The 115,343-nt window shown below is 65.4% G+C and carries 97 protein-coding genes, 2 tRNA genes and 1 pseudogene (1 of these 100 running past the window's edge); 51 read left to right on the top strand and 49 right to left on the bottom strand.

What is annotated here, in order from left to right; genetic code table 11:
- Together NA5_RS02950 and NA5_RS02945 are read right to left on the bottom strand one after the other, a co-directional pair.
- Nucleotides 1–362 carry the 5' end (the start) of a DNA-3-methyladenine glycosylase family protein gene (locus NA5_RS02950; protein ID WP_174555192.1) on the bottom strand. Its footprint begins 529 nt before the window's first position, so 362 of the gene's 891 nt are visible here — the first part of the coding sequence; the start codon lies at nucleotides 360–362; the stop codon falls past the left edge of the window.
- Nucleotides 363–732: 370 nt separating this feature from the next.
- Nucleotides 733–3,498 (bottom strand): FAD-binding and (Fe-S)-binding domain-containing protein, encoded by a 2,766-nt coding sequence (locus tag NA5_RS02945; protein ID WP_062981747.1) that lies wholly within the window; start codon nucleotides 3,496–3,498, stop codon nucleotides 733–735.
- 267 nt (nucleotides 3,499–3,765) lie between these two features.
- Between NA5_RS02945 and NA5_RS02940 the strand changes: the two genes are divergently transcribed.
- On the top strand, nucleotides 3,766–5,646 hold the full coding sequence (locus tag NA5_RS02940) for an ABC transporter ATP-binding protein (protein ID WP_062981604.1): 1,881 nt from the start codon (nucleotides 3,766–3,768) through the stop codon (nucleotides 5,644–5,646).
- Between the two features lie 49 nt (nucleotides 5,647–5,695).
- Here the strand turns inward: NA5_RS02940 and NA5_RS02935 are convergent, their stop codons facing one another.
- Both NA5_RS02935 and NA5_RS02930 read right to left on the bottom strand, forming a co-directional pair.
- On the bottom strand, nucleotides 5,696–6,691 hold the full coding sequence (locus NA5_RS02935; RefSeq protein WP_174555189.1) for an oxidoreductase: 996 nt from the start codon (nucleotides 6,689–6,691) through the stop codon (nucleotides 5,696–5,698).
- 57 nt (nucleotides 6,692–6,748) lie between these two features.
- The gene (locus NA5_RS02930) at nucleotides 6,749–7,819 is read right to left on the bottom strand and encodes a DNA polymerase IV (RefSeq protein WP_062981600.1); all 1,071 of its coding nucleotides are present in this window, start codon (nucleotides 7,817–7,819) and stop codon (nucleotides 6,749–6,751) included.
- 94 nt (nucleotides 7,820–7,913) lie between these two features.
- On the opposite strand from NA5_RS02930, the gene NA5_RS02925 reads away from it, so the two are divergent.
- Entirely contained in the window at nucleotides 7,914–8,474 is a 561-nt protein-coding gene (locus NA5_RS02925; RefSeq protein WP_062981598.1) for a TetR/AcrR family transcriptional regulator, read from the top strand.
- A 12-nt stretch (nucleotides 8,475–8,486) separates the two neighbouring features.
- The gene (locus NA5_RS02920; protein ID WP_062981596.1) at nucleotides 8,487–8,930 is read left to right on the top strand and encodes a PaaI family thioesterase; all 444 of its coding nucleotides are present in this window, start codon (nucleotides 8,487–8,489) and stop codon (nucleotides 8,928–8,930) included.
- A gap of 33 nt (nucleotides 8,931–8,963) precedes the next feature.
- Here NA5_RS02920 and NA5_RS02915 read toward each other — a convergent pair whose 3' ends face one another.
- Together NA5_RS02915 and lon are read right to left on the bottom strand one after the other, a co-directional pair.
- Nucleotides 8,964–10,577, bottom strand: coding sequence for an FAD-dependent monooxygenase (locus NA5_RS02915; RefSeq protein ID WP_062981594.1), 1,614 nt, complete (start codon nucleotides 10,575–10,577; stop codon nucleotides 8,964–8,966).
- A gap of 107 nt (nucleotides 10,578–10,684) precedes the next feature.
- On the bottom strand, nucleotides 10,685–13,087 hold the full coding sequence (lon, locus tag NA5_RS02910; RefSeq protein WP_281201689.1) for an endopeptidase La: 2,403 nt from the start codon (nucleotides 13,085–13,087) through the stop codon (nucleotides 10,685–10,687).
- Between the two features lie 274 nt (nucleotides 13,088–13,361).
- Between lon and NA5_RS02905 the strand changes: the two genes are divergently transcribed.
- The 6 genes from NA5_RS02905 to NA5_RS02880 all read left to right on the top strand — a co-directional run bounded on the left by NA5_RS02905 (nucleotide 13,362) and on the right by NA5_RS02880 (nucleotide 19,085).
- On the top strand, nucleotides 13,362–14,717 hold the full coding sequence (locus NA5_RS02905; RefSeq protein ID WP_062981592.1) for a DUF445 domain-containing protein: 1,356 nt from the start codon (nucleotides 13,362–13,364) through the stop codon (nucleotides 14,715–14,717).
- A 130-nt stretch (nucleotides 14,718–14,847) separates the two neighbouring features.
- Nucleotides 14,848–15,633 (top strand): TIGR03084 family metal-binding protein, encoded by a 786-nt coding sequence (locus tag NA5_RS02900; RefSeq protein ID WP_062981590.1) that lies wholly within the window; start codon nucleotides 14,848–14,850, stop codon nucleotides 15,631–15,633.
- Nucleotides 15,634–15,967: 334 nt separating this feature from the next.
- Nucleotides 15,968–16,678 carry a hypothetical protein gene (locus tag NA5_RS02895; protein WP_157110200.1) on the top strand — a complete coding sequence of 237 codons (711 nt, stop codon included), beginning with the start codon at nucleotides 15,968–15,970 and terminating at the stop codon, nucleotides 16,676–16,678.
- A 19-nt stretch (nucleotides 16,679–16,697) separates the two neighbouring features.
- On the top strand, nucleotides 16,698–17,888 hold the full coding sequence (gene lhgD, locus NA5_RS02890) for an L-2-hydroxyglutarate dehydrogenase (protein WP_062981586.1): 1,191 nt from the start codon (nucleotides 16,698–16,700) through the stop codon (nucleotides 17,886–17,888).
- Nucleotides 17,889–18,025: 137 nt separating this feature from the next.
- Nucleotides 18,026–18,496, top strand: coding sequence for an SRPBCC family protein (locus NA5_RS02885; protein ID WP_062981584.1), 471 nt, complete (start codon nucleotides 18,026–18,028; stop codon nucleotides 18,494–18,496).
- A 10-nt stretch (nucleotides 18,497–18,506) separates the two neighbouring features.
- The gene (locus NA5_RS02880) at nucleotides 18,507–19,085 is read left to right on the top strand and encodes a ribonuclease H family protein (protein WP_062981582.1); all 579 of its coding nucleotides are present in this window, start codon (nucleotides 18,507–18,509) and stop codon (nucleotides 19,083–19,085) included.
- Nucleotides 19,086–19,186: 101 nt separating this feature from the next.
- Here NA5_RS02880 and NA5_RS02875 read toward each other — a convergent pair whose 3' ends face one another.
- The 9 genes from NA5_RS02875 to NA5_RS02835 all read right to left on the bottom strand — a co-directional run bounded on the left by NA5_RS02875 (nucleotide 19,187) and on the right by NA5_RS02835 (nucleotide 28,707).
- Nucleotides 19,187–19,912, bottom strand: a complete 726-nt coding sequence (locus NA5_RS02875) for an Rv1363c family protein (protein ID WP_157110199.1) — start codon at nucleotides 19,910–19,912, stop codon at nucleotides 19,187–19,189.
- A 183-nt stretch (nucleotides 19,913–20,095) separates the two neighbouring features.
- Nucleotides 20,096–21,274, bottom strand: a complete 1,179-nt coding sequence (locus tag NA5_RS02870; RefSeq protein WP_062981578.1) for an MlaD family protein — start codon at nucleotides 21,272–21,274, stop codon at nucleotides 20,096–20,098.
- On the bottom strand, nucleotides 21,271–22,377 hold the full coding sequence (locus NA5_RS02865; RefSeq protein ID WP_062981576.1) for an MCE family protein: 1,107 nt from the start codon (nucleotides 22,375–22,377) through the stop codon (nucleotides 21,271–21,273). The genes NA5_RS02870 and NA5_RS02865 overlap by 4 nt, the downstream gene beginning before the upstream one ends.
- A complete protein-coding gene (locus NA5_RS02860) occupies nucleotides 22,374–23,480 on the bottom strand; it encodes an MlaD family protein (protein WP_062981575.1) in 1,107 nt (368 codons plus the stop codon). The genes NA5_RS02865 and NA5_RS02860 overlap by 4 nt, the downstream gene beginning before the upstream one ends.
- Entirely contained in the window at nucleotides 23,477–24,475 is a 999-nt protein-coding gene (locus tag NA5_RS02855; RefSeq protein ID WP_245672069.1) for an MCE family protein, read from the bottom strand. The genes NA5_RS02860 and NA5_RS02855 overlap by 4 nt, the downstream gene beginning before the upstream one ends.
- A complete protein-coding gene (locus tag NA5_RS02850) occupies nucleotides 24,472–25,515 on the bottom strand; it encodes an MCE family protein (RefSeq protein WP_062981571.1) in 1,044 nt (347 codons plus the stop codon). The genes NA5_RS02855 and NA5_RS02850 overlap by 4 nt, the downstream gene beginning before the upstream one ends.
- Nucleotides 25,512–27,014, bottom strand: a complete 1,503-nt coding sequence (locus NA5_RS02845) for an MCE family protein (RefSeq protein ID WP_062981570.1) — start codon at nucleotides 27,012–27,014, stop codon at nucleotides 25,512–25,514. Before NA5_RS02845 ends, NA5_RS02850 begins: the two co-directional genes overlap by 4 nt.
- Before the next feature lie 6 nt (nucleotides 27,015–27,020).
- Complete coding sequence (locus tag NA5_RS02840; RefSeq protein WP_062981567.1) at nucleotides 27,021–27,884, bottom strand: ABC transporter permease; 864 nt, start codon at nucleotides 27,882–27,884, stop codon at nucleotides 27,021–27,023.
- A gap of 4 nt (nucleotides 27,885–27,888) precedes the next feature.
- Nucleotides 27,889–28,707 (bottom strand): MlaE family ABC transporter permease, encoded by an 819-nt coding sequence (locus NA5_RS02835; protein ID WP_174555188.1) that lies wholly within the window; start codon nucleotides 28,705–28,707, stop codon nucleotides 27,889–27,891.
- Nucleotides 28,708–29,265: 558 nt separating this feature from the next.
- Here NA5_RS02835 and NA5_RS02830 point away from each other — a divergent pair.
- Complete coding sequence (locus NA5_RS02830; protein WP_062981563.1) at nucleotides 29,266–29,940, top strand: chymotrypsin family serine protease; 675 nt, start codon at nucleotides 29,266–29,268, stop codon at nucleotides 29,938–29,940.
- A gap of 42 nt (nucleotides 29,941–29,982) precedes the next feature.
- On the opposite strand, the gene NA5_RS02825 is transcribed toward NA5_RS02830, so the two are convergent.
- Both NA5_RS02825 and lppU read right to left on the bottom strand, forming a co-directional pair.
- Nucleotides 29,983–31,503, bottom strand: coding sequence for an MFS transporter (locus tag NA5_RS02825; RefSeq protein WP_062981561.1), 1,521 nt, complete (start codon nucleotides 31,501–31,503; stop codon nucleotides 29,983–29,985).
- Nucleotides 31,504–31,542: 39 nt separating this feature from the next.
- Nucleotides 31,543–32,211 (bottom strand): LppU family putative lipoprotein, encoded by a 669-nt coding sequence (lppU, locus tag NA5_RS02820; protein ID WP_062981559.1) that lies wholly within the window; start codon nucleotides 32,209–32,211, stop codon nucleotides 31,543–31,545.
- A gap of 259 nt (nucleotides 32,212–32,470) precedes the next feature.
- Here lppU and NA5_RS02815 point away from each other — a divergent pair, with 259 nt between their 5' ends.
- The 8 genes from NA5_RS02815 (at nucleotide 32,471) to NA5_RS02780 (ending at nucleotide 41,707) form a co-directional block, all read left to right on the top strand.
- The gene (locus tag NA5_RS02815; RefSeq protein WP_062981557.1) at nucleotides 32,471–33,025 is read left to right on the top strand and encodes a DUF6764 family protein; all 555 of its coding nucleotides are present in this window, start codon (nucleotides 32,471–32,473) and stop codon (nucleotides 33,023–33,025) included.
- Between the two features lie 194 nt (nucleotides 33,026–33,219).
- Nucleotides 33,220–34,443: a serine hydrolase domain-containing protein gene (locus tag NA5_RS02810; RefSeq protein WP_062981555.1), complete on the top strand. Its 1,224-nt coding sequence runs from the start codon at nucleotides 33,220–33,222 to the stop codon at nucleotides 34,441–34,443.
- A 16-nt stretch (nucleotides 34,444–34,459) separates the two neighbouring features.
- A complete protein-coding gene (locus NA5_RS02805) occupies nucleotides 34,460–35,851 on the top strand; it encodes a cytochrome P450 (protein ID WP_084483843.1) in 1,392 nt (463 codons plus the stop codon).
- Nucleotides 35,852–36,238: 387 nt separating this feature from the next.
- Entirely contained in the window at nucleotides 36,239–37,138 is a 900-nt protein-coding gene (locus NA5_RS02800; protein ID WP_062981553.1) for a L,D-transpeptidase, read from the top strand.
- A 255-nt stretch (nucleotides 37,139–37,393) separates the two neighbouring features.
- Nucleotides 37,394–38,323, top strand: a complete 930-nt coding sequence (locus NA5_RS02795) for a carbohydrate ABC transporter permease (protein ID WP_157110197.1) — start codon at nucleotides 37,394–37,396, stop codon at nucleotides 38,321–38,323.
- 39 nt (nucleotides 38,324–38,362) lie between these two features.
- A complete protein-coding gene (locus NA5_RS02790; RefSeq protein ID WP_157110196.1) occupies nucleotides 38,363–39,259 on the top strand; it encodes a carbohydrate ABC transporter permease in 897 nt (298 codons plus the stop codon).
- A 13-nt stretch (nucleotides 39,260–39,272) separates the two neighbouring features.
- Complete coding sequence (locus NA5_RS02785; RefSeq protein WP_084483842.1) at nucleotides 39,273–40,601, top strand: ABC transporter substrate-binding protein; 1,329 nt, start codon at nucleotides 39,273–39,275, stop codon at nucleotides 40,599–40,601.
- 26 nt (nucleotides 40,602–40,627) lie between these two features.
- Nucleotides 40,628–41,707, top strand: a complete 1,080-nt coding sequence (locus tag NA5_RS02780; protein WP_062981549.1) for an ABC transporter ATP-binding protein — start codon at nucleotides 40,628–40,630, stop codon at nucleotides 41,705–41,707.
- 30 nt (nucleotides 41,708–41,737) lie between these two features.
- Here NA5_RS02780 and NA5_RS02775 read toward each other — a convergent pair whose 3' ends face one another.
- From NA5_RS02775 to NA5_RS02765, 3 genes are all read right to left on the bottom strand, one after another.
- Nucleotides 41,738–43,756, bottom strand: a complete 2,019-nt coding sequence (locus tag NA5_RS02775; RefSeq protein WP_174555187.1) for a M13 family metallopeptidase — start codon at nucleotides 43,754–43,756, stop codon at nucleotides 41,738–41,740.
- A gap of 80 nt (nucleotides 43,757–43,836) precedes the next feature.
- A complete protein-coding gene (locus tag NA5_RS02770; RefSeq protein WP_062981547.1) occupies nucleotides 43,837–44,214 on the bottom strand; it encodes a DUF397 domain-containing protein in 378 nt (125 codons plus the stop codon).
- A 10-nt stretch (nucleotides 44,215–44,224) separates the two neighbouring features.
- Nucleotides 44,225–45,076: a Scr1 family TA system antitoxin-like transcriptional regulator gene (locus NA5_RS02765; protein ID WP_062981545.1), complete on the bottom strand. Its 852-nt coding sequence runs from the start codon at nucleotides 45,074–45,076 to the stop codon at nucleotides 44,225–44,227.
- 132 nt (nucleotides 45,077–45,208) lie between these two features.
- On the opposite strand from NA5_RS02765, the gene NA5_RS02760 reads away from it, so the two are divergent.
- Entirely contained in the window at nucleotides 45,209–45,760 is a 552-nt protein-coding gene (locus NA5_RS02760; protein WP_062981543.1) for a hypothetical protein, read from the top strand.
- Here NA5_RS02760 and NA5_RS02755 read toward each other — a convergent pair.
- Both NA5_RS02755 and NA5_RS02750 read right to left on the bottom strand, forming a co-directional pair.
- Nucleotides 45,738–46,217: a DUF4190 domain-containing protein gene (locus NA5_RS02755; RefSeq protein ID WP_062981541.1), complete on the bottom strand. Its 480-nt coding sequence runs from the start codon at nucleotides 46,215–46,217 to the stop codon at nucleotides 45,738–45,740. The two genes, NA5_RS02760 and NA5_RS02755, sit on opposite strands and share 23 nt — an antisense overlap.
- Before the next feature lie 76 nt (nucleotides 46,218–46,293).
- The gene (locus tag NA5_RS02750) at nucleotides 46,294–47,076 is read right to left on the bottom strand and encodes a pirin family protein (protein WP_062981539.1); all 783 of its coding nucleotides are present in this window, start codon (nucleotides 47,074–47,076) and stop codon (nucleotides 46,294–46,296) included.
- 296 nt (nucleotides 47,077–47,372) lie between these two features.
- On the opposite strand from NA5_RS02750, the gene NA5_RS02745 reads away from it, so the two are divergent.
- The gene (locus tag NA5_RS02745; RefSeq protein ID WP_062981735.1) at nucleotides 47,373–47,834 is read left to right on the top strand and encodes an NUDIX hydrolase; all 462 of its coding nucleotides are present in this window, start codon (nucleotides 47,373–47,375) and stop codon (nucleotides 47,832–47,834) included.
- Between the two features lie 230 nt (nucleotides 47,835–48,064).
- Complete coding sequence (locus NA5_RS02740; protein ID WP_371856365.1) at nucleotides 48,065–49,417, top strand: MFS transporter; 1,353 nt, start codon at nucleotides 48,065–48,067, stop codon at nucleotides 49,415–49,417.
- Here NA5_RS02740 and NA5_RS02735 read toward each other — a convergent pair.
- Nucleotides 49,407–49,937, bottom strand: a complete 531-nt coding sequence (locus tag NA5_RS02735; RefSeq protein WP_157110195.1) for a hypothetical protein — start codon at nucleotides 49,935–49,937, stop codon at nucleotides 49,407–49,409. The two genes, NA5_RS02740 and NA5_RS02735, sit on opposite strands and share 11 nt — an antisense overlap.
- Before the next feature lie 77 nt (nucleotides 49,938–50,014).
- Between NA5_RS02735 and NA5_RS02730 the strand changes: the two genes are divergently transcribed.
- From NA5_RS02730 to NA5_RS02720, 3 genes are all read left to right on the top strand, one after another.
- Complete coding sequence (locus NA5_RS02730) at nucleotides 50,015–51,610, top strand: DUF4185 domain-containing protein (protein ID WP_062981535.1); 1,596 nt, start codon at nucleotides 50,015–50,017, stop codon at nucleotides 51,608–51,610.
- A gap of 85 nt (nucleotides 51,611–51,695) precedes the next feature.
- On the top strand, nucleotides 51,696–55,280 hold the full coding sequence (locus NA5_RS02725; protein WP_062981533.1) for a hydantoinase B/oxoprolinase family protein: 3,585 nt from the start codon (nucleotides 51,696–51,698) through the stop codon (nucleotides 55,278–55,280).
- A gap of 77 nt (nucleotides 55,281–55,357) precedes the next feature.
- The gene (locus tag NA5_RS02720) at nucleotides 55,358–56,278 is read left to right on the top strand and encodes an NAD-dependent epimerase/dehydratase family protein (protein ID WP_062981531.1); all 921 of its coding nucleotides are present in this window, start codon (nucleotides 55,358–55,360) and stop codon (nucleotides 56,276–56,278) included.
- Between the two features lie 18 nt (nucleotides 56,279–56,296).
- Here the strand turns inward: NA5_RS02720 and NA5_RS02715 are convergent, their stop codons facing one another.
- The 4 genes from NA5_RS02715 to NA5_RS40105 form a co-directional block, all read right to left on the bottom strand.
- Nucleotides 56,297–57,436 (bottom strand): sulfate/molybdate ABC transporter ATP-binding protein, encoded by a 1,140-nt coding sequence (locus tag NA5_RS02715; RefSeq protein ID WP_084483841.1) that lies wholly within the window; start codon nucleotides 57,434–57,436, stop codon nucleotides 56,297–56,299.
- Nucleotides 57,437–57,584: 148 nt separating this feature from the next.
- Nucleotides 57,585–58,430: an ABC transporter permease gene (locus NA5_RS02710; protein WP_245672057.1), complete on the bottom strand. Its 846-nt coding sequence runs from the start codon at nucleotides 58,428–58,430 to the stop codon at nucleotides 57,585–57,587.
- Nucleotides 58,431–58,443: 13 nt separating this feature from the next.
- On the bottom strand, nucleotides 58,444–59,199 hold the full coding sequence (modA, locus tag NA5_RS02705; protein WP_245672068.1) for a molybdate ABC transporter substrate-binding protein: 756 nt from the start codon (nucleotides 59,197–59,199) through the stop codon (nucleotides 58,444–58,446).
- 2 nt (nucleotides 59,200–59,201) lie between these two features.
- The gene (locus tag NA5_RS40105) at nucleotides 59,202–59,636 is read right to left on the bottom strand and encodes a TOBE domain-containing protein (protein ID WP_062981529.1); all 435 of its coding nucleotides are present in this window, start codon (nucleotides 59,634–59,636) and stop codon (nucleotides 59,202–59,204) included.
- Between the two features lie 136 nt (nucleotides 59,637–59,772).
- Here NA5_RS40105 and NA5_RS02695 point away from each other — a divergent pair, with 136 nt between their 5' ends.
- Nucleotides 59,773–60,588 carry a hypothetical protein gene (locus NA5_RS02695; RefSeq protein ID WP_062981527.1) on the top strand — a complete coding sequence of 272 codons (816 nt, stop codon included), beginning with the start codon at nucleotides 59,773–59,775 and terminating at the stop codon, nucleotides 60,586–60,588.
- 18 nt (nucleotides 60,589–60,606) lie between these two features.
- Here NA5_RS02695 and NA5_RS02690 read toward each other — a convergent pair whose 3' ends face one another.
- Complete coding sequence (locus NA5_RS02690; RefSeq protein ID WP_174555186.1) at nucleotides 60,607–62,037, bottom strand: CCA tRNA nucleotidyltransferase; 1,431 nt, start codon at nucleotides 62,035–62,037, stop codon at nucleotides 60,607–60,609.
- 341 nt (nucleotides 62,038–62,378) lie between these two features.
- Here NA5_RS02690 and NA5_RS02685 point away from each other — a divergent pair, with 341 nt between their 5' ends.
- The 5 genes from NA5_RS02685 to NA5_RS02665 all read left to right on the top strand — a co-directional run bounded on the left by NA5_RS02685 (nucleotide 62,379) and on the right by NA5_RS02665 (nucleotide 72,099).
- Complete coding sequence (locus NA5_RS02685; protein WP_062981726.1) at nucleotides 62,379–62,915, top strand: NUDIX hydrolase; 537 nt, start codon at nucleotides 62,379–62,381, stop codon at nucleotides 62,913–62,915.
- Nucleotides 62,912–65,590 (top strand): DUF6049 family protein, encoded by a 2,679-nt coding sequence (locus NA5_RS02680; RefSeq protein WP_084483838.1) that lies wholly within the window; start codon nucleotides 62,912–62,914, stop codon nucleotides 65,588–65,590. Before NA5_RS02685 ends, NA5_RS02680 begins: the two co-directional genes overlap by 4 nt.
- A gap of 775 nt (nucleotides 65,591–66,365) precedes the next feature.
- Nucleotides 66,366–70,199: a murein biosynthesis integral membrane protein MurJ gene (locus NA5_RS02675; RefSeq protein ID WP_084483837.1), complete on the top strand. Its 3,834-nt coding sequence runs from the start codon at nucleotides 66,366–66,368 to the stop codon at nucleotides 70,197–70,199.
- A 439-nt stretch (nucleotides 70,200–70,638) separates the two neighbouring features.
- Entirely contained in the window at nucleotides 70,639–71,172 is a 534-nt protein-coding gene (sigM, locus tag NA5_RS02670; protein WP_062981724.1) for an RNA polymerase sigma factor SigM, read from the top strand.
- A gap of 96 nt (nucleotides 71,173–71,268) precedes the next feature.
- Nucleotides 71,269–72,099 carry an RsmA family anti-sigma factor gene (locus tag NA5_RS02665; protein WP_062981521.1) on the top strand — a complete coding sequence of 277 codons (831 nt, stop codon included), beginning with the start codon at nucleotides 71,269–71,271 and terminating at the stop codon, nucleotides 72,097–72,099.
- Nucleotides 72,100–72,112: 13 nt separating this feature from the next.
- On the opposite strand, the gene NA5_RS40100 is transcribed toward NA5_RS02665, so the two are convergent.
- On the bottom strand, nucleotides 72,113–72,250 hold the full coding sequence (locus tag NA5_RS40100) for a hypothetical protein (RefSeq protein WP_157110193.1): 138 nt from the start codon (nucleotides 72,248–72,250) through the stop codon (nucleotides 72,113–72,115).
- A 30-nt stretch (nucleotides 72,251–72,280) separates the two neighbouring features.
- Here NA5_RS40100 and trxB point away from each other — a divergent pair, with 30 nt between their 5' ends.
- The 3 genes from trxB to NA5_RS02650 all read left to right on the top strand — a co-directional run bounded on the left by trxB (nucleotide 72,281) and on the right by NA5_RS02650 (nucleotide 75,072).
- Entirely contained in the window at nucleotides 72,281–73,267 is a 987-nt protein-coding gene (gene trxB / locus NA5_RS02660; protein WP_062981519.1) for a thioredoxin-disulfide reductase, read from the top strand.
- 108 nt (nucleotides 73,268–73,375) lie between these two features.
- A complete protein-coding gene (gene trxA, locus NA5_RS02655; protein WP_062981517.1) occupies nucleotides 73,376–73,702 on the top strand; it encodes a thioredoxin in 327 nt (108 codons plus the stop codon).
- Nucleotides 73,703–73,875: 173 nt separating this feature from the next.
- Nucleotides 73,876–75,072: an N-acetylmuramoyl-L-alanine amidase gene (locus tag NA5_RS02650; RefSeq protein ID WP_062981514.1), complete on the top strand. Its 1,197-nt coding sequence runs from the start codon at nucleotides 73,876–73,878 to the stop codon at nucleotides 75,070–75,072.
- 111 nt (nucleotides 75,073–75,183) lie between these two features.
- Here NA5_RS02650 and NA5_RS02645 read toward each other — a convergent pair whose 3' ends face one another.
- The 9 genes from NA5_RS02645 to rpmH all read right to left on the bottom strand — a co-directional run bounded on the left by NA5_RS02645 (nucleotide 75,184) and on the right by rpmH (nucleotide 82,316).
- Entirely contained in the window at nucleotides 75,184–75,915 is a 732-nt protein-coding gene (locus NA5_RS02645) for a hypothetical protein (protein ID WP_062981513.1), read from the bottom strand.
- A gap of 215 nt (nucleotides 75,916–76,130) precedes the next feature.
- Nucleotides 76,131–77,159, bottom strand: a complete 1,029-nt coding sequence (locus NA5_RS02640) for a ParB/RepB/Spo0J family partition protein (protein WP_062981511.1) — start codon at nucleotides 77,157–77,159, stop codon at nucleotides 76,131–76,133.
- Nucleotides 77,160–77,184: 25 nt separating this feature from the next.
- Nucleotides 77,185–78,138, bottom strand: coding sequence for a ParA family protein (locus tag NA5_RS02635; protein ID WP_371856367.1), 954 nt, complete (start codon nucleotides 78,136–78,138; stop codon nucleotides 77,185–77,187).
- A gap of 615 nt (nucleotides 78,139–78,753) precedes the next feature.
- Nucleotides 78,754–79,488 carry a 16S rRNA (guanine(527)-N(7))-methyltransferase RsmG gene (gene rsmG / locus NA5_RS02630; RefSeq protein WP_062981507.1) on the bottom strand — a complete coding sequence of 245 codons (735 nt, stop codon included), beginning with the start codon at nucleotides 79,486–79,488 and terminating at the stop codon, nucleotides 78,754–78,756.
- Between the two features lie 117 nt (nucleotides 79,489–79,605).
- Entirely contained in the window at nucleotides 79,606–80,124 is a 519-nt protein-coding gene (locus NA5_RS02625; protein ID WP_062981722.1) for a Jag family protein, read from the bottom strand.
- Nucleotides 80,125–80,270: 146 nt separating this feature from the next.
- Nucleotides 80,271–81,365, bottom strand: coding sequence for a membrane protein insertase YidC (yidC, locus tag NA5_RS02620; protein WP_062981505.1), 1,095 nt, complete (start codon nucleotides 81,363–81,365; stop codon nucleotides 80,271–80,273).
- A 4-nt stretch (nucleotides 81,366–81,369) separates the two neighbouring features.
- On the bottom strand, nucleotides 81,370–81,723 hold the full coding sequence (gene yidD, locus NA5_RS39015; protein WP_084483836.1) for a membrane protein insertion efficiency factor YidD: 354 nt from the start codon (nucleotides 81,721–81,723) through the stop codon (nucleotides 81,370–81,372).
- Nucleotides 81,720–82,151: a ribonuclease P protein component gene (rnpA, locus tag NA5_RS02615; protein WP_062981503.1), complete on the bottom strand. Its 432-nt coding sequence runs from the start codon at nucleotides 82,149–82,151 to the stop codon at nucleotides 81,720–81,722. Before rnpA ends, yidD begins: the two co-directional genes overlap by 4 nt.
- A 21-nt stretch (nucleotides 82,152–82,172) precedes the next feature.
- Nucleotides 82,173–82,316, bottom strand: a complete 144-nt coding sequence (gene rpmH / locus NA5_RS39010) for a 50S ribosomal protein L34 (RefSeq protein ID WP_084483849.1) — start codon at nucleotides 82,314–82,316, stop codon at nucleotides 82,173–82,175.
- A gap of 621 nt (nucleotides 82,317–82,937) precedes the next feature.
- Here rpmH and dnaA point away from each other — a divergent pair.
- From dnaA to NA5_RS02570, 10 genes are all read left to right on the top strand, one after another.
- Nucleotides 82,938–84,914: a chromosomal replication initiator protein DnaA gene (gene dnaA / locus NA5_RS02610; RefSeq protein WP_062981502.1), complete on the top strand. Its 1,977-nt coding sequence runs from the start codon at nucleotides 82,938–82,940 to the stop codon at nucleotides 84,912–84,914.
- Nucleotides 84,915–85,755: 841 nt separating this feature from the next.
- On the top strand, nucleotides 85,756–86,931 hold the full coding sequence (dnaN, locus tag NA5_RS02605; protein WP_062981501.1) for a DNA polymerase III subunit beta: 1,176 nt from the start codon (nucleotides 85,756–85,758) through the stop codon (nucleotides 86,929–86,931).
- A 136-nt stretch (nucleotides 86,932–87,067) separates the two neighbouring features.
- A complete protein-coding gene (gene recF, locus NA5_RS02600; RefSeq protein WP_062981500.1) occupies nucleotides 87,068–88,249 on the top strand; it encodes a DNA replication/repair protein RecF in 1,182 nt (393 codons plus the stop codon).
- A 231-nt stretch (nucleotides 88,250–88,480) separates the two neighbouring features.
- Nucleotides 88,481–89,041, top strand: coding sequence for a DUF721 family protein (locus NA5_RS02595; RefSeq protein WP_062981499.1), 561 nt, complete (start codon nucleotides 88,481–88,483; stop codon nucleotides 89,039–89,041).
- A 409-nt stretch (nucleotides 89,042–89,450) separates the two neighbouring features.
- On the top strand, nucleotides 89,451–91,499 hold the full coding sequence (gene gyrB, locus NA5_RS02590; protein ID WP_062981498.1) for a DNA topoisomerase (ATP-hydrolyzing) subunit B: 2,049 nt from the start codon (nucleotides 89,451–89,453) through the stop codon (nucleotides 91,497–91,499).
- A 47-nt stretch (nucleotides 91,500–91,546) separates the two neighbouring features.
- Nucleotides 91,547–94,069 carry a DNA gyrase subunit A gene (gene gyrA / locus NA5_RS02585; protein WP_062981497.1) on the top strand — a complete coding sequence of 841 codons (2,523 nt, stop codon included), beginning with the start codon at nucleotides 91,547–91,549 and terminating at the stop codon, nucleotides 94,067–94,069.
- A 198-nt stretch (nucleotides 94,070–94,267) separates the two neighbouring features.
- On the top strand, nucleotides 94,268–95,218 hold the full coding sequence (locus tag NA5_RS02580; RefSeq protein ID WP_245672066.1) for a DUF3566 domain-containing protein: 951 nt from the start codon (nucleotides 94,268–94,270) through the stop codon (nucleotides 95,216–95,218).
- A 135-nt stretch (nucleotides 95,219–95,353) separates the two neighbouring features.
- A tRNA-Ile gene (locus NA5_RS02575) sits at nucleotides 95,354–95,427 on the top strand.
- A 29-nt stretch (nucleotides 95,428–95,456) separates the two neighbouring features.
- A complete protein-coding gene (locus tag NA5_RS41730; protein WP_218007666.1) occupies nucleotides 95,457–95,564 on the top strand; it encodes a DLW-39 family protein in 108 nt (35 codons plus the stop codon).
- Between the two features lie 24 nt (nucleotides 95,565–95,588).
- Nucleotides 95,589–95,661, top strand: a tRNA-Ala gene (locus NA5_RS02570).
- An 858-nt stretch (nucleotides 95,662–96,519) separates the two neighbouring features.
- Here the strand turns inward: NA5_RS02570 and NA5_RS02560 are convergent.
- The 3 genes from NA5_RS02560 to NA5_RS02550 form a co-directional block, all read right to left on the bottom strand.
- Nucleotides 96,520–97,809, bottom strand: coding sequence for a cytochrome P450 family protein (locus NA5_RS02560; protein ID WP_169811253.1), 1,290 nt, complete (start codon nucleotides 97,807–97,809; stop codon nucleotides 96,520–96,522).
- Between the two features lie 276 nt (nucleotides 97,810–98,085).
- Nucleotides 98,086–99,141, bottom strand: coding sequence for a DUF1444 domain-containing protein (locus NA5_RS02555; RefSeq protein ID WP_062981491.1), 1,056 nt, complete (start codon nucleotides 99,139–99,141; stop codon nucleotides 98,086–98,088).
- Between the two features lie 39 nt (nucleotides 99,142–99,180).
- On the bottom strand, nucleotides 99,181–99,891 hold the full coding sequence (locus NA5_RS02550; protein ID WP_062981489.1) for a YoaK family protein: 711 nt from the start codon (nucleotides 99,889–99,891) through the stop codon (nucleotides 99,181–99,183).
- A gap of 155 nt (nucleotides 99,892–100,046) precedes the next feature.
- Here NA5_RS02550 and NA5_RS02545 point away from each other — a divergent pair, with 155 nt between their 5' ends.
- The 3 genes from NA5_RS02545 to NA5_RS02535 all read left to right on the top strand — a co-directional run bounded on the left by NA5_RS02545 (nucleotide 100,047) and on the right by NA5_RS02535 (nucleotide 103,547).
- A complete protein-coding gene (locus NA5_RS02545) occupies nucleotides 100,047–100,976 on the top strand; it encodes an acyl-CoA dehydrogenase family protein (RefSeq protein WP_062981487.1) in 930 nt (309 codons plus the stop codon).
- Between the two features lie 715 nt (nucleotides 100,977–101,691).
- Entirely contained in the window at nucleotides 101,692–102,696 is a 1,005-nt protein-coding gene (locus tag NA5_RS02540) for an ATP-binding cassette domain-containing protein (protein WP_062981485.1), read from the top strand.
- Between the two features lie 32 nt (nucleotides 102,697–102,728).
- Nucleotides 102,729–103,547, top strand: a complete 819-nt coding sequence (locus NA5_RS02535; RefSeq protein ID WP_062981720.1) for an ABC transporter permease — start codon at nucleotides 102,729–102,731, stop codon at nucleotides 103,545–103,547.
- Nucleotides 103,548–103,569: 22 nt separating this feature from the next.
- Here NA5_RS02535 and NA5_RS39005 read toward each other — a convergent pair whose 3' ends face one another.
- Nucleotides 103,570–103,782: a hypothetical protein gene (locus tag NA5_RS39005; RefSeq protein WP_084483835.1), complete on the bottom strand. Its 213-nt coding sequence runs from the start codon at nucleotides 103,780–103,782 to the stop codon at nucleotides 103,570–103,572.
- A gap of 105 nt (nucleotides 103,783–103,887) precedes the next feature.
- On the opposite strand from NA5_RS39005, the gene NA5_RS02525 reads away from it, so the two are divergent.
- Both NA5_RS02525 and NA5_RS02520 read left to right on the top strand, forming a co-directional pair.
- Complete coding sequence (locus NA5_RS02525) at nucleotides 103,888–104,415, top strand: peptidylprolyl isomerase (protein ID WP_062981718.1); 528 nt, start codon at nucleotides 103,888–103,890, stop codon at nucleotides 104,413–104,415.
- A 4-nt stretch (nucleotides 104,416–104,419) separates the two neighbouring features.
- A complete protein-coding gene (locus NA5_RS02520) occupies nucleotides 104,420–105,289 on the top strand; it encodes a rhomboid family intramembrane serine protease (RefSeq protein ID WP_062981480.1) in 870 nt (289 codons plus the stop codon).
- Nucleotides 105,290–105,331: 42 nt separating this feature from the next.
- Here the strand turns inward: NA5_RS02520 and NA5_RS02515 are convergent, their stop codons facing one another.
- A complete protein-coding gene (locus NA5_RS02515; RefSeq protein WP_062981716.1) occupies nucleotides 105,332–105,733 on the bottom strand; it encodes a PH domain-containing protein in 402 nt (133 codons plus the stop codon).
- Nucleotides 105,734–105,888: 155 nt separating this feature from the next.
- On the bottom strand, nucleotides 105,889–106,152 hold the full coding sequence (crgA, locus tag NA5_RS02510; protein WP_040697865.1) for a cell division protein CrgA: 264 nt from the start codon (nucleotides 106,150–106,152) through the stop codon (nucleotides 105,889–105,891).
- A gap of 204 nt (nucleotides 106,153–106,356) precedes the next feature.
- On the opposite strand from crgA, the gene NA5_RS02505 reads away from it, so the two are divergent.
- Genes NA5_RS02505 through NA5_RS02495 form a run of 3 tightly spaced genes read left to right on the top strand, consistent with a single transcriptional unit; the run spans nucleotide 106,357 to nucleotide 108,172 of the window.
- Nucleotides 106,357–107,001 carry an aminodeoxychorismate/anthranilate synthase component II gene (locus tag NA5_RS02505; protein ID WP_062981479.1) on the top strand — a complete coding sequence of 215 codons (645 nt, stop codon included), beginning with the start codon at nucleotides 106,357–106,359 and terminating at the stop codon, nucleotides 106,999–107,001.
- Nucleotides 106,998–107,687: a RibD family protein gene (locus NA5_RS02500; protein WP_062981477.1), complete on the top strand. Its 690-nt coding sequence runs from the start codon at nucleotides 106,998–107,000 to the stop codon at nucleotides 107,685–107,687. The genes NA5_RS02505 and NA5_RS02500 overlap by 4 nt, the downstream gene beginning before the upstream one ends.
- A gap of 26 nt (nucleotides 107,688–107,713) precedes the next feature.
- Complete coding sequence (locus NA5_RS02495) at nucleotides 107,714–108,172, top strand: deaminase (RefSeq protein ID WP_062981476.1); 459 nt, start codon at nucleotides 107,714–107,716, stop codon at nucleotides 108,170–108,172.
- A 117-nt stretch (nucleotides 108,173–108,289) separates the two neighbouring features.
- On the opposite strand, the gene pknB is transcribed toward NA5_RS02495, so the two are convergent.
- The 5 genes and pseudogenes from pknB to NA5_RS41145 form a co-directional block, all read right to left on the bottom strand.
- Complete coding sequence (gene pknB / locus NA5_RS02490; protein WP_062981475.1) at nucleotides 108,290–110,194, bottom strand: Stk1 family PASTA domain-containing Ser/Thr kinase; 1,905 nt, start codon at nucleotides 110,192–110,194, stop codon at nucleotides 108,290–108,292.
- Nucleotides 110,191–111,696, bottom strand: coding sequence for a protein kinase domain-containing protein (locus tag NA5_RS02485; protein ID WP_062981474.1), 1,506 nt, complete (start codon nucleotides 111,694–111,696; stop codon nucleotides 110,191–110,193). Before NA5_RS02485 ends, pknB begins: the two co-directional genes overlap by 4 nt.
- A 37-nt stretch (nucleotides 111,697–111,733) precedes the next feature.
- The gene (locus NA5_RS02480; protein ID WP_062981473.1) at nucleotides 111,734–113,200 is read right to left on the bottom strand and encodes a peptidoglycan D,D-transpeptidase FtsI family protein; all 1,467 of its coding nucleotides are present in this window, start codon (nucleotides 113,198–113,200) and stop codon (nucleotides 111,734–111,736) included.
- Entirely contained in the window at nucleotides 113,197–114,672 is a 1,476-nt protein-coding gene (locus NA5_RS02475; protein ID WP_062981472.1) for an FtsW/RodA/SpoVE family cell cycle protein, read from the bottom strand. The genes NA5_RS02480 and NA5_RS02475 overlap by 4 nt, the downstream gene beginning before the upstream one ends.
- Nucleotides 114,672–115,343: pseudogene (locus tag NA5_RS41145) on the bottom strand (serine/threonine protein phosphatase); the annotation flags it as partial. The gene NA5_RS02475 and the pseudogene NA5_RS41145, both read right to left, overlap by 1 nt.

Genomic DNA, 115,343 nt, shown 5'->3' with positions numbered 1-115,343 from the left:
TTCTGTTCCAGCACGGCGGGCACCAAGGCCTCGAAGACCAGGCCGGTGCGCAGCATGCGCAATCCGGGAAAGCGGCGGTGCGCGTCGACGATCTTCGGATGTTCGGGGGCGAAGTCGGAGATGTCCTCATCCAGGCACAGCATGTGGTCGAGTCCGTCGAGGAATTCGGCCGCGCCCGGACCCCAGGCGCGGGCGTCGACGGTGTGGCGATCGGCCTCGGTCAGGCGGTAGGTGACCGGGCCGGTCGGCATCCGGGAGGCATGCCAGTGCGCGCCGTCGTGGGTGACCAGGTGACACGGGTCGCCGCGGCCGCGGGACAAAGGCGCGAGGGTGGGCGCGAGATCGATCGGCCGTTCAGCCATGACCGTCCTGGTCAGGCCTGCCCGGCTCAGGTCCGGCGCGGCCGTCTGATTGCGCACCGACTCATTGTGCCCCGCTGGGTGGGCGGCTGGCGCGCGGGCCTCGAATGTTGCCCGGCTCACAAATATTTCGGTCCGAATGTTGGCCTTACCATAGGGATTCGACATAATCGCAGATCCCCGCGATTTTGTAACGCGACGAATAACTGTGGCGATATTGATGCGTTCGGCAAACAGCTGGCAGTCGCCATATCGGAGGTAGAAAATGATCACCAACGCGCTCAACTGGTTGCTCAATGCCTGGGGTGCGGTTTCCGCGGGCAGCTCGGGTTACCAGATTCCGCCCGGCACGCTGCCGTTCGGCAGCTGAGTCTCACTCGCCGAGCAGGAATTGCGCGAGGTGTAGCCCTCGACGGCCGCTCAGCTGCATGGCCTGGGTTCGACACGAGAACCCGTCGGCTATCAAGATCGAACCGTCGTCGGCATTTCGCAGTGCCGGTAGCAAGCCATTCTCGGCGACGGCGACCGAAATGTCGTAATGGCCGGATTGCATTCCGAAGTTTCCGGCCAGACCGCAGCAGCCGGTGATCTCGGTCACATTTATCTGCAGGCTGGCTAATAGCTGGCGATCCTCTTCGTAGCCGAGTACGGCATGGTGATGGCAATGCGGTTGGACGACCACCGACTTTCCCGCTCGTGCCGGCGGCCGCCAGTTCGGCTGTTCGGCAAGGAATTCGGCGAGGGTGCGCACGGCCGCGGCGGTTGCGGCCGCACGCGGATCGTCCGATAGCAGTTCCGGCAGGTCCGCGCGCAGCACCGCGGTGCAGGACGGCTCGAGGCCGACGATGATGCCGCCCCCGCGCACATGCTCATCCAGTTCGGTCAGTGTCGCGCGCAGCCGCGCCCGAGCGCCGTCGAGTTGTCCGGTGCTGATCCAGGTGAGGCCGCAGCACACGCGGCGTCGCGGTATGCGGACTCGGTAGCCGAGGGATTCCATCAGTTGCACTGCGGCCTGGGCTATTTCGGGGTCGAAGGCATCGGTGAAGGTGTCGAGCCACAGCAGCACCTCGGGTGCCGCGCCCGCATCCTCCCGGTCATGCCAGATCCTGCGGAAACTGCTGTCGGCGAGCCGCGGTACCGCACGGCGCGGATCGATTCCGCCCGCACGCAAGGCGATTCGGCGCAACCACCCGATTTCGGCCAGCGCATTCACCGCTCGCGGCATGCGACCGGCGATACCGAGCCAGCGCGGCAGCCAACCCAGCGCGTAGTGATCGATGGGACGCGGGCGATGCCGATAGCGGCGATACAGCGCCTCGGATTTATAGGTCGCGATATCGACCCCGGCCGGGCAGTCGGAGCGACATGCCCGGCAGGACAGGCACAGGTCGAGTGATTCGGCGACCGCCGCGGCGGACCAGGGGAGTGCGCCGCGCACCACCTCCTGCAGCACTCGCGCGCGGCCTCGGGTGCTGTCCTTCTCGTCAGCGGTGGCCAGATACGACGGGCACATGAAACCACCGGCCGCGCGGGTGTCCGCGCGGCATTTGCCGATGCCGACGCAACGATGCACGGCGGTGGCGATATCGCCGTTGTCGTGCGGAAATGCGAAGCCAGACGGACCCGTGGCAGGTCGCAATCCGACCAGTCGCAGATCGGCATCGATGGGGGACGGAGCGACCAGGACGCCTGGGTTCAATACATCGTCCGGATCGAAAAGCGCCTTGTATCCGGCGAATACGTCGAGTGCGTCCTGGGAGTACATGATCGAGAGCAATTCCGAACGGGCCCGGCCGTCGCCGTGCTCGCCGGAGAGCGAGCCGCCATAGCGGACCACCAGTTCGGACGCGTCCTGGATGAAGCGCCGAAAGCGTTGCGGCGCATCAGCAATCGGCAGATCGAGACGGACGTGGATGCAGCCGTCGCCGACGTGACCGTAGAGCAGTCCGTCCACGCCGTGGTCCTTTGTCAACGTCGCGAAATCGCGCAGATACGCACCGAGATGCTCCGGCGGGACGGCCGCGTCTTCCCAGCCCGGCCAGGCCGGATGACCCGCCGGAGTGCGACCGGCCAGCCCGGCGCCCTCCGCCCTGATTCGCCAAAGTGCCGCGGCGACACCGGGATCGGTGACTATCCGCGAGTCCAGCGCAGCGACGGTTCGGCAGAGCTTCTCGGCCGTGGCATACGCCTCGGCGGGAGTATCACCGGCGGACTCGACGAACAGCCAGCCGCTACCGCGCGGCAGTTCCGGCACACCGCTGGTGGCCCCGCGGTGCACGCGCACGATATCGACAAGTCGCGCATCGATGCCCTCTACCGCAATGGGGTGGCAGGCCATCACCGCCGCGACATCGTCCGCGGCCGTGGCGATATCGGGATAGCCGAGCACGGTGAGGACGGTGGCCTTCGGCAACGGGACCAGATCCACCGTTGCTTCGAGCAGCAACCCGCAGGTCCCCTCGGTGCCGACGAACGACTTCGCGACCGCCGAACCATGTTCCGGCAGTAGATGTTCCAGTCCGTAGCCGGAGGCCTGTCGATCGAATCGGCCGAGTTCGGTGCGGATCACCGCGAGACTCGCCCTGGTGAATTCGGGCAGGCCGGGAATTGCGGACGGGTCGGCCGCGAGCGTCCGCTCGGCTGCCGTCCCATCGAGAATACGCAGCTCACGCACATTATCCGAGGTGCGCCCCCAGGCCACCGCATGCGGTCCGCACGCATTGTTGCCGATCATCCCGCCCAGCGTGCACCGATTCTGCGTCGACGGATCGGGGCCGAACCGCAGCCCGTGCACGGCGGCGCTGCGCTGCAATTCCGCGAGGACGACACCAGGCTGAACGCGTACGATGCGCCGTTCCGGATCCAACTCACCGATGCCATTCATATACCGGCTGAAGTCCAGCACGATCCCGGGACCGACAGCATTTCCCGCCACCGATGTCCCAGCACCCCGCGCGGTGACCGACAGCCCATTACTCCTCGCGAATTCGAGCGTGCGTGCCACATCCTCGGCCCCGCGCGGAAAGACAACCGCGGCCGGGCGCACCCGATAATTCGACGCATCGGAGGAGTATTCGGCACGCCTACGCGCGGACGCGTCGACCTCACCCGCGATCCTGCGACGCAACGCATCGGACATCCGGTCCTCGCTCACCCCACCAGCCTATGCACGCACATACCGGACCACCCGAACCGCATCCGGACCCTTTGTCTGGATCCGTACTCCGCTCCGAATCGGCACTCGTGTTCGGATCCGCACACCCTTGTCGGATCCGCACCCTGTGGCGGGCGCGGTGGTTTCGCTGTGCGCGGAATTCGGGCGGAATGGGCTTGCGCTCAACCTTTGTTGAGGTCTTAGTGTCGGTGGCCAGGTGTTCGATGGGTGGGAGCGAGAGGGAGCAGCACGGTGAGTATCGAATCGGTGGCCTGGAGCCAGATGTATCGGCGGGCGAACGCCCCGCAGGAGACGCGGCCGTTCCGGCTCGCGACGGCGCGGCGCATTCTGCGGTTCGCGCGGCCGCATCGCCGCCGGATCGGTGCGTTCTTGCTGTTCAGCGTGGTGTCCGCACTGCTCGCGGTGGCGACGCCGGTGCTGGCGGGTCGGGTGGTCAACGACATCGTCGGTGGTGCGGCGCCGCGCGTCGTGGTCACGCTCGCCGTCCTGATCGGCGGCCTCGCGGTGGTCGATGCCGCACTCGGGGTGATCATTCGCTGGCTGTCCTCGCGGATCGGTGAGGGGCTGATCCTGGATCTGCGCACGGCCGTGTTCGATCATGTGCAGAAGATGCCGGTCGCGTTTTTCACCCGCACTCGCACCGGGGCGCTGGTCAGCCGCCTGAACAGCGATGTGATCGGGGCGCAGCGCGCGTTCAGCGACACGCTCTCCGGTGTTGTCACGAATCTGGTCACCCTCGCGCTCACCCTCGCCGTCATGGTCCGGATCTCCTGGCAGATCACGCTGCTCGCGCTGGTGCTGCTGCCGGTTTTCGTGGTTCCGGCGCGGCGGATGGGCAACCGGCTGGCCGGATTGCAAAGGGAAGCCGCAGGCCTCAATGCGGCGATGAGCACCCAGATGACCGAACGCTTCTCCGCACCCGGCGCGACACTGGTGAAGCTGTTCGGGCGGCCGCAACAGGAGTCGGACGAGTTCGCGCTGCGGGCGCGGCGGGTGCGCGATATCGGAGTGCGCACGGCGATGCTGCAGACGGTTTTCGTCACCTCGCTGACCCTGGTTTCGGCGCTGGCACTGGCCCTGGTCTATGGACTCGGCGGGTGGTATGCGCTGCGTGGCCAATTGGATGCCGGTGCGGTGGTGTCGCTTTCGCTGCTGCTGACCCGTCTTTACACGCCACTCACCGCACTGGCCAGCGCTCGGATGGAAATCATGTCCGCGCTGGTGAGCTTCGAGCGGGTCTTCGAGGTGCTGGATCTGAAACCGCTGATCGAGGACGCACCGGATGCCGTCACGGTGCCCGCAGGTCCGGTCGCGGTGGAATTGGACAATGTCACCTTCGGCTACCCGTCGGCCGACAAGGTGTCGCTCGCCTCGCTCGAGGATGTTGCGACGCTGGATACCCGCGGCGGGGTGGAGGTGCTGCACAATGTGTCACTGCGGGCCGAGCCCGGTCAGCTCGTCGCGCTGGTAGGTTCCTCGGGGGCCGGGAAATCCACTGTGGCCCAGCTCGTTTCCCGGCTCTACGATGTCGACGGCGGGGCGGTGCGGCTCAACGGTACCGATGTGCGCGGCCTGACCACGACCTCCATTCGGGACACCGTCGGCCTGGTCACCCAGGACGGCCACCTGTTCCACGACACCATCCGCGCCAATCTGCTGCTGGCCCGACCGGAGGCGACCGAGGCCGAGCTGTGGGATGCGCTGCAGCGGGCCCGGTTGGGTGAGCTGGTCACGTCACTGCAGGACGGCCTGGACACCGTGGTCGGCGAACGCGGCTACCGCCTCTCCGGCGGTGAACGCCAGCGACTGACCATTGCCCGGCTGCTGCTCAAACAACCACGCGTGGTGATCTTGGACGAGGCGACCGCCTCGCTGGACTCGACCTCGGAAGCCGCTGTCCAAGAAGCACTTTCCGAGGCGCTGGACGGCCGAACCGCACTCGTCATCGCGCATCGACTCTCCACCATCCGGGCCGCCGACCAGATACTGGTGCTCGAGGACGGCCGAATCGTGGAGCGCGGCACGCACCCACAATTGCTCGCCGCTGACGGACGCTATGCGGAGCTTTACCGCACACAGTTCGCGGACGAGCCGGTCGAAGTCGCGGCCTGAGCCCGAAACCCATCGAAGCCCGGCTCGATCCGGGCTTCGATGGCTACCGTCAGAATTCCCCGGCGACGCCGAATACGGTGCGACCGGAGTGGCTGCCGTGCTGGATGGCGTGCAGGACCCGCTCGGCCTCGGTGATCGGAGCGAAATTCTCGATGGTCGAAAGATGTTGGGGCCGTAGATCATCGGCGAGCCGAGCCCACAGCGCGCGCCGCTTGTCGATCGGGACGTACGCGGAATCGATGCCGAGCAGCGATACGCCGCGCAGGATGAACGGCATGACGGTGGTCGGCAGATCCGAGCCACCGGTGAGGCCGCTGACCGCCACCGCACCGCCGTACCCGATCGCGCTGAGGATATAGGCGAGAGATTTGCCGCCCACGCTGTCCACCGCACCGGCCCAGGCGGCCTTGGACAGTGGACGCAGTTTCGCATCCGGATCCTCCGGCAACCGGCCGATCACCTCGTTCGCGCCGAGTTCGGCCAGCCGGTCACCGGCATCGGTCTTTCCGGTGGAGGCGATCACCTCGAAGCCGAGACCCGACAGGATATCGATGGCCACGCTGCCGACACCACCCGTCGCGCCGGTGACCAGCACCGCGCCGGTCTCCGGGGTGAGTTCGTGATCCAGCAGCCCCTGCACACTGAGTGCGGCGGTGAAACCGGCGGTGCCGAGCGCGGCCGCGTCACGGGTGCTGAGACCGTCGAGCTTGACCACCCAGTCGGCGGGCACCCTCGCGTACTCGGCGAAGCCGCCGTGATGTGAGACGCCGATGTCGTAACCGTGCGCCACCACCTGGTCACCGGGCACGAAATCGTCGACCTCGGAGGTGACGACCTCACCGGTGATATCGATACCGGGGATGATCGGATAATTGCGGACCACGCCACCGCCCGCGGTGATCGCCAGCCCGTCCTTGTAGTTCGCGCTCGAGTAGTGCACCTTGATCGTGACCTCGCCAGGCCCGAGGAAGTCCTCGTCGACCTGCCGCCGCGTGAGCACGATCCCGCTGTCCGATTCTTGTGCCACCATCGCCCAGAACTCCATGCCGACGAGCATACGAGCGTCGACCGGCGCCGGGGTGGATCTTCGCATCGGCCCCGGTTATTGCGGGACGAGTTCGAGGCGGACGCCGAGCAACCGAACCGGGCGATCGAGTTCGAATCGGTCGATGATGCGCAGGGCGGTTTCCACGATTGCCGCGATATCGGTGGTCGGCTCGGGGAGTTTCTCCTGTTTGCTGCGGGTGTAGAAGGTGTTACTGCGGACGGTCACCGAGACGCGCAGCGGAATCCGACCCGCGGCCGCCATCTCCTCACCCACCTCGGTGGCCAGTCGCGCCACCTGTGCGCGGATCTCCCCTGCATCGGTCAGGTCGTGCGGGAAAGTCTCGGATTTACTGCGGCCCACCGGAATTCGCGGTTCGGTGCTGACATCGGTATCGCCCCTACCGTGGCCGAGCACCCAGAGATACGGGCCGGTATTCGGACCGAATTCGGCGGCGAGGCGCTGACGATCGGCGGCCATCAGGTCGGCGACGGTTTCGATGCCGAGTTCGGCCATCCGTGCGGCGATCCGATTCCCGATGCCCCACAGCGCGTTTGTCGGACGGTGCGCCATCACCTCGACCCAGTTCGCGGCGGTGAGCCGGAAGATGCCCGCCGCCGCGCCATCGGTATCGGCGGGTGCGGCCGAGGACTTGCCAGCGGATTTGGCGAAGCCGGTCGCCAGCTTGGCCGTGAGCTTGTTGTCACCGATGCCGATGGCGCATGTGAGCTCCAATTGTGCGATTGCGCTGCGGATTTCGCGTGCGAGCTGCTCCGGATCGTCGGTGTCCGCGGCGAGGAAGGCCTCGTCCCACCCCCACACCTCGACGCGGCCCGGGAACGTCCGCAGCAGCGCCATGACCTCGTCGGACGCCTCCTCATAGGTGGCCATATCCAACGGCAGGAAGATTCCGTCGGGACATTTGCGCTTGGCCGAGCGCAACGGCATACCGGCGCGCACTCCGAATGCCCTGGCCGGATACGACGCGCAGGTCACTACCTTGCGCGGTTCCTCGGGATCGCCATTGCCGCCGACGATGACCGGCAGGTCGCGCAACTCTGGATGGCGGCGGAATTCCACCGCCGCCTGGAACTGGTCGAGATCGACGTGCAGCAGCCACCTGGGCATATATAGGTCTTACCGCATGACCATGACAAACAGCGGAAATCGGCCATATCGGCCCGACATTGCGCCGCCCACGAAACAGAACTAAATTCTGGTCATGAAGATTCGAGATCGGTTGCTGCTGGCGGCCGAGCGACAGTTCGCGGAACGGGGGACGCTGGAGACCACGCTGACCCAGATCCGCGATGCGGCCGGAGCCAGTGTCGGCGCGCTCTACCACCACTTTCCGGATAAGGCGGAGCTGTATCGCGAGGTGTGGACGCATGCGCTCGCCGATTATCAGCAGCACTTCTGGGTGGTCGTCGGCGAAAGTACCGATGCGCGCGCGGGCGTCACCGCCGGTGTCATCGAACATCTGCGGTGGGTTACCGAGAATCAGTACCGCGCCAAGGTTCTCACCTCGGCTCGGCCGCACGGTGTCCGCGATAGCGACAGCAATCGTGAATTCCTGCGCAATGTGCTGCGCTGGTGGCGCACCCACGCTCGCTACGGCGCGGTGCGCGATCTCGATTTCGACCTCGTCTACGCACTGTGGCTCGGCCCGGCGCAGGAGTACTCGCGACACTGGCTCGGCGGTGAAATACGCACCGCCCCAATCGATGTCGCGCGCGAACTTGCCGATGCCGCCTGGCAGGCGCTTGGCACCACCGACAACTGAACGGAGCCATCCATGCCGATGATCGCCCTCGACCTGGACCTCGCGAAGCAGGTGCTCGCCGCACAGCCGTTCGCGCAGTTGGTCGGTACCGAAATCACCGCATTCGGCGACGGTGCGGCGACTCTCGTCATTCCCATCCGTCCCGAACTTGGCCAGCAATTCGGCTTCGTGCACGGCGGGGTGGTGTCCTATGCGGCCGATAACGCCCTCACCTTCGCCGCCGGAACGGTGCTCGGCGCCAATGTGTTGACCGGTGGTTTCACCATCACCTACCTGCGGCCCGCCGCCGGTAGCCGACTGCGGGCCGAGGCCACCGTCACCGGGTCGACGCGCCGCCAGGCCGTCGTCTCCTGTGAGATCTATGCCGAGAGCGCGAATTCGGAGCCGGTGCTGTGCGCGGTCGCCCAGGGCAACGCGCGTTCCGTCGAGCGGGAACTGGGTTCCGACGGCAACTGAGGTCGTTTGCACAGCCTGCGGGGGTGTACTGAATCAAGCAGTAGCCTTGGTGTCAAGCACCGACCAGCCCGTCAGCGACCGCAAAGTTTCGGTCAGCGACCCCGGATATAGCCCCTCGTCGGAGCGCGCTGCCACATGCCCGTCCGGGCGCACCAGCAGCGCACCACCCTCCGGCAGACCTGTGCAGACACCCCACTCGGCGGTCAACCCGTGTACGGCGATCTCGATACCGGTCGAGCGCTGTGCATCCGCCGCGGCGTCGCGCCAGGCAGCCGAATTCCCGGCGATCAGTATCGCGTAACCGGGCCCGCAGAGATCCAAGGTCGATGTGGTGTGCGCGGCGTCGAGCCACAGGTGCGGTGCTCGCGTGCCGACCTGTCCGGCCAACCGATCGACATGCGGCTCAACCCATTCGACGCAATGTGCGGGTTTGCGCAATACCGCACTCGACGAGTACCGGAAGCGCGACATGACCGCCCCGACATCCAGCCGCCGCGCCAAAATATCGGCGTTATCAGGAGTTTCGATGCCGTAGCGGGTTTCGAAGTCATCACCCAGATTGGCCTGTTCGGCGGCGATGATCGCACGTGACCACCGTTCGGCCTGATAGGAATCGAGCAATGCGGGTCCGCCGGTACCCGACAGCACGGCGGCCAGTTTCCAGACCAGGTTATGGGCGTCGGCGACACCGGTATTGCCGCCGAACCCACCCCATGGCGCGTGCCGGTGGGCGGCGTCACCGACGAGGAAGATCCGATCCCGCCGATACTCGTCGGCCACGAAACTACCGGTGTCCCAAGCGCTTCGAGCCAGCACCTCGACATCGATATCGGATACGCCGATCGCGGCTCTGATCAACTCGACACAGCGCTCGTCCGGATAGTCCGCGGCCGTCTCACGGGTCGGATCGTATTCGAGCTGGAAGGACCATTCGTCGGTGTTGTTCTTGGACAAGACGAGTGCGCGCACGGTGTCATTGCCGATCTCGCACTGGCTGAAGGTGCGCCCGCCCAGCACACCGGTGAGATCCGTCCGCGCGAAGACATTGATGTAGTGGCGCGTCGGCGGCACCTCCCAGCCCGCGATATCCAAGGCCCGACGAATCGGGCTGGCCGCACCATCGGCGGCGATGAGGTACTCGGCCCGGATGACCGAACTGCGGCCCGATTCGTCACGCATCCTCGCCGTGACACCCGACTCGTCGGCTTCGAAATCAATGAGTTCGACCCCGAATCGGAGATCGCCGCCGCGTTCGCGCGCCTGCTCCGCGAGTACCGGCTCGAGCAGAACCTGGGGCAGGAAGCAGAACTGCGATGGGCTGGGATCGGCCGCCGCCATTGCCGCCCGCAGGTGGCTCAGGTCAAGCGCCTGGGCCGTGATCAGGCTGGTACCCCGCCTCGCGCCACCGAAGCTGCCCGCCCGCAATGCGGTCCTCGCGGTCTGCTCGACCCGTTCCTCGACACCGACCTGGCGGAACAGCTCGACGGTTCTGGTATGGACACCGCGAGACTTGGGCAAAGCCGATACCTTGGTCCGCTTTTCGACGAGAACATAAGGGACATCGTGATATTCGAGGAATAGCGCGGCCGATAATCCGACCAGTCCGCCGCCGACAACGAGAACGGGAATCCGCTGCGTAGAAGTCATGCCACGATCGTGTGCGCATGGGCTTGCATCACCCTTGCGTCACGGTCACGGCGACCATGCATATGAAACGGGCCGTACCCGCAGGTACGGCCCGTTCGAGTCGGACGTCAGGCGCTCGCCGCGAAGGCGGGAGCCGCCAGTGCGCGTTCGGCGACCGGCTCGATGGCGTAGGCCAGGATGTCGGCCACATCGGCGACCGGACGCACATCCAGGGCGGCAAGCACCTCGGCGGGCACGTCGTCCAGATCCGGCTCATTGCGGGCCGGGATGAACACCGTCTTCAGACCCGCGCGCTGCGCGGCCATCAGCTTCTGCTTCACCCCGCCGATCGGCAGCACCCGGCCGTTCAGCGTGACCTCACCGGTCATGCCGACATCCGCGCGCACCTGCCGACCGAGCGCTAGCGACACCAGCGCGGTGACCATGGTGACACCGGCCGACGGTCCATCCTTCGGCACCGCACCCGCCGGAAAGTGGATGTGGATATTGCGATCCAGCACCGACGGTTCGATCCCGATCTCGGCCAGGTGCGAGCGCACGTAGGTGAGGGCGATCTGCGCCGACTCCTTCATGACATCACCCAGCTGACCGGTCAGGGTGAGCGCACGCTCGCCCTCGGCGCCATTGGCCTCGATGTAGAGGACATCGCCGCCGAGACCGGTGACCGCCAAACCCGTTGCCACACCGGGAACGGCGGTACGTTCCACCGAATCCGGGGTGAAGCGAGGGCGACCCAGGTAGTCCTTCAGGTTGTCCAGATCGATGGTCAACGACTCCGGCGAGTCGTAGCGCAGTTCGGCGTCGTAACCCAGCGACACCACATTGTCGGCCGAACTATTGCCGTCCTCGGAGAGCCGAGTCGCGGCCTTGCGCAATGCCTTCGCGATCAACCGCTCCATCTGCCGCACACCGGCTTCCCGGGTGTAGTTGGCCGCGACCTCACGCAATGCCGCTTCGGTGATCGAAACCTCTTCGGCAGTAAGCGCATTGCGCTCCAGCTGCCGCGGCACCAGGAAGTCACGGGCGATGGCCACCTTGTCGTCCTCGGTGTAACCGTCGACGGTGATCATTTCCATGCGGTCCAGCAGCGGGCCGGGAATGGTCTCCATGACATTCGCGGTCGCGATGAACAGCACGTCGGACAGATCGAGATCCAGATCCAGGTAGTGATCCCGGAACGTGTGGTTCTGGGCCGGATCCAGCACCTCGAGCAGCGCCGCGGCCGGATCACCACGGAAGTCCGAGCCGACCTTATCGATCTCGTCCAGCAGCACAACGGGATTCATCGATCCCGCCTCCTTGATGGCGCGCACGATCCGGCCCGGCAGCGCACCGACGTAGGTGCGCCGGTGACCACGGATCTCCGCCTCGTCGCGCACACCGCCGAGTGCGACCCTGACGAACTTGCGGCCCATGGCCCGCGCCACCGACTCACCCAGCGAGGTCTTGCCGACGCCGGGCGGACCGACCAGCGCGAGCACGGCGCCCGAACCTCGTCCGCCGACGACCTCGAGTCCGCGCGCGGCCCGGCGCGAGCGCACGGCCAGGTACTCGACCATGCGATCCTTCACCTCGTCCAGGCCGTGGTGATCTGCGTCCAGCACCGCGCGGGCGGCCGAAACATCGGTGCTATCAGTGGTTTTCACTGTCCATGGCAAGTCGAGGACGGTATCCAGCCAGGTCCGGATCCAGCCGGATTCCGGGCTCTGATCGCTGGCCCGCTCCAGGCGACCGACCTCGCGCAACGCCTCCGCGCGCACGTCATCGGGCAGATCGGCCTGCTCGACCCGGGTGCGGTAGTCGTCGGCGCCGTCGGGCTCGTCTTCGCCGAGCTCCTTGCGAATGGCATTGAGCTGTTGGCGCAGCAGGAATTCGCGTTGGCTCTTCTCCATGCCCTCGCGGACATCTTCGCTGATCTTCTCGGTGATCTCCGCCTCGGCGATATGCGCCTTGGTCCACTCGATCAGCTTGGTCAAACGCTGTGCGGTATCCGGGGTTTCGAGCAGTTCACGCTTCTCGTCGGCGGTCAGGTACGGCGCGTAGCCCGCGGTATCGGCGATCGTCGACGGATCGGTCAGCTGATTGACCGCGTCGATGATCTGCCAGGCCTCGCGGCGCTGCAGCACCGAAACGACCAGCTTCTTGTATTCGGCGGCAAGCTCTTTGGTGCGACCGTCGGCGGCGGGGGTTTCCACCGGCTCGGCCTCGACCCACAGCGCGGCGCCCGGCCCGGTGACCCCGTGACCGATCTTGGCGCGCCGTTCGGCCTTGAGCACCGCGGCGGGTGCGCCACCGCGCATCCGGCCCACCTGTTCGATGGTGGCGACGACGCCGTAGGAGGCGTAGCCCTCGGTCAATCGGGGCGCGAGCAGTACCGCGTCGGTATTCGCGGCGCGCGCGGCGTCGATGGCGGCCTGCGCCGATTCGTCCAGTTCGATGGGCACGACCATGCCCGGCAGCACGATCGGATCGGTCAGGAACAGCACCGGCAGGTTCTGTGGTGTAGTCACGTGTTCGACCCTTCCAAAAGTTGAGCGATGCCCAGTCAACCCCGGGCGTTCCACGTTTGTTCCACACCACTGCCCACGTTCGCTCACAGCGATCGGCGATGTTTGCGGCACCAGCGGAGCCCGAACGCGTCACGCTGACGGAAGCACCGGGCCGAGGTGGTCGCCGCGCGGTGCAAGACCTCGGCTCAGTCCCGCATTGACACCCCATCGGAGCCAATGAGAATGTTGGCAGCTAGATATCTCACTACCTGGGCGGCTTTAGGGGGATCCCACGATGACAACACTCACGTCCGGAGTGTTCATCGATTGGGAAGAGCTGACCGGTCTGTCCAAGTTCTCTGTCGATCTGATCACCTTTCCGATCTTCAGCGCGCTCGCCGGGTGGCTCACCAACTGGACCGGTGTGCTGATGCTGTTCTGGCCGGTGGTCTTTCGCGGAATCCGGATTCCTGGCCTGCAGGTGTTGTATCCGTATTTTCCGCGGCGGGTCCAGGTGCTGCCGACATTCTCCGGTGACGGCCGCCGCCTCGGATTCCAGGGATTCATTCCGGCGCGGGCGGAGAAGATGGCCAGCATTTGTGTCGACAAGGCGCTGATGCGCATCGGCAGTCCGCGTGATTTCATCCACGAGCTGGATCTGGAGAGTATTGCCGATTACCTCGCGATACTCGCGAGCAAGCAGGTCAAACCAATTGTCGACGAGGTGATGTATCGGGAGAATCCGGACCTGTGGCGGGGCGTCCCGAGGGCGATGAAGCAGGTCATCTATCAGCGGGTGGACCGCGAGTTGCCCGCATTGACCAAGCGCGCCTTCGAATCGCTCGGCGCCAATGTCGACCAGCTCATCGATATCAAATCCTTCGTCATTCGATATCTGCGGGAAAACCCGTACATCCTCGAGGATCTGACGACCACCATCGCCGCCCCCGAATTGCGTTTCATGGTGCGAATCGGCCTGCTCGGTGCGCCGTTCGGTCTGCTGCTCGCACTGTATGTGCATGTGCACCACACCATTCCGGTGTTCGGCTGGGTGCCGGGTTGGGTGATCGTGCTGCTGGCCTCGGCGGCGATCGGCGTGATCGTTAATGTCATCGCGGTCAAAATGGTCTTCGAACCGGGTGATCCGCAGCCGCGCTACAAGTATTTGTGGAAGCAGGCGCTGCTGGCCAAGCGGCAGCCGCAGGCGGCGACCGATCTCGCGCATATCCTCGCCTACCAGGTGCTGACCCTGCCGAACCTGTCCAGGGAACTGCTCGACGGCCCGAACGGCGATAAGACCAGGCAGCTGATCGAGCGATTGGTCTCCGATGAGATCCATCGCCAACTCGGCCCGACCACCTCGCTCGTGCGCGTCGCGTTCGGCCGACGCCAATTCGACAATCTCAAGGTCGGCGCCGCGGGCGCGGCGGTCGGGCTGGCCCCGAGTCTGGTCGAGGACGAGGCGTTCACTCTCGAACAGGCCAAGAAGATCGATGAGTTCGCCGCACGCAAGCTCCAGGACCTCACGCCGGGGGAGTTCATGGAGATGTTCTATGCCTCGGTCGAACAGGATGCCTGGCTGCTGTACCTGCACGGCGCCCTGCTCGGCTTGCTGGTCGGCGCCGCGCACCTGACGATTTTCGGCTGGTAACGGTCCCGATTCCGGTCGACGGCGAGTCGACGCCAAATACAAGCACGCATGCTTGCATTTTTTTGAGCCCGCTGGGATGCTGAACTGCGGCGGCGTACGAGGCAGTGCGCCTGGACGGGACAGGGATCTGATGGCCGACCTCGATGCGCTCCTGCGCGATTTCGCCGACGACTGCGCGGAACTGGAACAGATCGTCGCGCCGCTGGCGGACTGGTCGACGCCGACACCGGCGCCCGGCTGGAGTATCGCCCATCAGATCGGCCATCTGGCCTGGACCGACGAGGTCGCCGCGCTGGCCGCCACCGATCCGGACGGTTTCGCGGAGCTGGTCGAGGAGGCTGGCCCGAGGGCGTTCACCTTCGTAGACGAGGCCGCCGAGGAGGCGGCCACCGCACCGGCGGCCGAACTGCTCGATCGATGGCGCCGCGGCCGTGTCGCGCTGATCGAGGCCCTGCGTGCGGTGCCGTCCGGCACCAAACTGCCGTGGTTCGGACCGCCGATGAGCCCGGCATCGATGGTCAGCGCGCGCATGATGGAGACCTTCGCACACGGCCAGGACATCGCCGACGCACTCGGGCTGTCCAGGACACCGACCGCCCGGCTGCGCACGGTCGCCCATATCGGCGTGCGGACCAGGAATTTCGCCTACACCGTGCGCGGCAAGACCGTGCCCACCGACGAATTCCGGGTCGAACTCACGGCACCGGACGGCGACCTGTGGTCCTGGGGTCCCGAGGACGCCGCGCAGAATGTGACCGGCCCGGCACTGGACTTCTGCCTGCTGGTGACGCAGCGTCGGCACCGTGACGATCTGGCGTTGGAAGCAGTGGGTGCGGACGCCGCCGAATGGCTCACCATCGCACAGGCTTTCGCGGGACCGACGGGAGACGGGCGGTCGGCGGGCCAGTTCGCCTGACCCGCCGAATCCGAACCATCGGGTCCGACCGGAATGCAGGTGCGGGCGAGCGCCACACTTGGGTGCGCCGTTCGTGTCGGCCGGACGCCGTTGGCCGGGTGTCTCGATGTGGCAGTCGAGAATGACGCTCGCCAGCTAAGTGTATTTACCCGCTCGTCAGCTCGTAGAAACATTGACGACGCCATTCGTATCGAGGTCGCCCCCCGGCTTTTGTGATGCTGATCTCCCCCATGCGGTGCGACCTGCGGCGGCCCCTGTAACCTGGACAAGCGTACGGCTTTCGACGATGCGGGCCGCGGTAAGGGGTTCAGGGGCGGACGGAAAGGAACGCATCGTGGCATCACATAAGCCTGCCCAGATCGCTCGGCATGCCGCCATCGTGCTCGCCGGTGCCGCCAGCCTCAGTCTCACCGTCGCCTCCGGGGCCTACATCGTCCATCAGATGGCCGATACCCAGCGCGCCACCCATGACGTCGCCGCACCACCTCTGGTTCGGCTTCCGGATGTCGATACCGACTACGGTCCGGTGCTCTCCGATGCCATGCTGACCGGCGCGAGTCGCGATCTGCCCGTACTATTCGGCCGCTTCCCCGCGGCGCCCGGTGACGGCGTCGCGAAAACCTCCCAGGTCCATATCGATTCGCCTGCCTCCGCCGGAATCAGCGGCAAGCTGCGCCTCGGCACCGCCTATGTCGGCGCGCAGGTGGCACCCGGCCGCGCGAATTCCGTCGCCTTGACCGTTGATACCAATGCGCTGACGGTACTGACGGATTTCCTGCTCACCGAACCGGTTCGGGATCGGCTCGGTATCCACGCCGACCCGGGCGGTGTCACCCAGTTGCGCACCGAGGTCGATACCCACAACGGTGAAGTGACTTTCACCTTCTCGGATCCGACCCTCGGCGAACACGGCCTGCGACTGAACCGCAATCCCGCGCCCAGCCCCGAACACGCTGCGGGCGTTGATGATTCGCCCGCTGCGACGACGGTCGACGCGACCCCGAATCCGACCGTGACGGCGGCGAACCACACCATAGCGGTTTAGCCCGCCTACGCTGCCTCCCATGTACGACTTCTGTGTCATCGGGGGCGGGATCGTCGGAGTCGCGACGGCACATCGAATTCTGCGACGTCATCCGGGTGCGAACCTGGTGCTCGTCGACAAGGCCAGCGCACTCGCGACCCATCAGACCGGGCACAACAGCGGCGTCATCCACTCCGGCATCTACTACCCGCCGGACAGTCTGAAGGCCCGGCTGTGCCGAAAAGGTGCCGCCTGGACCAAGGAATTCGCCGCGACACACGGCATTCCGTTCGAGGTCTGCGGAAAACTGCTGGTGGCCACCGACGGCGCCGAATATCGGCGGATGATCGCGCTGCACGAACGCTCGGTCAGCAACGGTGTCGATGTCGAACTCGTCGACACCGCCGAATTGACTCGCCGCGAACCTCATGTGACCGGTGTCGGCGCATTGTTCGTGCCCGCCACCGGCATCATCGACTTCACTCGTGTCACCGCCGCACTCGCCGAGGAGGTTCGGGCCGCGGGCGGGGAAATCGTGCTGAATGCCGAGATCACCGGACTCACCGAAACCGCCGACGCGGTCACCGCGACGGGTCCCGCAGGCTCCTGGACCGCGCGCACCCTGGTGGTCAGCGCGGGTCTGCAGGCCGACCGGATGGCTGCCCTCGCCGGTCTGCGAACCGATTTCCGCATCGTGCCGTTCCGCGGCGAGTACTACCAGCTACCGTCCAGCCGATCCGGACTGGTGCGCACGCTGATCTATCCGATTCCCGATCCGAATCTGCCCTTCCTCGGGGTGCATCTGAGCCCGATGATCGACGGCACCCTGACCGTCGGCCCCAATGCGGTGCTCGGTCTGGCCAGGGAGGGCTACCGCAAGGGCAGCTTCGACGCCCGCGACGCCCGTGCGGTGCTTGGTTTTCCCGGCTTCCACCGGGTGGCCCGCGCCCATGTGCGCACCGGACTGCGCGAATTGCGCAACTCCCTGTTCAAACGCGGTTATCTGGCCGAATGCCGAAGGTATTGCCCGGAGCTCACGGTGGCGGATCTACGACCACGCGAAGCGGGCATCCGCGCGCAGGCGGTGCTGTGCGACGGCACCCTGGTGCACGACTTCCTGATCGAGCGCACACCGCGCTCGATTCACGTGCTCAACGCACCGTCACCGGCCGCGACCTCGGCCATGCCGATCGCCGAATACATCGTCGACCAACTCCCGACGCCGAGTTAGCTGGGTCGCGCGGTCCAGCAAACCAAGCGACCACCCGGTCATCGATGTGGTAAGCCCGCCAACCAAATCCCCGGCAACCCCTCGAATAAAGAGGAGAGCTGTAGTACTTTTAGCGGCAGCCAACAGGGAGGGGCCCTATGGGCCACATCAAGTACGCGAGCGACGTCGGAGCCCCGGTCGAGGTGGCCTTCACCTATACCGACAACCATCTGTTCGTACCGGATTGGATGTTCGCCGTCGCCGCGTTCGAGCCGAAAGGCGAGCTCGACCAGGGTCTCGGTGCGGTCTTCACGACACGGATCAGGCTGGGACTGTGGCGGCCGACCGTCGAATGCGAGATCACCGAATACCGGCACAATGTGGTGCTCGGCTACACCTTGCGCGGCCGGTTGTCAGGAACGTTGACGCTGCGCTTCGACCCGCTCGGCTACGGACGCTCGGTGCTGACCTCGGAGGCGGAGTACGCTCCACCGAGTGGGCTCTTCGGTCGGCTGTGCCTGCGTCTGGTGGATTCCGCCGTGCGCTCGGCGCTGCGCCGCACCGAATCCCAGTTGCGAAGGGAGATAGAGCAATTCCACGGTACCGATCTTGTCGGTCGGATTGCGTAGGGTGCCATCCATGATCATCGTGAGCACCGACGGATCCTGCCTCCGCAATCCCGGCGGCGCCATCGGCTGGGCTTGGGTCAATCATCAGGGCGGTTCGCGCAGTGGGGGAGCCGCCACCGGAACCAATCAGGTCGCGGAGTTGCGCGCGCTATTGGAGGCGGTACTCGCCCACCCCGGCGAGGAACCGCTGTTCATCGAGAGCGACTCGCTGTATGCGATCAAATGCGCCTCGGAGTGGATCTTCGGCTGGCGGACCAATGGCTGGCGCACCGCCAGCGGCGGCGCGGTGAAGAACGTCGAACTCATCAAACAGATCGACCGGGCCATCGCCTCCCGGCCGGGACCGGTCCGATTCCGTTGGGTGCGTGGACATGTCGGCAATTACTACAACGAAATGGCCGACACCCTCGCGGGTGAGGCGGCCAGACAGGCTGCTGCCTCCGCGGCCGCCGGTGAGGTCCCGACCGCGGAACTCCCGGAGCTGCAGCCGGTGCTCGAGGACTCCTCCGACAAGACCAAGAAATCCGCCCGGCCGCGGTCAGCGGGGAAGCCGGTCGCGCCAGCACCTCAGGCATTGACGCTGTTCTGAGTCCGCCGGGCGCGACCGGGCGCAAGACCGCCGGAAAGACCTCCGGGCGGGTGGTGCCATTCCCACCCGCCCGGAGGCGCTTTCGCCAGTAGCCGATCCGATCAGTTGCCCATCTGCTTCAGAATGGGCAGGTCGAACTTGTCGACCAGCCACTTGTCACCGACCTTCTTCAGACCGGCGACGACCACGAGCTCAACCTTGCTCGGCGGCTTGTTCGCGGCGGCGATATTCACATTGGTGGTGGTCTGACCGATCACCACAAGCACATTCGCGCTCTCGGTATCGCCGGACTGGAAGCCGCACTGCATGTCGTAGGTGGACGAGGTGGCCTTGGCGTCGATGACGACACCCTTGAGGTCCTGGCCCAGCTTGGCGAACTGATCCTTCCAGTCACCGGTCGACGCGGCATCCACCTTCTTCAGGTACTCGTCGATGGTCTGCGGATCGTAGGTGGAGATCAGCTTGCCGTAATCGCACGCGGCCGCGGTGGCGGCCTCGTGCGCGTCCAACTCATCGCCGCGATTGCTGGCCTGCCGGTAGAACACCACGACGGCGGTGACCGCCGCGACGAGCAGCACACCGGCGACGAACGCCGCGATGATCGGGACCAGTGCGCTCCGATCCTTGGCAGCGGTCTGGACCTGTGCCGCGCCCTTGGCGAGCTTGTCCTGCGCCGACTTCGGGGCAGCCGGGGTCGGCTCCGCGGCTACCGCATCGCCCGTCTTGCCGATCTCGACCGTCTTGTCCTCGGCGGGCGCATTCGGCTTGGCGTCCTCTTTCGGGGCATCCGAGTTCTCGTTCTCGGCGCCGACATCATCAGTGGCCATCGATACAATCCTGCACTTTCCCGGCGCACCCGAGCGCACCGATATTGCCTTGTCGGTCCGCATCGGACGAACCGTTCGCACTCTGCGGGGGAGTATTCCCGGCCCGGGATCGCGGGCCAGGGCCGGGGTAACTCACCATCGAATACGTACCGCTCGCCGTGTCAACTCACCGCAGTGTTCGAATCACCGCAGCGGCGGCGGAGTCATTTCATTCGGATCCGCACCCGGCGGCATTTGCGCGCCATTGTCCGGAACATTCGGTCGCGGCGCATTCGCCGAACCGCGAACCTGCAGTCCGGGCGGCGGATTCTCGCAATAGTTCCACTTGGGCAGCGAGCCGTCCTGGATGACCTCATTGCGGATCGGCACATGCTTGTACTGGCAGATCGGCCGGACCCAGATATCGGCGACAGCGTGGAACTCGTTGTCGTGCGCGGGCACACCAGCGGCGGACAACCCGAGGTTCAGCGACGGGAACAGCGCCTGCAGCGCCGGAATCCGCAGTTGCGCGGCCCTGGTCACCGCCGCGAAGTTCGCCGCGAGACTGGTGATCGGATCGGCCGTCTTGTCCAGTACCGCACCGAGACTGGTCAGCTGTCCCGGCGCCTTCTCCAGCACCGCCTGCAATTCGGCGTTGGCATTGTTGAACTGATCGAACAATTGACCCGAATTGCGGGTCAGCGTCCCCAGATCGGGCTGCGCGTTCGAGGTGGTGTTCGCGATGGTGCGCAGATTGGTGATCAGGTTCTGGGTCTGCGGCAGCAGATTGTCGAATCCGGCCATGGCCAGGCTGATGCCGTTGACCATGCCGCGCAACTGATCCGGGCCACCGCTGAGCGCGGTGTCCAGGTTGGCCAGGATGACACTGAACTTATCCGGATCGACCTGCGCGATCAGCGCGCTGGCGTTGTCGAGCACCGACCAGATCGGGGTCGGAGTCTTGATCTTCTCCACGTCGAATTCGATGACCGAGCCGTCTTTGAGGAACGGCGCCTGCTCGGTATTCGGCCGGAAGTCGATGTACTGCTCACCGGCGCCGGAGAGCGCGCCCACCGAGACCTTGGTGTCGACCGGAATCTTGTACTTCGAGTCGATCTCGGCCTTCGCGGCAATGGACTTTCCGCGATCGACCAACTCGATCGAGGTCACCTTGCCGATGCGATAGCCGCGCAGGGTCACATCGTTGCCCGGCTGCAGACCGCCGGAGCGGTTCAGGTCCACCGTGACGGCATAGGTCGACTTCAGCGGATTCACCCGCATGACGCTCACCAGCAGATAGCTGGCGCCGATGATGAACACCAGCACCAGGCCGATGGTGGACAGCAGCATCTTGCGCTGCATCAGTTTGCCGAGCCAACTCATCGGTGTCCCCCCTGCAGTCGTCCCTGAATGGCCTGCAGGACGGTGATCAGGCTGCCCGCGAAGTCGCTGAGATCGCGTCCGTCGAAGAACTTGCCCTGCGCCGGATCCGACAACAAGCTGAAGTTGTGGATATTGGTGACAGTGGCGTAGACCGCGAGGCTGTTACCGCGGAAGGACGCGTCGAGCGGACCGCGGATCTCGTGCAACGCATCCAATGCGGGACCGAAGTTCTGCTCGGTCTGTGAAAGAGCGTTCATCAGCTTGTGCACATTGTCGAGTAGATCGCTGAGCTGGTCGCTGGAGGTATTCGCATAGTCGCCGAGCGCCGCGCTGGTCACCGAAATCTTCTGCAGCAGATCGCCGATGGCCCGGTTGTTCTCCGCGACAGCGCCGATCATCTGCGGCAGGGTGTCCGCGACCTGTCCCAGCTCCGAACGCCTCGACTCGATGGTGCTGGCCAGCGAGCCGAACTCGGCGAGCACACTATCGATGCGAGCACTGTTGTCGTTCAAACTGCCGACTACGCCGGTCATTTCGTTGATCAGATGCGCTATCTGGTCACCGCGGCCGCCGACGATGGAGTCCAGCTCCGAGCCCAGTTTGGTGAGCGCCGCTACGCCACCGCCGTTGAACAACATGGACACCGAGATCAGCAGCTCCTCGACGGTGGCGCCCGCCGAGGTCTTATCCCGACCGAGGGTGTCGCCATCGTGCAGCATCGGTGTGCCCGGATCCGCCTTGACCTTCGACACCGCGATGAACACATCGCCGAGCGGGGTGGCTTGCCGTAGTTCGGCCGTGCTGCCCACCGGCAGCTCGATGTCCTTGCTGATCTTCAGATCGACAATGGCCTCGAAGTTCTTGGTCTGGATATTCGAGACCACGCCGACATCGGAACCACCGATCTTCACCTTGGCCTGATCCGGCAGGTTCAGCGCGTTCTCGAATTTCGCGTGCAGGGTGTAGGTTTCACCGGCCATGCCCGGTTTGGGCAGCGGCAGGCTCTCCACCGTGAGACCACAGCCGGAGGTGATGGCCATCCCGGATATCGCGGCCAGCGCGATCACCGCGCGGCGAGCTTTCACTGTGAACCGGTCGCTCATTTGGTCATCCCCAGCAGTGCCGCCGTAACACCAAGGTCCGGACCGAGGTCCTCCAGTTTGCCGGTACGGCAACCATCCGAGCGCATCTGAATCCGTTCACAGAACACACTCAGCAGTTCGCCGTTGAGGAAGGTCGGCAGGTTGCCGTGCAGCCGGACATACCCGAGCTGCCGGTTCATCGACCGGTCCAGGTTCTGCATGAGCAGCGGCGCGAGGTCGACGACCTCGGTGAGGCCGCGGGCGTTGGCTCGCAGCTGATCGGTCACCTTGGTCAGCCCCTCGAGCGAAGCGCCCAGCTGCCCCTGGTACTGCACCAAGGTCGAACTGGTATTGGCCAGGAAGTCATTGAGCTGCTGCAGCGTGGCCTCCAGACCGGGGGCCTGCTCGCTGAGCAGACCGGTCATCTGTGTCATCCGATTACTGAAATCGCGCACCGACTGGTCGTTTTCGGCCAGCATGGTGGTCAGCTCGTTCAACTTGACGATGATGCTGGAGACCGCGTCCTTGTTGTCGACGCCGACCTTCAACGCACCGGAGAGCGCGTTGAGGGTGTCGCGCATCTTCTCGCCGTTGCCGTTCAACATCGGATAGAGCACCCGCCCCGACAGCGGGCCGACACCCTCGGTACCCGGTTCCGGCTTGAGCGCCGCGGCGAACTGATCGATGGTCTTGAGCATCGTGTCCAGCTCGACCGGGGTCTTGGTCTTCGCCTTCGGCAGATGCGCGCCATTGGACATGGTCTCGCCCTGGGTGTAAGCGGGGGTGAGTTCGACATGCCGGTCGGTCACGATGGACGGCGAAACGATCGCTGCCATCGCGTCTTTCGGGATCTTGACGTCCTTATCGACCGTCATGTGCACCTCGACCATGGTGCCCTTGGGAATGATCTTGTCGATCTTGCCCACTTGCAGCCCGAGCACCGTGACCGGATTGCCCTCGAAAACACCCGCGATGTTCTCGAAGTCCGCGGTGATGGTCATCGTGTTGCCCAATGCGCTGTCCACCGAACTCGGCACCAGCGAGCAACTGCCGACGGCTAGGGCGGCCGCGCTGATCATCAGTGGTTCGGCCAAACGCCGCAGGTTGATTCGCATCAGTCTCATCCCTGGCACCCCTCGATCAGATGGGCGAAGCACAACCAGTTGTCGGGGAAGAGCCAAGGCAGGCCGACCTCACCGTACGGACCGTTGCCGAACGCGTTGTTGAAGGTGCGCACCGACACCGGCATGATCTGCAGCATCCGGTCGAGGTTGTCCTTGTTCTTCTGCAGGCCCTCCGCCATGATGTTCAGCTGCTCGATGGTCGGGCCGAGCTGGTTGTTATTGGCCGCGCCGATCTCCTGCAGCTGACGGCTCAACGTCGACACATTGTCGAGCAGCTGGCGCAGCAGGCTCTGCCGTTCCATCACCCGGTTGGCGATGGCCTCGCCCTGGGTGATCACCAGCAGCACGCTGTTGCGGTTGTCGCCGAGAATCCTGGTGACCCGGTCGAGATCCTTGAGCAGGCTGTCGACCTCCGCCTTGCGCGAGTCCATCACCTTCGCCAGCGCGCCGATGCTGTCCAGCGCCTGCGCGGTCAGCGCGGGCGAATCGCCCATCTGCTTATTGATCAGATCGAGCGAGGTGGCCAGCTGCTTGGTGTCGAGCGCCTCGAACTTCGGGGTGCCGTACTCGACCACATCGGCCAGATTGTACGGAACCGAGGTGTTGGACAACGGGATTCGGCCGCCCTTCAACCCCGACCCGTCACCGGGATCGAGATCGACGTAGCGCGCACCGAGCAGCGTCGCCATCTTGATCGATGCCCTGGCATCCGGTCCGAGCTTCACATCGTCGTCCACGCTGAGAGTGAGCAGAATGTGCCCGTTCTCCAGCTTCGCACCGGACACATGACCGCTCGGCACACCGGCGACATTGACCTTGTCACCGACCTTGACCCCGGCGGTCTGCACGAACTCGGCCTTGACCGTCTTTTCACCGACGCCGATCAGCTTGTAAGCGCTCGAGCCGATCAGCAGCACGATGATGAGGACACCACCGATGACACCCAGCCAGAAGTAGCGGTTGCTGTTGAACCTGTCCTTGATCTTGGTCATCATGGGCGGCACACCGCCGACTGTCCGTTGCCACCGATCTGTGGGAGCAGACCGCGGGGGAGCAGGATGCCGTACAGCGAGACGTCCAGCTTGCAGAAGTACGCGTTGGCGTAGGCGCCGTCCTGGGTGAACTTGCCGATGGCGGACAGCGCCGCGGGCAGGTCGATCGCGGCCTGATCCAGTTTCGCGCCGTTGGCGATCAGCAGCGTCAGCGCGGCACTCGTCGAATCCTGTGCGGTCACCAGCTTCGGCTGGATCCTGCCGAGCATGTCGACCAGCCCGCTGGTCGCATCCGCGATCTGCACCGTGGACGCCTGCAGCGACTGGCCCTGGTCGTACAGGCCGCCGATCAGTGCCCGGGTCTGGGTAACCAGGGTCTCCAATTCATCACCTCGCTTGGCCAACCCGGACATCACGCCGCTGAGGTTGGTGATCACATCGCTGAGAATCGCGTCCCTGCGCTGGAAATCCGTGGCCAGGGTCGCGGCCTGGGTGATGAACGAGCTCAACGAAACACGGTCACCCTGCAATGCCTGGATGAAGGTCTCCGAGAGCCGGTTCACCTGTTCGGGCTGCAACACCTGGAACAGCGGCTGGAATCCGTTGAGCAGACCCGAGACGTCGAAGGACGGTTCGGTGCGCTCGAGCGGAATGGTGGCCTTGTTCTTCAACGCCGCCGGGCTCGCCGCCTTGCCCGGCGCCAGCGCGATATAACGCTGGCCGATCAAGTTCTGGTAGCGAACCAATGCCTTGGTGTCGTCGTACACCGTCTGGTTGCGCTGCACGATGAACGTCACATCGGCGAGGGACTTCTTGGTCTTGGGATCGCGGGTGAGTTCGATCTTCTCGACCTTGCCGACCCGCACGCCCGCCATTCGAACGTCATCGCCCTCGCGCAGACCGAGCACATCGCTGAAGGTCGCGGTGTAGGTGTTGGTACTACCCTCCACGACCCGCGCCAGCGTATTCCAGACGACGACGGTGACCAGGATCGAGACGATCGCGAACAGGCCGAAGCCGATGAGTGGTTTACGAATGCTCATTTAGCGGTACCGCTTTCGCCGACCTGCAGGGTTCCCCCGCGCATTGCCGAACTGAGCAGCAGGTATTCGGCCGCCGTCGGCCGACGACCGAGCAGGGCCACGATAGCGGCATCTCCTTGATACGAAATCGGACCGGCGGTTACGGGCGCACTCGCCGGCTGGACGGGTACGGCCGGAGCCGCGGGCTGGTCGGCGGAGGGTTGCGCATTCGGCGCGGGCGGCGCCGGATTCGGGAACAACCCCTCCAGCGGCGTACCCGCGAACGGGCTGGTCGGCTTCAGCTCGGCCGATGCCGCCGCGAGCGGATCACCCGGCGAGGTGAGGCCGGGGATCTCCGGGAAGCCCGCGGGCAGTGGCAGTTTCGCCAAACCCTGCGCCGTTTCCAGCGAACGCGGCTTCATCGAGTCCGGCAGGTAGCCGGGATCGGAAACCACGGGTGCGGTGGCACAGCTGGGCCCGGCCAGATTGCCGTAGCGCGGGCAGTCCGCCTGTTCGTAGGGCCGGTACGGGGTGAGCGTCGCACCGGCATTCCAGACCATTTGCCGCTGCGGGCCCCAGTGGAAGGTCGTGCTCAACTTACGCAGCGAGTTGTTCAGCGAGGCGATGGTGTCCGGAATCGAATTCGCATCCGCGGCGAGCGCGCCGAACATATCGCTGGTTCCCGCGGTCACCTGCTTGCCGACATCGCCGTTGCGGGCGAACAGCGAGTTGACCGAATCGACCGTGCCCGCCGTACCGCTGATCAGGGCGATCAGCTGGGACCGGTGATCGGCGATGGTCTGCGCGGTCCTCACCGAACTGCCGAGCACATCGAGCAATTCGGGTGCGGACTCATTGAGCGCATGAGCCGAGGCCGAGAAATCATCGAGCAGCACACCGAGATTCGGGATGGACTCGTCCACCGAGGTGAGCCACTTGTCCAGCCGCTCGATGGTGGAGCCCGGCATCCGGCCGCTGCCGTCCAGCGCCTGGGAGAGCGTGCCGAGTACCCGGCCGAATTGCACCGGGTCGAGCTTGGTGAGCACGGTCCGGACCTTGGTGAGGGTGTCCTGCAGCGCGATGGTGCCCTGGCTGAGGTCCTCTTCGATGGTGGAACCCTCGTGCAGGCCGTTGTCCGCGGGATCCTTGGGGGGGACCAATTCCACCGAGGTGACGGCGAACAGGTTGCTCGGCACCACCCGCGCGGTGACGTTCGACGGAATGCCGCTGGCGAACTCCGGCTTCAGGTCGATCCGTACCTTCTGCCGCTCACCCTTGGCGACGACATCGACATCCTTGACCGCGCCGACCAGCACGCCGCGGAACTTCACGTCGGCCTCGCTCGGCAGCCCGTCACCGGTGTTGGTCACATCGGCGACCACATGCACCTTGGGCACGAAATAGCCTCGGTATCTTGCCATCAGGAAGCCGAGGATCAGCGCGAAGACGATAAGTCCGCATACTCCGGCGACCAACAGTTGTCGCATGGTGGGCCCGCGCCCACTGGGATCGATGATCATCTCGTCCTACCCCGAGATCCGGATGCCGGGATTGACGCCCCAGATCGCCAATGTCATGAACAGGTCCGCGAATACCACGATGATGATGCACATCTTGATGGCCCGACCGGCCGCGACACCCACGCCCTCCGGACCACCCGAGGCGAAAAAGCCGTAGTAGCACTGGATGAACGTGGTGATCGCGACGAACACCATCGCCTTGGCCAGCGAGTAGAGCACGTCTGTCGGTATCAGGAACTGATAGAAGTAGTGCGCGTAGGTACCGCTGGCGGTATTGCCGATCAGCTGCACGGTCAGCGAGCAGGAAATGTAGGCCATGGCCAGGCCGAGGCAGTAGAGCGGAACGATGGCGATCATCGCCGCGAACATCCTGGTGCTGACCAGATACGGCAGCGGCCGGATCGCGATCGACTCGAGTGCGTCGATCTCCTCGGAGATCCGCATCGCGCCGAGTTGCGCGGTGAATCGGCAGCCTGCCTGGGCGGCGAATGCGAGTGCCGCGAGCAGCGGGCCCAACTCCCTGGTGGTCGCGAACGCCGAGATCGCGCCGGTGATCGGGCTCAGGCCGAGCAGATTCAGCGAGGTATAGCCCTGGATGCCGACCGTCATGCCGCCGAACGCGCTGAGGATCAGGATGACACCGATGGTGCCGCCACCGACGACCAGGCTGCCATTGCCCCAGGTGACATCCGAAAGCAGCCGCCAGACTTCCTTCGGATAGTGCCGCAGCGCCAACGGGATCGAGCCCACCGACCGCAGGAAGAAGAACACCTGGTGGCCCAGGCGCGCCACCATATCCACCGGGGCCTGCGCGGACTTCTTTATTTGCCGAAGTGGCCGCAGCAGCGGCGGTACATAGGTTGTAGACACCGGCTCAGACCACCTGTGGGGGGAGGAGAACGTTGTAGATCTGGGTGATGATCAAGTTCACGCCGAACAACATGATGGCGGAACTGACCACCGCGGAGTTCACCGAGTTGGCGACTCCGCCCGGACCGCCGCGGGTATTGAGCCCGGTATCACAGGCGATGATCGCCGCGAGCAACCCGAAGATCAACGATTTCACCAGTGCGACAAGCAGATCGACGGTGACGGCGAACGAGGAGAAGGTGCCGATATAGGAGCCCGGGGTGCCGTTCTGCGCGAAAATATTGAAAATGTAGCCAGTCAAAAATCCGACGAATACGACGAAGCCACAGAGCAATACGCTGACCAGCATTGCCGCACCGAGCCGAGGCGCCACCAGACGACGCAGCGGATCCACACCCATCACCCGCATCGCATCGATCTCTTCGCGGATGGTGCGCGAACCGAGATCGGCGGTAATCGCCGAACCGACGGCGCCCGCGATCATCAGCGAGGTGACCAGCGGCGCACCCTGCTGAATGATGCCGAGACCGTTCGCCGCGCCGATGAACGAGGTCGCACCCACCTGGGTGGCGACCGCGCCGACCTGGATGGAAACGATCACGCCGATCGGGACCGCGACCAGCAGCGTCGGTGCCGCGGCGACACTGGACATGAACGCGCACTGGCGGATGAACTCACGATAGGGAAAGCGGCGTCGGAATATCGCGATGAACAACTCCGCGACCGCCGCGAACCCCATCGTGATCTGCCTACCGAAGGTCTCCAACGAGCGCTTCGGATGGTCTTCCCAGTAGGCCTTCGTCCAATCGACCGCGTCACTCATCCGTGACTGCGCTGGTGGACTCTTGGTCGACTGCACTGGCTAACCCCTCTCGACGCCGGTAACCAAACCCCGACGACTTGTTTGCTTGAGGCACCTTACTACGGAGTAGTGCAGAACACACCATCACCGTGTGATTGCAGTCATAGATTGGAGTCACTGTAGGGAAAACGCTATGAGCAGTGGCCCGACGCTTGGGATCGGTCCCAAAGTTAACGGTGATACTTCTAGAACAAGTTACAGTTATACCGGCCCCATCAGCCACGCATATGACCTGTTCGAATATTTGCGCGGATAATATTCATGCAAAATCGGCGCGCGATTCGAATAGCTTCCGCGACACGTTCAACATAACAACTGAAACGCAATCGATCGCATTGCGACGATTACAGTAATAGACCTTCGCTATCGCGAGAAAATGAGACGCTGCCCCTGAAATGTCGAAAAGTGCGGGCCGCACGTTCGACACGGAAGGCCAGTTGAGGACGCGCCCGGAGCCGATTACTGACACCATGGGTGCGACAGATTGATATCGTGCGGACTTCCGACGTCTGGAGGGACATGTTCAGCAAACTCGCCAAGGTGGCCAACGCTGCCTTCGCCGTAGCTCTTGGCGCGGCACTGGTCGCAACGGGGGCCGGGACCGCGGACGCCGCGCCGGGGCCACCCGTCATCGGCGGTGGGTCGGGAATCATTATCGATAATCAGTTCGAATGCACTGTCACCACGGTCGGTTACGACGGCGAAGGCCGGTTGGTCGGCCTGACCGCGGGACACTGCGGCGACCCGGGCGCTCAGGTGTACGCCGAAATCGATCGCGGCGCGGGCGTGGTCGGCCGGTTCGTCTACTCCAACCATGATCTGGACTACGCCATCATCCAGTTCGATCCGGCCAAGGTCATCCCGGTGAACCGGATCGGCAATGTGACCATCACCGGGCTCGGTGGCCCGGCCCAGTTCCCGATGATCGTTTGCAAGGAAGGCCGTACCACCGGCAACACCTGCGGCCTCGCCTACGGCGATATCTTCGGCACCAATATGGAGACCTGGTCGCAGATGTGTGTGGTCGAGGGCGATTCCGGGGCACCGGTCGTGGTCGGCACCACGCTGGTCGGGATGGTGAACGCCTATCTCGCCATCGCCTGCTTCGGACCCGAGGTCGGCACCAATATGAGCGCGATCATGGGCGATATCAATGCCCGTGGCGGCGTCGGCGCGGGCTTCCACCCGATCTAGCCGAACGAGTCGAATACCGAATGAGCGGGTCGAACGACCCGCTCATTCTGTTTTATGGAGCGGGGCCAGTGCCGGACCCGCCACCCCGCACTGCGGCATGCAGTCGACATTGTCCAGCGTCGCCGCGCGTCGCGGTGCGCGCAGTAGGACCGCGGCGATCAGTGCACCGGCCACCAGCAGCCCGACGCAGATCCACATCGCGACACCGAAGCCGCGGTCGAATTCCATTGGGTCGCTGAGCGATCCGGAGATTCCGGCCAGGCCAGGGAGCGCGGCCACGGCCAGCAGCTGGGCGGTACGGGCGACGGCATTGTTCACTCCGGAGGCGATACCGGCCTCACTGGCGGGCACCGCGCCGAGTACCGCACCGGTGAGCGGGGCGACCAGCACCGAAAGACCGAGACCGAAGACCAGCACGCCAGGCAGTACATCGGTCAGATAGCTGGTGTCGGGTCCGACGCGCAGCAGCAACACCAGGCCGAGCGCGGCGAGCAGCGGACCGAGCGTCATCGGAATGCGGGCACCGTGCGCCTGCGCCCAACGGCCCGCGGGCGCGGAAAGCACCAGCATGATCAATGTGACCGGCACGGTGGCCACCCCGGACATCAGCGGGGTGTACTTCGCCACCAGTTGCAACTGCATCACCAGAAGGAAGAAGACACCGCCGAGCGCGGCGTAGACCGCGAGGGTGACCAGGTTCGCCGCGGTGAAGACCCGGCCGCCGGAAGCGACGGGCCCGGCGGAGGCAGCCCGCGTAGCCGCGGAGGGCCCCGCGCCCGGCGAAAATGTCCCGGCGAACAGCGACGGCGGCACCAGAGGGTGATCGCTGCGCATTTCGATTACCACGAAGACCGTGAGCAGCAGCAGACCGACGACCACCAGCAGCGGCATCGCGTCGATCAGACCGAAGGTCAGCGCGCCGAGGGCCAGCGCGACCACAATCGCACCCGGAACATCCAGTCGCGCCGAGGCATTCGGGTCGTGGCTCTCCGGCACATGTCGCAGCGTGACGAGCACGACGACAACCGCGAGCGGCACATTGATGAAGAAGATGGACTGCCACCCGGCCAACTCGATGAGCCAGCCGCCGAGGAACGGACCGAGTGCGCCCGCGACCCCACCGAAGCCGGACCACAAACCGATCGCCGCACCCTGATCGCGTTGATCGATGGATGAGGAGATCAGGGCCAGGCTGCCCGGAGTGAGCATCGCGCCCGCCACACCCTGCAGGATCCGGGCGACGACGAGCATCTCGATATTCACCGCGGCGCCGCAGAGCACCGAGGCCAGCGCGAAACCGATGACGCCCCAGACGAACACCTTGCGGCGGCCGAGATGATCACCGAGCGAGCCGCCGAGCAGGATGAACGAGGCCAGCGTCAGCGTGTAGCCGTTGAGCGTCCACTGCAGGCCCGCGACATCGGTGTCGAGGGATTCGCCGATGCGCGGCAGCGCGATATTGACGACGGTGGCATCGAGCGAGGCCACCGACGAACCGAGGATGGTGGCTAGCAGGATCCAGCGGCCGGTGGCCGAACTCAGCCGGGGTAACTCAGAACTCACCGACCCAACGTAACCGCCAGTGCGGGTTTTTCGTGGCGGTCAGAGATTCTGGACGCAGACCACGAAGTGCCGAGTCGGGTACTCGAACCCGCTGCTGCTGCCGCAGACGCTCGCATCGTCGGCGCCCTGCTGGATATTGGTGACCTTCACGCCCTGGCTGACGCGTTCGGTGCAATCGATGCGCTTGGGATCCTCGCCGCCGATATCCATGCAGCCACCGACGACCCAGTCGATATCCAGGCAGATCGCACCCTGCTGTGCGCCGTTGAGGGTTTCGAAGTAGGCGGAGTCACGGTCGGCGACGCACTGCGCACTGGTCGCGGCCTTGCCGATGACCTTGTAGTTGGAAGCTCGGCTGCCACAGGAGGCCTTGGCGATGGTGGCGTTATCGGTGGTACCGCCGAGCGTCACGCAGTCGCCGACATTGGCCTGGAAGTCGGTGCTGCCGCCCTTGGTCGCCGAGGTGGTCGCCGTCGGCTTACCCGAGGTCGGGCGCGCGCTGGTCGTGGGTCGTCCCGAAGTCGGTCTGGCCCCCGAGGTTTTCGGTGTGTTGGTGGACGAGACCGCATCGATGGTCCCGTTACCGATAGCGGGTTGGGCGTTGCCGCTGATTTTATTGCCGCAGCCCGCTAGCGAGAGCGCAGCCACCACCGCGACCGCGGCGACGGCCGCCGTCGCGAGACGACCCGAGATCAGTTGACGAGACACTTACAGTCCTCCCGGCTGTAACGCTCCGAACTCATACCCCCGGTCGGAATCCGAAGTGATCTAGCAATGCGTGAAATACCACGCCATGCATACACCACCGGGCGCGGGTGCGTCGAGTCGACAGCGCCCGCATCGCGACGGCACAGCACCGGCCGAAGTGTTGGTTCGATCACTGCCGCCCCGCGGCCCGCCAGCGGAATCAGCTTTCCAGCAACCGATCTGGGTATGGTGGGGATTCCGGTGTGAAAGGAGCTCGTCCGTGAAGCTGATCAGCGCAATCGCCTGCACCACCGTCGCGTTCGGCGCCGTGCTGATCCTGCCCGCGGCGGCCTCGGCAACCGATGTGCATTGCGCCGCAGACGGCGGGACGGATGTCACCGTAATCGAAGGAGGCACCGCATGCCGGGCCGCGGCCGAATCGCACGGCCGGGCGCGGGCGGCCGGATACGACGGCGTCGGCTATGCCCATGCGAGCGTCGGCGCCGCCGCACTCGGCATCGGCGCGGCGGGCGGTGTCGGCGCCAGCGACGGGGTCGGCGGAATTCCGATCGCGCTCGGCTACGGCGCCGATGCCATCGCGCTGACCTCGATCGCCGCTCCGACAACGGATTCCGAGACCGACGAACCGAGCCCGCCCACCCCGCTGTTCGCGGTATCGATCGCCTTGGACGGCTCACGCGCACAGGTCGCGACCGCCGACAGCGCGGTGGTGTGCCTCGGCACCGCGGCCTTCGCGTGGAATTCGGCGACCGGGGCAGCCTGTCTGACCACGCCTTTCGGTCGCTGGCAAACGCAACGAGCCGATCTGGTCTGAATGATGCGCGGCGCTCGACCGTCGATCGGTGCCCGTTCGAATATCTCGGTGGACGTCCGACCAGGCCTTACGGTCGCTGGCAAACCTCGCGATCCGAGTTAGGCTGGGAATTCGGCCCCAGCCAGCCAGCAGGAGGTGTGCCCGTGGTTTCAGCCGTCCCCGCACCCGACCGGTGGCCAACGGCGCCACGGGAGATGCTCGTCGATCCGAGATTCGTCCGGCTGGCCGATCATTTCTTCGGTATGTTCGCCCAGCCGACGCGCGGCGGCGGCGCGCTCGCGATCTATCTCGACGGGCGACCCGTCGTCGATATCTGGGCGGGCTGGGCGGCCAAGGATCGACGCTGGAACGGCGACAATGTGGCGCTCACCTTCTCCACCGGCAAGGGCGTCGCGGCGACCGTTGTGCACCGGCTGGCCGAGCGTGGGCTGATCGAATACGAGGCCCCGGTCGCGACCTACTGGCCGGAATTCGGCGCACACGGCAAGGACGACATAACGGTGCGCGATGTGCTCTCGCACCGCGCCGGACTGCATCGGGTGCGCGGTCTGGTGCCCGGCCGAGAGGGCATCCTCGACTATGACGCGGTGGTCGCGGCGCTGGCCGAGAGTCCGGCCGACCCGCGGCGCATCCGCACCTCGGGCTATCACGCGATCACCTTCGGCTGGCTGGTGGCCGAGATCGTGCAGCGCGCCACTGGTGATCCGTTCACCGATGTGGTGCGGCGCGAGATCGCCGAACCACTCGGCTATGACGAATTCTGGTTCCGGGTACCGGAATCCGAGCGCTACCGGATCGCCAAGATCTTTCCGCATCTGAATCCGCCCGGAATCCGGTGGAATACCGCGTCATCGGTGCTGTCTTGGGTGCGCCCGATCCGCGGACTCGCCGAGGCGGGTATGCCGGAGAGTTTCGACGAACTGGTCCGCGATCCGCGCGTGCACGATGCGGTGATGCCGGGCTGGAACGGTGTCTTCTCCGCGCGTGCACTCGCCAGAATGTATGGGGCCCTTGCGAATGCCGGTCGGGTCGAGGCACTGGATGCCGAACGCGGTGGTCACCGCATCGAGGCGGTGCAGTTCCTGCGACCGGAGACGATCGCGATCATCAACGAGACGCAGCGGGCCGACAGCCGCGACTATGTGCTCGGGGTGCCACTGAAATTCACCCTCGGCTATCACCGACCGGTGGTGATGTCCAAGCAGCAGCCGCGAAATGCCTTCGGCCACTATGGACTCGGTGGCTCGGGCGCCTACGCCGATCCCGAACTGGGCATGTCGATCGCCTTCGTCACCAACCGACTCGGCAATGCGGTGACCGCGCTCGGGGACGCCCGGCTCGCCCGCTTGGCCGCCATCACCAGTAATACAGTGCGCAGGGTGCGCCCGGCGCGGTCGGTCGAACCGGGACCATCGTGAGTTCGTAGCTATAGATATGGAGCATGCGGGCGCACCCGACGAAACAGCGCTGGACACCGCGCCCGCGACGCCGCGCGCACCGAGAATGGTGCTGGCGCACGCGTTGGCGGCGGGCATTGATTTCGAGCGGTACTTCCGTTGGCGTCGTGAACGCGAGGGCGATCCGTTCTACGTGCGGTTTCCCGGTTTCGGCGCGGTGCTGTTCACTGGCACGGCCGACGGCGTCCGCGAACTCTTGCGCGCACCGACCGATCTGCTCGAACCGCCGCGACCGAATCCGATCGAACCGCTGGTCGGCTCCGCCTCGCTCATCCTGGCCGCGGGCGAACGACACCGCCGCGATCGGGCATTGCTCGCACCCGCCTTCCACGGTGCGCGGATCCGCGCCTACGGCGAACTCATCCGCGAGTCCACCATCGCCGAAATATCCGGCCGCACAGGCGAACCCCGGCCCGCCTGGACACCGGGCACGCGCATCGACTCGCGCGCGGCGGCCAGGGCGATCACGCTGCGAGTGATTCTGCAGGCGGCATTCGGGGTGGACAGCCACGAGCGCCGCGCCGAATACACCGCCGCCGTCGCGGAGTTCCTCACCGCCTATTCCGGACCGCTGATGCTGGTGCCCGCATTGCGCCACGGGCTGTTCGGCCGGGCGCCGTGGGACCGGTTCGTGGCCGCGCGCGAGCGGCTCGACGAGCTGATCCGGACCGATATCGCGCGGCGTCGGGCCGTCGGGTCGGTCGGCGCCGACATACTCGGCCTACTGCTCGCCACCGGCTATGACGACGGCACCTCGATCACCGATGACGAGCTGTGCGATCAATTGCGCACCCTGCTCGTCGCCGGACACGAGACCACCGCGACCAGCCTGGTGTGGGCGCTGTTCCATCTGCATCGGGAGCCCGCGACGCTGCGACGCCTGCGCGCCGAACTGGGTGCGGCCGGGCCCGACGCCGCCCCGCTCGAGCTGGCCGGGCTGCCGTACCTGGACGCGGTCTGCCAGGAAACACTGCGACTGCATCCCACGGTGCCGATCGTGCTGCGCAGGATGACCGCACCGTTCACGCTGCGCGGTGTCGAGCTCGCGGCGGGCGACACCATGGGCATCGCGCTGCCGCTGCTGCATTCCGACCCAGCGGTGTGGACCGATCCCGAGCTGTTCCGGCCGGAGCGGTTCATCGAGCGCAAGTACCGACCGCACGAATTCGCACCGTTCGGCGGCGGACATCGGCGGTGTATCGGGGCGTCGCTGGCCGACTATGAACTGCGGATCGTGCTCGCGACCATCCTGGGCCGCCTGCGACTGCGATTGCCGCCGCGGTATGCGCGCGGACGGCCCCCGCTGTCGGTGCCACACAACATCGCGACCGGGCCGCATCGATCGATCCCATTCGATGTCATTTCGTGATTTATCTCACGAAGGAGTTTGGCCGATATCAGGGGCGACCGACTTGACGGCCGTTCGAGGCCATCGAGTCACACCGAGCTGACCGGCCGATTTCACGAATGATCATGGCGCCCAACGGCGTATGTGTTGCTCGCCACACCACATAGTCTGCGCGCATCAATCCGAAACGCCACTGGCTTCGGATGGCACCGGACGGTAGGAAGGACGCCAGGGTCGGGTGCGTCATAAATACCCGTGGGGTTACTTCATGTTCCCCGCGCCGTTTTTCCGTGGGCGTTCGCACGGAATCCACGAAGGGTCTTCGTGGAACCGCCCTGCAGCTCCACACCGATGAGAAATCTCGCAGCGCCACTGGCGCGGGCGAGAGATGGATTGGACGAGAAACCTATGCATGCCGCTTTGCACACCAGGACGTCGACTGCTCCTCGTCGGGGAGCGCTAGCCCGCCGACTCCGGCAGGGCGTTCTATTGTCGGCGGCGATCGCCGCGGTCGGCATCACGGCCGTCGCGCCCGCTCAGGCCGATCCGATACTGCCGGGCACCGGCTCCTCTTCCTCCCCCGCCACCGAGCAGGGCGTGACGGCGAACTTCGCGCCGCCGAATATCAGCCCCGGTGACGGCGAGACGGTCGGCGTCGCGCAGCCGATCATCATCAACTTCAAGGATCCGGTGACCGATCACGCCACCGCCGAGAAGGCCATCAAGATCACCTCGTCGAATCCGGCGCCGGGCCACTTCTACTGGTTCAGCGACAAGCAGGTGCGCTGGCGGCCGGACGAGTTCTGGGCCGCCAACACCGATGTGACCGTGGAGGCGGGCGGCACCCGCACCGCATACCGGATCGGCGATGCCTTCATCGCCACCGCCGACGACGACACCCACACCATCACGATCACTCGCAACGGCGAGGAGATCATGACGATGCCGACCTCGATGGGTAAGACCAAGCACGAGACCCCGAACGGCACATACTTCGTTGGCGAGCAGCTGCGCAAGATGACGATGGATTCATCCACCTACGGTGTGCCGACCACCGATCCCGAGGGCTACAAGGTCGAGGTCGAGTACGCTACCCGGATTTCCAACAGCGGCATCTTCGTGCACGCGGCACCGTGGTCGGTTGCGCAGCAAGGCGTTTCGAACGCCAGCCACGGCTGCCTGAACGTCAGCACCGAGAACGCCAGGTGGTTCTTCGAGAACGCCAAGAAGGGCGACCCGGTCATCGTGCAGAACACCAAGGGCGGCACCCTCAACGCCCGCGACGGCTACGGCGACTGGAACGAATGAGGTAGCCGAACCCGACGTCCAAGCTCAGCTCGGCCCAGGCGCGATCGCCTGGGCCGAGTTCGTTTTGTTCAGCTGATGGTGTTCCGGAATTCCCCGGACGACAGACCAGTTTGCCGGTTAATCTCCCGAGTGGCGCAACGCTACAACTGATTGCGGGAGCAGATGGGTAACTCGTCGGGTACGCCCAGCAAGAAGTTCAGCGTATCGGCGTTCGGCGTTAACCGACCGTTTGCTGGGCGCCGTAGAGTTTCGGTCGTGCGAACCAGGCCGGAACGAGTGCTGCCCCAACCGCGCGGCCGTGGCCTGCGCAATCGGCCGTGGCAGGACTATGCGCTGTTCCTGGTGCTGCTCGGGCCGAATCTGGTGCTGCTGACGCTGTTCGTCTACCGCCCGCTGGCCGACAATATCCGGCTCTCGTTCACCGACTTCAATATCTCCGACAACTTCGTCACCTATATCGGATTCGCGAACTACCGGGAGTGGTGGGGCCGCGACGACTCCTGGCAGATCGTCACCAATACGGTGGTCTTCACCGTGGCCGCGGTGGTCGGCAGCATGCTGCTCGGCTTGGCGCTGGCCCTGCTGCTGGACCGTAAGCTGTTCGGCCGCAATGTGGTTCGATCGGCCATCTTCGCGCCGTTCGTGATCTCCGGCGCGGCCATCGGCGTTGCCTTCCAGTTCATCTTCGATCCCAGCTTCGGGCTGATCCAGGATGTGCTGCACCGCATAGGCGTCGACAAGGTCCCGGATTTCTACCAGGACCCGCACTGGGCGCTGTTCATGGTGACGGTCACCTATATCTGGAAGAACCTCGGCTACACCTTCGTCATCTACCTGGCCGCCCTGCAGGGCACCCGGGCCGATCTCATGGAGGCGGCCGAGATGGACGGCGCGAGCCGCTGGACCACCTTCACCAAAGTGCTACTGCCGCAATTGCGCCCGACCACGTTCTTTCTGTCCATCACGGTGCTGCTGAACTCGCTGCAGGTCTTCGACATCATCAATGTGATGACCCGCGGCGGGCCGCTGGGCACCGGCACCACGACCATGGTCTACCAGGTCTACCAGGAGTCCTTCCGCAATTTCCGGGCCGGTTACGGCGCGACGGTCGCCACCATCATGTTCCTCGTGCTGCTGGTCGTCACGCTGGTCCAGGTGCGCGTCATGGATCGGGGCGAGCAGTGAAACGCGCGCGGCCGCAGCGACGGGCGCGAAGGAGACAGCATGGGTAACCACGTAGCGACCCGCGAAGGCCGCCATGGAAACAGCATAGAGACTCTTTCGTATCGCCGCCGCCAGCGCGCGGTGACGGTGCTCGGCTACGGCGCGATGGTGTGCGTGCTGATCATCATCGGTGTTCCGCTGTTCTGGATCTTCATCACCTCGTTCAAGGCACGCCCGGATATCTACACCCAGCCCGCGGTGTACTGGCCGCACAGCTGGCATCCGGCGAACTACGCCGACGCCACCACCACGCTGCCGTTCTGGACCTTCCTGCGCAATTCGCTGATCATCACCGGGATCGTCGCGCTGGTGAAGTTCGTGCTCGGAGTATTCAGCGCGTACGGCCTGGTGTTCCTGCGATTTCCGGGCAAGACGCTGGTCTTCCTGGTGATCATCGCGGCGCTGATGGTGCCCAACCAGATCACGGTGATCTCCAACTACGCGCTGATCGCCCAGTTGGGCTGGCGAAATACCTTCCAGGGCATCATCATTCCGCTCTGCGGGGTCGCCTTCGGCACCTTCCTGATGCGCAATCACTTCCTCTCGCTGCCCTCGGAGGTGATCGAGGCGGCCCGGATGGACGGCGCCAACTGGTGGCGACTGCTCACCCGGGTGGTGTTGCCGATGTCCGGACCGACGATGGTGGCCTTCGCGGTGGTCACGCTGGTCAACGAGTGGAACGAATACCTCTGGCCGTTCCTGATGGCCGACGACACCAGGGTCGCCACGCTGCCGGTCGGTCTGACCCTGCTGCAGAACACCGAGAATCCGAGCGTGACCAACTGGGGACCGGTGATGGCGGGGACGCTGCTGACCATGCTGCCGATCCTCATCGTCTTCCTGCTGCTACAGCGCCACATGATCAAGGGCCTCACCTCCGGTGCGGTCAAGGGTTGAGAAGGAGAAATCAGTGTCCACTGCACAATTCCCGGCACTGTCGCGGCGCGGATTCATCGGCCTGGCCGGTGCGCTCGCGGCGGGTACCGCACTGACCGCATGTGCGGGCAGCGGTGGCGGCGGCAAGCAGTCCGGCGACGCGAACACCATCACCTTCTGGTCGAATCACCCTGGCACCTCGAAGGAACTCGAGGCCGAGCTGATCAACCGGTTCCAGGCGAAGTATCCGGAGCTGAAGGTCAATCTGGTCGACGCGGGTAAGAACTACGAGGAGGTGTCGCAGAAGTTCAATGCGGCACTATCCGGCGGTGAGCTGCCCGATGTCGTTGTGCTGTCGGATGTCTGGTGGTTCAACTACGCGCTCAACGGCACCATCGAACCGCTCGATTCGCACTTCGCCGACGCCGGAGTGCGGCTCGACGACTATGTCGATTCGCTGGCCGCCGACTACGTCTTCAACGGTAAGCACTACGCACTGCCGTACTCGCGCTCGACGCCGCTGTTCTACTACAACAGGGACGTGTGGTCGAAGGCCGGTCTGCCCGACCGCGGTCCGCAGAGCTGGCAGGAGTTCGACGAATGGGGGCCGAAGATCCAATCCGTGGTCGGCGACGGCAAGCTCGCGCACGGCTGGGGTGATGCCAAGAACTACCTGGCCTGGACCTTCCAGGGCCCGAACTGGACCTTCGGCGGCGCCTACTCCGATCAGTGGACGCTGCGGTTCACCGACCCCAAAACCATTGCGGCGGGCCAATTCCTGCGCGACATGATCCACACCAAGAAGTACGCGGGCATCAAACCGCAGATCGCGGTCGACTTCGGCACCGGTGTCATCGCCTCCACCATCGCCTCCACCGGCGATCTGAAGGGCATCCAGAAGAACGCCGAGGGCAAATTGGAATTCGGCACCGCATTCCTACCCCATCCCAATGGTCCCGGCGTCACCACCGGCGGCGCCGGACTGGCGATTCCGTCGCGGATCTCGGACCAGCGGAAGGTGAACGCGCTGAAATTCATCGAGTTCATCACCAATGCCGCGAATACCGCGTACTTCTCGCAGGGCACCGGATATATGCCGGTGCGCAAGTCGGCGGTCACCGATCCGAGCGAGGTCGACTTCCTGGCGAAGAATCCGAATTCGAAGGTCGCCATCGAGCAGCTCGCCGTGACCAAATCACAGGATTACGCACGGGTATTCGTGCCCGGCGGCGACCAGATCATCGGCACCGGGCTGGAGCAGATCGGTCTGCAGAATTCCGACCCGGCAACGGCTTTCGCCAATGTGGCGAACCAGCTGCAGGCCATTATCGACCGGCAGATCACGCCGAAGCTGCCCAAGTAGTACCGACGAAGAGGGAGATCGACGCCGTGGCGACAGTGCACTTCGACGGGGTGACGCATCTGTATCCCGGTGCGCCGACGCCCGCCGTCGACAATCTGGAACTCGATATCGCCGACGGGGAATTCATCGTCCTCGTCGGCCCATCGGGTTGCGGCAAATCGACCAGTCTGCGGATGCTGGCGGGATTGGAATCCGTTGCGACCGGTCGCATCCTGATCGGCGGTAAGGACGTCACCGGACTGCCGCCGCGCGCTCGCGATGTGGCCATGGTATTCCAGAGCTACGCGCTCTATCCGAATATGACCGTCGCGCAGAATATGGGTTTCGCGTTGCGCAATGCCGGAATGAACAAGGCGGACACCGCGGTTCGGGTCCAAGAGGCGGCGAAGATGCTCGAGCTGGAGCACCTGCTCGACCGCAAACCGGCGAAACTTTCCGGCGGACAACGCCAGCGCGTCGCAATGGGTCGCGCCATCGTGCGCCGACCCCAGGTCTTCTGCATGGACGAACCGCTGTCCAACCTGGATGCGAAATTGCGGGTGAGCACCCGCTCGCAGATCGCCGCGCTGCAGAAGCGGCTCGGCACCACCACCGTCTATGTCACCCACGACCAGGTCGAGGCCATGACCATGGGCGATCGGGTAGCGGTGCTGCGCGAAGGGAAACTCCAGCAGATCGCCAAACCCCGTGAGCTCTACGACGATCCGGTCAATACCTTCGTAGCTGGCTTCATCGGCTCACCGGGTATGAACCTGCTCGATGCCCCGGTTCGCGACGGCGCGGCGGTCCTCGGCGACCTGCGAATCCCCTTGCCCCGCACCGCAACCAGTGATCGGATCGTCGTCGGCATCCGTCCGGAATCCTGGGAAACCACCACCGAGACCGATAACAGCCTCGCCGTGGCCGCCGAACTGCTAGAGGAACTCGGCGCCGAATCCTTCATCTACAGCCACGGCGTCACCGATGAATGGAATAGCCGCTCCGGCAAGGTGGTGGCCCGGGTGGACCGCCGCTTCCAGGTGGCACTCGGCGATCGCCTGCGCCTGCGCCCGAAGCTCGACGAGATCTTCTTCTTCGACGGCGTAACCGAGGAACGCCTGCGCTGACCGCTCGGCGTCCTCGGTCCGGCCGCGGGCTCACCAGATCTTGACGCGCTGCTCGGGTTCCAGATACAGCTCATCACCCGGCTTCACATCGAAGGCCTCGTGGAAGCTGTCGATATTGCGAACCACCGCATTGCAGCGGAACTCCGGCGGCGAGTGCGGGTCGGTGGCCAGGCGGCGGATGGCCTCCTCATTGCGGGCCTTGGCCCGCCAGACCTGTGCCCAGCCGTAGAAGACGCGCTGTAGACCGGTCAGACCGTCGATGACCGGTGGCTCCGCACCTTTGAGCGAAATCCGGTAGGCAGCCAAGGCGATGGACAGCCCGCCGAGATCGCCGATGTTCTCGCCGATGGTGAATTCGCCGTTGACGGTGTGGTCGTCGGACAGCGCCTTGGGCGAGAGTACGTTGTACTGATCGATCAAAGCCTTTGTGCGCTTGCCGAATTCGGCGCGATCGGCATCGGTCCACCAGTCGACCATATTGCCGTCGCCGTCGTATTTGGCGCCCTGATCGTCGAAACCGTGGCCGATCTCGTGGCCGATCACCGCACCGATGCCGCCGTAGTTCGCGGCGTCGTCGGCGTGCATATCGAAGAACGGCGGTTGCAGAATGGCCGCGGGGAAGACTATTTCGTTCATGCCCGGGTTGTAGTAGGCGTTCACCGTCTGCGGTGTCATGAACCATTCGCCGCGATCGACCGGGCCACCGAGCTTGTTCAGATCGCGATCGTGTTCGGCGGCATAGCCGCGACGGTAGTTGCCGACCAGATCGGACGGGACGATGACAATGGCGGAGTAGTCGCGCCACTTGTCCGGATAGCCGATCTTGGGGTTGAACTTCTCCAGTTTGGCCAACGCGGCCGCCCTGGTATCCGGACCCATCCAGTCCAGCTCGGCGATATTGCGGCGGTAGGCCTCCTGCAGATTGGCGACCAGTTCGACCATCCGCGCCTTGGCCTCCGGCGGAAAGTGCTCGGCGACATACAATTTGCCGACCGCCTCACCGAGCAGATCCTGCACCAGCGAAACACCGCGCTTCCAGCGCTCCCGATTCTCCTGCGCCCCGGTGAGGGTGCGGCCGTAGAAGTCGAAATTCTCTTCGACGATCGGATCGGTGAGATAGGCCGCCCGCGAACGCAACAGCCGCCAGATCGCCCACGCCTGCCAGTCGGCGAGCGGCTCGTCCGCCCAGGTCTGGGCGAAGGTGCGCACGTAATCCGGCTGGCGCACAACCACTTCGGCGAACAGTTCGGGTCCGGACTTCGAGATACCCTCGGCGAGCGCGGAAGTCCAGGCGTGCCAATCGAATTCCGGATGCTCGGCAACCAGCGCATCATAGGTGGTGAGGTTGTAGCTCAACTCGGCATCGCGGCGGCGCACCACATCCCAGTGCCCGGCCGCGAGCTTGCGCTCCAATTCGAAGATCCGTTGGCCGACCGTCGTGAGGTCGGCGGGCAGCAGCGCGGCGATCTGCGGTTCGGCGGCGGCCAGTGCGAACATCCGACCGATGTGCTCGACATATCGGTCCCGGATCTCGGCGAATTCGTCCTGCCGGTAATAGGACTCGTCGGGCAGTCCGATCCCGGACTGGGTGGCGTGCACCAGATACCGGTTGGAGTCCTTATCGTCGGTGTCGACGTAGAAGGCGAGCGCGCCGCCGACACCGGTGCGCTGCAGGCGACCCAGTAGCGCGGCCAAGGCACTGCGATCGGCGACCTCGTGGATCTCGGTGAGTTCCCCCGCGATGGGCGCGAGCCCGAGCGAGGCCACCGTCTCGGTGTCCATGAAGCTCGAGTACAGATCGCCGATCTTGCGCGCGTCGCTGCCGTGCTCCGCCGCCGAATCCGCGGCCTGCTGGATGATCGTCTGCACATCCAGCTCCGCCTGGTCGTACAGCGCCCGGAAGGCGCCGTCGACCGCACGATCCGCCGGTATCTCATAGGTATCCAGCCACCCGCCGTTGACATGGGCGAACAGGTCGTCCTGCACGCGTACGGCGTGGTCCAGGTGGGACAGATCGATACCGGAGGGACTGCTCAGATCGGAAGTCACGATGTCCAGTATGCAGAGATGGGGCGAAGGCTGCCGTCGCCGAGGTTGGCCCCGGCCGCGGCACGGCCGGGGTGGCACGGTCAGGCGGGCAGGATGATGCGATCGAATTCGCCGTCGCGCGCGCCGGCGATGAACGCATCCCACTCTTCGGGGGTGTAGTAGAGGGTGATATCGCCGTGGCGCAGGGTGGCGCTGCCATCGGCGCTGGTCTGTGCGATCAGCTCGTTGTGCGATAGGCCGCTGTTGAGAAGGTTGATGAACGAGGTCCAAAGGCTCGCGGTGACGGTGATGACGGGCTCTTCAGCGGGGCGGTTGGCCGGGTTGCGGCGGTATTTGCTGTCACGGATGAGCACCGCGTCACCATCGAACCGGACCTCGACACATTGATTGCCGTTGTTCGATCGACTCGACGTGAACCAGTCAGTGAAAACCGACCGGAAGGTAGCGGTGGTGGCCATGGGCAGGATTTTACACTCGTGCATACCTGCTGATCAGGGCCAATGATGCTGCACGATTCAACGATTGTTCCAGTGCGCGAACGTAAGCGAAGCTCAAATCGCGCACCTGTTCCGGGTCGTCGACCGCGCCGCCGAAGACCGCGCTCTCGGCCCACGCGAAGGTCGGCAGCTGTTCACCGGCGAAGTCGATCAGGTGGAAACTGGACCCGCCGAGCACCGCGCCCGCCCGCGCCGCGAACGGGATGACCCGCACCTCGATATTGTCGAGCTGTTCGATCGTCTTCGCCAGATATTCCAGCTGTCCGCGCAGCACCTCCGGCCCACCGGTCTGCTGCAGCAGTGTGCCCTCGCCGATGACCGCGGTCAGCTCGACCGGCGACTTGCCTCGCAACCGCTCCTGGCGCCGCATTCGAATGGCTACCAGTTGCTCGACCTGAACCGGCCGGATCATCACATCGGCACTGATCAGCGCCCGCGCGTAATCCTCGGATTGCAGCAGACCCGGAAAGACCAAACTGTCGTAGCTGCGAATGCTCTGCGCGCCGTACTCCATGCCGTAGAGCCGCTGCAGTTCCGGACCGATCAGGGCCGACGATTTGGTCCACCAGCCGCGCTGTTTACTCGCCTCGAGCAGCGTCAGCAACTCCCCGCGTTCCTCGGCATCCACCTCTAGCAGTTCGAGCACCGGGCCGATGGTGTTCGTGGTTAGCACCCGTCGCCCCTTCTCGACGTGCGACCAATTGGCGGGGGTGAAGCCGACTCGTTTGGCGAAGGTGGCCGAATCGAAGCCGCGTTGTTCGCGCAATTCGCGCAGGCGCAGCACCAGCTCCCAGCGAGCAACGGTCGGGGAAACAGGCGCCATGGCCCGAGATCGTACGCCGGAAATTTACTCGGCGCGTGACTATTGTCAGGGTACTTGCGCGGGTCTAGTGTCGATTCCAGCGACAAACATTGGTTTTACGTCGATCAACTCAGAGTCGAGGCGAGGTTCCTCATGAGTACGTCGCGAATCGAATCGGGTAGCTACCTGGCAGCCCAGGACTTCGCGGCGGTCCAGGACGCCTTGGCGCGCTGTCGCCGCTATCGCAAGGACAACGGTCTGTACGGTGTCGTCGATCCGGCACTCGGGCGAATTCTGTTGGAAGTCGGCGCGGTCGGCGCGGTGGTCATGCCCGCCGAGCTCGGCAAGCGGGTGCGCGCCCACCTCCTGGCCAGCTACGGGCGAACCGGCCCGATCATCGCGCATCCGCGCTCGCGCCGGTGGTCCTTCCTGACCGGGCCGACCGACAACTCGTACCTGGATATGACGCTCTTCCCGGAGTTGTTCCGGGTCTGCGCCTCGGTGGTGCTGCCGGGCACCCGGATCGTGCTGCCATCGCCGACCGATGAACTCAGCGGTTACCGGATCTGGATCGCGCCACCCGAAGGCGACTACCGCCCCGAACTCGGCGATGTCATCGCCGCCACCCGGACCTGCGCACACAGCGGCGGCCGGTCGGTGGTCGAGGGCATCAAGGGCGTTGTCAACGGCTCGGGCGTGGAGTGATCGTCACGCTGATGCTCTGCTCGATATTCTGCTGCCACTTGTCCCGGCACTCGTTTTGCTTGGTCTGATCGTTGCCCGCCTTCTGCATGCAATCCAGAAAGTCCTTGCCGCCGGAGTCGACGAAGAACCTCCAGCCGACAATGCTGAGAACCACCGCGGCGACCAGCGCGAGCACACCCAGGATCAATCCGGTGACCGCCATGCCGAAGCCGCCCGCGCTACCGGAACGGATCTTGACCAGCGCGATGATGCCGAAGATCAGCGCGAGGAAGCCGAACAGATAGCCGCCGATCAGCGTCCAGCAGCTCAGGAAACCGAGGATGCCGAGCACCAAGGCGGTGATCGCCATGCCCTTGCGCTTGGGGGATTCCTGCCAATAGTTCGGCTGCCCCTGACCCGGTGGCGGTGGGTACTGACCCGGTGGCGGATATTGACCGGGCGGCGGATATTGCGCCATGGGACTTCCTCTCAGCCGGTTCGCCTGCGTTGCGGTCGCCTTCTGATCGCACTCCCTGACATCGATGCCGAGGGCGCTATGTCGAGCCGAGCCGCGCGTGCATCTCCCAGATCAAGATTTCCGCGGGGCCGTGGGCGGTCACCCGCTGCCCGCCCGATCTGGTGAGGCGCACGGCGTCACCCGAGTACAGCGGACCGACGCCCTCCATCTCGACCTCGCCCCTTGCGACGAAAAGATGCAGGTACGGTGCGTCGGGTAGGTCGATCGCCTGCTCGGTTTCCCCGCCGCCCGCCAGCCGCGCCACATGCATCGCCGAATGGCTGCTGCCGATCGCGATCGCGGTTCGATCGCGATAGCGCGGCAGGCCGGAGGCCACGGTCACCAGGCCGCCGTGCGCCAACTCGTCGTCGATCTCCAGCTGCTGATATCCGGGCTCCCGGCCCGGCTCGTCCGGCACCACCCACATCTGCACGAAATGGACCGGCTGGTCGTGTTCGGTGCCATGGTCCAGGCGCCAGGAGTCGTTCTTCTCCGAATGCAGAATTCCGGTGCCCGCGCTCATCCGCTGTGCCAGACCGGGGTAGATGACGCCGCTGTGCCCGAGCGAATCCTGGTGCACCAGCGAGCCGCCGAGCACCCAGGTGACGATCTCCATATCCCGGTGCGGATGGGTTTCGAAGCCCTGACCAGGGGAAACAATATCTTCGTTATTGACGAGCAGCAGTCCGTGATGGGTGTTGTCGGGATCGTAGTGCTCCCCGAAGGAGAACGAGTGCTTCGAATCCAGCCAGGACACGCGCGTTTTCATGCGATCGCCGCCGCGATGGACATCGATGTGTGGTGTCGTGAGTGTGGACATCGTGGTCCTCCTCTCGGGACCGTGCACCGATCACCTTTCAGGGTAGGAGCACTTACGACGCGGTACTCCGAATTCCTAGTAAATTGTCCTGCACTCGGCATTTTACGCGAGCTGATCTTCGCGAGTGACGTGCGAGGGAGTCACTCACGGGTGCGGGTGAATGGCAGGCGAGCGGTACCGACCGGTTAGTCGTATCGGCGGTCGGCGCGACCCGCCACCGAACGACGGGGGTCCGTACGCACGCACGGCGGATTCGTAACTTCATGTGCCACAACGGAATCGGAGGTGACGAACGGATGCGAACCGAGGTGCTCGCACGCATCGAGCGGCAACTCCGCGATGCGGCAGAGCGCGATGGGATCAGCGATTTCGTCGTCGGTGTCGCGGTATTCCGTGATCGCAAACTCCTGGTGGTGCGCCGCGTACCGGACGATTACCGCGGCGGCACGTACGAACTGCCCGGTGGCGGAGTCGAATCCGGGGAAACCCTGGCCGAATGCGTGGTGCGGGAACTGTTCGAGGAGACCGGGCTGCGGGTGCGGGCCATCACCGAATTCCTCGGCGACTTCGACTACGCCACCAGGACCAAGCCCCGAGTGCGCAAGTACAGCTTCCTGGTCGAGGTGGAACCGGGCGAGGTCGCGCTGGCCCCGGGCGAACACGATGCCTACGCCTGGATCGACGCCGCCGCGCTCGCTGACCTGCCGATGGCACCGGATATGCGGGAAACAATCTCCGCGCTGGTCGACTGCGTGTGATCCGTCGTACGACTAGCCAGCACGCGCGCGCACCGGTGCCGAACACCCCTTCATCACCAACCACAACGGAGCGAGTCTTACGAGCGACCGTTCGCGGCCCGTCTCGCGTCCGAGCCGTCGAAGCGCATGCGCCGCAGGCGCGAGTCTCGACGGCTCGGACGCGAGACATCAGGGGGCCGCGAACCCGCCGCGCCGGAGGCGCGGCAAATCCAACGCAGTAGCCTCTGGGCGTGTCTACTGGTCGCCCCGACGGCTCCACTCCCGCGGATGAGCGGCCGGTTTCGCTACCGAGGGCGCTGCGCGAGAGTCCCGGCGTTTTGCGTTTGGCGCTGATCCGCTTTACCGGTCAGTTCGGTGACGGCATGTTCCAGGCGGCGCTGTCCGGCGCCATTCTGTTCAACCCGGAACGGGAGACCGATCCGCTCGCCATCGCGGCCGCGTTCGCGGTGTTGCTGCTGCCTTATTCGCTGATCGGGCCGTATGCCGGTGCGCTGCTGGACCGCTGGGATCGGCGGGCGGTGCTGCTGGTCGCCAATGTGCTGCGGGCGGTGCTGATCGCGGCGGTGAGTGTCGGACTCTTGGCGGGCAGTAGTGCGACGCCGTTGTTGTTGCTCGCGCTGGCGGTGGTCGGGGTCAGCAGATTCGTGCTCTCGGGCGTGTCCGCGGCGCTGCCGAGGGTGCTCGATCAGCACTTGCTGGTGCCCGCGAATTCGGTGCTGGCCACGGTGGCATCCGGATGTGCCGGTGTCGGCGCGGCCGCGGCCGTCGCGATCATCGGGCTGATCGGCACGGGTGATTTCGCGTCGGCGGTCGCGGTGGCGATCAGTGCCGTGTGGTCGGTCTGCGGTGCGGTATTCGCGGCCGGATTCGGGGCCGGGGTGCTCGGTCCGGAGCCGGGGGCCGCGGCGCGCGGCAGTGCGGTGCGCGCGATCGCCACCGGTCTGCGGCACGGTGCGGCCGCGGTCTGGGGAGCGGTTCAGGTCACCACCGCGATGGTCGGCATCGGCACGCATCGGATCGTATTCGGCGCCAATACGCTGATCATGGTGTTGGTGCTGCGGCAGGCGCCCGTCGACGGTGGCGGTGCGAATACCGGGCTGACCCGGTTCGGGCTGGCCATCGGCTGCACCGCGGCGGGGATGTTGCTGGCGGCGGTGGTCGCACCGGTATTGATTCCGCGGCTCGGCCGGTCGCGCACTGTGGTGCTCGGGCTGTTGACCGCGACAGTGGTTCAGCTGGCGTTGGTTACCCCGACCGCGATCGCGACCGCGGGGGCAGCGGCGCATCGGGCGCATCATTTGCTTCTGGTCGCGGCCTTCCTGTTCGGGCTCGCGGGGCAGACCATCAAACTCACCGGCGATGCGACCATGCAGATCGATATCGATGACACCAGACGTGGTCAGGTATTCGCATTGCAGGACACCGTATTCAATATCGCTTTCGTACTGGCGATCGCGCTGTCCGCATTGGTGATCCCGGCGGATGGGCGCTCGATCGCGGTGGTGCTCGTCGGCGCCGGAATCTATTGCGCGGGAATGGCGGCCATCGCGGTGAACAATCGGCGCTCGCCGGTCACTGGTTGAACGGCGCTGTCAGGTCGCCGGATTCATCGCCGGACCAGGTGCGGTGATCGCGCAGCGCGGCCACCTGTTCGATCGGGGAGTGCGGATCCGACCAGCGCAAATCCTGTATCGGCTCTTGGTGATTCGACAAGACCGCGCCCAATTCGTCGGCGGCGAGGTGATCCGGCTCCGGCTCGGTGCGCTCGATCCAGGCGAGCTGTTCACTGTCCGCATCGGCCGGGTTGCCGGTGATCTGGTGATTCCAGGTGCCGTTGCCGGTCGGATCGGTGAAGAAATGGTCGACTACACCGTCGTCGTCCAGATCCAGCCCGGCCACATCGGCGATGCCGGTGCCGTGCGAATCCCACAGCACGTCATCGACCAGGCCGTCGCCGTCGAAATCGAGTGCCACCGCATCGCCGAGGCCCGACCCGGATATATCCACGTCCGTCTGGCTGGTCCAGACGTGGACCGTGCCGTCACCGGTCCCGAATACGTACTCGATATCGCTCATATCTGATTGGACGCGGCTGCGCCCCATCCGGTTCCACCCTGCGCGCGATTCGGTCGGGTAAGTTGATCTCCCATCGACCCGAACCGACAGGAAGTCAACAACGGATGGGATTTCGGCCGACCTGTGCGCCCGTAATCCTCGGTGTGCTACTCGCCGGTGCGCTGACCGTACCGACTCCCGCAGCGCGGGCCGCGCAGCATCCGTGGGCGCCGCCGCCGGTGAACAGTTGCGGCGAGATCGGATTCGACCCGTTGAACCGGGCGCCGGACCCGAACGCACCGCCACCTCCGCCGCTGCCCCCATTGCCCCCGCAGATCGATATCCCGGTACCGGTTCCCGAGATCACGCCGGTTCCGGTCCCTGATCCGCTGCCGGACAACACCCGGATCGATCCCGAGCCGCTGCCCACCGACCCATGCCGCAATCCGTGCCCGGACATTCGGGATACGCCGAAACCGCCGGACCCCGCCGATGACCCGGAGCCGGAGGGTGCGCCCGACACCGGGTCCAGCTCCGGTTCCGGACCCGGTTCGAGCTCGGGATCGAGTTCGGGTTCCGGCTCGATCCGCCTGCCGCGCATAGAGTTCCGTCCGGAGATCGAGCCGATTCCGATTCCGGTGCCCGGCCCCGACGGAGTCGAACCGCAACCCGCGCCGCCGCCGATCGTGCATCCGGCCGAACCCGGACCACTGACCGCCGCCATCGCTGCGCCGCTGGTGGAGTCGGTGGAGTTGGTCGGTCAGGTGACCGGGCACGGTTCGGAGAATCGCACCGATATGCGCTGGCAGGTCGACGGCACCGACCTCGGCATCATGTGGGAGACCAAACCGGGCGAGGTCGCCGTGGCCTTCGGCGACACCTTCGGCGAGGGCTGGGAAAGTGGTGGCGTCGGCGGTCCGGACTGGCGCAGCAATGTGCTCGGCTACAGCACCGACCACGACCTCGCCGACGGCCTCGGCATCGATACCATGGTGCAGGACAGTCGTTGTCACGCCACCGAACTGCTGTCCAGCCGCAAGATCAAGAACTGGGAGACGACCACCATCCCGACCTCCGGGTTCGCGATCGGGCAGCGCCAGTTCATGAGCTATATGTCGGTGAACCACTGGAGCCGCATCCCCGGCCTGTGGTCGACCAATTACGGCGGGCTGGCCTACTCCGACGACAACGGCCGCACCTGGGTCAAGGATCAGCACGCCAGGTGGGACAACTTCTTCGGGGTCGGCCGGTTCCAGGTGACGGCCATGGTGCCGCAGGGCGATTACGTCTATATGTTCGGCACGCCCAACGGCCGGGTCGGCGTCATCGGCCTGGCCAGGGTGCCGAAGACCGAGGTACTGAACAAATCGGCCTACCAGTATTGGGTAGGTGGGACCTGGGCCCCTGCGGCCGAAAATCAGGCCACACCTTTGGTTCTCGGTATGGCAAGCGAGCTGTCGGTGCGCTTCGACAAAGGCACCGAACAGTGGCAGATGGTCTATCTGGATTCGGCGCGCGGTGCGATCGTCATGCGCACCGCGGCGAGTCCGCAGGGCGCCTGGACCGATGGTGTCCAGCTGGTCTCCACCGACGACTATCCGAAGGCCTACGGCGGCTTCATCCATCCGTGGTCGACGAGCGAGGATCTGTACTTCACCATTTCGGCGTGGGATACCTACAACGTCTATCTCATGCACGCGAAACTCGATCCGCCGCACTGATCGCGCTCGGATCCGCGCCGAAGGCGATTCGGTATGGTGCGCATGTGATCGACCAGCGCATACGCACTTCGCACGGGCGGCACCGGTGACGAGCGGGACACCGGGCTGGCAGTTCTGGATCGATCGGGGCGGCACATTCACCGATGTGGTGGCCCGTCGACCCGACGGCACGCTCGTCACGCACAAGCTGCTCTCGGAGAATCCGGCGCGCTATGCCGACTCCGCCGTGGCGGGCATTCGCGAAATCCTCGCCGACGCGGGGGACGCCGCCGATATCGACGCCGTCCGGATGGGCACGACGGTCGCGACCAACGCGCTGCTCGAGCGCAAGGGTGAACGCACCGTGCTGGTCATCACGCGTGGCTTCCGCGACGCACTGCGCATCGCCTATCAGAACCGGCCGCAGATCTTCGCGCGCGAGATCGTATTGCCCGAGTTGCTGTACGAGCACGTGATCGAGGTGGACGAGCGCGTCACGGCCGACGGCACGGTGCTGACGGCACCGAATCTGGATGCGCTCGCCGCCGAACTGAAGCCGTTGTACGACAGCGGTATTCGTGCCGTCGCCGTGGTCTGCATGCATTCGCACCTGTATCCCGAGCATGAACAGGCGATCGGGCGGGTCGTCCGAGATATCGGATTTCCGCAGGTCTCGCTGTCGAGCGAGGTGAGCCCGCTGATGAAGCTGGTGCCGCGCGGGGATACCACGGTGGTGGACGCCTATCTCTCACCGGTGCTGCGCCGCTATGTCCAGCAGGTCGCCGACCAGCTCACCGATGTGCGGCTGATGTTCATGCAGTCCAATGGCGGACTCACCGAGGCCGGGCAGTTCCGCGGCAAGGACGCCATCCTGTCCGGTCCGGCCGGCGGCATCGTCGGTATGGTGCGGATGTCCGAACTCGCCGGATTCGACCGGGTCATCGGTTTCGATATGGGTGGAACCTCTACGGACGTATCGCATTTCGCGGGCGAGTACGAGCGGGTGTTCATCACGCAGATCGCCGGTGTCCGGTTGCGCGCGCCGATGCTCGATATCCATACCGTCGCGGCCGGTGGCGGCTCGATCCTGCATTTCGACGGCAGCCGCTACCGCGTCGGGCCCGATTCCGCGGGCGCGGCACCCGGACCCGCCTGTTATCGCGGCGGCGGGCCGCTGACCGTCACCGATGCCAATGTGATGCTCGGGCGCATCCAATCCGCGCACTTTCCAAGGGTTTTCGGTCCGGACGGCAATCAGCCGCTCGACGATGCGCTGGTGCGCAACCGGTTCGCGGAACTGGCCGCCGAAATCGCGAAGAGCACCGGTGACGATCGCACCCCGGAGCAGGTGGCCGAGGGCTATCTCGACATCGCGGTCGCCAATATCGCCGCCGCCATCAAGCGGATCTCGGTGCAGAAGGGCCACGATGTGACCCGGTACGCGCTGACCACCTTCGGCGGGGCGGGCGGCCAACTCGCCTGTAAAGTCGCCGATTCCCTCGGCATTCGCACCGTTGTGGTGCCGCCCATGGCCGGTGTGCTCTCGGCCCTCGGCATCGGTCTCGCCGATACCACCGCCATGCGCGAGCGTTCGGTGGAGTTGCCGCTGCGCGATGAGTCGATGGACCGTGTCGTCGAGATCGCCGATGATCTGGAGGCCACCGCTCGCGCCGAACTGGTCGGTGAGGACGTACCCGCGCACCGGGTGCGCATCGTGCGCCGCGCCCAGCTGCGCTACGACGGCACCGACACCACGCTCACCGTCGAACTCACCGAACCGGCGAAAATGACAACGGATTTCGTCGAACGCCATCGCGGCACCTACTCCTTCGTACTGGACCGCCCGATCGTGATCGAGGCGCTTTCGGTCGAGGCGACCGGACTCACCGAAGCACCCGATCTCGCCGACCTGGCCGGGCCGCGCGCGGCCACCAGCGAGCCGGAGCCGGTGCAACTGCACACCGGTGGCGCTCGACGCGAGGTATTCCTGTACCGGCGGGCGGAACTGGTGCCGGGGCGGGCGGTGCGCGGACCCGCGATCATTACCGAGGCCAACTCCACCACGGTCGTCGACGACGGCTGGCAGGCCGTGGTGAACAACCTCGGACATCTGATCATGGAACGGGTCGCGGTGGTGGCCGGACCAGAGGCGGATACCGAAGCGGATCCGGTGCTGCTCGAGGTTTTCAACAATCTGTTCATGTCCATTGCCGAGCAGATGGGCGCGCGCCTGGAGTCGACCGCGCAGTCGGTCAATATCAAAGAGCGCCTGGACTTCTCGTGCGCGCTCTTCGATCCCGACGGCAATCTCGTCGCCAACGCACCGCATATTCCTGTGCATCTCGGATCGATGGGTACCAGCGTCAAGGAGGTCATCCGGCGCAGGCAGGACGGGGCGATACGTCCCGGCGACACCTATGCGGTCAACGACCCCTACCACGGCGGCACCCATCTGCCGGATGTCACGGTGATCACGCCGGTATTCGATACCGAAGGCACCGAGATTCTCTTCTATGTCGCCTCTCGCGGTCATCACGCCGAAATCGGCGGTATCGCACCCGGTTCGATGCCTGCCGAGAGCCGCCGCATCGAGGAGGAGGGCGTCATCTTCGACAACTGGCTGCTCGTCGAGGACGGCCGGTTCCGGGAGGAGGAGACGCTGCGGTTGCTCACCGAAGCGCCGTACCCGTCCCGCAATCCGGCCACCAACCTCGCCGATCTGCGTGCCCAGATCGCCGCCAATGCCAAGGGCGTCGAAGAAGTCCGCAAGATGATCGAGCACTTCGGACTCGATGTCGTCGAGGCGTATATGCGGCATGTGCAGGACAATGCGGAGGAGTCGGTGCGGCGCGTCATCGATGCGCTCGACGACGGCGAATACGCCTATGCGACCGATCTCGGGGCGACCATTCGCGTTCGGGTCACCGTCGATCGGGAAAACCGCAGTGCCACCATCGATTTCAGCGGAACGTCGGCGCAGCTCGACGGTAATTTCAACGCGCCGTATGCCGTTGCGAACGCGGCGGTTCTCTATGTCTTCCGCACGCTGGTCGCCGACGATATTCCGCTCAACGACGGCTGCCTGCGCCCGCTGCGGATCATCGTGCCGCCCGGTTCGATGCTTGCGCCGGAACCACCCGCCGCGGTCGTCGCGGGCAATGTCGAGACCTCGCAGGCGATTACCGGCGCGCTGTACGCGGCGCTCGGGGTGCAGGCCGAGGGTTCGGGCACGATGAACAACATCACCTTCGGCAATGATCGCAGCCAGTACTACGAGACGATCGGATCCGGATCCGGCGCGGGCGACGGCTTCGACGGCGCGCCGGTGGTGCAGACCCATATGACCAATTCCCGGCTCACCGATCCGGAGGTGCTGGAATGGCGGCTGCCGGTGCTGCTCGAGGAGTTCTCGGTGCGCACCGGTAGTGGGGGCTCCGGGCGATGGCGCGGCGGTGACGGTGCGGTGCGTCGGCTGCGGTTCACCGAAGCGGTGACGGTCTCGACGCTGTCGAGTCACCGTCGGGTGCCGCCGTACGGCATGGCGGGAGGCGCGCCCGGCGGCCTCGGCCGAAACCGGATCGAGCGTGCCGATGGCACGGTGCATGACCTGCGGGGAGCGGACTCGGCGCACCTCGAACCCGGAGACGTGCTGGTCATCGAGACGCCCGGCGGTGGCGGCTACGGGAACTGATCACGGACCTGGCATGCTCTCCAGAGTGAGGTAGCTCACATTCGACTGTGTCACGTCGCGAGGAGGTCAGCTGTCTGATGGACATGAACGACACCAAGAACGTATTGCTGGCGGGGGCGAGCGGAGTACTCGGCGGCCACATCAGCACCGCGCTGCGGCAGTCCGGCTACACCGTGATTTCGCTGTCCCGCGGCGCCGGGGCCGATATCCAGGCCGATCTGATGAATCGCGATCAGTTGTTGCGCGCGGTCGACGGCCGCACCATCGACACCGTGGTGCACGCGGCGACGGCACTGCGCAAGGCGCCCATGCGGCACAAGGATATGTACGCGACCAATGCGCTGCGGATCACCGGAACCGCCAACCTGTTGGAGGCCGCACGCGCCGTCGGCGCCCGACGGGTCATCGCCGAATCCATGGTCTTCGGTTACGGTTACGGTGATTTCGGCGATCACGTGGTCACCGAGGACGACGCCTTCGCACCCGCCGGTGACAAGGCGTTGGAACCGCACCTCGAAGGCATGCGGGTCAAGGAAGAGCTGATGCTGAATGCCGATGGCATCGAAGGCATCGCGCTGCGCTACGGCCTGTTCTATGGCGCGGGCGGCACGGAGGCCATTGTCGAGATGCTGCGCAAGCGCCAACTGCCGGTGGTGAAAGATCACGGACGGGTGCTGCCCTGGGTCGACCTGGCCGATGCGGGCGCGGCGATGGCCTTGGCCGTCGAAGGCGGAAAGCCCGGCGCCGCATACAACATCGTGGACGATACCCCGCTCAGCTTCAGCGGCCACGTCCGACTGGTCGCCGAAACCTTCGGCACACCAAAGCCGTTCACGGTACCCGCCTGGATGATGCGGCCCATGTCATACGCCTACCGCATGACCCAGGCAAACATGCGAGTATCCAACGCCAAGGCGAAGGCGGAACTCGGTTGGACACCGCGCTACCCGTCGTGCGCCGACGGCCTGCGCGCCTTGGCCGCCGCTGAGCACAGCTAGCCATCCACCGAACCCAGCTCAGCACGGATATACCTGTACTTCCGCCGCCTTGACCGCGAAATACACCGAGCGGCCGGGAGCCAGGTCCAGTTCCGCGACGGCCGCCGGGGTGATGTCGGCGACCAGACCGGCAGTGCCGTCCGGTCGATCCGTCGATTGCACGCGGATGATCCCGCCGCGATCGGTGAGTTCGGCGATCTGGACACCGAAGGTATTGCGCACGCTGCCTTCCGGCATTTCGCGATGTACCGATACCGCGGTGGGGGAGAAGACCGCCGCGACCCGACCGCCCGGCGGCCAGGCGTCATCCACCCGGCCGTGTACCTGCACGTCCTCGGCGACCACCACGCCCTCGCGTTCGGCATTGCCCGCACCGGCCTTGCCGACGATCAGATTGACCCCGGCGATGCGCGCCGCGAAGGCGCTGCGCGGCCGGGCCAAAACCATTGCCACCGGACCTGATTCGACCACGCGGCCCGCTTCGATCACCAGCAGCCGATCGGCCAGGGTCAGGGCGTCGATGATGTCGTGGGTGACCAGCACCGCGCCGCGCCGGGCACCTTCGTCCGGTTCACGAAGCACCCGGCGCAACAGCGCGCGCATTGCCGGAGCCACCGCAACGTCCAGCGCCGCCATCGGTTCGTCCAGCAGCAATAGCCGCGGATCGACCGCGAGGGCGCGCGCCAACGCAACCCGCTGTGCCTGTCCACCAGATAGCTCCCCCGGTCTACGCGCGGCCAACTCCACCGCATCGACAGCCGCCAACCACTCCAGCGCGACCGCACGCGCGGCCCGCGCCGACAACCCGGCACTGCGCGGCCCGAATGCCACATTCTGCGCGACGGTCAGATACGGAAATAGCATTGCCTCCTGCGCGAGCAATGCCACACCTCGCCGATGTGGCGGCACCGCAATATCTTTCGCGGTATCGGTCAGTACCCGGGTACCGAGGCGCACCCGTCCCTGGTCCGGCCGCACCAGTCCGGCCACGACCTCCAGCAATGTCGACTTGCCAGCACCGTTTGGCCCGAGTACCGCGAGCACCTCACCATCGGCCACTTCGAAATCGACGTCGAAATCGCGGTCGGCCAGCCGCGCCGACACCGCGAGCCCGACACCATCGGCAAGCGCCCGAAACGCCTTCGCACGCCGCATCATCGGTCGACCGCCCTGCGACGACCGCACCCCGTCGAGCCGATCAACGAATCCGGTATCCCGCCGCGCCCGGCCATGCGCGCATCACCGGTAACAAGAGATCGAACAGCACATCGAAGATCGGCGCGCTGCCGAGGCGGGCCAGCTCGCATCACCGCTCAGCCCCCACGACCGGCTCAGGCCTTGACGTACGACTGCTCCGCAGCACCGTCCCTGGTCCCGGCATGACCCCTGACCTGCGGTAAGCGATCAGCACAATCGACACCGCGACAACGACCAGCACGAACGAAAGCGCCACTGCCGCAGCCGGATCCGCCTCACGTTCGAGATAGATCTCCAGCGGCAATGTGCGTGTACGCCCCTGCAGACTGCCCGCGAAAGTGATCGTCGCGCCGAATTCGCCGAGTGCGCGGGCAAAGGCCAAAACCGCACCGGAGAGCAGCGCGGGGCGCAGCAGCGGGAGGGTGACGCGCAGATAGACCGTTGTCGGGCGCGCGCCGAGCGTGGCGGCGATCTGTTCGTAGCGCGCACCCGCGGTCCGCATCGCCGCCTCCAGCGTGAGCACCAGAAAAGGCAAGGCCACAAAGGTCTGCGCGAGCACCACCGCGGTCGTGCTGAACGCGATGTGGATTCCGGCCACCTCCAGGTGCTTACCGATCAACCCCTTCCGGCCGAAGGTGTACAGCAACGCGATGCCACCGACCACCGGCGGTAACACCAAGGGCAGCAACACCATTGCCCGCAGCAGCGGCAGCCCGCGCCATCCACCCCTGGCCAGCACCGCCGCCATCGGCACCCCGAGCACCAGGCACAGCACCGTGCTCGCGGCCGCGGTGCGCAGGCTCAGCCACAGCGCGTCCTCGGACGCCTTCGTACTCACCGAATCGAAGAAACGCGACCATTCGACGCCATAGGCCAATGCGAATAGCGGCACGACGACCAGCGCGAACCCGACCGCGGCTGGCAGCAGCAGCCAGCGCGGCAGTCCGGTGTTCACCGCTCGTCCCGACTCATGGTGCGCCGAACCCCGCCCCCGCCAAGGCTTCCCGGCCCTTCGGCCCGGTAACCAGGCTCTCGAAATCATGCGCCAACCGCGCACGTTTCGAATCCGCGAGCACCGCGATCGGGTACGTATTCACCGCCGCGGCGGCCTCCGGCATCGCCACCGTGGCTACTTTCGCACCCGCGGCCGCCGCATCGGTCACGTACACCACTCCGGCATCGGCCTGCCCGGCCGTGACCTTCGCCAGCACATCGGTCACCGACGATTCCTCGCTCACCGGCGCGAGCGATACCCCGGCGGCATCGGTGACCCTCTCGGTGGCCCGCCCGCACGGCACCTGTGGCGCACAGACCACGAACTGTAGTCCGGCCTGCGACAGATCGCGCAGTCCGGCAAGGTGTTTCGGATTTCCGGGCGCGGTCACAATGGTCAGCACATTGGTGGCGAAGTTCTGCGTCGGCTCGGTGATCCGGCCCGCGTCGACCGCCTTCGCCATGGTGACCGGATCGGCCGCGGCGAAGACATCGGCGGGCGCACCCTGCGCGATCTGCGCGGCCAGATCCGAGGACCCCGCGAACGAGAATTCCACCTTCGAGCCCGGATGCGCTGCCTCGAACTGCTGGCCGAGCCCGGTGAAGACCTGCTTCAACGATGCCGCCGCGAACACCGTCACCGTCCCGGAATCCGCACTCGCACTATCGCTTTCATCGGATCCACAACCCGCGACGAGCAGTGCCGCCGAAATCGATGCGAATGCGGCCAGCCTCAGTCGGCGGCCGTTTCGACCACGACCGTGGTCGCCTTCACACTCGCCATCGCCACACTGCCCGGCTCCAAACCGAGTTCGCGCACCGCCTCGCTGCTCATCAACGACACCACTGTGAACGGTCCGCATTGCATCTCCACCTGAGCCATTACCGTATCGGCCACCACACGGGTAACCAATCCGGGAAACCGATTGCGTGCCGAACTGGCACTTCCGAGGTGAGTTCGCGGCGTCCTGGCCTGCTCGACGGCCAGGGCCGCGAGATCCCTGCCCTCGATCACCAGACGACCGGAGGCATCCTTATCCGCCGCGAGCACGCCGGAATCGATCCAGCGGCGCACGGTGTCATCGCTGATACCGAGCAGTTCGGCCGCATCACGTATCCGGAGAGTCGCCACCGGGTCAGCATAGTTCCGCAAATACGGATAAACCATGCGGATAGATCCGTATATACGGATGAAATCGCGGCCAGGGCGAGGCACGTCATTCCATGGAAACGCACAATTGCCCACGTCGTCACAGCCACGTCCGTGGTCGTGCGCGCCGACGCCAAGTACGCTCGGACCAATCATGGCCACGTACTTCGATCCGACGTCATGGTCACCGATGCGGGCCGTCGACATGGGTAAACGCCTTTTCGACCAATCGCTGCTCGAACAATGGCTCGCCTACACCACCGCCTGGGTGGATCCATTGGCCGATTTCGGCGCGGGCACCGTGACCGCACTCATGCCGGACGTGCTGATGACCGTGCTCAGCGAGGGCATTCTCAGCCGTTTCGGCGGTCAGGAGGTCAGCGCCACCCTGCTCGGCCACGATCTGCACGCGACCCTGCAGGTGCTCAAGGTGCGCAGGCGTGGCGCGCATTTCCAGACCAAGACCGTGCTGTCCCGGCTGACCTGGGACGATCACCCGATCGAACAGGTCACCGTGATCGCGCACGGTGTCCGGCTGGTGCCAGGCGTACCGACGAAGGCGCGGGTGCAGCAGCTGGATCTGAACGGGACCGTCACCGTCGCGGCGCTGGTGGGCTGGCTCGATACCCAGCAGCGCGATTGGAAACTCGACGTCGATGCGAGCGGACTGATCCGCGCAAAGCATCGCCGTCGCCCGATCAGTGCGCTGGTGGAGGCGCAGGTGCGCGACAACCTGCTGACCGTCGAGATCCACCGGGCGAACTGGTTGGGCATCCGGATCCCGCGGAAGCTGGTGACCGCACCGGCGGTCCTGCTCGATCGCCTACCTAATGACGCGCGCATCGTGCACGCCACCCGCGAGGGCGACCTGGTCCGGTTCCGTGTGGAGCTGCCGGGGATCACCGGATCGTTCGAGCTGGCACAGATCCGCTCGGCGATTGTGGCGGGCAGCACGCTGATCATCTTCTGATCGCGGCCGCGACCCTGTTCAGGCCTGGGTTTTCCACCATTCCAGCAGTGCGGCCTCGGCCTCATCCCTGGTGAGCGGTCCGCGATCCAGGCGCAATTCCTTCAGATACCGCCAGGCCTTGCCGACCTCGGGACCCGCGGGAATGCCGAGCAGTTCCATGATCGCGTTGCCGTCCAGGTCCGGACGCACCCGAGCCAGATCCTCCTGCTCCTGCAGTCTGGCGATGCGCGTCTCGAGCTCGTCATAGGTGGCGCGCAGCGCGGCGGCGCGACGCTTATTGCGCGTGGTGCAGTCGGCCCGGACCAGTTTGTGCAGCCGAGGTAGCAGATCAGCGGCATCGGTGACGTAGCGGCGCACCGCCGAATCGGTCCACTGCCCCTTGCCGTAGCCGTGAAAACGCAAGTGCAGGAACACCAGTCGCGCGACGTCCTCGGTGAACTGCTTGGGGTATTTGAGCGCGCGCATCCGCTTGCGCACCATCTTCGCGCCCACTACCTCATGGTGATGGAAGCTGACCCCGCCGCCCGGTTCATTGCGCTTGGTATCGGGCTTGCCGATGTCGTGCAGCAGCGCGGCCCAGCGCAGCACCAGATCCGGATCGCCGTCCTCCAGGTCGATCGCCTGCTGCAACACGGTCAGCGAATGCCAGTAGACATCCTTGTGCTGATGGTGCTCGTCGATCTCCAGCTTCATCGCGGGCACCTCGGGCAGCACCAGCTGGGCCAGGCCGGTCTCGCACATGACATTGATGCCGTCGATCGGATGCTCGGCGGCGATGAGCTTATCCAGTTCGGTGCGCACCCGCTCGGCGGTGATCCGCTCGATCTCACCCGCCATCGCGACGATGGCGTCGCGCACCCGCGGCTGTAGTTCGAAGCCGAGCTGTGCGACGAACCGCGCGGCCCGCAGCATGCGCAGCGGATCGTCGTTGAACGAATCCTGCGGCGCCGCAGGCGTATCCAGCATTCCGGCGAGCAGCGCGTCCATCCCGCCGAGTGGATCCACGAATTCCAGCGAACCATCGGCTCCGATCTTCACCGCCATCGCATTGACCGTGAAATCGCGACGCACCAGATCACCCTCGAGCGAATCACCGAAGGTGACCTCGGGATTGCGCGAGACCCGGTCATAGGTATCGCTGCGGAAGGTGGTGATCTCCAGCTGCTGATCACCCTTCGACGCACTCACCGTGCCGAATGCCAACCCGCCGGTATCCCACAGATGATCCGCCCACCCGCGCAACAACTCCTGCACCTGCTCGGGCCTGGCATCGGTGGTGAAATCCAGATCCGTCCCCAACCGCCCGAGCACCGCATCGCGCACACTGCCCCCGACCAGGTACAGCTCGTACCCCCGCGCGGCGAACAACTCGCCGAGTGGCGTCAACACATCGGACAACCGTCCCAGCGTGACCGCGGCCGCGGCCAGCAATCGGGTACGTCGATCCAACGCTGCATCCTCGGACTTGGGCGAAACCACGAAGCAGCAGCTTACCGAGCCCGCACAACCGGATTTTCCAGGGCAACCCGCGCAGCGCGCGCAGATATATAAGGCCTCACGCATCAAGCAAGCTCACGAACATGCGCAACCACAAGGGAGCGAGTCTTACGAGCGACCCGTTCGCGGCCCGTCTCGCGTCCGCGCGGCCGAAGCGCATGCGACGAAGTCGCGAGTCTCGGCCGCTCGGACGCGAGACACCAGGGGCCGCGAACACGCCGCGCCCGCGCGGCCGACAATAGAGCACACGCAGCGCCGCAGGCGCTGCAAATCCAACACAGTAGGATTGCGTGGTGTCTCCGGCCGATCGCGCGAACAGTCGACGCCGCCAGCCCCGGCGCCGCGGTTCGGCCGCCAACGCGGCGAAACCTCGCATGCGCACGGTTCGGGAAACCTCGGCGGGTGGACTCGTTGTCGACGGGTTGGACGGGCCGAGCGATAAACGCAGTGCTGCGCTGATCGGACGGACCGATCGGCGTGGCAGACTGCTGTGGTCGCTGCCCAAGGGACATATCGAAGAGGGGGAGACGCCCGAGCAGACCGCGATCCGGGAGGTCGCCGAGGAGACCGGAATCAACGGGATAGTGGTCGCCGAACTCGGCAGCATCGATTACTGGTTCGTCACCGAGGGTCGTCGGGTACACAAGACCGTGCATCATTATCTGCTGCGCTCCATCGGTGGTGAGCTTTCCGATGCCGACGTCGAGGTCACGCAGGTGGCGTGGGTTCCGTTGAGCGAATTGGATTCTCGGCTCGCCTATGCCGATGAGCGGCGCCTGGCGGAAGTGGCTAACCGGATGATCGACCGGATGGAGACCGGCAAGAGATGACCCAGACTTTCCGGCATCGCGCAGCGATTCCGTGGGGGGTGGTGGTCGGGCGACGGGTAGGCCTGTTCCGGATCATCGCGGCGGTCCTGACCATTCTCGGCTCGGCATCGGCGGTCCCGGTATTGCTCGCCCAGCCCGCCGCCGCCCAGCCGACGACGCCGAATAGTTCGTCGTCGCCGAAATTCCTGAAGCTGACCCTGGATTCGGTGAATCCGTCCGCGGTGACCACGACCAGCGATCCGACGCTGACGGTCGCGGGCACGGTCACCAATATCGGCGATCGGGTGGTGCAGGACATCAGCGTCCGCATCCAGCGTGCCGCCGCGGTGTCCACTCCGAGCGCGTTGCGCTCGACTCTGCGTTTGGATCAGGTCAATTACGACGTGACCGGTCCGTTCGAAGATATCGTCGATCGTTTGAGTCCCGGCCAGCGCAAACAGTTCACGATCAGCATCGCGCTGCGCTCCAACGGCGGTACACCCGCACTCGATATCACCAAGCCCGGCGTCTATCCGCTGCTGCTGAATGTCAATGGCGAACCGGCCTATGGCACCCAGGCCCGCCTCGACGACGCCCGGTTCCTGCTGCCGGTGCTCGGCATCCCGCCCGCGGTCGATATCAGCTCGCCGGTACCCGCCACGCCCGAGACCCCGGTGGCGACGACACTGCTGTGGCCGCTGGCCGACCGCCCGCGGCTGGTCGCCGGTGTCACCGGCCCGCTCAATGGCAAGGCCGAGCTCACCGACGACGAACTTGCCGCGTCGCTGGGCAAGGGCGGACGGCTGGACCAACTGCTCGGGGCCTTGGAATCGGTGCTCGGCACCAATCCGGCCAGTCGCGATCGCACGCTGACCTCGGCAGTCTGCGTCGCGATCGATCCCGATCTGCTGATCACCGCCCAGGTGATGACCAAGGGGTATCGCGTACTGGCGAGCCCTTCCGATCCGGACGGAGCGACCAGGGCCGGTACCGGCGCCGATCAGGCCCAGACCTGGCTGGACCGGTTGCGCGCGGTCGCCGCATCGACCTGTACCGTCGCGCTGCCGTTCGCGCAGGTCGATGTCACCGCGCTGGCCGCGGTCAATGATCCCGAACTGTCCACGCGGGCGCTGAACGAACCCGCCGATATCGTCGATTCGATCCTGGCCACCAAATCGGTGCGCGGGGTGAGCGTGCCGGATTCCGGCAGCATCGACGCGAGCGCGGGAATGTTGTTGCGCGGCCACGGTTTCGGCACCGCCGTAGTGGCCGATACCGCCGCCGTACCACTCGGCACCGCCGGTACCTCGACGGATTCACAGCCGATCACCACCGGACGCGGCGGCAATCAGAGCACCGCCAACCAGACCGGCTCGAGTCAGCCGGTGCCGGAGACGAGCACGCCGGATGTGGTCCGGCTCACCGAGATCGCCCCGGTGTCCGTCACGCCGGAGCCGACACCGGAACCGCAGACCAGCACGCCACCGACCACATCCGCCACGAGCACGTCCGCTCCCACGACGAGCGCGGCACCCTCCGGCACCCAGACCCCGCCCGCCGATCCGGCATTGCACGCGGCGACCTTCGATATCTGGTCCGCGACCGCACTCGCCGCCGTCGGCTCCAACCCGCCGACCCCGTCGTTCACCCCGGCACGCGTCCGCTACGACGTCACCAACGACTCCCGGATGGCCCGCCTGCAGGACGCGCTCGGCGCCATCACCTGGTCCGCGCTGAATCCGGACCCGAGCCGCCCGCGCTCACTGCTGCTGGTGCCACCGCAGCAGTGGAGCGCGAACCGGGAAGAGGCCACCGCGATCCTGAAACAGGTCGACCTGCTGCTGCGCGATAACCTCGCGACCCCGCGCACGCTCGCCGAACTGGTGGCCGAATCGCCCGACGCGCAGCCCTACGAACCCGACTATCTGCCGCAGGCCGCCCATGACGCGGTTGCGGACCACTTCGTGCCTCCGGTCCGCGAGCAGGGTCGCCGGATCACCGACCTCATGCGCTCGCTGGTGGAGGTGCCCGAGTCGGAGCCGACGCCGAACCAATATCTGACTCCGCTGCGCGACGATCTGCTGCGCGTACTGACACTCTCGGACCGGCGCTCCGGCGATTCCGCCCAGCCGGACACCTATGCCCAGCGCCGACTCGACCAGACGACACGCACACTGGACCGGCTCTACGGTTCGGTCACCGTGCTGCCGCCGGGTGGGGTGTACACCTTGGCCTCCGAACAGAGCCCATTGCTATTGGTCGCACGCAACGATCTGCCGGTCGCCATTCGGGTCCGGTTCCGGATCGAGGCGCCGACGGAGACGAAGATCACCGATCCGGGCGAGGAGACGCTGCCACCCACCGGAAGCCGGTCGTTCCAGATCCCGACCGAGGTCACCGATAGCCGTAACCTGGTCATTCCGATCTCCCTTACCACGTCCGACGGCGTCCCACTCGGCAATCCCACCTCGGTCTCGGTGCGTTCCAACGCTTACGGTCAAGCCTTGGCAATAATTACGGCGTGTGCCGGAATACTGCTGTTCCTGTTGGCCGGGCGTCGGTTGTTGCGTCGGTTCCGTGGACAGCCGGATCCGGCCGACGAGGGTTTCGATCCCGGAACTCGACGCCGGGTGAATAGGTATCGACGTGCGCGCATGCGCGTAATACGGCAGCGGGAGCAGCAGGAGGCGGGATGAGGACGAGGACACCTCGCTCGTGCCCGGCTGCCGTCGCTGTGCTCATTCGACCGACCTGTCGGCCGTCGGTTGCCGCTGATCGGCGCCGACCCCGCGCCCACTCATGGCATCGTGGAGGACAATCGCGTAACACCCTGGGCGTCATCGGCCCGGCAGCGGGGGATGGCATGGCGCAGGAGGCACGATGAGCGACGATGATCTATCCGCTCATCGGCAACCACCTGTTGATCGGCCCGACGGACCCCAGGTCCGCCGGGCGCCCTCGGCACCCTGGGAACGGCAACTGGCGCAGCCACCGGCGCAACCGGAGGACGCGGAGATGACTCCCGATGAGCGTTTCGGCGACTCGCCGCGCGTACCACAGGTGAGTCGTCCTGGTCAGCCGCAGCGACCGGTGCCGCCGCCCCGCCCGACACCGCGGGTCTCGCAGCCGCCGACCGGGCCGATGGCACCGCCGTCCGGCGCATTGCCCAGGCAGCCCCGACCGCAGCAGCGGCCGGTACCCCGTCCTCCGCAACCGCAGCAGTATCCCGACCCCCGGCCGCATCCGGGTCAGCAGTCGCATCCGGGCCAGCGGCAATATCCGGCACCGCCGCAACCGCCCGGTCCGGCCCGGCCACGTCCGATGCCACCTGGTCAACCGCTGCCGCCCGGACAGCCAGTGCCCGGACCGCCGGGCGCGCCGCCACGGGTGCCGCCTCAGCGTTTCGCGCCGCCGCCGAACTATCAGGCGCCGCGACCGAGCTATCAAACACCGCCGCCACAGCCCCCGGCGATGCGGCAGCCTCCGATCGAACGCCAGCGACCGGTAGAGCATCAGCCGCCTGTCGAACGGCGGCAACCGGTTGAACAGCAGCACCGTCCCGCACCTCGGGAAGCCGCGCGGCCACGCACCCAGGAATGGCCCGCCACATCCGCATCGGCTCCGGTCGCCACCGATACCAAACAGAACGCGAGCTCGCGCCTGCTGCGCGACTCCGGATCGATCGCGATCGCCACCCTGATCAGCCGCGTCACCGGTTTCGGCAAACAGTTGCTGCTGCTGACCGCGCTGGGCCCGGCCGTCGCGAGTGCCTACACCTCGGCCAACCTGATCCCCAATATGATCACCGAGCTCGTCCTCGGCGCGGTCTTGACCGCGATGGTGGTGCCGACGCTGGTGCGCGCCGAACAAGAGGACGACGACGGCGGCGTCGCATTCGTCCGCAGGCTGGTGACCGCCGCCTTCGCGGTGCTCGCCGCTGCCACGCTGTTCGCCGCTGCGGCGACGCCGGTGCTGGCGACCAGGGTCTTCGTCTCATCGGACGGCAAGGTCAATACCGAACTCACCACGGCGCTGACCTATCTATTGGTGCCCGCCATCCTGTTCTACGGCATGTCGGCGCTGTTCACGGCGATCCTGAATACCCGCCAGAACTTCAAACCCGGGGCATGGGCGCCGGTGCTGAACAACCTCGTCGTGCTGGTCGTGCTCGGTCTCTATGCCCTGACACCGGGCGAGATCACGCTGGATCCGGTCCGGATGAGCGACCCGAAACTGCTCGTCCTCGGCGGTGGCATCACCCTCGGTGTGGCCACCCAGGCGCTGAGCCTGCTGCCCGCGATCAAGCGCAATCAGATCGATCTGCGGCCGCTGTGGGGCATCGACGCGCGGCTCAAGCAGTTCGGCAAGATGGGTTCGGCCATCATCCTGTACGTGGTGATCAGCCAGATCGGTCTGATCGTCTCGAACCACATCGCATCGGCGGCCGACGAGGCGGGCCCGGCGATCTATACCAATGCCTGGCTGCTGCTGCAGCTGCCCTACGGCGTGCTCGGTGTCACGCTGCTCACCGCGATCATGCCGCGGCTGAGCCGCAACGCGGCCGCCGATGACACCCCCGCCGTCGTGGATGATCTGTCCGTCGCCACCCGCTTGACGATGATCGCCCTGGTTCCGGTGGTCACCTTCCTGACGCTGGCCGGACCGCAGGTCGGCGAGGCGCTGTTCGGTTACGCGCGGTTCTCCGGCGACGCCGCACGCCTCGGCGAGGCGGTGAGCTGGTCGGCCTTCGCGCTGATTCCGTATTCCCTCGTGCTGATCCATCTGCGCGTGTTCTACGCCAGGGAACAGGCCTGGACGCCGACGTGGATCATCCTCGGCATCACCACGATCAAGATCCTGTTCTCGGCGCTGGCGCCGGTGCTGGCCAGCAGCAGCGATCAGGTCGTGATCATCCTCGGTGTCGCGACTGGACTCGGCTTCCTGGCCGGAGCCGTGATCGGCGGCTATCTGCTGCATCAGAGCCTCGGCGATCTGCGCATGGTCAATGTCGGACGCACCGTGAGCCGCGTCCTGCTGTCCTCGATCGCGGGCGGCGCGGTCATGCTCATCGTGGACAAGGTGCTCGGGCTCGACCGGCTCTCCGGCGGACCCGGCTCGCTGATCCGGGTGATCATCTCGGCCATCGTGATGTTCGCGGTCGCCTTCGGGTTGATGCGTCTTGCCGGTATCCCGGAGATCGTCGCGATCACCGTCGCGATCTCCCGGCGCCTCGGCTTCACCCCGCCCGCGCCCGATCTCGATCTCGACGGCCCGGTCGAGGACGAGTACGCGACACAGGTGTTCCGGCGCCCCGAGCCGTATGTGGCATACCCTGGTTTCGATCCGTACATGGATGCCCAAACCATGGTGCTACCCGTGATCCGAGCTCATACCGTTGACAGCACCGGTATGGGTGAGTTCCCGTACCCTGTTCGGCAGAGAAGCACAAGTGGCGAGTTCGCCGGAACTTCGACATATCAGGGCGAAGGAGGAACGAGGGTGAGCGACGACGCGGCGCTGGGCGGCGTCCCAGCCGCCGAATCTGCTACGACCAAGGCAGGCGGGCTCTCCACAGATGTTTCGCCCGCCGGAGAGGCCTCCGATCCCGCATACGCGAATCAGGGTGCCGATACTGGTCCGCCGGAGCATGATTCGGCGCCCGGGTCCGGTGAGCAACCGCGGGAGGCCCCGCAGCGCGATCCGATGTACGACACCGGGATGATCCCGATCCCGCCGCAGCTACCGCCGATCGACGAGGCCGGTCGAAGAACTCCGCGCGGCCCCAAGCTGATTCCGGGCGCCTCGGTAGCGGGCGGCCGCTACCGGCTGCTCGCGAGTCACGGCGGATCCCGCGGACTCAAGTTCTGGCAGGCGCTCGATATCAAGCTCGACCGCGAGGTCGCGCTCACCTTCGTCGACGCCGATCAGAAGGCCACCGACAACTCCGGCCACGACGGTCCGCAGGCCATCCTGTCGCGCACGCTGCGCTTGGGCCGGATCAACTCGCCGGGCCTGGCCCGCGTGCTGGATGTGGTGCGCGGCAGCTCCGGCGGCATCGTGGTGGCCGAATGGACGCCCGGCCGGTCGCTGCGCGAGATGGCGGAGACGGTGCCCTCACCCATCGGTGCCGCCCGTGCCATTCGGGCACTGGCCTCGGCCGCCGAACTGGCGCATCGCGGTGGTGGCTCGCTGTCCATCGACCATCCGGACCGGGTCCGGATCAGCGCCACCGGTGACGCGGTACTCGCCTTCCCTGGCACACTGTCCGATTCCGACGCGCAATCCGATGTGCGCGGCCTCGGCGCCATGCTCTACGCGCTGATCACCGCGCGCTGGCCGATTCGCGCGGGCGGCTTGACCGGTACCGCCGCGACGGTCGGCGGGTTGCGACTGGCCGATTTCGGTTCCGACGGCACCCCCGTGGAACCGCGGGAGATCCGACCCGAGGTGCCGTTCGAGATCTCGGCGGTGGCGGTCCGTTCGCTGGAATCGAATAAGGGTGTGCGCACCGCGGCGACCGTGCAGCATGTCCTCGAACAGGCCTCGGTGGTCGATCAGAAGACCGATTTCATCCCGGTGCTCCGCCTCGGTCAGCGTCCGCCGAGCGGCCCCGAGGAATCGCTCGCAGATCCGGAATTGCTTGCGGCCGAACGGGAACGCTCGCAGCGGATGATGTGGATCATGGTCGGGCTCGGCATCCTGGCCGCGCTCGTGGTCGGCATCATCATCTGGTGGATGGTCAGCGTCTTCGCTCCGACCGCCTCGGACGCACCGCTCAACGAGCAGCGCAATATCGGCCTCACCACGAACAGTTCGCCCGCGCCCGCGCCGACCTCAGGTGGTTCGACGGGGACGGCAGCGGGCGGGGTGCCGGTTCCGGTGACGAGTGTGTCGGTCTTCTCCCCGGAGGGCACGCCGGACAATGTCAGCGGTACCGGTGCGGTGCTCGATCACGATCCGGGCACCGTCTGGCGCACCGATCAGTACTTCCAGCAGTTCCCGGCGCTCAAGAAGGGCGTCGGGCTGCTGGCTACCCTGCCGAGTCCGGCCAAGCTGACGAGCGTCTCGATCGAATCGCCGAGTTCGGGTACCTCGGTCGAGATTCGCACCTCGCCGACGTCGTCACCGACGCTGGACCAGACCCAGCTGATCGGTTCGGCACGACTAGAGAACGGCATCACCGAAATCCCGGTCCGCGGCGATCAGGCGGCCCGGTATGTGCTCGTGTGGATCACCGGACTCGGCAATTCCGGTGGCCAGTTCCAGACCTCGATCGCCGAAATCCGCTTCGACGCCGCGGCATGACCACTCTCGGAGTTTTCCGGCCGCACCAGTAAGCGCAGCTGGGACCGCATTCAGGTCCTTTGCGAAGTGCCCGTTGACTTTTGGGCCCGCTCGACGAGTTACCGATGTTCTTGCGAATGTTCTCGCATCCCGCCCGCCGGTGTCGATTCCCCGGGCATACCGCACGATTCAGCCCTGACTGGTCTGGTTGCTGCCAATTCTTTACTGACGATATGATCTAGCCGCGCTCTCACAGCAGGGGGAGCTCCCCGGGTTCTGGTTGTTCGATCCTGGATGCTGCGAAATTTCGATGGCGGTCGCGTGTCCGTCATCGCCGTGAGAGCTGTCCAAGGGGTTGGTTTTGCCGTCCGAACTGAACGAGGACTCCCACGGAGGGAAGTCGCGGCCTGTTGCGTTCCGCGAGCGTTCGTTCGTTCCCGACGAGCTCACCGACGTCGAATTGCTGCAAGCCCATGTCCGCGGCCAGCGGCATGCCTTCGCCGAACTGCTGCGCCGCCACCACGACCACCTCTGGCAGACCGCCATGCGCACCTCCTATACCCGTGAGGACGCGGCGGATTCGCTGCAGGACGCCCTGCTCTCGGCACACCGCACCGCCGCAGGCTTCCGAGCCGAGTCCGAGGTGCGCAGCTGGCTGCACGCCATCGTGGTGAATGCCTGCCTGGACCGGATCCGGCGCAACAAGATCCGCCGCGCGGTATCGCTATCGCCGGAGACCATGCCGGAACCCAAGGACACCCGCGACGATATCGCCGAACTCGAGATGTCCCTCGTCATCGACCGCGCGCTGTTCACACTGCCGGAGGACCAGCGGGCAGCGCTTGTCGCGGTGGAACTCGAGGGGCGTAGTGTCGCGGAGACAGCGGCGCTGCTCGGCGTTCCGGAGGGCACCATCAAGAGCCGATGCGCGCGGGGACGGCTGCGGCTGCGAGAACGTTTGGAATTTCTGCGTGATCCGCGGAACCGGAAGTAGCTGAGATGCGTCATTAATACTGACGGACAACCAGACGATGTACAGGCAGTGCCCGCGCCGTGCGGGCGGGCATCCAGTCGAGAACCCGGAGGTGCGATGGCGAACCGACCCATTCCGCAGCCTCCGTTCTCGCCCGAACTGCTCGCCGATCTACACGCCGACAATGTGGCCCCGGAGCTGAGTGAGCAGCTGTGGCCGATAGTCCGCAATGATCCGGATGCCTTGCGGTTTCTGAACTCGCTCGATGACGTCAGCGCCGAATTGCGCGCGCTCGGTCGGGATGAGCACGTCATCCATGCCATGCCCGCCGATATCGCGGCCCGGCTGGAGGAGTTCGTCGAAGGCCTCGATGCGGCGCAGCAGCCCACCGAGCAGGTCGCAACCGTCCACCGGCTGTCACCGGCCACCGCATGGCCGGAATCGTCTGCCGCGGTGTGGTCCGAATCCGCCGATGGCGCAATGGATTCCGGGCAGTCGAACCTCGAAGCGCCGATTCCGCTGGCGCGACGCCGTACCCGCAATCTCCGCTGGCTCGCGGCGGCGGCCGCCGTGATCGCTGTGCTGGCCTGTGTCGCGGTCGCGGTCGCGGTCGACGCGTTGCGCGGGCACGAGATGGCCCCGAGCGCCCAACCGACCACCAACAATGTGCGACTCGGTGACGAACTCGACGCCACCGTCGCGCTCACCGCCCTCGGTCGCAATGACGTCACCGGCGCACTCGGCACTCCGGCGGCCCTGAATCGCTGCGTCCACGCCAATGGCCTGGATCGCACCGTGCTCGGCTCGACCGACACCACCTTCCAGGGCAGGGACGCCGTGCTGATCCTGCTCACCGGCCCACGCCCGCACAAGATCACCGCACTGGTCGTCGGAATCGGTTGCGGCGCCGACGATCCGCAGCAGTTGGCCCGCACCGATATCGGTTAGGCAGTGGGCGACGTCACGTCGTGCGGTTGTCCCACATCACCTCGGGAACAACACCGTTTACCCTGTTGTTGACCGACACGTCCAACGAATTTCCCTCGGAAGGGTCACCCGTGAGCGAGCGAACAATCAATACAGCCAACTCGTTGGTCATGGTGGAGCCGAGCGCAAGCGAGGCACAGGCATGAGCAACGCAGTTCGCGACTTGATCATCGTCGGCTCTGGACCCGCTGGCTACACCGCCGCCGTCTACGCGGCCCGCGCCGAACTCCAGCCCCTGCTGTTCGAGGGCACCCAGTTCGGTGGCGCACTGATGACCACCACCGAGGTCGAAAACTTCCCCGGCTTCCGCGCGGGCATCATGGGCCCGGATCTCATGGAGGAGATGCGCGAACAGGCCAAACGCTTCGGCGCGGATATCCGTACCGAGGATGTGGACGCGATCGATCTGACCGGTCCGATCAAGACGGTCACCGTCGGCGATGAGACCTACCAGGCCTATGCCGTCATCCTCGCCATGGGCTCGGCCGCGCGCTATCTGAACGTCCCCGGTGAGCAGAAGCTGCTCGGCCGCGGTGTCAGCGCCTGCGCCACCTGCGACGGCTTCTTCTTCAAGGGCCAGGACATCGTCGTGGTCGGCGGCGGCGACTCCGCGATGGAGGAGGCGACCTTCCTGACCAAGTTCGCCAGCAGTGTCACCATCGTGCACCGCCGTGAGGAATTCCGCGCCTCACGCATCATGCTGGAGCGCGCCAAGGCCAACGAGAAGATCAAGTTCGTACTCAATGCCGAGGTCGCCGCCGTCAACGGCGATACCAGCGTGACCAGCCTCACCCTGCGCGATACCCGCACCGGTGAGACCTCCGAGCTGGCCGCGACCGGTCTGTTCGTGGCGATCGGTCACGATCCGCGCAGCGAGCTGGTCAAGGATCAGGTGGAACTGGACGACGAGGGCTACGTGCAGGTGCTGCACCCCACCACCGCGACCGCGGTGCCCGGTGTCTTCGCCGCGGGCGATCTGGTCGACCACACCTACCGCCAGGCCATCACCGCCGCTGGCACCGGCTGCCGCGCCGCGATCGACGCCGAGCGCTGGCTGGCCGAACAGGGCGACATCACCTCGAACACCCTGGATCACGCGGGCAACTCGGTTGCCGTGCCCGCCAACTGATCTCATCACTTTTGCACTACCCGCGGCGTGAGCGACGGGCCCGGAGGCGGTAGCTTGCGTGACCACGGAGGGCCCCGGGAACGTCGCAATTCAACAAAGGAGATACCCATGTCCGAAAACACGGTCACCGTGACCGACGCGTCCTTCGCCGACGATGTGCTGCTCAGCGAGAAGCCGGTACTCGTCGACTTCTGGGCCGACTGGTGCGGTCCGTGCAAGATGGTCGCCCCGGTGCTGGAGGAGATCGCGGGCACGCATGCGGATAAGCTGACCGTGGCCAAGGTCGATGTGGATGCCAATCCGGGCGTCGCCCGCGATTATCAGATCCTCTCACTGCCAACTATGATGCTGTTCTCCGGCGGCAAGCCGGTCAAGCAGATCGTCGGCGCGAAGGGCAAAGCCGCCCTGCTGCGTGAACTCGACGGCATCATCTGACGTATTCGTCAAACAACGCCGTCAATCGACGACGCGCCGTAGGATGCCTGGACGCCGGGAATTGCTGTATTCCGGTCCGGGTCTGAGACAATCGACCGACCTCCGGTCGTGCGACGGTGTGAGCCATCGCATGAGTGGGTACCCGGGTTGACGGAAGGAAAGGGCTCTCACGCATGCACCGACTTCGTCACGGCGATACCGGTCCAGCCGTCGCCGAGGTTCGGAGCACCCTGGCAAGTCTCGGGTTTCTGCATACGCACTCCGCCGCAACAGACCACACTGATGCGCGAGAGTACTGGATGGACACCGACGCTTCCTTCGATCGCCAGCTCGACTCGGCGGTTCGCGCCTTCCAACAGCATCGCGGACTGCTGGTCGACGGTGTCGTCGGACCGGCTACCTACCGCGCGCTCAAGGAAGCCTCCTATCGCCTGGGTGCCCGCACATTGATCTATCAGCTGTCCGCGCCGCTCTACGGCGACGATGTGGCAACGCTGCAGCGTCGGCTACAGGACCTCGGTTTCTATGTGCACCGCGTCGACGGTTACTTCGGCCCGCACACCCATGAGGCGCTCACCGCATTCCAGCGGGAGATCGGCTTGGCCGCGGACGGCATCTGCGGTCCGGATACGCTGCGCTCGCTGGAGCTGCTCGGGGCGCGCGTCACCGGCGGCAATCCGCATCGGATTGCCGAGGAGGAGGTCGTGCACCGGGCCGGGCCGCAGCTCACCGGCAAGCGGATCGTCATCGATCCCGGTCTCGGTGGCCCGGATAAGGGCTTCGCGGTGCCGACCGAATACGGCGATGTCTACGAGTCGGAGATCCTCTGGGATCTGGCCAGCAGGCTGGAGGGTCGGATGGCCGCCACCGGCATGGAAACGTTCCTGTCGCGGCCGTGGGGGGCCAATCCGACGGATGCCGAGCGCGCGGATACCTCCAATGCCTTCGACGCCGATCTGATGATCTCGCTGCGCTGCGCGACGAATCCGAGTCCGTCCGCCAACGGCGTCGCGAGCTTCCACTTCGGCAACTCGCACGGGTCGGTATCGATGATCGGCCAGGTGCTCGCCGGGTTCATCCAGCGTGAGGTGGTCGCGCGAACCTCGTTGCAGGACTGCCGCACTCACTCGCGCACCTGGGATCTATTGCGGCTCACCAAGATGCCGACGGTTCAGGTCGATATCGGTTATCTCACAAACGAATACGATGCGTCCGTGCTCACCAATCCGCGGATGCGCGATGTGATCGCCGAGGCCATCCTCATCTCGGTGAAGCGGCTGTATCTGCTCGGCCAGGATGATCAGCCAACGGGCACATACACTTTCGCCGAGTTGCTGGCGGAGGAATTGGCCGCCGCCGACCGAATGTAGCGAATTACCTTCTGGCTCAATAGATTACGAACAACCAAAATACTTCCGATACGAGTGCGCCCCTGCCGACGAATCCGTCAGCAGGGGCGCACTGTTTGTTTATACGGAACTTCAGGGTGCTCCCACGCGGAAGGGGACCGTCAGGGATGCGGCGGCGAGCAGCTGATCAAGCGCGCGCTCGACATCTTCCTTCCAGCCGTGATCGGAGTCGAGCTCCAAGCGCAGCCGGGGAAAACGGTGGTGCGGTGCCACCACTTCGAAACCGACGTCCTCCAGAAAGTCGGCCTCGATCATGCAGGTCTCCGGCGAACATTCGGTCGCCTTACCGGCCGAGGCGGCATCTCGGACCGGTGACCCGATCCGCTCCATCAGGCGCATGGAGCCGAGCGAACGATCCGACATCGCGGTTGCCGGGGGATCGGTGCGAATGCCGAAAGCCTCCAACGCACGTACACCGCGACGCACCAGATCGGCCACCACGGCCGTCATGAGGCGATGGGCTACATCGGCATCCTGATACGGGAATTCGGCCCGCAGCGTGGTCAGCAGGACCGCATCCGGGCTGACCGGCGATGTGGGGAAGAGACCGGCACGCGGTACCGCGCTCGGTGGCGAATACAGCGCACACCCCGCGACATTGCCGTCCACATTCGCGACCTGACCGCACGAACCCCACTCCAGCATGACCGTGGAGAGCCAGGCCTCCTTCTCGAAGACCGGATCACTGAACTCACGGGAAGTCGCGGCGACGGCCGGATCGATCTCCCAGAACACGCAACGCCGCGCATGCGCGGGTAACCTGTCGAGTCCGCCGAGGGTTAGTGCTGTGACGCTGGTCGACACCGCTCTGCTCAGCCTCCAGCTATCCGATTCATCCACACTCACGCTGCATTCACTCGCCAGCAAGAATATGCGATCAAAGCGAACCCGCCTCATTCCACGTCGCTGTGCTGTTGGTAAGGAGCCCCTCCGTAGGAGGATTTTCTGCGCCGTCACAGTGACGTTTCGACGCCGAATACCCGCCTACCGGAAACACACGGCTATTTCTGCCACTTCTGTTACTTGCCGAGCTGCTGCTGCTCCATCATGCCTACGATGCGTTCGAGGTCTTCGACCGAACCGAATTCGACGACGATCTTGCCCTTCCGCTTGCCGAGACTCACGGTGACGCGAGTGTCGAAGGATTCCGACAGCCGCTCGGCCACATCCTGCAAACCCGGCATATGAATCGGCTTGCGCCGGGGGGCAGGGGGAGCGGCCGTATCCGGATCCCGGTTCGCCAGGGTGACGGCTTCCTCGGTGGCCCGGACCGACAATCCCTCGGCGACGATGCGGGCGGCGAGTACCTCTTGGGCGTCGGCGCCTGCCTCGAGACCGAGCAGCGCGCGAGCGTGTCCGGCGGACAGAACACCGGCCGCGACCCGGCGCTGCACCGGGATCGGCAGTTTCAACAGGCGAATCATATTCGTCACCACCGGTCGGGATCGACCGATTCGAGCGGCCAATTCCTCATGGGTGACCTCGAATTCCTCGAGCAGCTGCTGATAGGCCGCCGCCTCTTCGAGCGGGTTCAGCTGCACCCGGTGGATGTTCTCCAAGAGGGCATCCCGCAGCATCGCGTCGTCCGCGGTCTCGCGGACAATGGCCGGAATGGCCGCGAGCCCGGCCTCCTGGCAAGCGCGCCAACGACGCTCGCCCATGACGATCTGATACTTGTCCACTCCCGGCTCGAGCCGACGCACCACGATGGGCTGCATCAGGCCGAATTCCTTGATGGAGTGCACAAGTTCGGCGAGCGCGTCTTCCTCGAAGACGTGGCGCGGCTGCTTCGGATTCGGTTCGATCTGCTCCGGCGGAATCTCGCGATAGGTCGCACCGCCATCCGACAGCTGCTCATCGCCGGGGTCCGGGACCCGATGCAGGAAGGCGGAGGCCGGTTGCGGTCCGATCGGATCGACGCCGATGACGACATTGGCTGCGGCGCTGCCGAGTCCAGGTGTGGCACCGAGTCCAGGTGTGGCCGCTGGCCCCGTCGGAATCAATGCGGCAAGTCCGCGGCCTAGCCCGCCCTTCTTCGCCTGAGTCATCGGCTACCGACCCTTTCCTCGTTCGTCATTGCGCGCGCTCTGCCGCACCCGGTCGAATCACCGTGCGCGCGGCCATTTCGCGACCGGCGTCCAGATAACTCATCGCACCCCGGGAGCCTGGATCATAATCGAGAACCGTCATGCCATAGCCCGGCGCCTCGGAGACCTTCACACTGCGGGGGATGACCGACTTCAGCACCACATCGCCGAAGTGCCCGCGCACCTCCTCGGCGACCTGGTCGGCCAACTTGGTTCGACCGTCGTACATCGTGAGAATCACCGTCGACACATGTAGTTCGGGATTCAGATGCGCCTGCACCAAACCGATATTGCGGAGCAGCTGTCCGACACCCTCCAGCGCGTAGTACTCGCACTGGATCGGGATCAGCACCTCCTTGGCCGCGACGAGCGCGTTGACGGTGAGCAGACCGAGCGACGGCGGGCAGTCGATCATCACGTAATCGATGTCGTACCCGGCGATGTTGGCCTCCTGGATGGCGGCCTTGAGTCGTCCCTCCCTGGCCACCATGGAAACCAATTCGATCTCGGCACCGGCCAGATCGATGGTCGCCGGAATGCACAGCAGACGCTCACTGTGCGGGCTCTGCTGAATCGCATCCTTCACCGACACCTCGCCGATGAGGAGTTCGTAACTGGACGGGACGCCCGAGTGATGTTCGATGCCCAGGGCGGTGCTGGCATTGCCCTGGGGATCGAGGTCGATCACGAGAACCGTCATCCCGGTATGCGCCAAGGCGGCCGCGAGATTCACGGCGGTTGTCGTCTTCCCGACGCCACCCTTCTGATTGGCGATGGTGATGATCCGTTGCTCGTGCGGTTTCGGCACTGTCACCTTTCCTGGATGCAATATCTGGCTTGCACGTTGGGCTTCGGCCGCTATCGGGGTCTCACTGGGGGAGATGTGCCCGAACGGTGTGCTTCCGAATGCCTCCGCATCGAAGGTGCTGGAGTCCAGCATCCCCGGCACGCGCGACGTTGTTTCCCGTGAAACATTCGCCGGACCGCTCGACATAGACAGCTCCTAACGCGAGAACCTCAGATCACATGCGCCCGACCGAATTCGGCGCCGTGTCATCACTAGCTGTGTCGGATCGAACTTGATGCTCAATCGGGACCGCGGCGCCCGATCGACCGAGCGGAGCTCCCGCCGCTGCGACACTCACATTCCACCGTGGCACCAACGCTCACGCCCGACGCTCACTAGCTTGCCAGCACTCAGCGCGATAAGAAAGCTGAATCGCGGCATCGCACAAAGGACACGCGAATCTGCGTCGAATCGCGTCGCCGCTAACAAGTTTGACGCGCTCGATTGGCTGTTTCACATGAAACATGAAGTCGCGAACCGGCACCGGAGTTCTGTTTCATATGAAACATCGAATACGCCTCCGTGCCGCACGGTCTCTACGCCAGGCGCTCTCGTGTCCAATTAGCCTCGCGCAATTGGGGTCATCGATTTCCCCATCCCAGGGCACCGGATTCAAAACGTCACGTGAAGTTACGCGCCGAAGTCCGTCGCGATGTGGACGCCCACACGCGCCGTTTCACATGAAACATTGCCGCGAATCGAGTACGGCTACTTCGACTTCGACTTTCGCGCCGACCTACCGGCCCGGCGCGAAGGACGCTCAGCGCGCGGCAGTCGCTCGGCACTGATCACCAGAGTGGGAGTGGAGACGAGCCCGGCACCGCATTCCAGCACCGTCGCATTCCCCGCCCCCACCTTCGCCAGTGCCTCACCGTCGCGCTCGAGTTCCTCCGCCGCGCTGACTCCCTTCAGCGCGAGCATCCGTCCATGATCGCGCAGCAGCGGGACGGACCACTGCGCCAGCTTCGCCAGCGGCGCCACCGCGCGAGAAGTCACCACATCGGCGCCGCCCGCTTCCTTCAACACACCCGACTGCTCCGCCCGACCGCGCACCACGGTGACATCGAGTCCGGCCGACTCGATGAATTCGCTCAGGAAGACGGTTCGCCGCAGCAGCGGCTCGACCAAGGTGATTCGGAGATCCGGACGCGCGATCGCCAATGGGATTCCGGGCAGTCCGGCACCGCTGCCGATATCGACCACGGTGGCGCCCTCCGCCATCAACTCACCGACCACCGCGCAGTTGAGAATGTGTCGATCCCATAGCCTCGGCACCTCGCGGGGCCCGATCAGTCCACGTTCGACGCCAGCGGCGGCGAGGGCGGCACAATACCGACGCGCGAGATCCAGCCGGTCTCCGAAAACCACCGCGGCCGCGGCCGGGGGCGCCAGTTCATTCGGCAACGCGGTGATGCCACCGAGATCTCGTTCCACGTGAAACATCCTTCCGAACTCGAGTCGATCAGTGCGGCGATGGGGCCAGGGAGGGAACACATCCAAGACATGAAGAGGGCCTCCGATCCGAAGACCGGAGGCCCTAATCCAATCACAGAGCGTGATTCAGGCAGGCACCACGACAACGTGCCGATTCGGCTCGACGCCCTCGCTCTCGCTGCTGACGCCGTCGATAGCGGCGACCGCGTCGTGCACGATCTTCCGCTCGAACGGAGTCATCGGTGCCAACGGCTCCGGCTTACCGGATTCCAGCACCCGCTCTGCCGCTGCGGTGCCGAGCGCACTCAACTCCGAGCGACGCTTGGCACGCCAACCGGCCACGTCGAGCATGAGGCGACTGCGCACTCCCGTCGCCTGCTGCACGGCCAGCCGGGTCAGTTCTTGCAGCGCGTCCAGCACCTCGCCGTTGCGCCCGACCAACTTCGAGAGATCGCGGCCGCCATCGATGCTCACGACGGCGCGGTCGCCCTCGACATCGAGATCGATATCGCCATCGAAGTCGAGCACATCGAGCAACTGCTCGAGATAGTCGCCCGCGATTTCACCCTCCTCGATGAGAGCTTCTTCGGCATCGTTCGCGGCGTCGGTGGATTCGGCCCCCGCATCGGCTTCGCCGTTCACCATCGTCGTCGTCGCCACAGTGGCGTCCCCTCCGTCGGTTTCAACAGTCATTTGATTTCCTTCATCTGCTCATCGCGCGCGACCGGCGACCGGCACCGATCGGAGAACGCGAACAGGGTTGCTCAGAGATCCCGCAGGCGCGCGATGCGTCAGCGCCGTCGCTTCTGGTTGGGTCGCCCACGGTTGCCCGGTCGCTTCTGCCCGCCCGAACGCCGCTGTCCCGCCTTGGTCGGGGACTTCGCGGTGCCGTTCGTCGACGGTGCCGCGTCGACCGCGTCCACGGCATCGGCATTCGCATCGGCGGGTGTCGCATCGGCGGGTGACTGCTTCTTCTTCACATTGACCGGCTTCGCGCCGGGCTTCGGCGCGTTCTGCGCGCGCTGCTCCAGCTTCTGCTGCTTTTTGACTTCCTCTTCCTTCGCCATGCGGCCGAAGACGAGGTGCTGCTGTCCGTAGGTCCAGATGTTATTGGAGACCCAGTAGAGCAGGATGGCGATCGGCAGGAAGGGGCCACCGACCAGCACGCCGAGCGGGAACACCCACAGCGCGAGCTTGTTCATCATGGCCGACTGCGGGTTGGCGGCGGCCTCCGGACTCTGCCGGGCAACCGAGGCGCGCGCGTTGAAGTGCGTTGCCAAACCGGCGATCACCATCAGCGGAATGGAGACCAGCGCGATGCTCAGCTTGGTCGGCACACCGCCGTAATCGGCGAACGCCTGCAGCTGACTCGGCGGGCTGGTGATGAAGGCGGAGATGGGGGCACCGAAGATACGCGCACTCAGGAAGGACTGGACGTCGGTGGCGCTGAACACGTAGTTCGGCGTGTGCGCATTGTCGTAGGCCGACATGCCGAGCTGGCCGATGCCGGTGCCGGTGCGGTTGAACGAGCGAAGCACATGGAACAGGCCGAGGAAGACCGGAACCTGCGCGAGAATCGGCAGGCAGCCCATCAACGGATTGAAGCCGTGATCCTTCTGCAGCTTCTGCATCTCGGTCGCCATCTTCTGGCGATCGTTCTTGTACTTCTTCTGCAGCTCCTTGATCTGGGGCTGCAGCTCCTGCATCTGCTTGGTGGTGCGCACCTGCTTGACGAACGGCTTGTAGAGCACCAGGCGCAGCGTGAACACCAGGAACACCACGGCCAGTGCCCAGGTGAGACCGTTGTCCGCGCCGAACGCGAACCCGAAGACCCGATGCCAGAACCAGAGGATCCAGGACACCGGATAATAAATGAAGTCGAGCACGGCTCTATGCACTCCCGTCGTTCGTATCGCCGATCACCGCGCGCGGTGATCCTTTACAAGCGTGTGGCGCCGACGCCTGCTGGTCGGCGGCTGACTCGTTCCGTTCGCGTGTTTTTCGCTCCGGAACGGGATCCCACCCACCAGGGTGCCAGGGTGCGCATTTCGCCAATCGCACGACCGTCAATCCGAGGCCGACGAAAAGGCCGCGGGTGCGTAACGCGGTCACCGCGTACTCGCTACAGGTCGGAGTGAAACGACACACCGGCAGGCGCATGGGAGAGACATACGTCCGGTAGAGCTCAATCAGGAAGATCACCGTGTTCGCGGGTAGCCGAGCAACGGTGGAGCGCGCACTCATCCAGCACCGACCACGGTAGCCGATGGGCCGCCGATGTCGAGCTTGCGCAGCGCGCCACGCAGCTGACGGAGCAACTCTGTCGAGTCGGTGGTCGCGGCGCCAGGCAGCGCGCGGATCACGATGTCGGCATCGGCGGGTAGCTCGGCGATCACCTGACCGCACATATGACGCAGGCGGCGGGCAACGCGGTGTCGTATCACCGCGTTGCCCACCGCCTTGCTGACAATCAATCCGAACCGCGGACCGCCCACGCGGACCAACGATCCGGCCTCTGCCGCATCGCTTCGTCGTCCACTCGCGCCCATGACTCCGTCATACCCGTGCACGAGCGCGTGTACGACCAGATCTCGCCTCCCGATTCGCTGGCCGCGGCGCACCGTCCGGGAGAAGTCGGCACGATGATGCAACCGATACGGCTCAGGCAACACCCGAGCGTCCGAGAGCGAGGATCAGGCAGTGAGGGACTTGCGGCCCTTGCTGCGACGCGCGGAAACAATGGCGCGACCAGCGCGGGTGCGCATCCGGAGACGGAAGCCGTGGACCCGCGCCCGACGACGGTTGTTCGGCTGGAACGTCCGCTTGCCCTTGGCCACGGTCAACACTCCTCGAGTAGGTGGGCACCGTTCGGCGCCCAAAGCTTGTCGGTGATACGTCTTTTGCGCGATGAATCGCGAGGTGGTCATCATCGATGCGCGTCGGTCCTGGCGCACGAGGTCGATACGACCCGACACGGTCAGCACAAGACCGCCACCGCACCAAGGGGTGACTGTACGAGGGTACTGATCGGCAAAGTGCGGGTCAAACTCGGCCCACCCGTCCGGCGGCCTGTGCGGGACCGCTCAACTGGAGTCACGCATCCTGGGTATAACCGTGAGTTCGTCCACACCCCTAGGCGTCGGCCCGCCCACCGGCTAGGGTGTGTAGCCAGAGGATTGCTGCAGAACCGCAGGTCCAGGCCGGATACCGGCGGAGCGCAACCTCGTTTCACATTTCCCCAGGGTTCTCCACATCTGTGGATAATTGTGTGGAAAGACCCCTGGAGTGGCATATTCGTAGGGCCGACGGTGCCACGCCGCCGCCCGGATGGGGGACCCGGGCAGCGTCCGAACCGGTTACGGACGTTACGCGGAATCACAACATCGACTCAGCCATGGCCGATACTCCGCAGGCTCCGACCGTCTGCTCCTATCGCCTACTTCCGGGGAGGAAACTGCATGGACGACGAGCAGAACGTGTTGGCCACAGTGTGGCCGGAGGTGGTCGCCGAACTCACCACCGGTTCGGCCGATGGTGCCATCCCGCCGGTGTCCCGGGCACAGCAGGCCTGGCTCAAACTGGTCAAGCCGCTGACCGTGGCGCAGGGCTTCGCCTTGCTCTCGGTGCCATCGTCATTGGCTCAGGAAGCCATCGAACGCGATCTGCGCGAACCCATTCTGCGCTCGCTCGGCCGTCGTCTGGGTCCACAGGTCGAGGGCCTCGGTGTCCGGATCGCGGCGCCTGCGACGCAACCGACCGAACGTCCCGGCAATAATCCGCGCCACGCGCGCATGACCAGTCGGCCCGAACGTGGCCGCGACAGCGGTCGCGGCCCGGCCGGTTATCCCGCCCCCGACTATCCCGGACGCAACGACTACGCCCCGCCGCGTTATGCACAGCCCAACGATTACCCGGCGGCGCCCGACTACCCGACCGGATCGGATTACTCGGCGACATCCGACTACGAGGCCGCGCCCGAATACCCCGGCGCGCCGGACTACCTGCCGGTGCCCGGATACGAAGTGGCGGGGGAATACCCGACCGACGAATACCCGAGCCGCGGCGACTACCCGAACCAAACCAATGGCGAACGGCACGAGCCCCCGCCTGCGCCCCGCCGCGAATCCGGACTCCCGCCGCGGCGTGATTCGGTGCCGCCCGGCCAGGAGTCATTGTTCAATCCGGAGCCGACACCGGAACCCGTGCGGGCGCAGGGGCGGGCACCGATGCGGGAGTCCGCGCGGGAATCCCGTCCGAGTGCCGATCCGGCCATCGCGGCCGCGCACGAATCGGTCCGCGAGCCGCTCTCGGACGACTCGCACGACGACGAACCCGTCGTCAATGTCCGCAATTCGTGGCCCACCTACTTCACCAAGTCGCAGCAGAATCCGGCGCCGTCGAATTCCTCGGCGAGCCTGAATGCGAAGTACACCTTCGAGACGTTCGTCATCGGTGCGTCCAATCGCTTCGCGCACGCCGCAGCGGTCGCCATCGCGGAGGCGCCCGCGCGCGCCTACAACCCACTGTTCGTCTGGGGTGCCTCGGGTCTGGGCAAGACCCATCTGCTGCACGCGGCCGGACACTATGCCCAGCGGCTGTTCCCCGGCATGCGGGTCAAGTATGTATCGACCGAGGAATTCACCAACGACTTCATCAACAGTCTGCGGGACGACCGCAAGGTGGCATTCAAGCGCCGCTACCGCGAGACCGACATTCTGCTGGTCGACGACATCCAGTTCATCGAGGGCAAGGAAGGTATCCAGGAAGAGTTCTTCCACACCTTCAACACGCTGCACAACGCCAATAAGCAGATCGTGGTCTCCTCCGACCGGCCGCCCAAGCAGCTCGCCACGCTGGAAGAGCGGCTGCGGACCCGATTCGAATGGGGGCTGATCACCGATGTGCAGCCGCCGGAGTTGGAGACGCGCATCGCGATTCTGCGCAAGAAGGCCCGGATGGACCGGCTCGATGTACCGCACGATGTGCTGGAGCTGATCGCGAGTCGGGTCGAGCGCAATATCCGCGAGCTGGAGGGTGCGCTGATCCGGGTGACGGCCTTCGCTTCGCTGAACGGCCAGCCGCTGGATCTGCCGTTGGCCGAGGTCGTACTGCGCGATCTCATGCCGGATACCGCGACGCTCGAGATCAATGCGGCGACGATCATGGCCGTCACCGCCGAATACTTCAACACCACGCTCGAAGAGCTCACCGGGCCGGGTAAGGCCCGGCCACTGGCCCAAGCCCGGCAGATCGCCATGTATCTATGCCGGGAACTGACGGATCTATCGCTACCGAAGATCGGTCAGGCCTTCGGTCGCGACCACACCACGGTGATGTACGCGGAGAAGAAAGTGCGCAAGGAGATGACCGAGCGGCGCCGTGTGTACGACCAAGTACAAGAACTAACAGCTCGGATTAAACAGCGTTCGCGCTGATCGGCGCTAACACCTCGGCACCGCCCCTGACCTGGGGCGGTGCTTTTTTGTGCCCTGTGGAGTCCTCGAGGAATTCTTGTGGAGTCCTCGAGGAAACTCCGAGTTGTGCACCGGTTCGTCCACAGGCTGTGCGGATGATGGTGCATCCGTTGCTAACAGGGGTGGAATCAACAGAGTCCACAGCCCGCTCCACACACAGGGGCTGACCTGCGATGGGCTCGGTCAGCGGCTTGGGGAATCCTCGAGGAGTCCATGTGGAGTCCTCGAGGATTCCTCGAGCTATCCACGATTCGGTGCACATGTGTGAACAACCTGGTGAATCAGGTGGAACAACTCGAGGAGCACTCGAGGATGAATGCGGAACAACTCCGCGACGTCCACAACCCCCGTCCGTTCATCCTCGAGTCACCCAGCGGTCATCCCCACCGCACCACGCACCCGGACCTGCGGATTCGGCCGCAGTCCACAGATTCCACAGTGCCTACTACTACTTCAGTTCTTCTTCTTGAAGATCTCTCTTCAAAACAGGGTGTGTGGAAAGTCGATCGGTGCGCATCGGCATCCGAGCCACTCGCGCAGACATGCAAGGAGAAGACGGGGCGACACATCCGCGCGATCTATCCGCACCCGTTCTCCTTGCTCGATATTTCGGAGTGCGGATCGTCTTCGCTACACAGAACAACCGGAGGGTCGGGCTAGGTTCAGCTGGTCCGGACGAGTACGGTTCAATGTCGGTCGCCTATGCCAGACTGCAAGGCGGCAGGCACAGCACCCCCTTTTCGAGAATCAACGCTGACGAAGCCGACAGAGATCACGGAACCGGGAGAGGACAGAACGGGCGATGGAGCTGGCGAGTATGAAATTTCGGGTCGCCCGAGAGGATTTCGCCGAGTCCGTTGCATGGGTGGCACGCAGCCTCCCGTCACGGCCTCCGGTGCCTGTACTCGGCGGCGTACTGCTCGTCGCGGGCGAGGACGGACTCACCGTCTCCGGCTTCGATTACGAGGTCTCCGCGCAGATGCGCGTCGCGGCCGAGGTCGCCGGGCCCGGTGAGGTGCTCGTCTCCGGCCGACTGCTCGCCGATATCACCAAGGCGCTGTCCAACAAGCCCGTCGATGTCGCCCTCGACGGGACCCGCGTGCTGATCACCTGTGGCAGTGCGAAATTCTCGCTGCCGACCATGCCGGTCGAGGACTATCCCCAGCTGCCCGAGGTGCCCCAGCAGACCGGTGAGCTGAGCGTCGATGTCTTCGCCGAAGCGGTCGCACAGGTAGCGGTCGCCGCCGGACGCGACGACACACTGCCGATGCTCACCGGTATCCGGGTCGAGATCGAGGGGCCGCAGGTCGTACTCGCAGCCACCGACCGATTCCGCCTAGCGGTCCGGCACATCGAATGGCAGCCTGCCCGCACCGATATCGAGACCTCGGTGCTCATTCCGGCGCGGACCCTGTCCGAGGCCGCGAAAACGCTCGGCCCGTCCGACGCTCCCGTGCAGCTTTCGCTCGGCACCGGCGGTGGCGCGGATGGTCTGCTCGGCATCGTGAACGCGGGCCGCCGCACCACCACCCGACTGCTCGATGCGGAATTCCCCAAGTTCCGCCAATTGCTCCCCAAGGAGCACACCTCGATCGCCACCCTTCCGGTCGCCACGCTTACCGACGCGATCAAGCGCGTCGCGTTGGTCGCCGAGCGCGGCGCCCAGGTGCGGCTGGAATTCACCGACGAAGGACTGCTGCTCTCGGCGGGTGGCGATGACGCGGGCCGGGCCGAGGAGTGGCTGGAAGCCGAATTCAGCGGTGAGGCACTGACAATCGCATTCAATCCGGGCTACCTCATCGACGGACTCTCCGCGCTGCACGCCGATAGGGTCACCTTCGGCTTCACAACGCCGAGCCGCCCCGCGGTGCTGCTGCCCGCGAGTGATGAGGAACCCAAGGTGACGGAGTCGGGTGCGTTCGCCGCACTGGAGAGCCCGTACATCTACCTGTTGATGCCGGTTCGGTTGCCGGGCTGAGCCTCGGCGGCGATGCGATTTATCCACAGTTCGTCCACAGACAGTGGATGGACCACAAGATGTTGTGGTCTGGCTCCGATTCGTCGCTATCAGCGGCGAAAAACGGCGATGACGACGGCCGGAGCGGAGTAGACGGGTGTTCATCCGGACGCTGTCACTGCGCGACTTCCGCTCCTGGGAGCACACCGAGCTCGAATTATCCCCAGGCCGAACTGTTTTCCTCGGGTCCAATGGCAACGGCAAAACGAACCTGCTCGAAGCGGTCGGCTACCTAGCCACTTTGGCCTCACATCGGGTAGCCGCCGATGCGCCGCTGATCCGAATCGGCACCGAGCGCGCGAGGATCGGCGCGACCGTCGTGAACGCGGGCCGTGAACTGCGCATCGATCTCGAATTGAACCAGGGCGCCGCGAATCGCGCGCAGATCAACCGATCTCCGGTGCGCAGGCCACGCGAAATCCTCGGCATTCTGCAGACGGTGCTCTTCGCACCGGAGGATCTCGCCCTGGTGCGCGGCGATCCCGGCGAGCGACGGCGCTTCCTCGACGAGTTGTGCACAGCCAGGTTGCCGCGGCTGGCCGCCGTGCGCGCCGACTACGACCGGGTGCTGCGACAGCGCTCGGCCCTGTTGAAATCCGCTGGGCGCCAGGCCCGTTCGAAGGCGGAACTGAGCACCCTGGATGTATGGGACGGACACTTGGCGACGCACGCGTCGGTGCTGCTCGCCCAACGACTGCGCCTTGTCCACGATCTGTATCCCTATCTCGCGCAGGCGTACTCGTCGATCGCGCCCGAATCACGTCCCGCCGCAATCGGCTACCGCAGCGCGAGCCTGCCGCCGGAGTTCCTGGATCCGGCGCGCGCACCGCAGCCCGACGACGTCGAGGCACTGGAGGCGAATATGCTGCGCGAACTGGCGGCGGCGCGGCCGAAGGAATTGGAACGTGGGGTCTGTCTGGTCGGTCCGCACCGCGACGAGCTGGACCTGATGCTCGGCACCGCCCCCGCGAAAGGCTTTGCCAGCCACGGTGAGTCCTGGTCCTTCGCGCTGGCGCTGCGACTGGCCGCCTTCGAACTGCTGCGCGCCACCGGTGCCGAGCCGGTACTGCTGCTCGATGACGTATTCGCCGAACTCGATCGCCGCCGACGCGCGGCACTCGCCGAGGTCGCGGCCGGTGCCGAACAGGTGCTGATCACCGCCGCGGTCTCCGAGGACGTGCCAGCCGAACTTGCCGCGGTTCCGGTGCGGGTGGAGACGAATGGCGGTGCGGACGGCCGCATCTCCCACATCGCCGAAACACCCACCGGCACCGCCTGATCCGCGAGGGTATTCGGCCCTGACGTCGGTGGGTTTTTCGTGCGGCCGCTCTGTAAGATCACCCGCGGATGCAATGCAACGCCGTGGCTACCAGCGCACGAACTGGTTTCGTATGTATGTGGGTAACTCACCGGGTACGTCCAGAACTCGTCGCGCATCCAACCGTCGGCCCGGTGATGAAGATTCGACGCACCTACGACCGGCAAAAGATTCGGGGAGAGAGGCGGACCGGTGAGCGATCGAGCAGCGTCGAGTCCTTCCGCATCCGAGCCGGAACCGGAGCTGCGCGGTATCGATCTGGCGCGGCGTGCGCTCGAGGAGGCGCGGGCGGCTGCCAAGGCGAGCGGTAAATCGGTCGGGCAGGGCCGGGCGTCGCCACGTCGGCTGCGCACCGGAGCCCGCCGCCGCACCGGCTGGTCGGGTGCACGGCCCGATGACCGTGATCCGCAACTGCTTTCGAGCCTCGCTGGCTCCATCGCGAAGAATCGCGGTTGGTCGGCCAAGGTCGCCGAGGGCATGGTCTTCGGCCGCTGGGCCGGTGTGGTCGGCGAGGACATCGCCTCGCATGCGACCCCGATGACGTTGAAGGACGGCGTGCTGAGCATTGCCGCCGAATCCACGGCATGGGCCACCCAATTGCGCATGCTGCAGGGCCAGATCCTGGCGAAGATCAATGCGGCGGTGGGACAGGGCGTCGTCACGTCCTTGAAGATCACCGGTCCGGCGGCACCGAGCTGGCGCAAGGGCGAGCGGCACATCAAAGGCCGAGGTCCACGGGACACCTACGGATAGGCGGCCGCTCCGACACGGCTGGAGTTTCACGTGGAACGCCGCGGCCGCCATCGAACGGAGGCCGCCCCGTAGGCTGAACTATGCTGCGGCCACCCGCGCACGAGGCCACGACTGCGGCGCTGCCACACAGGCAACTCTCAGGCCGAATCTGATGGACTCAAACCCTGTGAAGGCGGAACCGACCCATGCTCGACCGATTTCTCGCATCCACGGAGCCGTCAGGGGTGTCGTAGGTGCATTGTGGCTTGGGTCTACCAGTAGGATGGTGGAGTAACTAGCGGCGAACCTTCGGCGCGTTCCGTACAGCCCGCGCGTGGACCCGTATTCACGACCAGAATCTGACCGGGGTCCCACGTGTGCTGTCCGACCGCTGCGCCAGGGATCAGCAAGTAAGGAGAGCTACCGACCAGTGGCTGCCAAGGACTCCAACGCAACGGGCTCGACCAACGCGACATCGGGCAAGCAGGACTACGGTGCCTCCTCCATCACGGTTCTGGAAGGCCTGGAGGCGGTTCGCAAACGCCCAGGCATGTACATCGGCTCCACCGGCGAGCGCGGTCTGCACCACCTGATCTGGGAAGTCGTCGACAACTCCGTCGACGAGGCGATGGCGGGCTACGCCACGAAGGTCGAGGTCACGCTGCTCGCCGACGGGGGCGTCGAGGTCATCGACGACGGCCGTGGCATCCCGACCGGCATGCACGCCCAAGGCATCCCCACCGTCGAGGTGGTCATGACCCAGCTGCACGCGGGTGGCAAGTTCGACTCCGACTCCTACGCGGTGTCCGGTGGTCTGCACGGCGTAGGCATTTCCGTGGTCAACGCGCTGTCGCACCGGCTCGAAGCCGAGATCGACCACGACGGTTACCACTGGAGCCAGACCTACAAGGACGCCAAGCCCGGCAAGCTCGTGCAGGGTGAGCCGACCAAGCGGACCGGCACGACAATCCGCTTCTGGGCGGATCCGGAAATCTTCGAGACCACGACCTACAACTTCGAGACGGTGGCCCGTCGGCTGCAGGAGATGGCATTCCTGAACAAGGGCCTCACCATTGTCCTCACCGATGAGCGAGTGAGCGATGCCGAGGTCACCGACGAGGTGGTCAGTGAGACCGCCGAGGCGCCGAAGCATGCCGACGAGGAAGCACCCGCGCCCGCGCACAAGGTGAAGACCCGCACCTACCACTACCCCGGTGGGCTCGAGGACTTCGTCAAGCACATCAACCGGACCAAGCAGCCCATCCACAACTCGGTTGTGAGCTTCACCGGCAAGGGCACCGGCCACGAGCTCGAGGTCGCCATGCAGTGGAACTCGGGTTACTCCGAGTCGGTGCACACCTTCGCGAACACCATCAACACGCACGAGGGCGGCACCCACGAGGAGGGCTTCCGCGCGGCGCTCACCACGGTGGTCAACAAGTACGCCAAAGACAAGAAACTGCTCAAGGACAAGGACGGCAACCTCACCGGTGACGACATCCGCGAGGGCTTGGCCGCGATCGTCAGCGTGAAGGTCGGCGAGCCGCAGTTCGAGGGCCAGACCAAGACCAAGCTCGGCAACACCGAGGTGAAGTCGTTCGTGCAGCGCACCTGCAACGAGCACCTCTCGCACTGGTTCGAGGCCAATCCGGCCGATGCGAAGACCATCGTCAACAAGGCGGTTTCCTCGGCGCAGGCCCGGGTCGCTGCCCGCAAGGCGCGTGAGCTGGTGCGCCGCAAGAGCGCCACCGACCTCGGTGGCCTGCCCGGCAAGCTGGCCGACTGCCGCTCCAAGGATCCGAGCAAGTCCGAGATCTACATCGTGGAGGGCGACTCCGCCGGTGGCTCGGCCAAATCCGGCCGCGATTCGATGTACCAGGCGATCCTGCCGCTGCGCGGCAAGATCATCAATGTCGAGAAGGCCCGCATCGACCGCGTCCTGAAGAACAACGAGGTGCAGTCGATTATCACCGCCTTCGGCACCGGCATCCACGACGAATTCGATATCGCCAAGCTGCGGTATCACAAGATCGTGCTGATGGCCGACGCCGACGTCGACGGCCAGCACATCTCGACCCTGCTGCTGACGCTGCTGTTCCGCTTCATGCGGCCGCTGGTCGAGCACGGTCACGTGTATCTCGCGCAGCCGCCGCTCTACAAGCTCAAGTGGCAGCGTTCTGATCCGGAGTTCGCCTACTCCGATCGCGAGCGCGACGGCCTGCTCGAGGCGGGGCTCGCCGCGGGCAAGAAGATCAACAAGGACGACGGTGTCCAGCGCTACAAGGGTCTCGGCGAAATGAACGCCAAGGAGCTCTGGGAGACCACCATGGATCCCGCGGTGCGGGTGCTGCGCCAGGTCACCCTCGACGATGCCGCCGCGGCCGACGAGCTGTTCTCCATCCTGATGGGTGAGGACGTCGAGGCACGTCGCAGCTTCATCACCCGCAATGCCAAGGACGTTCGCTTCCTCGACGTGTAACCGGCGTGACGCGAAATTCCACGTCCGGTGCCAAAGGAGACTTTTAGATGACTGAAACCACCCTGCCACCCAACGGCGGAGCGGGTGACCGGATCGAGCCGGTCGATATCCAGAACGAAATGCAGAGCAGCTACATCGATTACGCGATGAGCGTGATCGTGGGCCGCGCACTGCCCGATGTCCGCGACGGCCTCAAGCCGGTGCATCGTCGCGTGCTCTACGCGATGTACGACAACGGCTACCGGCCCGACCGCGGCTATGTGAAGTCCGCCCGCCCGGTCGCCGAGACCATGGGTAACTACCACCCGCACGGTGACGCGTCGATCTACGACACCCTGGTCCGGATGGCCCAGCCGTGGTCGCTGCGCTATCCGCTGGTCGACGGTCAGGGCAACTTCGGCTCACGCGGCAACGACGGCGCGGCCGCCATGCGCTACACCGAGTGCCGTCTGACCCCGCTGGCCATGGAGCTGCTGCGCGAAATCGACCACGAGACCGTCGATTTCACGCCGAACTACGACGGTCGCTCACAGGAACCGACGGTTCTCCCCAGCCGGGTGCCCAACCTGTTGATGAACGGCAGCAACGGCATCGCGGTCGGTATGGCGACCAATATCCCGCCGCACAACCTCAACGAGTTGGCCGAGGCGATCTACTGGGCGCTGGAGAACTACGACGCCGACGAAGAGGCGACCCTGGCCGCCTGTATGGAGCGGGTGAAGGGTCCGGATTTCCCGACCTACGGCCTCATCGTCGGTAGTCAGGGCATCCAGGACGCCTACACCACCGGTCGCGGTTCGATCCGGATGCGCGGTGTGGTCGAGATCGAAGAGGACAACCGCGGCCGCACCACGATCGTCATCACCGAACTGCCGTACCAGGTCAATACCGACAACTTCATCAACTCCATCGCGGAGCAGGTGAAGGACGGCAAGATCGCGGGTATTTCCGATATCCACGACGAGTCCTCGGACCGCGCGGGCATGCGGATCGTGGTCACCATCAAGCGCGACGCGGTTGCCAAGGTGGTGCTGAACAACCTCTACAAGCACACCCAGCTGCAGACCAGCTTCGGCGCGAACATGCTCTCGATCGTCGACGGCGTGCCGCGCACACTGCGGCTGGATCAGATGATCCGGCACTACGTCGAGCATCAGTTGGAAGTCATCGTCCGGCGTACCAGGTACTTGCTGCGCAAGGCCGAGGAACGGGCGCACATCCTGCGCGGTCTGGTCAAGGCACTGGACGCGCTGGACGAGGTCATCGCGCTGATCCGGCGCTCGGCCAATACCGACACCGCGCGCACCGGCCTCATGCAGTTGCTGGATATCGACGAGATCCAGGCCACCGCCATCCTCGATATGCAACTGCGCAGGCTGTCCGCCCTGGAGCGGCAGAAGATCATCGACGAATTGGCCAAGATCGAGGCCGAAATCGCCGACCTCAAGGACATTCTGGAAAAGCCGGAGCGCCAGCGCGCGATCGTGCGCGACGAGTTGGCCGAGATCGTCGAGAAGTACGGCGACGAGCGGCGCACCAAGATCGTGGCCAATGACGGCGATATGGCCGATGAGGATCTCATCGCCCGCGAGGATGTGGTCGTCACCGTCACCGAGACCGGTTACGCCAAGCGCACCAAGACCGACCTGTACCGCAGCCAGAAGCGCGGCGGTAAGGGCGTGCAGGGTGCGGGTCTCAAACAGGACGACATCGTCAAGCACTTCTTCATCAGCTCAACCCACGACTGGCTGCTGTTCTTCACCAACAAGGGTCGGGTGTACCGGGCCAAGGCCTACGAACTGCCCGAGGCCAGCCGGACCGCGCGTGGTCAGCACGTCGCGAATCTGCTGGCCTTCCAGCCGGATGAGAAGATCGCCCAGATCATCCAGATCAAGGGCTACGAAGATGCGCCCTACCTGGTGCTCGCGACCAAGAACGGCCTGGTCAAGAAGTCGAAGCTGTCCGACTTCGATTCCAACCGCAGCGGCGGCATCGTCGCGGTGAACCTGCGCGATGACGACGAATTGGTCGGCGCGGTGCTGTGCTCGGCCGATGACGATCTGCTGTTGGTGTCCGCGCGCGGTCAGTCGATCCGCTTCTCCGCCACCGATGAGGCACTGCGTCCGATGGGCCGGGCCACCTCCGGTGTGCAGGGCATGCGATTCAATGCCGACGATGAACTGTTGTCGCTCAATGTGGTTCGCGCCGACACCTATCTGCTCGTCGCGACCTCCGGCGGTTACGCCAAGCGGACCGCGATCGAGGAGTACACCCCGCAGGGGCGTGGCGGTAAAGGCGTATTGACTATCCAATACGACACCAAGCGTGGCACCCTTGTCGGTGCGCTCATCGTCGACGACGAGGATGAGTTGTATGCGATCACGTCCGGCGGTGGTGTTATCCGGACGGCGGCGAAGCAGGTTCGTAAGGCTGGACGACAGACCAAGGGCGTGCGATTGATGAACCTCGCCGATGGCGATACGTTGCTTGCTATCGCGCGCAATGCCGACGAACCCGATCCCGATTCGATCGTCGGCGGAGACGGCGACACCGGTTCCTCTGAGCAGTAACCCCACAGCGGCGGCAACGAACGGATCTAAGGATTCCCATTGACCACGAATCAGCCGAACGACGAGCGGCACCAGACGAACGGTGTAACCGAACGGATCGCACCGTCACCGATTCCGCCGCGGCCGATCCCACGGCCGGTCGCATCGGCCGAGAACGGCCAGCCGAGTGGCCCACAGGGCGGGGCCCAGCCGCACGAAATGCACAGCCAGCAAGGCGAAGTCGCGTTCAAGGCGCCGGAGCCGAAATCGGGTGCGGACAAGTCGGAGGCATTCGATCAGCGGGCGGCTCGGCCGGGTAACTCCGGCGAGTCGGCCGCTCCGGATGCAGGCGAGCGCTCGGCATCGAACGGCGGCGGGCAGTCGCCCTTCCAGGAGGGCTGGTCGCAGCTGCCGCAGCGGGAGCCGCAGTCGAACCTGTATCGCCCCGGGCAGCCTCCGGTGCCCGGTCGCCCGAATTCCACCGGCGGCGGGCTCGGTGGTGGGCTCAACAGCGGCGGCAGTGGTGGCCTCGGTAGCGGCGCTGGCCTCGGCGGGGCCGGTCTCGGTGGCGGCAACGCCCGCACCACCGCGGATCTCGCTGCCAAGGCGGCGCGCAAGGAAGCGGCGATGGTGAAGTCCGTCGGCATCGACGGACCGACCCGCAGCATCGCGCGCCCGGAACTTATCAAGGACATGCCGGACCTGTCCGAGATCCGGCACCCGCTACCCTTCGAAACCCCGGCGGGCCCGCAGTCCGCACCGATCTCGCCCGCGGTTCCGGTCGCCGTCGCGGCGGCCGTCGCCTCCGGCGAGCCACTGCGGGCCACGGTGCAGATCCGCCGGATCGACCCGTGGTCGACACTGAAGATCTCGCTGGTGATCAGCGTGGCCATGTTCTTCGTATGGATGCTCGCGGTGGGTCTGCTCTACATCGTGCTCGAGGGCATGGGTGTGTGGGAACGGCTCAACAGCACCTTCACCGATATGGTCTCCTCCGACAGCGGCTCGGTCGGGTTGGTCGATGCCGGTTCGGTATTCGGCTATGCCGGTGTCATCGGCTTGATCAATGTGGTGCTTTTCACCGCATTGGCGACCGTCGGCGTCTTCATCTACAACCAGTGCTGTGACCTCGTCGGCGGTATCCAGGTAACCCTGGCCGACCCCGACTAGAAACGGTGCGCACGCGGCCGGTCGCCGTCCTCGCACAGGGCGGTGACCGGCCGTTTTGCTCATCGGCAGGCGGGTAAGGTAATCTCGTGCCTCGGTTCGGTTAGCAGCTCCGGCAGGTATCCGAACAGGAAATAAGGGCCTATAGCTCAGGCGGTTAGAGCGCTTCGCTGATAACGAAGAGGTCGGAGGTTCAAGTCCTCCTAGGCCCACTCCCGAACATCACAGTAGGGTGGGAATCATGAAAATTCTTCTCACGGTCGGTGTCGTCGTCGCGGTTCTCATCGGAATCACCAAGCTGCGCAAGCGTGACGATGCGGACCTGTGGCACGAAGTCACCACCCGCTGAACTGTCTTCGGACAGTAGGGATTCGGGGCCTTAGCTCAATTGGCAGAGCACTGCCTTTGCAAGGCAGGGGTTAGGGGTTCGATTCCCCTAGGCTCCACTCGATGCCAGGCTCATGCTCACGGAGAGCGTGAGCCTTGTCTCGTTTCGCGTGTCTTTTGGGGGCGAAGCCCCCAAGCCCCACCCCGGAGGGGCTTCGCCCCCGGGACCCCCCACGTGCCTGGCTCGCTTGCATAGGTGATGCGCTCGGTCCCCCGCCCCAGCCCCATGCCATTGGCTCGGCTGTTCAGATGGCGGACCCGGTCCGGGGGCTGCCATGGTTCGCCTGACGTAGATGTCGCGGTCGGACCCGGGCCGACACGTCTGGCTCGGCTGTCTAGACGGCGCACCAGCCCGGGGCCACACATCTAGGTCGTTCGCCTGGATGGCGGATTGGACTCAGGGACACTCATAGCTTGTGCGCCTGTACGGATGTCGTACTCAGTTGCGGCCCCCATATCTGTTTGGTCTGTCTGGCGGCGGCGCGTGGCTTCATGGCTGCTTACGGGTGGCCGGAGCCGCTTTCGAGCAGTTCGCGCAGGAAACAGAGGGGGCAGATGGGATCGAAAGGAGCTGTCACCTCGGTTCGGGCGGTCGGTGTGGATTCCGGCACGACCCCGTCCGGGGATGCTGCCGCAGTGGGTGACTGCAGACCGATCGTCAGTGAAATCGCCCCGGCGGCAAGAACACTCAGCATGGCACGGTTCAAGAGATCCTCCACTCAGATGAAATTCGCCCACGATGTTCTCGCTGGCGGCACTCATATTGTTGGGAAGCGCGCAGCTTCGCATCGGTAGCCCCTAGGGGGTGGAGTGTGTCCCACTAGGTAGATCCGGATGCCGCGAGCGGCCACAGCCCCTCGGTGAGGTTGCGTGGCGTTGTTGGTTCGGCACCTCGGGGGGCGATGGGGCGCGGCGGGCTAGACCGTCGAGAACTGCGGTTCGCCGAGGTTGTCGGGTTCTGTCCAGCGATCGGCTGTGGCGGCTTTGGTATCGCCGTTGGTGGCGCCGAGGTGGACGGGGAGGGTGGTTAGGCCGCGGATGAGCAGGCTCTTGCGCCACGTCAGCTCGGTGGCCGATACGTCAAGTGACATTTCTGGGATTCGGGCCAGTAGGCGGGTGAGGGCGATGGTTGCTTCCATGCGGGCCAGGGCGGCGCCGATGCAGTAGTGGATGCCATGGCCGAAGGCGATATTCCGGTTGTCGGTGCGGGTGACGTCGAAACGGTCCGGGTCGGTGAATCGCTTCGGGTCGCGGTTGGCCGCGGCGATCGAGATGATGATGAACTCGTCCGCGTCGATTTCCTGATTTCCCAAGGTGATCGGGGCGGTGGTGTAGCGGGCCGTGCCGAAGTGGACCGGGCCCTGGTAGCGGAGGGTTTCCTCGATGAAGTCGGGGATCTTGCTCGGGTCGGCGCGAAGGCGGTCGGCCAGGTGCGGGTCGATCAGGAGCTCGAGCAGGGCGTTGCCGATCAGGTTGACGGAGGTTTCGTGACCGGCGGTCAACAGCAGGAACAGCATGGAGATGAGTTCTTGCTGGTCGAGTCGGTCATCGTCGTCTTTGGCGACGATGAGTTCCGACAGCAGGTCGTCGAGGGGATGTTCGCTGCGCTCGGCGATCAGGTCGGTCAGGTACGTGAAGAAGCTCAGACCCGCGCTGGTGCGCTGCTCGATGTCGGCCGAGTCGTCGACGAGGATGGCCGTCCAGGCTCGGAATTCGTCCTTGTCCGCGTCCGGCACGCCGAGCAATTCGCAGATCACCGAGATCGGCACGGGAAATGCGTAGCTGTCGATCAGGTCGGCGGATTCGCGTGTGGTCAGGTCGCCCAGCAGGGTGTCGGCGATCTGCTCGATTCGAGGTCCGAGATCGCGGATGGCACGGCTCGCGAAGGCCTTCGCGACGAGGCTGCGCAGGCGGGTGTGCTGCGGCGGGTCGGCGAAGAGCATGTTGTCGTTGATGGCGCCGTTGTACTGGCCGTCGGCGCCGTGTTTGGCCATGACGGCCTGCCCACGCGGCGATCCGATCTTCTTGCTGATGGTCGGCTCCACGAAGGCCTGCTTTGCCACATCGTGATCGACGATCATCCAGCCGAGCACCCCGTCCAAGCGGACGCGATGGATCGGGCCGTGCTTACGCAGGGCCTCGTAGACCTCGTGCGGATGCTGGTAGAACTCATCGGTCAGCTCGAGGATCTCATCCGCGGGTTTCACTTGTTCATACATCCTTTCCGGGTTCGAACGCTTCGGTCCCTTGGACATAACGAAATCTCGTGCTCATCAATAGCTTTGAGTGACGCGATATGCGGTGGTGGTCGCTGCGTCCATGGGGTCGGGCGTCGCGCCCCGTGGGCGGACGGCCGAAGCGTGAAGCTCTGCGCGTAATCGACTAGGCCTGCATCGTGCAAGGTCGTGCGGTTCGAGCGATGTGCCATCTTTGCACAGGTTCAGCGTGGGCGGCCGGATATCCGGACCGAGTCCCGGCCTGAGTCACAGGGCGACCGAAGCCTGCTTCAACTGGGTGAGCATTGTTTCATCGGGCCAGAAGCGGGCCTCGAAGCGGATGGGCGACATGCCGGAAATCGGTGTGAGGCCGGTTATTTCGAGGGCCGCGGTGAGCGGCACGGTGCAGATGGGTACGGCGTTGTTGTCGGCATCGGTGCTGGCGAACATGATGTAGTCGGCTGCGGGGAGTAGGTAGTCGACGCCCTCGCCCCAGACTGTGTAGGTGTAGGGATGGGCTTCGGTGCCTGCCAGCTTTACCTCGCCGACGATGGCCATCTTCAAGCCGTAGTGGGTGAATTCGAGGTCGCGTTCGAGTGCGTCGTTGAGCCAGCGGGCCTGGGCGGCGTATTCCCAGATGGCCAAGCGGTATCCGGCGCGGACGGCGGTTCGGCGTTGTTCGTGTGGGCCCGCGCGGTCGAAGGGGACCACGGTGTCGTCCTCGTCGAGGGTGTAGCCCTGTGGCGAAAGGCGGTGGCGTGCATCGACATACTGTTGCTCGACCTGGCGATAGATGCGGGCGAGCAAATGTGGGATGTCTGGGACGACGATCAGGGTGTCTCGATCGGGTATGAAGACGACGGGGCGGCGTCCGGCATAGCGCTGGCTGAAGCTGGCCAACCAACCCGGGGCGAGCGGCCAGGAGGTGAGGTATCCGTTGCCGTCGCGATCGGTGCGGGTGAGGATGGCATTGCCACGCGGATTATGCGGCTGCGCAATGGCTTCCAGATTCTCCCTGGCTGCCGCGAAGACCTCGTCTGCCGAGACCGGCCAATCCGCCATGGCCGAATAGGTGATGACCGATCGCATATTCGGCATGTCGATCGCGACCAATTCGTTGACGAACGGGAAGGCCGGGCGGCTGACGAATCGGGTGTCGATATCGGCGGCCTCGGGACAGCGGTGTAGCAGCTCGTCGAGCGCGGCTTGTTGGTAGGTCGCCGGACGAAGAACCGGCCGCAGCAGTGGTCGGACTTCGTCCCAGGTGCGGTCTTGTATAAGTGCCGCAAGGTGATCCGGTGTCGAATCATCGAAACTCCCCACCGGACAACCGTATCCGTCGCCGCGACGGCGCGCATAGGGTCAGCTCTTCGTGGGCGGGCCGTGGCGGTCCAGGTGCAGGTAGGTGTAGCCGGTAGTGATCAGGCACACGACGGTGGCGGTGATGAGCATGGCCCAGCCCGCGACGAGCAGGCTCAGCAATCCACCGAGCAGCGCACCCGTGCAGAAGGCCGCATAGAGCAGGAAGTAGCCGAGCCAGTCGGCGTAATCGCCGCCGCCGATATGGCGTTCGATGCCCTGGCCCATCTTGACGAGGGTGCCGGTGACGTAGCTCAGGGGTATGGAGACCTCGCCGTTCTTGACGAACGAGGTGTTGAGCGCGCCGACGCCGAAGGCGACGAACAGAATCGGGATGAGGTCGATATTGGTGGCGTTCGTCCCCCAGTAGATGATCCCGTCCAGCAGGGATGCCGCGGCGAGGCTCAGTGTGGTGAGCAGGGTCGGGCCGTGCGGATGACCGGACCAGTAATGCCTGCGACACCAGGAAGCCACCACGACACCGGCGAGAAACGAAAGCATGAGCAAGGCCGCTGCGACGGCGATATCGGGTTCGTCGTGGAAGTAGCCCAGAATGGCGCGCTCGGTATTGCCGGTCATGAACGTGACGAAGTAGCCCTCGGTGTGCATGAATGCCGCGGCTCCGATGAGACCGGCCAGTGCGGCGAGTACCCAGGACAGCCGTGCCTCGGCGTCGTATAGCGCCTTTCGGCGCGCGAGATCTGGTTTCGTCACTGGTCAGGCTCCTCACGAGGGGGATGGCGAGTCAGTGATACCCGGTGATTCTGAGATTCCGCTGTCGCACCGCCGAAGTGTCGGATAAGGATTGCGCGACAGTCGCTGGCTTTCTGGGGGTGATCAGGATGATCATCGTCGGTTAGCGTGCACGAGTGGACTCTGTGTTCGACTACCTGCTGACCGGGCCGCTCGATCCGAGACCGCTCGAGTCGATCACCGACGCGTGGACGCGGCATCGGGCAGTCGCCGAGCGGTTCGACACCACGATCGATATCGCGATCGCCGGTGGTTTCGGTGCGGACCGACTGGGTTTCGCATTCCTGTCCGGATATCAGCAGGCATTGCGGGCGTTGCTGCCCGAACTCGCGGCCGATGAGCTGGTCGCGGTCTCCGCGACCGAGGCGAGCGGTGCGCATCCGTCGGCGATCGCGACCCAGGTGACCGAGACCGACGGCGGCTGGCGGGTCAACGGCACCAAGACCTTCACCACCTTGGGGATACTCGCGCGGCGGCTGTTGGTGATCGCCAGTGCGGGCACGTCGGCCGACGGCCGCAACCGGCTGCGCGCGGTGCTCGTCGATGCGGCACAGCCCGGCGTCGATGTGACGAATCTGCCCGTTGTACCGTTCGCACCCGAGATCCCCCATGCCTCGGTCACATTCACCGATGTCGCGGCTGAGCCGCTGCCCGGCGACGGGTACTCGGATTACCTCAAACCGTTTCGCACCATCGAGGACGTTCATGTGCTGGCGGCCACCCTCGGCTGGCTGGTGCGGGTCGGACGCGAGTCCGGCTGGCCGCGGGCGACGCTGCAGCGGTTACTCGCGGCGGTGGCCTTCGTGCGCGGCCTCGATATGGATCGGCCGAGCGCGCCCGGCGGACATATCGCACTCGGCGGGGCGTACGCGTATTTCGAGGAGGTACTGACGGAACTGGAGCCGCTGTGGGCACAAGCCGATCCGGTCGTTCGCGAGCGGTGGGAGCGGGATCGTCGATTGCTGGCGACCGCCGGAAAGGTACGGGCGCAACGATTGACGGCGGCTTGGCAATCGGTGGATCCGGCGGTGCCGACAGATAGCTGAGAGGGTTTGAGCTGCCTCGGAAATGGGGAGCGGGCCTCGGCGAAGGGGGGGAGTTAGCCGAGGCCCGCGTAAGGTCGGCCCGGGGGGGAGGGGCCGACCTGAATGATCCTACGCGATGATCCGGGATTGTGTGTGCGTGGGGATCACCACTTTCCAAGATTTTTCGGGACGGTTCACCTGCGACAGGCGTGGACGCCGTCCAGATAGCCGGATCGGGCGATTGTCGCCCTGCTCGACGATTCCGTGACTGTTGTCAAAAATGTTGTCGCGCAGGGATTTACGGACGGGGCGTGAACTCACTGCCCGGTCGAGGCGAATGTGAAAACCATGCCGACCGGTTGCTGTGCGTCCGGAATCGCTGTGCCGTGCCTCCTGCGGACGACGGATTCGGTCGGATTTGTCGCGTGTCGTTCGGGCGCGGGCATGTCGGCCACGCGGCCCCCGAGTAGCGGCCGGGCCCGAATGCGGGTAGTGCGCTACGCGCGATCGGACCGGTAGCGGGCGAGAAGATCGAACCGGTCGCATCCCGAACCGGCACCCCCGAGCACCGTCCGGAACGGGATGCGACCGTTTGTGTTCGATCGCAGCTCGGGCCAGTCGATCGCTGAAAAGCCCAGGTGGAGTGAAAATCAGCGGAAATTGTCGGTGCCCAGGGCAATACTGGCTCGAGTAATGGTCACCTCGCCCGAGCGAGCGAGCGAACCCCAGGAGAATCATGCCCGACGCAATCGTCGCCGAGGGGCTGGTCAAGCGATACGGCCAGCTGGTCGCACTCGACGGACTCGACCTGGCAGTGCCCGAGGGCACCGTCACCGCATTGCTCGGACCCAACGGTGCGGGCAAGACCACCACCGTCCGGGTGCTCACCACCCTGCTCATTCCGGATGCCGGTCGCGCGACCGTCGCGGGCATCGACGTACTCCGCAATCCACAGGCGCTGCGCTCACGCATCGGCGCGTCCGGGCAATACGCCGCCGTCGACGAATATCTCACCGGATTCGAGAATCTGGAGATGGTCGGTCGGCTCTATCACATGGGCGTGCAGCGCAGTAAGGAGCGCGCGCGGGAATTGCTGGAGCGCTTCCGACTCAGCGATGCCGCCGACCGGCCGGTCAAGGGCTATTCGGGCGGTATGCGCCGACGGCTCGACCTGGCCGGTGCACTGGTTGCCAACCCACCGGTGCTCTTCCTGGACGAGCCGACCACCGGACTCGATCCGCGTGCACGCCTCGACCTCTGGGATGTCATCGAGGAACTTGTGGCCGGTGGCACCACCCTGCTGCTCACCACGCAGTACATGGAGGAGGCCGACCGGCTGGCCGATGCCATCGCGGTGATCGACCACGGCAAGGTGATCGCCCGCGGCACCGCGGATGAACTCAAAACCCTGGTCGGCGGCGACCGCATCGAACTCACCGTCGACCACGCCGACAATCTCGCGACCGCCCGGGAGGCGCTGCGGGGTCTGGCAGACGGGGAGATCCACCTGGAACCCGGACTTCGCCGGATCACCGTTCCGGTCAGCGACGGATCGCAGGCGCTCGTCGATGCCATCGGCAGGCTGAGCACACACAACGTGCAGATCCACGATGTGGGACTGCGCCGTCCGTCGCTGGACGATGTCTTCCTCACCCTCACCGGTCACGAAGCCGAGGAGTTGATCAATGGCAATGGTGACAAGTCCGCGGATCGGCTCGAAGTAACGGAAGGACGCAAGTGATGACCGCCGCGACCGTGGACGCCAGAACCCGCATGCCGCTCGGCGAACGCCTCGTCATCGTCTGTACCGACAGTGTGACCATTGCCAAGCGCAATGTCATCAAGATCAAGCGGGTACCCGACGTGCTGATCTTCTCCACACTGTCGCCGATCATGTTCGTGCTGCTGTTCGCCTATATCTTCGGCTCGGCGATCGAGGTACCCGGCATGTCGGGCGGCTACCGGGAGTTCCTTATCGCGGGCATCTTCGCGCAGTCGGTGGTGTTCGGCGCGACGTTCACCGGTTTGGGCCTGGCCGAGGATATGCAGAAGGGCATTATCGACCGGTTCCGCTCACTGCCGATGGCGCCGTCGGCGGTGCTGGTCGGGCGCACCATCAGCGATGTGGTGATCAATGTGGTCAGCCTGGTGGTGATGTCACTGACCGGTTATGTCGTCGGCTGGCGGATTCGCGGATCATTGCTCGACGCCGTGCTCGCCTATGTGCTCCTGCTGCTGTTCGCGTACGCGATCTCCTGGATCATGGCCGTGGTCGGCCTGCTGGTCCGCGCACCCGAGGTGTTCAACAACGCCAGCTTCATGGTGATCTTTCCGCTGACATTCCTGGCCAATACCTTTGTGCCGCTCGAGAATCTGCCCAGGGCACTGCGGGTTTTCGCCGAATGGAATCCGGTCTCGGCGGTCACCCAGGCGACCCGAGATCTGTTCGGCAATACCAGTCCGATGGCGCCGAAATCGGACGCCTGGTCCATGCAGCATCCGGTGGCTACCACGCTGGCGTGGGTGGTGATCATCCTGCTGGTGTTCATCCCGCTCGCGCTGCGGCAGTACAAGCGCACCGTCAGCCGCTGACCGGGGCCGAGCCCCCGGGTCGTCAGCGGCCGTTGTCCGCGCTCGCGCCCGCCAATGGGTTCGGTGCGGAACCGTTGCGGGAGTATCCGATTCGCGGCGGCGCCGGTGCCGGTTCCGGCGGTTGGGGGCGCTTGCTGCGGACCAGCCAGGCCATGCCACCGGCCAACGCGACGACGACCGCGGCGATCAGTCGGTTACGAGAACGTGCGGAGGTGAGTAGGCGCCCCAAGGTCATTCGACAACTGTGGCACATACCGGCGCATCGCGCAGTAATCGCAGATCATCGCAGCACCCGGCCCGGTTCGGTGAAGATTGTCGGGATCGTGGCACGATGGGCGGCGTGACCTCACCGAATCAGACCGCCGTGGCCACGTTGCACACCAACCACGGCGATATCAAGATCTCGCTCTTCGGTAACCACGCCCCGAAGACGGTCCGCAACTTCATCGGGCTTGCCGATGGATCGGCACCGTACAAGACGGAGAACGCCAGCGGCGGCAGTTCCGGCCCGTTCTACGACGGCGTGAGCTTCCACCGGGTGATCGACGGGTTCATGATTCAAGGTGGTGACCCGACCGGCACCGGACGCGGTGGACCCGGCTACGAATTCGGCGACGAATTCCACCCGGAGCTGCGCTTCGATCGCGGCTACCTGCTGGCGATGGCGAATGCGGGACCGGGCACCAATGGTTCGCAGTTCTTCATCACCGTCGGCGCGCAGCCGCATCTGAACCGCAAGCACACCATCTTCGGGGAGGTCGTCGACCCCGATTCACGCAAGGTCGTCGATGCCATCGCGACCACGCCGACCGATCGCAACGACCGTCCCAAGGAAGCCGTCATCATCTCCAAGATCACTATCGAATAATCCGATGAATGCTCAACCGCCCGCACCGACGTGCGTCCGCCATCCCAATCGTCCTACGGGCCTGGCCTGCACTCGGTGCGGTCGGCCAGCATGTCCGGAATGTCTGCGACCCGCGGCGGTCGGCCAGCACTGTGTCGACTGCGTCCGCCAGGGGCAGCGTGAGCATCGGCCGGTGCGGACCGTCGCCGGTGCGCAGACCGCGCGGAACCCGATTCCGTATGTCACCTATGTGCTGATCGCGCTGAACACGATCGTCTTCGCGGTCACCGCGGGCCAATCGAAGAGTCTGGTGGAGAACACCGGGCATTCCGCGCTGTACATCGATTGGGTGCTGTATCCGCCCGCGGTGGCGCATGGTCAGTATGTGCGGCTGATCGGTTCCGGCTTCCTGCACTACGGGCCGATCCACCTACTGCTCAATATGTTCGCGCTGTATGTGGTCGGCCGCAGTATCGAGCCGGTGCTCGGGCGGGTGCGCTATCTGGTGGTCTACCTGGTGTCACTGCTCGGCGGTTCGGCCGCCGTCATGGTTTTCGCCGAGGACAGCCTCACCGCGGGCGCGTCGTGTGCGGTCTACGGACTGTTCGGCGCGATCACCGTGATCCTGATCCGGGTGCGGCAGAATCCGAATCAGATGTTGATCCTGATCGGCATCAATGTCTTCATCAGCTTCTCGCTACCCGGTATCTCGTTGGCCGGACACCTCGGCGGACTTGCCGCGGGCACTCTTGCCGCGCTCGGCATTCTGTTCCTGCCGGAGCGGCTGCGCGCGAAAACCCAAGAGAACGCACGGTTGATCGGCTGGGTCGCGGTCGCCGCCGTCGGCGTGGCGGCACTCGCCGTCATCGTGGCCGCGGCGATTTCACTACGGTAAATGCTTCACGTGAAACGTCGTCGCCGCGCATTCGGTGCGCGGCTACTGCGCCAGTCCGTGTGCGACAAGGGATTCGAAGACCTCGTCCGGGCTGGTGCCGAGGTCCCAGCGGCCGAAGATCAATAGGCGTTCGTCGCCGTGGTGCTCGACATCGATTTCCAGCATGGGGTTCTTGCGGCCGAGGCGGCGATAGCCGACCACGCGGGCCCGCATTATCTGATCGCGGGTGTATTCCGTCGGTCCGGTGAGCGTGCGAACTACCAGCCGCGGCTGCGAGTCGGCGGTGATGCTCAGACGTGGGCGCTGTCGAAATCCGAGTCCGGCCAAGGCCAGTAGGCCGACTGCCGCCAATCCGATCAGCAGCCGACTCGGTCCGTCCTTGGTGAGGACGGCGGCACCGGCCAGCACCACGCCACCGACGGTGACGGCGATGAGTGCGGACATCGGCGTGGTCCAGGTGGTGCGTGGTTCGGGAAGCGGATCAGGCGAATCGGATTCGGGATCCACGTGTCACTTTCCCCAATCGTTCCTCGAGTTGTCCACATGGTTATCCACAGGTGTGCATGAATGACACGTCTGTAATCCCGGCGTGACGCGGGTCAACGCCACCGCATCGTCATGATCAGGCCGACGACCATCAGGCCGAAGCCGATCAGGAAGTTCCACGCCCCGAGATCGGCCATCCAGGTGATGCGATCGTTGGCCAGGTAGTAGACGAGCAGCCAGACCAGCCCGGCCAGCATGAAGCCGAGCATGATCACGACGTACCAGACCGGAGACGGTCCCGCTTTCACCTTGACGGGTGTGCGGCTGGCGGGATTGATCGTGTAATCGGTCTTCTTACGGACCTTCGACTTGGGCATGTCGTCCTCGTGTTCGGCGTTCAGGTCGGGTACCGGCGGGCGGAATTCGGTTGAATTATGGCCGAGCTCGCGCACCACAGAACCCGATCCGGCGGGGCCGAGACGGTCCGGGTGAGGGCTCAGGTCCCCTCCGGTCTGCCTCTAGGCTATCCCAACTGGTAATGCGCGCGACGGTCCGCCGGGTCGCCACGTAATCTCGTCAGCATGCGTGTACTGGTCGTCGACAACTACGACAGCTTCGTGTTCAACCTGGTGCAGTACCTCGGCCAGTTGGGTGCCGAGGCCGTGGTCTGGCGCAATGACGACCCGAATTTGGCCGATCCGGACGCGGTCGTCACCGAATACGACGGCATTCTGATCAGCCCCGGCCCCGGCACTCCGGACCGAGCGGGCGCGAGCATCGATCTGGTGCACGCCTGCGCGCGGCACAGCATTCCGCTGCTCGGGGTGTGCCTCGGCCATCAGGCCATCGGAGAGGCCTTCGGCGGCACCGTGACTCGCGCGCCGGAGCTGCTGCACGGCAAGACCAGCTCGGTCTTCCATCTCGGCACGGGTGTGCTGGCCGGTCTGCCCGACCCGTTCACCGCGACCCGCTACCACTCGCTCACCGTTCTCGAGAACACACTGCCTGCGGACATCGAAGTCATCGGGCACACCGAATCCGGGATCGTGATGGCCATGCGGCATCGGACGCTGCCGATTCACGGCGTGCAGTTCCATCCCGAATCGGTGCTGACCCAGGGCGGGCACCGGATGTTGGCGAACTGGCTGGAGGTGTGCGGCGAGCGTCCGTCCGAGGGGCTGGTGGAGATGTTGGAGGCGGAGGTCGCGGCACTGGTGACCCAGTGACCCGACGGCCCTATGTGCTGCTGTCCGTCGCGGTCAGTGTCGACGGATATATCGACGATGCGAGACCGCAGCGGCTGAAGCTGTCCAATGCCGCGGATTTCGATCGGGTGGATCAGGTGCGGGCCGAGTCCGACGCCATCCTGATCGGTGCCGAGACGCTGCGGCGCGATAATCCGCGGTTGCTGGTCAACAGTGCGGACCGGCGAGCCGCGCGCATCGCGGCCGGAAAGCCGGAGTATCCGTTGAAGGTTGCCGTGAGCGCACGCGGCGATCTGGATCCTGATCTGCGATTCTGGCAGCACGGCGGTGACAAGCTCGTCTACACCACACATGCCGGTGCGGCCAAGCTCGGCGATCGGCTGGCGGGACTGGCGGAGGTGGTCCCGCTCGGTGCCGATATCGACCTCGGTGCGCTGCTCGACGATCTCGGCCGCCGCGGCGTCGCCCGGCTGATGGTCGAGGGCGGCACCCGCATCCACACGCAGTTTCTCGCGGCGGATCTGGCCGACGAATTGCAGCTGGCGGTCGCGCCGATCATCGTCGGACATGCCGCGGCGCCGCGCTTTCTCGGCCCCGCCGCGTACCCGGAACGCAGGATGCGTTTGGCCGAGGTCAGTCAGATCGGTGATGTAGCGCTGCTGCGCTACCTGCCGCGACAGTCCGGCGATGCCGCGCATGACTGCTGAGTCTCCCGGGCCGAGGAGGTCCGTCTATGTCGGCTGACCGGACCGATATCCAATTCATGCGTCGGGCAATCGAACTCGCACGGCTGTGCCCGCCGAGTCCGACCGCGTTCTCCGTCGGCGCGGTCATCGTGGCCGACGGCGTCGAGATCTCGACCGGCTACTCGCGCGAGACCGACGAGAAGGTCCATGCCGAGGAGTCCGCGCTCGACAAGCTCGCCGCAGATGATCCTCGGCTGGCACGGGCGACGATCTACAGCACGTTGGAACCGTGTTCGCAGCGTGCCACCGCGACGAGGGCGCCGTGCACCGACCGGATTCTGCGGGCCGGGATCGCGCGCGTCGTCATCGCCTGGCGGGAACCGACGACCTTCGTGACCAATTGCGTCGGGGTGGAGCAGCTGCGCCAGCACGGCGTCGAGGTAGTCGAATTGACGGAGCTGGCCGAGGAGGCGATGTCGATGAATCGCCACCTCGACCTTTCCTGATCGGAGTCATGGTCCGCGGTGAGGATGGGTTGCATCCCGTGCCGCGGTGGGTTGGGACGCCCAGCCCCGAACACGCGGATAGGACTTGGTGGATCGGACTAGGTGGATTCGGCCCGATCAGGGCGGACCGAGGACATAGGTGGTGATCGATACCGTTCCGTTCTTCGCGATCGCCGCTCCGGCCGCGGGTTGCTGGCTGACGACCCGGCCGACGCTGTTGGTATCGAAGGTGCCCTGGGTGGATTGGCTGATCTGTGCCGATGTGCCGGTCCAGCCCGCCTGCCGCAGCTTATCCACCGCCTGTGCCGTGGTCAGGCCGACCAGGCTCGGCATGACGATATCGCCACTGGAGACCTGGACGGTGACCGTCGACCCCTTGTCCGCGGTGGTGCCGCCCGGCGGCGTCGTCGCGATGACCTCGCCCTTGGGCTTCGAGGACGGCACCTCCTGGATGCTGATCTTGAATCCGGAGCTGTCCACCAGATTCGGCTGCGCGACGCTGATGTCCTGACCGACCACACTCGGCACCCGGATCTGCTCGGGCCCGGAGCCGAGGATCACCACGATGGCCCGATCGACGTCGACGCGCGAGCCCGCCGACGGGTCGGTGCCGATGACCTTGTCCGTCTCCTGCGCACTCGACGGCTTGCGCTGCACATTCGGATCCATCCGCAATCCGCTGGCGTTCAGCTGCTGTTCGGCCTGCTCCTGGGTCATACCGTCGAGCCGAGGAATCTGCACCTGCGCCGGTCCGGCGGAGACCTGCACGGTGATGGTGCTGCCCTTGTCGACCCGGGAGCCGCCGAGCGGCTGGGTGGAGATGACATTGCCGGTGGCAACCTTGTTATCCGGCTTCTGCTGGATGGCCACGGTGAAGCCGAGCTTCTGCAGCGAATCCTGGGCCTGTTGCGCGGATTTATTCGAAAGGTCGGGGATCGCGACCTGATCCGGCCGCGCGCCCGGTCCGATCAGTACCCAGAACAGGGCGAACGCGACGATGACCGCCGCGGCGGCGCCGAGCGCGATATAGAGATTGCGGCGCGGACTCGCCGGTTCGGCGGGCTCCTGCTCGGCGGTGTCGTCATTACGTTCGACGGTGCGGAAGCTGCGCGGCGCCGGTTCGTTCGAGCCGAGGATGGTGGTGCGGTCCTCGTCGGTCATCACCATCGGCGCGCTGGGCTTCTGTCCGCCGAGCACCCGGATCAGATCGGCACGCATCTCGGCGGCCGACTGGTACCGGTTGGCCGGATTCTTGCTCATCGCCTTGAGCACCACCGAATCGAGCTCGCGCGGCACCCCGTCGTGCACATGCGATGGCAGCCGGGGATCCTCCCTGACGTGCTGGTAGGCGACGGCGATCGGTGAGTCACCGGTGAAAGGCGGCTCGCCGGTGAGGATTTCGAACAGCACACAGCCGACGGAATAGACGTCCGAGCGGGCGTCGACGGTCTCACCGCGCGCCTGCTCGGGCGAAAGATATTGCGCGGTACCGATAACGGCCGCGGTCTGGGTCATCGGGTTGGAGCTGTCGGCGATCGCTCGCGCGATGCCGAAGTCCATCACCTTCACCGCACCGGCCCGGTTGATCATGATATTGGCGGGCTTCACATCGCGGTGCACGATTCCGGCCTTATGGCTGAAATCCAGTGCGGCGCAGACGTCGGCGACGATCTCCATGGCCCGGCGCGGCGGGATCGGCCCCTTGCCGCGCACGATGTCGCGCAGCGTGTCACCGTCGACGTACTCCATCACGATGTACGGCAGCGGGCCGCCGTCCACCTCCGCCTCACCGGTGTCGTAGACCGCGACGATGGCCGGATGGTTCAGTGCGGCGGCGTTCTGTGCTTCGCGCTTGAAGCGCAGGTAGAACGTAGGGTCGCGAGCCAGATCGGCTCGCAACACCTTGATCGCGACGTCTCGGCTGAGCCGTAGATCGCGCGCCTTGTGGACTTCGGACATGCCGCCGAACCCGATGATCTCACCCAGCTCGTAGCGTGAGGAGAGATTCTTCGGGGTCGTCATGGTTGTCCTTGCGGAGTAGCAGCGCCTGGAGTGGCCGAGGGTCCTCGGGCACCGGGACTATCCGGAAATGGTAAATCGAGCGTAGGGAACCACGAGCTTCTTGTGGTGGTGGACGGACTCGTCGTCTTCGACGACTTCGTCGTACTCGGCGCTGTGGTACTCGGCGTTGTGGTCGGCGGCTGCGTTGTCGTCGTCGGTTCCGCGGTCGGCGGCGGTGGCGGGGCCGGTCTGGTCGTGGTGACGACGGTCGTCTCCGGTTCGGTTGTCGTCGTCGGTGCCGTGGTGACCGGCGGCGGCGCGACCTTCGAGGTGGTGGTGACTGTGCGCACGGTATCCGGATTGGTATCGCCGCCGAACAGCAGCCACAGCACCAGACCCACGAGCAGCACCGCGCCGACCGCGACGGCCGCGCCGACCTTCTGGCCGGTGGTGAACCTCGAGGTCTCCGGACCGGGCCCGGGGTTGGTTCGGGTTGCGCCGGAACTCATCACGGTCCTCGGCGCGGGAGTTTGTCTGGTCGCACCCGCGCCTGCCAAACCCGCCGGGCTGTTGTAGCGGACCGTCGGACCCTCGTGGTCCTGTGACGGCAGAATGACCGTGGGACCGGGCGGCAGCACCCGGGTCGCACCGGTTGGCGTGGGTGCGCCGGTGGCGATCGGCGGTGGTGGGCGGCGTCCGGCCCGCACAGCGGCGACCGCATCGGCGAATTCGCCGCCGCTGGAATAGCGCAGAGCGGGATCCTTGCCCATGGTGATCTCGATCAGCTCGCGCACATTGGGCGGCAGATCGGACGGCATCGGCGGCGGGGCCTCGCGCACATGTTTCATCGCGACGGTGATCGCGCCGTCGCCGCTGAACGGCCGCTGCCCGGCCAGTGCCTCGTAGCCGACCACACCGAGTGCGTACACATCGCTGGCCGCGGTCGCGTCCTCGCCCACCGCCTGCTCGGGCGCGATGTACTGGGCGGTGCCCATCACCATGCCGGTCTTGGTCACCGGGGATGCGTCGACCGCCTTGGCGATGCCGAAATCGGTGATCTTCACCTGACCGGTCGGCGTGACGAGGATATTGCCCGGCTTGACATCACGGTGCACGACGCCCGCGGCGTGCGCGACCTCGAGTGCGCGACCGGTCTGCTCCAGCATGTCCAGACCCTGGACCACCGAAAGTCGCCCGAGCCGGTTCAACACCGTATTGAGCGGTTCGCCCTGCACCAATTCCATGACCAGATAGGCGGTTTCCCCGCCGCTGGGATCCATGGTCTCGCCGTAGTCGTAGATTCCGGCGATACCCGGGTGATTCAGCTGGGCCGTCGTCTTGGCCTCACTGCGGAACCGGTGCCGGAAGGTCGGGTCGGCGGAGAACTCGGATTTGAGTACCTTCACCGCGACCCGGCGGTCCAGCCGGGTGTCGAGCGCCTCCCATACCTGACCCATACCGCCCGTGGCGATCAGGCGTTGCAGCCGATATCGGTCGGCGATCATCGCGCCGTTGTTCAGCATCCCGGCCCCCGTACATCCACTCGCACGTTCATATCTCTCAGCGCCCTCGCAAACCGGCGTCCAACACCGCGCGGGCAATCGGCGCGGCCACCGAGCCACCAGTGGCGGCCAACGCCCGGTCGCCGCCGTTCTCCACGATCACCGCGATGGCGATCTTGGGGTTCTGCGCGGGCGCGAAGGCGATGTACCAGGCGTGTGGTGGCGTATTGCGCGGATTGCTTCCGTGTTCGGCGGTTCCGGTCTTAGAGGCGATTTGATACCGGGTCTGGCCGTGTCCGACGGTGTTGTCCTCCGACGCGATCATCAGGTTGGTCAGCGTTGACGCTACCTGGGCGCTGACAGCTTGGCCGACCGAGACCGGTTTATTTTTCGAGAGCTCGCTCAGATCGGGTCCCTGCAATTGATCGACCAGGTACGGCTCCATGCGGACGCCGCCATTGGCGACGGTCGCGGCGATGACCGCATTGTCCAGTGGGGTGAGTGCGACATCGCGCTGGCCGATGCTGCTCTGGGCCAGTGCGGCATTGTCCGGAATCGTGCCGACGGTGCTCTCCGCCACCGGAATCGGGATGCCGCGGTGCGCGCCGATGCCGAATGCGGCGGCTTCGTCCTTGAGGTTGGCGGAGCCGACCTTGACTCCGAGTTCGGCGAATGCGGTATTGCAGGATCTGCGGAACGCCTCGGTGAGCGTCGCGGTGGGGCCGCTGCCGCAGGTGCTGCCGTTGTAGTTCTCCAGCGTCGTGTTTGTCCCCGGCAACGTGATGTTCGGTGCGGCGGTGAACTGGTCGTCCGGGGTTGCGGTGCCGTTGGCCAGTGCGGCGGCGGTGACGACCACCTTGAAGGTGGAGCCCGGCGGGTAGGTCTGCGACACAGCACGATTCAACATGGGTTGGCGCTGGTCCGCACTCAGCTCTTCCCAAGACTTGGTGCCCTGGGCGCCATCGTGCCCGGACAACAGGTTCGGGTCGTAGCTGGGGGTGGACACCATGGTGAGAATTTTGCCGGTACTCGGCTCGATCGCCACCACGGAACCGGTGTAGCCCTTTGCGGTCAACTGTTCGTAGGCGGTCTGCTGCATCACCGGGTCCAGCGTGGTGAGCACATTGCCGCCGCGCGGATCACGACCGGAGATCATATCGATCAGGCGGCGTCCGAACAGCGAATTGTCCGAACCGTTGAGCACCGTATCCTCGGCGCGCTCCAGACCCGTGCTGCCGTACTGCATCGAGTAGAAGCCGGTCGCCGGTGCGTACGCCTCCGGGTCGGTGGGGTAGGTGCGCAGGTATTTGTAGCGGTCGTCGGTGGCGACCGAGCTGGCCAGCACCGTGCCGCCCGCGGAGATCTGCCCGCGCTGGCGAGCGTATTCGTCGAGCAGCACGCGTGAGTTGCGTGGATCGGTGCGGTAGTCGTCGGCCTTGATCACCTGCACGTAAGTGGCATTGAGCAGCAGGGCGACGATCATGAGCATCACCGCGACCGCGACCCGTCGTAGCGGCGTGTTCATTCCTGCGGCCTCGCTTCCGGTTTGCGCAGAAGTTCGGTGGTCGCATCCGAGATCGGGGCCACCGGATCCTTCTTGCGCACCGGCGCCGGGGCGCGTGCCGCGTCGGAGACCTTGATCAGCAACGCAAGCAGCGCGTAGTTGGCCAGCAGTGACGAACCGCCGTAGGACATGAACGGCGTGGTGAGACCGGTCAGCGGAATCAGTTTGGTGACACCGCCGACCACCACGAACAGCTGGATCGCGATGGTGAACGACAACCCGGCGGCCAGCAGCTTGCCGAAGCTGTCCCGCACGGCGAGGGCGGTCCGCAGACCACGCACCACGAACACCAGGAACAGCAGCAACACCGCGGCGAGGCCGAACAGGCCGAGTTCCTCGCCGATGGTGGTGATGATGAAGTCGGTCTTGGCGAATGGCACCTGCGATGGCCGTCCGCTGCCGAGGCCGGTGCCCGCCAATCCGCCGGTGGCCAGGCCGAACAGCGACTGCGAGATCTGGTAGCCGGTGTTGTTGTAGTCCGCGAACGGGTGCAACCAGGTTTGGGTGCGCACCCGCACATGGCTGAAGGCCTGGTAGGCGAAGAAGAATCCGACGCTCAGCAGTGCGCCGCCGATGATGAGCCAGCCGACCCGCTCGGTCGCGATGTAGAGCATGACCAGCACCGTGCTGAAGATCAACAGTGAAGTGCCGAGGTCCTTTTCGAAGACCAGCACACCGATGCAGACGATCCAGACCACCAGAATCGGTCCGAGGTCGCGGGCGCGCGGGAACTCCATGCCGAGGAAATGCCGACCGGCCGCGGTGAACAGATCGCGCTTGGCGACCAGCACCGAGGCGAAGAAGATGATCAGCAGGATCTTCGCGAATTCACCCGGCTGCACGCTCAATCCGGGCAGCCTGATCCAGATCTTCGAGCCGTTGGTCTCCGAATACGCCCCCGGCAGCAAGGCCGGAATCGCCAGCGCGACGAGGCCTGTCAAACCCAGGGTGTAGCTGTATTTGGCCAGTGTGCGGTAATCGCTCAGCACGACCAGGATCGTGATGAAGATGATCATCCCCAGACCGGTCCACAGGATCTGTTGGTTGGCGTCGGGGGAGGGGATCGGCCACGAGTTGTAGGCGGCGGTCTGCGCATCGGCGAGATCGAGTCGATGGATCAGTACCAGGCCGAGTCCGTTGAGCAGCGCGGCGATCGGTAAGAGCAGTGGATCGGCGAACGGTGCGAAGCGCCGCACCGCGAGATGCGCCACCGCGAACAGCGCCAGATAGGCGAGACCGTATTTGGCGATATCCCAGGTGACCGACTGTTCCTGACTCGCCTCCACCAGGAAAAGCGAAACGGTGACTATGCCCGTCGCACCGGCGAGCAAGATGAGTTCGGCATTGCGCTTGGTCGACGGCGGCGGCGCCGGGGCGAATCCGCCGGGGGGACTGGGAAAGGCCCCAGCGGACGGTGGTGCCGGAGCGGACATCAGTCCGTCACCCGGCAAGGCTCCCCCGCCGTCTGGGGGTTCGGCGACGCCGTCGCCGTCGGGGTCTTGGCGTCGGGGCTCTTGGTCTCACTCGGCTGCGGTTCGGGTGCGGCCGTCCGGTTCTCGGTGGGCGGCGCGACCGTCGTCGGCGCGGGTACACCGGGCTGCGTCGGCTGTTCGCTCGGCGGCACGACGCCGGGCTGCGGCACCGACTCCTTGGCCGGGCAGGGACGTAGCAGTTCGTTGCGCGCCAGCATCTGCATCTGCTTGCGCGCCTCGTCCAGCGAGCCAGGCGGCAGTCCCTTGTCGACCTGGTCGTGTCCGGTCTGCTTCAGATCGGAAACCTTCAGCGTCTTGCATTTCGACGGCTGACTCTCACCCGGCTGCAGCAGCGTGAGCGCGCCGGTCGGGTCGACACAGGCGACCGTTTCGACCTCGTGGATCGAATAACCCAGCACCGAACCCGGCAGCCCGCGCATGATGACGACCTGGTCGTTATCCGCGCCGACGTAGTAGTTGCTGCGAATCATGTTGTAGCCGACCAGCAATCCGATCACCGCGGCCAGCACCAGGGCGACCGCGAGCAGAATCCAGCGCAGCTTGTGCGATTTGCTCTGCGGCGGCGTCTCCGGTGCGGCGGCGGCCCGGCGCGGTTCGGCCCGCGGCGGACG

The organism is Nocardia anaemiae NBRC 100462, from assembly GCF_001612725.1.
GTDB lineage: Bacteria > Actinomycetota > Actinomycetes > Mycobacteriales > Mycobacteriaceae > Nocardia > Nocardia anaemiae.
The sequence above is the reverse complement of the archived record's forward strand: the minus strand, read 5'-3'. Positions and strand labels throughout refer to the sequence as shown.

What these genes read in the sequence shown, in the direction of transcription:
- NA5_RS02920 (WP_062981596.1), top strand. Translation starts at nt 8,487, where the DNA reads ATGCCGATGATCGCCCTCGACCTGGACCTCGCGAAGCAGGTGCTCGCC.
- rsmG (WP_062981507.1), bottom strand. Translation starts at nt 79,488, where the DNA reads ATGTTTCACGTGGAACGAGATCTCGGTGGCATCACCGCGTTGCCGAAT.
- yidD (WP_084483836.1), bottom strand. Translation starts at nt 81,723, where the DNA reads ATGAGTGCGCGCTCCACCGTTGCTCGGCTACCCGCGAACACGGTGATC.
- NA5_RS02695 (WP_062981527.1), top strand. Translation starts at nt 59,773, where the DNA reads ATGGCCACGTACTTCGATCCGACGTCATGGTCACCGATGCGGGCCGTC.
- NA5_RS02925 (WP_062981598.1), top strand. Translation starts at nt 7,914, where the DNA reads ATGAAGATTCGAGATCGGTTGCTGCTGGCGGCCGAGCGACAGTTCGCG.
- NA5_RS02765 (WP_062981545.1), bottom strand. Translation starts at nt 45,076, where the DNA reads ATGGCGCCTGTTTCCCCGACCGTTGCTCGCTGGGAGCTGGTGCTGCGC.
- NA5_RS02505 (WP_062981479.1), top strand. Translation starts at nt 106,357, where the DNA reads ATGCGTGTACTGGTCGTCGACAACTACGACAGCTTCGTGTTCAACCTG.
- NA5_RS02665 (WP_062981521.1), top strand. Translation starts at nt 71,269, where the DNA reads ATGGCGAACCGACCCATTCCGCAGCCTCCGTTCTCGCCCGAACTGCTC.
- NA5_RS02755 (WP_062981541.1), bottom strand. Translation starts at nt 46,217, where the DNA reads ATGGCGCAATATCCGCCGCCCGGTCAATATCCGCCACCGGGTCAGTAC.
- NA5_RS02875 (WP_157110199.1), bottom strand. Translation starts at nt 19,912, where the DNA reads ATGGCCACTGATGATGTCGGCGCCGAGAACGAGAACTCGGATGCCCCG.
- NA5_RS02715 (WP_084483841.1), bottom strand. Translation starts at nt 57,436, where the DNA reads ATGATGCGGCGTGCGAAGGCGTTTCGGGCGCTTGCCGATGGTGTCGGG.
- pknB (WP_062981475.1), bottom strand. Translation starts at nt 110,194, where the DNA reads ATGACGACCCCGAAGAATCTCTCCTCACGCTACGAGCTGGGTGAGATC.
- NA5_RS02945 (WP_062981747.1), bottom strand. Translation starts at nt 3,498, where the DNA reads ATGTCCGATGCGTTGCGTCGCAGGATCGCGGGTGAGGTCGACGCGTCC.
- NA5_RS02480 (WP_062981473.1), bottom strand. Translation starts at nt 113,200, where the DNA reads ATGAACACGCCGCTACGACGGGTCGCGGTCGCGGTGATGCTCATGATC.
- NA5_RS02880 (WP_062981582.1), top strand. Translation starts at nt 18,507, where the DNA reads ATGATCATCGTGAGCACCGACGGATCCTGCCTCCGCAATCCCGGCGGC.
- trxB (WP_062981519.1), top strand. Translation starts at nt 72,281, where the DNA reads ATGAGCAACGCAGTTCGCGACTTGATCATCGTCGGCTCTGGACCCGCT.
- NA5_RS02835 (WP_174555188.1), bottom strand. Translation starts at nt 28,707, where the DNA reads ATGAGTGACGCGGTCGATTGGACGAAGGCCTACTGGGAAGACCATCCG.
- NA5_RS02800 (WP_062981553.1), top strand. Translation starts at nt 36,239, where the DNA reads ATGCATGCCGCTTTGCACACCAGGACGTCGACTGCTCCTCGTCGGGGA.
- NA5_RS02845 (WP_062981570.1), bottom strand. Translation starts at nt 27,014, where the DNA reads ATGATCATCGATCCCAGTGGGCGCGGGCCCACCATGCGACAACTGTTG.
- NA5_RS40100 (WP_157110193.1), bottom strand. Translation starts at nt 72,250, where the DNA reads ATGACCAACGAGTTGGCTGTATTGATTGTTCGCTCGCTCACGGGTGAC.
- NA5_RS02885 (WP_062981584.1), top strand. Translation starts at nt 18,026, where the DNA reads ATGGGCCACATCAAGTACGCGAGCGACGTCGGAGCCCCGGTCGAGGTG.
- NA5_RS39005 (WP_084483835.1), bottom strand. Translation starts at nt 103,782, where the DNA reads ATGACCTTGGGGCGCCTACTCACCTCCGCACGTTCTCGTAACCGACTG.
- NA5_RS02905 (WP_062981592.1), top strand. Translation starts at nt 13,362, where the DNA reads ATGACAACACTCACGTCCGGAGTGTTCATCGATTGGGAAGAGCTGACC.
- NA5_RS02515 (WP_062981716.1), bottom strand. Translation starts at nt 105,733, where the DNA reads ATGTCCGCACTCATCGCCGTCACCGTCGGTGGCGTGGTGCTGGCCGGT.
- NA5_RS02720 (WP_062981531.1), top strand. Translation starts at nt 55,358, where the DNA reads ATGGACATGAACGACACCAAGAACGTATTGCTGGCGGGGGCGAGCGGA.
- trxA (WP_062981517.1), top strand. Translation starts at nt 73,376, where the DNA reads ATGTCCGAAAACACGGTCACCGTGACCGACGCGTCCTTCGCCGACGAT.
- NA5_RS02495 (WP_062981476.1), top strand. Translation starts at nt 107,714, where the DNA reads ATGTCGGCTGACCGGACCGATATCCAATTCATGCGTCGGGCAATCGAA.
- NA5_RS02540 (WP_062981485.1), top strand. Translation starts at nt 101,692, where the DNA reads ATGCCCGACGCAATCGTCGCCGAGGGGCTGGTCAAGCGATACGGCCAG.
- NA5_RS02675 (WP_084483837.1), top strand. Translation starts at nt 66,366, where the DNA reads ATGCGGCAGCCTCCGATCGAACGCCAGCGACCGGTAGAGCATCAGCCG.
- dnaN (WP_062981501.1), top strand. Translation starts at nt 85,756, where the DNA reads ATGGAGCTGGCGAGTATGAAATTTCGGGTCGCCCGAGAGGATTTCGCC.
- NA5_RS02830 (WP_062981563.1), top strand. Translation starts at nt 29,266, where the DNA reads ATGTTCAGCAAACTCGCCAAGGTGGCCAACGCTGCCTTCGCCGTAGCT.
- NA5_RS02730 (WP_062981535.1), top strand. Translation starts at nt 50,015, where the DNA reads ATGGGATTTCGGCCGACCTGTGCGCCCGTAATCCTCGGTGTGCTACTC.
- lhgD (WP_062981586.1), top strand. Translation starts at nt 16,698, where the DNA reads ATGTACGACTTCTGTGTCATCGGGGGCGGGATCGTCGGAGTCGCGACG.
- NA5_RS02900 (WP_062981590.1), top strand. Translation starts at nt 14,848, where the DNA reads ATGGCCGACCTCGATGCGCTCCTGCGCGATTTCGCCGACGACTGCGCG.
- NA5_RS02625 (WP_062981722.1), bottom strand. Translation starts at nt 80,124, where the DNA reads ATGGTGAACGGCGAAGCCGATGCGGGGGCCGAATCCACCGACGCCGCG.
- NA5_RS40105 (WP_062981529.1), bottom strand. Translation starts at nt 59,636, where the DNA reads ATGGTTTATCCGTATTTGCGGAACTATGCTGACCCGGTGGCGACTCTC.
- gyrA (WP_062981497.1), top strand. Translation starts at nt 91,547, where the DNA reads ATGACTGAAACCACCCTGCCACCCAACGGCGGAGCGGGTGACCGGATC.
- NA5_RS02640 (WP_062981511.1), bottom strand. Translation starts at nt 77,159, where the DNA reads ATGACTCAGGCGAAGAAGGGCGGGCTAGGCCGCGGACTTGCCGCATTG.
- NA5_RS02865 (WP_062981576.1), bottom strand. Translation starts at nt 22,377, where the DNA reads ATGAGCGACCGGTTCACAGTGAAAGCTCGCCGCGCGGTGATCGCGCTG.
- NA5_RS02915 (WP_062981594.1), bottom strand. Translation starts at nt 10,577, where the DNA reads ATGACTTCTACGCAGCGGATTCCCGTTCTCGTTGTCGGCGGCGGACTG.
- crgA (WP_040697865.1), bottom strand. Translation starts at nt 106,152, where the DNA reads ATGCCCAAGTCGAAGGTCCGTAAGAAGACCGATTACACGATCAATCCC.
- NA5_RS02760 (WP_062981543.1), top strand. Translation starts at nt 45,209, where the DNA reads ATGAGTACGTCGCGAATCGAATCGGGTAGCTACCTGGCAGCCCAGGAC.
- NA5_RS02810 (WP_062981555.1), top strand. Translation starts at nt 33,220, where the DNA reads ATGCTCGTCGATCCGAGATTCGTCCGGCTGGCCGATCATTTCTTCGGT.
- NA5_RS02680 (WP_084483838.1), top strand. Translation starts at nt 62,912, where the DNA reads ATGACCCAGACTTTCCGGCATCGCGCAGCGATTCCGTGGGGGGTGGTG.
- NA5_RS02860 (WP_062981575.1), bottom strand. Translation starts at nt 23,480, where the DNA reads ATGAGACTGATGCGAATCAACCTGCGGCGTTTGGCCGAACCACTGATG.
- NA5_RS02930 (WP_062981600.1), bottom strand. Translation starts at nt 7,819, where the DNA reads ATGCCCAGGTGGCTGCTGCACGTCGATCTCGACCAGTTCCAGGCGGCG.
- NA5_RS02805 (WP_084483843.1), top strand. Translation starts at nt 34,460, where the DNA reads ATGGAGCATGCGGGCGCACCCGACGAAACAGCGCTGGACACCGCGCCC.
- NA5_RS02580 (WP_245672066.1), top strand. Translation starts at nt 94,268, where the DNA reads ATGCACAGCCAGCAAGGCGAAGTCGCGTTCAAGGCGCCGGAGCCGAAA.
- NA5_RS02750 (WP_062981539.1), bottom strand. Translation starts at nt 47,076, where the DNA reads ATGTCCACACTCACGACACCACACATCGATGTCCATCGCGGCGGCGAT.
- NA5_RS02635 (WP_371856367.1), bottom strand. Translation starts at nt 78,138, where the DNA reads ATGCTGGACTCCAGCACCTTCGATGCGGAGGCATTCGGAAGCACACCG.
- NA5_RS02770 (WP_062981547.1), bottom strand. Translation starts at nt 44,214, where the DNA reads ATGGCCACCACCGCTACCTTCCGGTCGGTTTTCACTGACTGGTTCACG.
- NA5_RS02790 (WP_157110196.1), top strand. Translation starts at nt 38,363, where the DNA reads ATGGGTAACCACGTAGCGACCCGCGAAGGCCGCCATGGAAACAGCATA.
- NA5_RS02870 (WP_062981578.1), bottom strand. Translation starts at nt 21,274, where the DNA reads ATGAGTTGGCTCGGCAAACTGATGCAGCGCAAGATGCTGCTGTCCACC.
- NA5_RS02535 (WP_062981720.1), top strand. Translation starts at nt 102,729, where the DNA reads ATGCCGCTCGGCGAACGCCTCGTCATCGTCTGTACCGACAGTGTGACC.
- NA5_RS02735 (WP_157110195.1), bottom strand. Translation starts at nt 49,937, where the DNA reads ATGGGGCGCAGCCGCGTCCAATCAGATATGAGCGATATCGAGTACGTA.
- NA5_RS02650 (WP_062981514.1), top strand. Translation starts at nt 73,876, where the DNA reads ATGCACCGACTTCGTCACGGCGATACCGGTCCAGCCGTCGCCGAGGTT.
- NA5_RS02850 (WP_062981571.1), bottom strand. Translation starts at nt 25,515, where the DNA reads ATGAGCATTCGTAAACCACTCATCGGCTTCGGCCTGTTCGCGATCGTC.
- NA5_RS02520 (WP_062981480.1), top strand. Translation starts at nt 104,420, where the DNA reads ATGAATGCTCAACCGCCCGCACCGACGTGCGTCCGCCATCCCAATCGT.
- NA5_RS02935 (WP_174555189.1), bottom strand. Translation starts at nt 6,691, where the DNA reads ATGGAGTTCTGGGCGATGGTGGCACAAGAATCGGACAGCGGGATCGTG.
- NA5_RS02475 (WP_062981472.1), bottom strand. Translation starts at nt 114,672, where the DNA reads ATGTCCGCTCCGGCACCACCGTCCGCTGGGGCCTTTCCCAGTCCCCCC.
- dnaA (WP_062981502.1), top strand. Translation starts at nt 82,938, where the DNA reads ATGGACGACGAGCAGAACGTGTTGGCCACAGTGTGGCCGGAGGTGGTC.
- NA5_RS41730 (WP_218007666.1), top strand. Translation starts at nt 95,457, where the DNA reads ATGAAAATTCTTCTCACGGTCGGTGTCGTCGTCGCGGTTCTCATCGGA.
- NA5_RS02855 (WP_245672069.1), bottom strand. Translation starts at nt 24,475, where the DNA reads ATGATGACCAAGATCAAGGACAGGTTCAACAGCAACCGCTACTTCTGG.
- NA5_RS02745 (WP_062981735.1), top strand. Translation starts at nt 47,373, where the DNA reads ATGCGAACCGAGGTGCTCGCACGCATCGAGCGGCAACTCCGCGATGCG.
- NA5_RS02485 (WP_062981474.1), bottom strand. Translation starts at nt 111,696, where the DNA reads ATGCTGAACAACGGCGCGATGATCGCCGACCGATATCGGCTGCAACGC.